The 97,759-nt window shown below is 38.2% G+C and carries 82 protein-coding genes and 1 pseudogene (1 of these 83 cut by a window edge); 24 read left to right on the forward strand and 59 right to left on the reverse strand.

Annotated features, from left to right (window positions below):
- The 5 genes from nirB to ABR854_RS10420 form a co-directional block, all read left to right on the forward strand.
- Positions 1-126, forward strand: partial view of a nitrite reductase large subunit NirB gene (gene nirB, locus ABR854_RS10400; RefSeq protein WP_350265329.1) — the 3' end only. Its footprint begins 2,394 nt before the window's first position; the window shows 126 of its 2,520 coding nt (coding positions 2,395-2,520); the start codon falls outside the window, past its left edge; its stop codon occupies positions 124-126.
- Between the two features lie 125 nt (positions 127-251).
- The gene (nirD, locus tag ABR854_RS10405; protein WP_350265330.1) at positions 252-596 is read left to right on the forward strand and encodes a nitrite reductase small subunit NirD; all 345 of its coding nucleotides are present in this window, start codon (positions 252-254) and stop codon (positions 594-596) included.
- A gap of 496 nt (positions 597-1,092) precedes the next feature.
- Entirely contained in the window at positions 1,093-2,196 is a 1,104-nt protein-coding gene (locus ABR854_RS10410) for a vWA domain-containing protein (RefSeq protein WP_350265331.1), read from the forward strand.
- A gap of 38 nt (positions 2,197-2,234) precedes the next feature.
- A complete protein-coding gene (nth, locus tag ABR854_RS10415; RefSeq protein WP_350265332.1) occupies positions 2,235-2,894 on the forward strand; it encodes an endonuclease III in 660 nt (219 codons plus the stop codon).
- Positions 2,895-2,922: 28 nt separating this feature from the next.
- Positions 2,923-3,402 carry an MOSC domain-containing protein gene (locus ABR854_RS10420; RefSeq protein WP_350265333.1) on the forward strand — a complete coding sequence of 160 codons (480 nt, stop codon included), beginning with the start codon at positions 2,923-2,925 and terminating at the stop codon, positions 3,400-3,402.
- On the opposite strand, the gene ABR854_RS10425 is transcribed toward ABR854_RS10420, so the two are convergent.
- The 3 genes from ABR854_RS10425 to ABR854_RS10435 form a co-directional block, all read right to left on the reverse strand.
- Entirely contained in the window at positions 3,399-4,070 is a 672-nt protein-coding gene (locus tag ABR854_RS10425) for an alpha/beta hydrolase (protein WP_350265334.1), read from the reverse strand. The genes ABR854_RS10420 and ABR854_RS10425 overlap by 4 nt on opposite strands.
- A gap of 261 nt (positions 4,071-4,331) precedes the next feature.
- Positions 4,332-4,673 carry a translation initiation factor gene (locus tag ABR854_RS10430; RefSeq protein WP_350265335.1) on the reverse strand — a complete coding sequence of 114 codons (342 nt, stop codon included), beginning with the start codon at positions 4,671-4,673 and terminating at the stop codon, positions 4,332-4,334.
- A complete protein-coding gene (locus ABR854_RS10435) occupies positions 4,670-5,539 on the reverse strand; it encodes a diacylglycerol/lipid kinase family protein (RefSeq protein ID WP_350265336.1) in 870 nt (289 codons plus the stop codon). Before ABR854_RS10435 ends, ABR854_RS10430 begins: the two co-directional genes overlap by 4 nt.
- A gap of 102 nt (positions 5,540-5,641) precedes the next feature.
- Here ABR854_RS10435 and ABR854_RS10440 point away from each other — a divergent pair, with 102 nt between their 5' ends.
- Complete coding sequence (locus ABR854_RS10440) at positions 5,642-6,073, forward strand: YybH family protein (RefSeq protein ID WP_350265337.1); 432 nt, start codon at positions 5,642-5,644, stop codon at positions 6,071-6,073.
- A gap of 69 nt (positions 6,074-6,142) precedes the next feature.
- Here ABR854_RS10440 and ABR854_RS10445 read toward each other — a convergent pair whose 3' ends face one another.
- The 17 genes from ABR854_RS10445 to ABR854_RS10525 form a co-directional block, all read right to left on the reverse strand.
- On the reverse strand, positions 6,143-8,416 hold the full coding sequence (locus ABR854_RS10445; protein ID WP_350265338.1) for a glycoside hydrolase family 3 protein: 2,274 nt from the start codon (positions 8,414-8,416) through the stop codon (positions 6,143-6,145).
- A gap of 181 nt (positions 8,417-8,597) precedes the next feature.
- A complete protein-coding gene (locus ABR854_RS10450; protein ID WP_350265339.1) occupies positions 8,598-9,551 on the reverse strand; it encodes a fumarylacetoacetate hydrolase family protein in 954 nt (317 codons plus the stop codon).
- A 24-nt stretch (positions 9,552-9,575) separates the two neighbouring features.
- Positions 9,576-10,247, reverse strand: coding sequence for a DUF1349 domain-containing protein (locus ABR854_RS10455; RefSeq protein ID WP_350265340.1), 672 nt, complete (start codon positions 10,245-10,247; stop codon positions 9,576-9,578).
- 73 nt (positions 10,248-10,320) lie between these two features.
- Positions 10,321-11,451, reverse strand: coding sequence for an FAD-dependent monooxygenase (locus ABR854_RS10460; RefSeq protein ID WP_350265341.1), 1,131 nt, complete (start codon positions 11,449-11,451; stop codon positions 10,321-10,323).
- Positions 11,452-11,531: 80 nt separating this feature from the next.
- On the reverse strand, positions 11,532-11,813 hold the full coding sequence (locus tag ABR854_RS10465) for an antibiotic biosynthesis monooxygenase family protein (protein WP_350265342.1): 282 nt from the start codon (positions 11,811-11,813) through the stop codon (positions 11,532-11,534).
- A 74-nt stretch (positions 11,814-11,887) separates the two neighbouring features.
- On the reverse strand, positions 11,888-12,646 hold the full coding sequence (locus ABR854_RS10470; RefSeq protein ID WP_350265343.1) for a cyclase family protein: 759 nt from the start codon (positions 12,644-12,646) through the stop codon (positions 11,888-11,890).
- A gap of 44 nt (positions 12,647-12,690) precedes the next feature.
- The gene (locus ABR854_RS10475; RefSeq protein WP_350265344.1) at positions 12,691-13,497 is read right to left on the reverse strand and encodes an SDR family NAD(P)-dependent oxidoreductase; all 807 of its coding nucleotides are present in this window, start codon (positions 13,495-13,497) and stop codon (positions 12,691-12,693) included.
- Positions 13,498-13,523: 26 nt separating this feature from the next.
- Positions 13,524-14,807: a histidinol dehydrogenase gene (hisD, locus tag ABR854_RS10480; RefSeq protein WP_350265345.1), complete on the reverse strand. Its 1,284-nt coding sequence runs from the start codon at positions 14,805-14,807 to the stop codon at positions 13,524-13,526.
- Positions 14,808-14,904: 97 nt separating this feature from the next.
- Positions 14,905-16,017, reverse strand: a complete 1,113-nt coding sequence (locus ABR854_RS10485) for an alpha/beta hydrolase family protein (RefSeq protein WP_350265346.1) — start codon at positions 16,015-16,017, stop codon at positions 14,905-14,907.
- 112 nt (positions 16,018-16,129) lie between these two features.
- Positions 16,130-17,122 (reverse strand): VOC family protein, encoded by a 993-nt coding sequence (locus ABR854_RS10490; RefSeq protein ID WP_350265347.1) that lies wholly within the window; start codon positions 17,120-17,122, stop codon positions 16,130-16,132.
- A gap of 506 nt (positions 17,123-17,628) precedes the next feature.
- Positions 17,629-17,976 carry a hypothetical protein gene (locus tag ABR854_RS10495; RefSeq protein WP_305951743.1) on the reverse strand — a complete coding sequence of 116 codons (348 nt, stop codon included), beginning with the start codon at positions 17,974-17,976 and terminating at the stop codon, positions 17,629-17,631.
- 72 nt (positions 17,977-18,048) lie between these two features.
- Positions 18,049-20,661, reverse strand: a complete 2,613-nt coding sequence (locus ABR854_RS10500) for a TonB-dependent receptor domain-containing protein (RefSeq protein WP_350265348.1) — start codon at positions 20,659-20,661, stop codon at positions 18,049-18,051.
- Between the two features lie 135 nt (positions 20,662-20,796).
- Positions 20,797-21,483 (reverse strand): LytR/AlgR family response regulator transcription factor, encoded by a 687-nt coding sequence (locus ABR854_RS10505; RefSeq protein WP_350265349.1) that lies wholly within the window; start codon positions 21,481-21,483, stop codon positions 20,797-20,799.
- Positions 21,484-21,558: 75 nt separating this feature from the next.
- Positions 21,559-22,599: a sensor histidine kinase gene (locus ABR854_RS10510; protein ID WP_350265350.1), complete on the reverse strand. Its 1,041-nt coding sequence runs from the start codon at positions 22,597-22,599 to the stop codon at positions 21,559-21,561.
- 114 nt (positions 22,600-22,713) lie between these two features.
- On the reverse strand, positions 22,714-26,292 hold the full coding sequence (locus tag ABR854_RS10515; protein WP_350265351.1) for a family 78 glycoside hydrolase catalytic domain: 3,579 nt from the start codon (positions 26,290-26,292) through the stop codon (positions 22,714-22,716).
- 197 nt (positions 26,293-26,489) lie between these two features.
- Positions 26,490-26,867, reverse strand: a complete 378-nt coding sequence (locus ABR854_RS10520; protein ID WP_350265352.1) for a Dabb family protein — start codon at positions 26,865-26,867, stop codon at positions 26,490-26,492.
- Between the two features lie 22 nt (positions 26,868-26,889).
- Positions 26,890-27,657 carry an SDR family NAD(P)-dependent oxidoreductase gene (locus ABR854_RS10525; RefSeq protein ID WP_350265353.1) on the reverse strand — a complete coding sequence of 256 codons (768 nt, stop codon included), beginning with the start codon at positions 27,655-27,657 and terminating at the stop codon, positions 26,890-26,892.
- A 28-nt stretch (positions 27,658-27,685) separates the two neighbouring features.
- On the opposite strand from ABR854_RS10525, the gene ABR854_RS10530 reads away from it, so the two are divergent.
- Positions 27,686-28,288 (forward strand): Uma2 family endonuclease, encoded by a 603-nt coding sequence (locus ABR854_RS10530; RefSeq protein WP_350265354.1) that lies wholly within the window; start codon positions 27,686-27,688, stop codon positions 28,286-28,288.
- 59 nt (positions 28,289-28,347) lie between these two features.
- On the opposite strand, the gene ABR854_RS10535 is transcribed toward ABR854_RS10530, so the two are convergent.
- Both ABR854_RS10535 and ABR854_RS10540 read right to left on the reverse strand, forming a co-directional pair.
- Positions 28,348-29,118, reverse strand: coding sequence for an SDR family NAD(P)-dependent oxidoreductase (locus ABR854_RS10535; RefSeq protein ID WP_350265355.1), 771 nt, complete (start codon positions 29,116-29,118; stop codon positions 28,348-28,350).
- Between the two features lie 77 nt (positions 29,119-29,195).
- Complete coding sequence (locus ABR854_RS10540) at positions 29,196-29,684, reverse strand: cupin domain-containing protein (RefSeq protein WP_350265356.1); 489 nt, start codon at positions 29,682-29,684, stop codon at positions 29,196-29,198.
- Between the two features lie 264 nt (positions 29,685-29,948).
- Here ABR854_RS10540 and ABR854_RS10545 point away from each other — a divergent pair, with 264 nt between their 5' ends.
- Together ABR854_RS10545 and ABR854_RS10550 are read left to right on the forward strand one after the other, a co-directional pair.
- Positions 29,949-30,479, forward strand: a complete 531-nt coding sequence (locus ABR854_RS10545) for a DinB family protein (protein WP_350265357.1) — start codon at positions 29,949-29,951, stop codon at positions 30,477-30,479.
- A 226-nt stretch (positions 30,480-30,705) separates the two neighbouring features.
- Positions 30,706-31,374: a LamG domain-containing protein gene (locus tag ABR854_RS10550; protein ID WP_350265358.1), complete on the forward strand. Its 669-nt coding sequence runs from the start codon at positions 30,706-30,708 to the stop codon at positions 31,372-31,374.
- A gap of 52 nt (positions 31,375-31,426) precedes the next feature.
- Here the strand turns inward: ABR854_RS10550 and kdgD are convergent, their stop codons facing one another.
- The 4 genes from kdgD to ABR854_RS10570 form a co-directional block, all read right to left on the reverse strand.
- Entirely contained in the window at positions 31,427-32,332 is a 906-nt protein-coding gene (kdgD, locus tag ABR854_RS10555) for a 5-dehydro-4-deoxyglucarate dehydratase (protein ID WP_350265359.1), read from the reverse strand.
- A gap of 119 nt (positions 32,333-32,451) precedes the next feature.
- Complete coding sequence (locus tag ABR854_RS10560; protein ID WP_350265360.1) at positions 32,452-33,747, reverse strand: glucarate dehydratase family protein; 1,296 nt, start codon at positions 33,745-33,747, stop codon at positions 32,452-32,454.
- Between the two features lie 55 nt (positions 33,748-33,802).
- Entirely contained in the window at positions 33,803-35,332 is a 1,530-nt protein-coding gene (gene garD / locus ABR854_RS10565) for a galactarate dehydratase (RefSeq protein ID WP_350265361.1), read from the reverse strand.
- Positions 35,333-35,503: 171 nt separating this feature from the next.
- The gene (locus tag ABR854_RS10570) at positions 35,504-36,949 is read right to left on the reverse strand and encodes a GntP family permease (protein ID WP_350265362.1); all 1,446 of its coding nucleotides are present in this window, start codon (positions 36,947-36,949) and stop codon (positions 35,504-35,506) included.
- A gap of 362 nt (positions 36,950-37,311) precedes the next feature.
- On the opposite strand from ABR854_RS10570, the gene ABR854_RS10575 reads away from it, so the two are divergent.
- The gene (locus tag ABR854_RS10575) at positions 37,312-37,824 is read left to right on the forward strand and encodes a PepSY-associated transmembrane domain-containing protein (RefSeq protein ID WP_350265363.1); all 513 of its coding nucleotides are present in this window, start codon (positions 37,312-37,314) and stop codon (positions 37,822-37,824) included.
- A gap of 81 nt (positions 37,825-37,905) precedes the next feature.
- Here ABR854_RS10575 and ABR854_RS10580 read toward each other — a convergent pair whose 3' ends face one another.
- The 4 genes from ABR854_RS10580 to ABR854_RS10595 form a co-directional block, all read right to left on the reverse strand.
- Positions 37,906-40,161 carry a xanthine dehydrogenase family protein molybdopterin-binding subunit gene (locus tag ABR854_RS10580; protein ID WP_350265364.1) on the reverse strand — a complete coding sequence of 752 codons (2,256 nt, stop codon included), beginning with the start codon at positions 40,159-40,161 and terminating at the stop codon, positions 37,906-37,908.
- A 9-nt stretch (positions 40,162-40,170) separates the two neighbouring features.
- Positions 40,171-40,638, reverse strand: a complete 468-nt coding sequence (locus ABR854_RS10585; protein WP_350265365.1) for a (2Fe-2S)-binding protein — start codon at positions 40,636-40,638, stop codon at positions 40,171-40,173.
- Positions 40,639-40,805: 167 nt separating this feature from the next.
- A complete protein-coding gene (locus ABR854_RS10590; RefSeq protein ID WP_350265366.1) occupies positions 40,806-41,270 on the reverse strand; it encodes a cyclophilin-like fold protein in 465 nt (154 codons plus the stop codon).
- 12 nt (positions 41,271-41,282) lie between these two features.
- On the reverse strand, positions 41,283-42,056 hold the full coding sequence (locus ABR854_RS10595; protein ID WP_350265367.1) for a hypothetical protein: 774 nt from the start codon (positions 42,054-42,056) through the stop codon (positions 41,283-41,285).
- 153 nt (positions 42,057-42,209) lie between these two features.
- Here ABR854_RS10595 and ABR854_RS10600 point away from each other — a divergent pair, with 153 nt between their 5' ends.
- Positions 42,210-43,097: a helix-turn-helix domain-containing protein gene (locus ABR854_RS10600; RefSeq protein WP_350265368.1), complete on the forward strand. Its 888-nt coding sequence runs from the start codon at positions 42,210-42,212 to the stop codon at positions 43,095-43,097.
- Between the two features lie 3 nt (positions 43,098-43,100).
- Here ABR854_RS10600 and ABR854_RS10605 read toward each other — a convergent pair whose 3' ends face one another.
- Complete coding sequence (locus ABR854_RS10605; protein ID WP_350265369.1) at positions 43,101-43,937, reverse strand: AraC family transcriptional regulator; 837 nt, start codon at positions 43,935-43,937, stop codon at positions 43,101-43,103.
- Positions 43,938-44,152: 215 nt separating this feature from the next.
- Here ABR854_RS10605 and ABR854_RS10610 point away from each other — a divergent pair, with 215 nt between their 5' ends.
- Complete coding sequence (locus ABR854_RS10610) at positions 44,153-44,566, forward strand: Dabb family protein (RefSeq protein ID WP_350265370.1); 414 nt, start codon at positions 44,153-44,155, stop codon at positions 44,564-44,566.
- Positions 44,567-44,609: 43 nt separating this feature from the next.
- Here the strand turns inward: ABR854_RS10610 and ABR854_RS10615 are convergent, their stop codons facing one another.
- The 9 genes from ABR854_RS10615 to ABR854_RS10655 all read right to left on the reverse strand — a co-directional run bounded on the left by ABR854_RS10615 (position 44,610) and on the right by ABR854_RS10655 (position 55,797).
- Positions 44,610-45,815 (reverse strand): multidrug effflux MFS transporter, encoded by a 1,206-nt coding sequence (locus ABR854_RS10615; protein WP_350265371.1) that lies wholly within the window; start codon positions 45,813-45,815, stop codon positions 44,610-44,612.
- An 84-nt stretch (positions 45,816-45,899) separates the two neighbouring features.
- Positions 45,900-46,883: an aldo/keto reductase gene (locus ABR854_RS10620; RefSeq protein ID WP_350265372.1), complete on the reverse strand. Its 984-nt coding sequence runs from the start codon at positions 46,881-46,883 to the stop codon at positions 45,900-45,902.
- Positions 46,884-46,925: 42 nt separating this feature from the next.
- The gene (locus tag ABR854_RS10625) at positions 46,926-47,819 is read right to left on the reverse strand and encodes a helix-turn-helix domain-containing protein (RefSeq protein WP_350265373.1); all 894 of its coding nucleotides are present in this window, start codon (positions 47,817-47,819) and stop codon (positions 46,926-46,928) included.
- A 4-nt stretch (positions 47,820-47,823) separates the two neighbouring features.
- On the reverse strand, positions 47,824-48,591 hold the full coding sequence (locus tag ABR854_RS10630) for a hypothetical protein (protein ID WP_350265374.1): 768 nt from the start codon (positions 48,589-48,591) through the stop codon (positions 47,824-47,826).
- A gap of 164 nt (positions 48,592-48,755) precedes the next feature.
- Complete coding sequence (locus tag ABR854_RS10635; protein WP_350265375.1) at positions 48,756-49,748, reverse strand: LLM class flavin-dependent oxidoreductase; 993 nt, start codon at positions 49,746-49,748, stop codon at positions 48,756-48,758.
- A 165-nt stretch (positions 49,749-49,913) separates the two neighbouring features.
- A complete protein-coding gene (locus ABR854_RS10640) occupies positions 49,914-50,282 on the reverse strand; it encodes a hypothetical protein (protein WP_350265376.1) in 369 nt (122 codons plus the stop codon).
- Between the two features lie 28 nt (positions 50,283-50,310).
- Complete coding sequence (locus ABR854_RS10645; protein ID WP_350265377.1) at positions 50,311-54,066, reverse strand: ThuA domain-containing protein; 3,756 nt, start codon at positions 54,064-54,066, stop codon at positions 50,311-50,313.
- 54 nt (positions 54,067-54,120) lie between these two features.
- On the reverse strand, positions 54,121-54,519 hold the full coding sequence (locus ABR854_RS10650) for a GxxExxY protein (RefSeq protein WP_350265378.1): 399 nt from the start codon (positions 54,517-54,519) through the stop codon (positions 54,121-54,123).
- A gap of 69 nt (positions 54,520-54,588) precedes the next feature.
- Positions 54,589-55,797, reverse strand: coding sequence for an MFS transporter (locus tag ABR854_RS10655; RefSeq protein ID WP_350265379.1), 1,209 nt, complete (start codon positions 55,795-55,797; stop codon positions 54,589-54,591).
- Between the two features lie 316 nt (positions 55,798-56,113).
- On the opposite strand from ABR854_RS10655, the gene ABR854_RS10660 reads away from it, so the two are divergent.
- Entirely contained in the window at positions 56,114-56,839 is a 726-nt protein-coding gene (locus ABR854_RS10660; RefSeq protein ID WP_350265380.1) for an NUDIX hydrolase, read from the forward strand.
- A gap of 10 nt (positions 56,840-56,849) precedes the next feature.
- On the opposite strand, the gene ABR854_RS10665 is transcribed toward ABR854_RS10660, so the two are convergent.
- From ABR854_RS10665 to ABR854_RS10680, 4 genes are read right to left on the reverse strand one after another with little or no spacing between them, the layout of a single operon-like run.
- Entirely contained in the window at positions 56,850-57,488 is a 639-nt protein-coding gene (locus ABR854_RS10665) for a DUF1801 domain-containing protein (protein WP_350265381.1), read from the reverse strand.
- 18 nt (positions 57,489-57,506) lie between these two features.
- Positions 57,507-57,881, reverse strand: coding sequence for a DoxX family protein (locus ABR854_RS10670; protein WP_350265382.1), 375 nt, complete (start codon positions 57,879-57,881; stop codon positions 57,507-57,509).
- 3 nt (positions 57,882-57,884) lie between these two features.
- Positions 57,885-58,349 carry an SRPBCC family protein gene (locus ABR854_RS10675; RefSeq protein ID WP_350265383.1) on the reverse strand — a complete coding sequence of 155 codons (465 nt, stop codon included), beginning with the start codon at positions 58,347-58,349 and terminating at the stop codon, positions 57,885-57,887.
- 5 nt (positions 58,350-58,354) lie between these two features.
- Positions 58,355-58,678: an ArsR/SmtB family transcription factor gene (locus ABR854_RS10680; protein WP_350265384.1), complete on the reverse strand. Its 324-nt coding sequence runs from the start codon at positions 58,676-58,678 to the stop codon at positions 58,355-58,357.
- Positions 58,679-58,919: 241 nt separating this feature from the next.
- Here ABR854_RS10680 and ABR854_RS10685 point away from each other — a divergent pair, with 241 nt between their 5' ends.
- The 5 genes from ABR854_RS10685 to ABR854_RS10705 all read left to right on the forward strand — a co-directional run bounded on the left by ABR854_RS10685 (position 58,920) and on the right by ABR854_RS10705 (position 66,411).
- Positions 58,920-59,153 (forward strand): hypothetical protein, encoded by a 234-nt coding sequence (locus ABR854_RS10685; protein ID WP_350265385.1) that lies wholly within the window; start codon positions 58,920-58,922, stop codon positions 59,151-59,153.
- A 209-nt stretch (positions 59,154-59,362) separates the two neighbouring features.
- The gene (locus ABR854_RS10690) at positions 59,363-59,959 is read left to right on the forward strand and encodes an RNA polymerase sigma factor (protein ID WP_350265386.1); all 597 of its coding nucleotides are present in this window, start codon (positions 59,363-59,365) and stop codon (positions 59,957-59,959) included.
- Positions 59,960-60,110: 151 nt separating this feature from the next.
- Positions 60,111-61,199 (forward strand): FecR family protein, encoded by a 1,089-nt coding sequence (locus tag ABR854_RS10695; RefSeq protein WP_350265387.1) that lies wholly within the window; start codon positions 60,111-60,113, stop codon positions 61,197-61,199.
- 198 nt (positions 61,200-61,397) lie between these two features.
- Entirely contained in the window at positions 61,398-64,769 is a 3,372-nt protein-coding gene (locus ABR854_RS10700; RefSeq protein WP_350265388.1) for a SusC/RagA family TonB-linked outer membrane protein, read from the forward strand.
- A 31-nt stretch (positions 64,770-64,800) separates the two neighbouring features.
- Positions 64,801-66,411, forward strand: coding sequence for a RagB/SusD family nutrient uptake outer membrane protein (locus ABR854_RS10705; protein WP_350265389.1), 1,611 nt, complete (start codon positions 64,801-64,803; stop codon positions 66,409-66,411).
- 67 nt (positions 66,412-66,478) lie between these two features.
- On the opposite strand, the gene ABR854_RS10710 is transcribed toward ABR854_RS10705, so the two are convergent.
- From ABR854_RS10710 to ABR854_RS10745, 8 genes are all read right to left on the reverse strand, one after another.
- Positions 66,479-69,766 (reverse strand): glycosyl hydrolase, encoded by a 3,288-nt coding sequence (locus ABR854_RS10710; RefSeq protein ID WP_350265390.1) that lies wholly within the window; start codon positions 69,764-69,766, stop codon positions 66,479-66,481.
- 101 nt (positions 69,767-69,867) lie between these two features.
- The gene (locus ABR854_RS10715) at positions 69,868-70,158 is read right to left on the reverse strand and encodes a Dabb family protein (RefSeq protein WP_350265391.1); all 291 of its coding nucleotides are present in this window, start codon (positions 70,156-70,158) and stop codon (positions 69,868-69,870) included.
- A 9-nt stretch (positions 70,159-70,167) separates the two neighbouring features.
- Complete coding sequence (locus tag ABR854_RS10720) at positions 70,168-71,067, reverse strand: sugar phosphate isomerase/epimerase family protein (protein WP_350265392.1); 900 nt, start codon at positions 71,065-71,067, stop codon at positions 70,168-70,170.
- Positions 71,068-71,080: 13 nt separating this feature from the next.
- Positions 71,081-71,848: an SDR family NAD(P)-dependent oxidoreductase gene (locus ABR854_RS10725; protein ID WP_350265393.1), complete on the reverse strand. Its 768-nt coding sequence runs from the start codon at positions 71,846-71,848 to the stop codon at positions 71,081-71,083.
- A gap of 180 nt (positions 71,849-72,028) precedes the next feature.
- Entirely contained in the window at positions 72,029-73,222 is a 1,194-nt protein-coding gene (locus ABR854_RS10730) for an MFS transporter (RefSeq protein ID WP_350265394.1), read from the reverse strand.
- Between the two features lie 637 nt (positions 73,223-73,859).
- Positions 73,860-74,774: an AraC family transcriptional regulator gene (locus ABR854_RS10735; RefSeq protein ID WP_350265395.1), complete on the reverse strand. Its 915-nt coding sequence runs from the start codon at positions 74,772-74,774 to the stop codon at positions 73,860-73,862.
- Between the two features lie 169 nt (positions 74,775-74,943).
- Positions 74,944-75,765, reverse strand: coding sequence for a porin family protein (locus ABR854_RS10740; protein ID WP_350265396.1), 822 nt, complete (start codon positions 75,763-75,765; stop codon positions 74,944-74,946).
- Positions 75,766-75,835: 70 nt separating this feature from the next.
- Positions 75,836-76,255 carry a hotdog fold thioesterase gene (locus tag ABR854_RS10745; RefSeq protein WP_350265397.1) on the reverse strand — a complete coding sequence of 140 codons (420 nt, stop codon included), beginning with the start codon at positions 76,253-76,255 and terminating at the stop codon, positions 75,836-75,838.
- A 158-nt stretch (positions 76,256-76,413) separates the two neighbouring features.
- Here ABR854_RS10745 and ABR854_RS10750 point away from each other — a divergent pair, with 158 nt between their 5' ends.
- The 5 genes from ABR854_RS10750 (at position 76,414) to ABR854_RS10770 (ending at position 81,426) form a co-directional block, all read left to right on the forward strand.
- The gene (locus tag ABR854_RS10750; RefSeq protein WP_350265398.1) at positions 76,414-77,052 is read left to right on the forward strand and encodes a histidine phosphatase family protein; all 639 of its coding nucleotides are present in this window, start codon (positions 76,414-76,416) and stop codon (positions 77,050-77,052) included.
- Between the two features lie 111 nt (positions 77,053-77,163).
- Positions 77,164-77,634, forward strand: a complete 471-nt coding sequence (locus tag ABR854_RS10755; protein WP_350265399.1) for a hypothetical protein — start codon at positions 77,164-77,166, stop codon at positions 77,632-77,634.
- Between the two features lie 59 nt (positions 77,635-77,693).
- A complete protein-coding gene (locus tag ABR854_RS10760; RefSeq protein WP_350265400.1) occupies positions 77,694-78,788 on the forward strand; it encodes a sensor histidine kinase in 1,095 nt (364 codons plus the stop codon).
- 160 nt (positions 78,789-78,948) lie between these two features.
- On the forward strand, positions 78,949-79,689 hold the full coding sequence (locus ABR854_RS10765) for a LytR/AlgR family response regulator transcription factor (protein ID WP_305952172.1): 741 nt from the start codon (positions 78,949-78,951) through the stop codon (positions 79,687-79,689).
- Between the two features lie 177 nt (positions 79,690-79,866).
- The gene (locus ABR854_RS10770) at positions 79,867-81,426 is read left to right on the forward strand and encodes an acyl-CoA carboxylase subunit beta (protein WP_350265401.1); all 1,560 of its coding nucleotides are present in this window, start codon (positions 79,867-79,869) and stop codon (positions 81,424-81,426) included.
- Positions 81,427-81,482: 56 nt separating this feature from the next.
- On the opposite strand, the gene ABR854_RS10775 is transcribed toward ABR854_RS10770, so the two are convergent.
- From ABR854_RS10775 to ABR854_RS10785, 3 genes are all read right to left on the reverse strand, one after another.
- Positions 81,483-84,773 (reverse strand): UvrD-helicase domain-containing protein, encoded by a 3,291-nt coding sequence (locus tag ABR854_RS10775; protein WP_350265402.1) that lies wholly within the window; start codon positions 84,771-84,773, stop codon positions 81,483-81,485.
- A gap of 21 nt (positions 84,774-84,794) precedes the next feature.
- Positions 84,795-85,493, reverse strand: a complete 699-nt coding sequence (locus tag ABR854_RS10780; RefSeq protein WP_350265403.1) for a hypothetical protein — start codon at positions 85,491-85,493, stop codon at positions 84,795-84,797.
- 86 nt (positions 85,494-85,579) lie between these two features.
- Entirely contained in the window at positions 85,580-87,307 is a 1,728-nt protein-coding gene (locus ABR854_RS10785; protein ID WP_305952168.1) for an IlvD/Edd family dehydratase, read from the reverse strand.
- A 280-nt stretch (positions 87,308-87,587) separates the two neighbouring features.
- Here ABR854_RS10785 and ABR854_RS10790 point away from each other — a divergent pair, with 280 nt between their 5' ends.
- A complete protein-coding gene (locus ABR854_RS10790) occupies positions 87,588-88,883 on the forward strand; it encodes a DUF937 domain-containing protein (protein ID WP_350265404.1) in 1,296 nt (431 codons plus the stop codon).
- A gap of 80 nt (positions 88,884-88,963) precedes the next feature.
- Here ABR854_RS10790 and hslU read toward each other — a convergent pair whose 3' ends face one another.
- The 4 genes and pseudogenes from hslU to ABR854_RS10810 all read right to left on the reverse strand — a co-directional run.
- The gene (gene hslU, locus ABR854_RS10795; RefSeq protein ID WP_350265405.1) at positions 88,964-90,361 is read right to left on the reverse strand and encodes an ATP-dependent protease ATPase subunit HslU; all 1,398 of its coding nucleotides are present in this window, start codon (positions 90,359-90,361) and stop codon (positions 88,964-88,966) included.
- Positions 90,362-90,640: 279 nt separating this feature from the next.
- Positions 90,641-92,647 carry a T9SS type A sorting domain-containing protein gene (locus ABR854_RS10800; protein WP_350265406.1) on the reverse strand — a complete coding sequence of 669 codons (2,007 nt, stop codon included), beginning with the start codon at positions 92,645-92,647 and terminating at the stop codon, positions 90,641-90,643.
- Between the two features lie 566 nt (positions 92,648-93,213).
- Positions 93,214-96,681, reverse strand: a complete 3,468-nt coding sequence (locus ABR854_RS10805; protein WP_350265407.1) for an Ig-like domain-containing protein — start codon at positions 96,679-96,681, stop codon at positions 93,214-93,216.
- A gap of 118 nt (positions 96,682-96,799) precedes the next feature.
- A pseudogene (locus ABR854_RS10810) lies at positions 96,800-97,759 on the reverse strand (hypothetical protein); the annotation flags it as partial.

The following is a 97,759-nucleotide window of genomic DNA, read 5'->3' on the forward strand; positions in this document are numbered from 1 at the left end:
GAAGCCATTGAAAATGACAGTATTCGTCAAAGATTTAGTCATTTTGTAAATGCTCCAGAAATGAAAGACCCAAGTGTAGTTTTCACGCCTTTACGTGACCAAAAACGTGCTTTGGAGTGGAAGTAAAATAGTTAGCGATTAGCGATTAGCGATTAGCGATTTTTGACGAAATGTTTAGGTTTATAGTTCAAAATTTAAAAATGATTTAAAAGAATCTTAATAAAAATACACTCTTTGGGGGAAGAGGCATTATGACAATAGAAACAACCACAGAAACATGGGTATTAGCCTGTTCGACGACTCAAATACCTGAAAATGGTGGGGGCTGCGTTTTGATAAATGGCGAGCAAATTGCGATTTTCAATTTCTCTCGTCGAGGTGAATGGTATGCTACTCAAAATCTTTGTCCACATCGCCAACAAATGGTTTTATCAAGAGGTATGATAGGCTCAGTAGGAGAAGAACCAAAAGTTGCGTGTCCGTTTCACAAGAAAACCTTTTCGCTCGAATCAGGTGCTTGTTTGAGTGGAGACGACTTCAAAATTAAGACTTATCCAGTAAAAATTGAAGATGGAATGGTATTTGTAAGTATTTAATCGTAAGTAAAAGTTGCAAAACTTTTGCAATTCATCATAGGTTAAAGTATTCGGAAAGACTCTTTGGTTTTCAAGGGGTCTTTTTTATACCCCAAGATTAATACTTACAAAAGCCAAAGCCCTTTAAATTTAAAGGGCTTTGGCTTTTGTAATAGTACATACAGGTTCTACCTCAATTTTACTCTCTTTACTTCATACAGAATGCAAATCGTTGTTTTACATTCGATAGCAGTTGATTTTAAACCAGCACCATTAGTTGCTCCTTTAGCAGGTTGGGGCACAACTCTTCCATCAGACAATGTAAATATCCTTCCATCAACCCACCTAATCAAAAAAAGCAATCTTTTTTCTGAGTTTTTTTTCAAAAAAAGACAAAAAATTATTTATGTGTAGCTGTCGTTCGGCTTTTTTTTAGATAGCAAAACTATCTATCGGCAAAAAGCGTTTATCAATCATAGCACGTCGATTTCTGTTAATTTTTTGATCAAAATATCCCATGAAAGGTTTCCGTTTTTCTGAGTTTAAACCCGAAATGAAGGGTGATAATAAATTTGAGCAACTACTCAATATTTTCCAGCAATTACTCCTCATTACGGCGGGCGATGTAAGTCAGGCTCTTGCCTATATGAGCGACCTCGACCGTCAATATCAGCTCACGAGCGACGAATACGGCATGGCCAACTTTATTGATGACCTTAAGAAAAAAGGCTACATCACCGAGGAGAATCAAGAAGCAGGAACTTTTAAAATGACTGCTAAAAGCGAGCAGAGTATCAGAAAACAATCACTTGATGAAATCTTCGGTAAACTCAAACGTACCAAATCAAGCGGCAGCCACCACACGCCATACACAGGTACGGGTGATGAACTCAGTAGCGATATTCGCTCATTTCAGTTTGGCGATACACTCGACCAAATCTCAATGACAGAATCTCTAAAAAATGCACAAATCAATGGTGGAATTGATGATTTTATGTTGCTCGAAAGCGACTTGGAAGTAGTCGATCGTGAGTCAAAAATTCAAACTTCAACCGTACTGATGATTGATATTTCGCATTCAATGATTTTGTATGGCGAAGATAGAATAACTCCAGCAAAGAAAGTAGCATTGGCTTTAGCAGAGCTGATTCGCACAAAATACCCAAAGGACACACTTGATATTTTGGTTTTCGGAAACGATGCTTGGCAAATACAACTCAAAGATATTCCCTACCTCGAAGTTGGGCCTTACCACACCAATACAGTAGCTGGTTTAGAGCTGGCAATGGATTTGTTGCGTAGAAGAAAAACCAAAAATAAGCAAGTTTTTATGATTACTGATGGCAAGCCTACCTGCCTAAAAGAAGGAATCAATTACTACAAAAATAGCTTCGGACTCGACCGCAAGATTGTAAACAAAACTCTCACGATTGCCGCACAAGCACGTCGTTTGGAGATTCCGATTACAACCTTTATGATTGCAACAGACCCTTATCTCAAGCAATTTGTCCAACAATTCACACAAGTGAACAATGGTCGAGCCTATTATAGTGGCTTAAATGGTTTGGGTGGTTTTGTTTTGGAAGATTTCCAACGCAATAGGAGAAAAAATGTGAAGTAAAACAAGTTTTTAACTTGTTTTTAAATAATCGTTTAAAAATGCAAAAAAAAGAACGTTACGCAGCCTTAGTCCAATATTTTAGTGAAAATTACCCAGAAGCTGAAACTGAGCTTGTTTATACTAACCCTTATGAGTTATTGGTTGCCGTTATTCTCTCGGCACAATGTACTGACAAGCGAGTAAATATTGTTACCCAAAAGCTTTTTCCTCGCTTTCCTACGCCCGAAAGTTTGGCAGCATCAACTGCCGATGAGGTTTTTGAATATATCAGAAGCGTAAGTTACCCCAATAACAAAGCCAAACACTTGGTCGGAATGGCTCGTATTTTGGTCAATGATTTTAATTCGGAAGTACCAAATACGATTGAAGATTTACAAAAAATGCCAGGGGTTGGACGTAAAACTGCCAACGTGATCGTTTCAGTAATTTTCAATAAACCCGCAATGGCAGTTGATACGCACGTTTTTAGGGTTTCGCATCGCTTAGGTTTAGTGCCAAAAACTGCAAAAACGCCACTTTTAGTAGAAAAACAATTAATCAAGCACATTCCGAAAGATAAAATTGCAGTGGCTCATCATTGGCTTATTTTGCATGGCCGTTATATCTGCGTAGCACGCACACCCAAATGCGGAGAATGTAATCTAAAACCTTTCTGTAATGCCTTTGAAAAACAAAAATTTGATACACCACATTTGTAGCACAAGTTTCCAACTTGTGTAATTAATCATGGAAATAAAAGAATTGATGCAAACCTTCGCTCATGAAGGAAAAGTAGAATGGTTAAGTTACCGTCCTGGCCCAACTTCCCGTGGTGAAATCGTGGTCGTTAATGAAATTGAGGTATCAGAGAAAAAAGGCATCGAGGGAGATAGATATAGAGGCAGCAGTAAAAAACGCCAAGTAACACTCATTCAAGCAGAGCATATCGAAGCGGTCAGCAAAATGCTTCAAAAAGAAAGCATCGACCCAGCACTTTTACGTAGAAACATTGTAGTTTCTGGACTTAATTTATTGGCTCTCAATAATTTAGAATTTAAAATTGGAGAAGCTATTCTGAAAATGACCGGCTACTGCCACCCTTGCAGCCGAATGGAGCAAAACCTCGGAACTGGCGGCTATAATGCCATGCGAGGACATGGTGGAATTACGTGTATGGTCGTAAAGGGTGGAAAAATTAAAATTGGAGATTCGGTAAGTTTAGTTTAAAAACCTGCGATAATTGCTTGTAAAGTTGGCTCATCAACGGTGTGTTTTCCTTCAAAACATACAATTTTTGGATTAATTTCTTCAATCATCGTTGCTCTAAACTTCTCTGATACTTCAGGATAAGCCACCAAAAACTCATCTTTATCGCCATAAATATAGTAAGTTTCTATATTTTTTAGTTTTTCTGGTTCAATTACTTCTCTGATTCCATTACTGAAAAATCCTGCCCAAAGTAGTAACCGATTACATTTGATTTTTCCAGCACCAAACCATCGACAGACCGTTGCACAACCTTGCGAAAAGCCCAAAATATTGATTTCAATATTCGTCAAATCTCGGTCTTTTAATAATTTTTCATAAAGCGTATTCAGATAATCATTATTTTCATCAATCTCCGACTGGCGTAATTCACGAGTCATCCAAGAAGCCCCTACTCTTTTAAAATTGTCATCTAAATAAAATCTCGAAGGAGCTTCGGGAGCAACGATAAAAGTCTCATTATCAATAATATTGATGAATTTACGTATAAAAAATTGCGATAATTGCCCATATCCATGTACCACAAACCAAATCGTTTTGGTGTTTTCGTTCAACTCTCCCAAAGTATAATACCGTGCGGTTCGCTCTATTTTTATTTGATGCTCAAATAGTTCTGAATCCTGAGTCATAAGTTCTGAGTTGAATATTTATATTTCAAAAATGTGGTTAAAGAGAATTTAGTAAAGTAAGTACACTGTTAAATAAGTTATTTTATCGGACCGCCAAAACGGTTTTACAATTGTCACAAATTACCCATAAAACACTGATAATCTATTATTTACTACAAAATACAACCATTTCAAAAACTAAAGAAACCGAGCGACAGTCGCTTAAATTACAATGTAGTAAACAAAAACTCAGAATTCAGAACTTTACACTCAGAACTCAAATCACCCACCCGCCTTCTTTGCCTTATAACCTTCTTTGAGCAAAAAAGTCAGAATTTTATCACGGTGGTCGCCTTGCAGTAAGATCTCACCATCTTTGGCAGTTCCGCCACTACCGCACAGATTTTGAAGCTTTTTTCTTAAACTTTGTAAATCCTCATCTTTTCCTATAAAACCATCAACTCGGCTTACAATCTTGTTTCCACCTTTTCTATCGAGCCAAATCTTAAAATTTTGTTGTTGAGCGGGAAGCGTTTCTGGCTCTTCGTCTTCACCAAAATTAAACTCAAAATCGGGGTTTGTCGAATAAACAACTCCCAGCGGAGTGCCTTTTTTATTTTTCATATTATTACTCTTAAACTTTTTTCTGAAATACTGATAGTCAATACATTAGTAGTCAACTGTAGTGGTTCTCCATCATAATGAATCAATAAATTTTGTTCGGTCGAAACCTTAAATTTTGTCCCTCTGTAATTTTCTGAAAGCTCCGACGAATGAATATTTCCATTGAATAACTGACCAATCATCGACAATGCCTGAAAAGCCGATGGCGGATTGATAATAGTGCAGTCGATTAAACCATCATCAATAATGGCCGTAGGTGTTATGTAAGCATCATTACCAAACTGGCTGGCATTACCAAAAGTTATGCTGAAAACTTCATAATTACTCGCTCCAAAAATACATTTGAGTGGTTTATATTTCCAAAACTCTGTAAAGCCGACTTTTACATAATTTAACATTCCACGACCTTTGGTTTTTGAGAAAATCTCGGCACAATGAGCATCAAATCCAATACCAGCTGTGCAGAAAAACGGTACGTCATTGGCATAGCATACGTCAATTATCTTGCTTACTGGAGTATTCAAAGATTCTATTGCTTTTGCAGCCTTCATCGGAATTGCCAGCTCTCTCGCTAAGCCATTTCCCGAACCAGTTGGAATAATCCCCAAAGCAGTATTTGTACGAATCAAAGCTTTGCCAACTTCATTTACAGTACCATCACCGCCAATCGCTACGACTGTTGGAATACCAGTTTTTACAGCTTCAGCAGCAATTTCAGTGGCGTGTCCTGAATATTCAGTATAACATATTTTGGGCGAATAAACATTCATATCCAACTGATTATCAATTAGTTGAACTATCGACTGATGTACTTTTTTTCCTCCTGAAATCGGATTTACTATAAACCAAATTGCTTGTTTATTCACGAAAATTTAATAGATTTATGCTTTCTTGCAAAGATAAGTATTCGATTTTGGATTTCAGGTATTCGATTTCGGAAAATACATCAACTAAAACCCAATTAACTAATGAAAACAATTACCTCAGTGCTACTTTTAGTGTTAATCTCATTCTCAATTTTTGCTCAAAAAATCAACGAACGCCAAGCGGTTTTAGATGTACTGGCACGCCAAAACAAAAATTGGAATGAAGGAAATATTAGTGCCTTTATGGAAGATTATTGGAAGTCAGACTCACTGATGTTTATTGGTTCAAAAGGTGTAGTTTATGGTTGGAAAGCAACACTCGACCGATATAATAAAAGCTATCCTGATCGAGCGACAATGGGTACGCTAAAATTTGACATTCAGAAAACTGATTTTCATTCCGAAACTACTTGTTGGGTATTGGGGAAATGGTATCTTACACGCCCAGAAAAAGGTGATATTGGCGGATATTTTACACTTATACTCAAAAAAATTAACGGCAAATGGCTGATTATTTCTGACCATACGAGTTAAGTAAATATATAATCAAAATGCCATGCTCTATTTTTGTAGTGCATGGCATTTTTACTGTATAATATTTCTTTACTTTTTATACTTCGTCACTCTCGCATCTTTTATTACACCTTTCCAGTTCAAACCGAAACCAAAATCATACACATTGCCATCAGCATCTTTGTGACAAGTCATGTCATAAGGGACGTCTTCGGCTTGTTTTTCTACTACGCTCATATTGGCAGGCATTTGCATTGGTAAAAGTGCAGATGGCTCATTTTTACCTGCAATGGTTTCGATAATGGCTTGGTCTTGCACCCCAAAACTCAATAAAATGGCCGAAGCAGAAGGCTCAATTTCAGAGAAAACCATCGGGTTGGTTGTATTCACTACCACAACCACTGGTTTGTTTTTCATTTTTGCCTTTGTGTTTAGGACCAATTGCATATCAGTGATATTTGGCACTTTTGCTGTTTTTCCTTTATACGTGCGATTCGTGAAATTCTCTAAAATATCTCCGCCTGCGATACTTACCTCACGGGCATCATCGGCTTTATAATCATTGTACTGCAAACTGATTGGCACGTAGCCGTTTCCACCATTTTTAGTATCTTCTTTGTCATAACCAATCGAAGCCTTTGGATTTTCGATGAAAACTAAGGCAAAATCTGCTTCATCGGCATTATCGGTTAGGTTGAAATGCTTTTTCACGATTTCCAAATTTACTGGATAATCTTCCGACGCTGGCGTTTCCATTCCTAAGAAATTACGACTGGCTGCAACAAATCTTTTTGGCACATAAACCGTCTTTTTAGTAGTAATCGGTAATGTTTTTGCTTGATTTTTCAACATCACGATTGATTTCAATTGGGCTTCGTAACCTGCTTTCATGAATTCAGGTTTTCCAACAATGGCTTTTGTTTCTTCAGTATTCAAATAAGGATTCTCGAAAACTCCAACTCTGAAAATATTCTTTAGCAATCGCACTGCCGAAGCTTCCATTCTTGCACGCATTTTGGCTTCACCATGTTCTTTGATGCCCATTTCATACGCTTCAAGGAGAGGTTTGATATTATTATTACCACCGTATTGGTCAACACCTGCCATTAATGCCTTGTAGTGAAGTTCAACCAAAGAAAGATTTTCTACACCCCAAGCCTTACCGTCTAAAAACGAATCCATGGCTTTGTGGAGAGCTACCACTGACCAGTCAGTACAAACTACGCCATCGTAGCCGTATTTGGTACGAAGCAAGTCCGTAATCATGTATTTATTGTAATTATTGGCCACATTTTCATGGTTTTTCTTGTCTTGATTCCATGAAATGGTGTAGTAAGGCATAATTGCCGAAGCCATTTTGGTTTGTCCTTTGAGTTTAAATGCTCCTTGTGTGAATGGTATCAAGTGTGCATCGAAATTATTGCCAGGGTAAACCGCAAACTTGCCATTGGCGTAGTGTGCATCACGTCCTGCCTCTCCTGCACCGCCACCTGGCCAGTGTTTTACCATCGCATTCACGCTTTTTGCTCCCCAAACACTCGACTGAAAACCATCGCAATAGGCTTGCCCCATGACAGCCGAAAGCCACGGACTTTCGCCGAATGTGCCATTGAAACGTCCCCAACGTGGTTCGGTAGCAATATCTACTTGTGGCGAAAGGGCAGTTGTGATACCCAAAGCACGGTATTCAGCAGCGGCAATTTTACCAAATTTTTCAATCAAAGTTGGGTCAAAAGTGGCAGCCATACCCAATGAACTTGGCCACATCGAAATTTCGCCACCCGCGGCGGCATCGTATTCGGCTCTTGCTTTGGTTCCGTGGCGTGGGTCTGAACTATTATTTGCTGGAATACCCAAGCCTACACTTTCGCAGTAAGCCTGCATTTTGTTGTTCCATTTGGCCGCTATTTCTGGCGTTTGAACGGTTGTAATCAATACGTGGCGAAGGTTATCCTCGGCTAAGAATTTCTTTTGTTGGTCGGTCAAATCGCTTGGGTCAGTTTCGCCAGCTTTGAAGGGTTTTCCGCCGTAAGTTCCTGCAAAATATCCACCTGGGCGAGCAGGAATAGATTGGTGCGAAGAATATAACATCAAACCCGCAATTTGCTCAACTGTAAGTTTCGATGCTAAATCTTTGGCACGAATATCATCGGCCAAACGCCAGTCTTCGTATTTATCAAGTTTACCGTTTTTATTAAGGTCTTTGAATGACAAACCATTGACTGTCAAAATTTTAACGCCCGAAGTTGGAGCATAAGCGATGGTTTTTCCACCTTTATTCTGAATAACCTTGAAAACAGATTCTTGTGCGATTGCACTCACAAAACCTGTTAGTAGTAAGGCGGTTAAGGTACTTTTTTTCATGATTTTTATTGGTATTTGATATAAAAAACAATTTGATTCTTACGCAAAAATGCTGATAAACGTAAGTAATTGGACAACCTACGTTTATCAGCTTTTGAAAATTTAACGCTGATTTTCGCAAATTATCTGTATAAATCAGCGTTGGAACATCAGCGTTATCAGCGTGCCATATTTTAAGTGACTAAACTACTTTATTTCTTAAAATTCCGATACCTTCAATTTCGAGTTCAACGACATCGCCAGGTTCGAGAGGGCGATGAACGGTAAAATTATTTTCAATTAAACTACCCCAACCGAGTGTGCCTGAACCAAGAATATCGCCCGGCATAAGGTTTACGTTGTTTTCGGAAGCTCGCTCAATCATCTGCTCGAAATTATAGTACGATGTTTTATAATTTCCTTCGCATACGGTTTGGCCATTGATACGAGAAGTCATTTTCAGATTTAGTCTATCGCCTGCCACTTTTGGTACGCTGATGGGTTCTTGAAAAACACTCTCATCAAATGGCACTCTGTACTGCTCCATTTCGTCGGCAGTTACAATACAAGGGCCAATGGCATTGGCAAAATCTTTGCCTTTGTGCGGCCCCAGCGGAATCTCCATTTCTACTTTTTGAATCGCACGGGCTGTCCAATCATTGAAAATCGTATATCCAAAAATATACGGCCGAGCATCGGCAGCTTTAATATCTTTGCCTTTTTTGCCAATGATACACGCAATTTCAAGTTCAATATCCAATTTGGTTTCTTTGGTCGGACGTTTGATTTCATCCTCAGGGCCATAAATGGCTTGGTGGTTGGTGAAATAAAAAATCGGCATATCGTACCAAGCAGGACCAATTTTATGTCCGAATGAGCGAGATGCATTTTGCATGTGCATTTCAAAACCGATGTAATCACGGAAACTACGAGGATTTGGCAATGGTGCTAAAAGTTTTACCTCTGCCAAGCTATAATGTGGCTCAACATCGCCCAACGCTTTGATAATCTCGAAATAGGTTTCATGGTTATCAATAAAAGTGAGCATATCGGTCGGTAATTTTTCACTGGCCAAACGCATATCAACTACGCTTTCGCCCACCAACCAACCGATGCGACTTTCTTGATTTTTATCTAAAAATGTTACGAGTTTCATTTTGATTCTTTGTTACAAAATAGTTTAAATACCCATTCGGAAATCTTTTATGCTGGTTTCGGCGAATTGGAATTCGGAAAAAATAGATTTATTTCCTTTTCCAGCGGGCGATTGTGTGCCAATGCCAATTTTCAAATTTTCGCCATATTCATTTTTGAATACCCTAACCAATTGCCAAATTTTGGCATCGAGTGAATAATAAAATCCTACGACTTTGGTATCGGACGAAATTTTTAAGTAAACCGATTTTGCAGGAATGGCGTCGTGGTTATTATCATCAGAAAATTCTTTTGTCTTTACGGTTACGATTCGACCAATCATTCGTTCATCTACTTCAAAGGCAAATTTGAGCCATTCTGAGTCATTTACATACAAAAAGGCCATTCCTGCGTCATATTTTACGAAGTGCGTTGGGCTGACTTTGATAGAAAAGGTAAACGGTTTGGAGTTATTAACGGGCATCAACAACAGGGGGGCATTTGCCTTATTATAAGGTGGTTGCCCAGGTTCGATAAAGAAATCGGTCTCTACACTCGAAACTATTTCGAGGCTATCGCTACCAAATATTTTACTGTTTTCATTTGCTTTGTTGAGGCTTTCAGAAAACATCCAAGCTATTTTTATGGGGCTATTGCTGTCTTTTTTCTCTTTACTACACCCCAATAAAAGGATAAAAATTAGACCTAAATACTTCATAAATATTTTATTTACGATTGATTCGATTTATGATTTACGAATGAACGAATTGAGTGTAAACAATCGTAAATTATTATATCTCTTGTGTCAATGCCATGCCTGTTTTGCCCATGAGCATACCCATGTTTGAACCTTCGGGCAATGGTTGGTCGGTGTATTCGAGTAGTTCCCAAGCACCCAAAGTCTCTGAAACCTCTACCACCATTTTACAACGGTCGTAGCGACGCTTCATGTATCTTTCAAACACCTCTTCTACTGAACCTTCTTTTTGTAATTCTTCAATCAAAACCACCGCATCTTCAATGGCCAAAGCTGCCCCCGAACCGAGTTGTGGAATGGTCGTATGAGCGGCATCTCCCAAAACTACTACACGATTTTTGTACCACGGTGCGGGCATTTTGAGAGTTTCGAGCGTGCGATAATTGACCAATTTTGCATCGGTTACTTGCGGAATTAGTTCCTGCACCATCGGAATTGGATAAGCCGACATATAGGCTTTTAGCTTATCAACCAACTGGTCTTCTGGAATCATTGGGTTATCGCCCTCAGCCGAGTTCACAAATATATAACACAAATCAGCCGTCATCGGAATTACGCCGAGTTTGTGCTTTTTATTGAAAAAAATATAGCCCGTATCTAAGCTCGCAGGGCGTTTGAAAGCGTATCGCCAAACCGATAAACCTACATAACTTGTTTTAAATTCGCCAAAAATAAGTTTGCGTACTTTTGAGTTCACTCCATCAGCCGCAATAACAATATCGTAGCTACCAGAAGTACCATCAGAGAAAGTTACGTTAGCGACATCTGGCTGATTATCAATCGTTTCGACAGTAACACCCATGAGATATTTTAAGCCTACTTTTTGTGCTTCCTCAAATAAAACATCATGTAGGATTTTGCGAGAAATACCGTTATGGCTCGGAAAACGTCCTATCGGTGGTGTGCCTGCTTCGCCGAATTGCACACCATGAGGCAAGCAAAGTTTAACTTTTCCGTAGGGTGAACCTCGACGCATGGCTTCATCGGCTACTCCGATGGCATCTAAGGCTCTGAGGGCATTGGCTTGCTGAATGATACCTACACCATAAACATTAAATTCTTTATGTAATTCTATGATATCGACTTCAAATCCTGCTTTTTTCAGGCCAATTGCAACCGACTGGCCTCCGATGCCTGCCCCTACTACTAATATTTTTTTTGCCATAGTATTTATAGATTAAAGGTTGAATCATTTTGATTGCGGATTTAGGAATAAATGTGTTTCTTTAAATCCAAAATCCACAATTAAATATAGTGTTGTACCAAAGGTGGTTCTAAGAAAAATGGGCCGATTAAGGCTCTCCATTCTTTGAAAAATTCAGACTCTCGGAAGCCAGTAGTGTGGTCTTCGAGGGTATCCCACTCAATCAATAAAATGTAGCGGTTATTTTGCTCGATACACTTCTTGACTTTAATACTTTGAAAGCCTTTTGATTGTGAAATCACACCTTTGGCGATTTCTAAAGCAGCCTCAAATTCTTGATTTGTATCTTCTTTTATGTCAATTCTTGCAAGTTCGAGTATCATTTTTTTAAATGTTAAATGGTGAATGTTTAATGTTTAATGTTAAATGATAACGATTCACCATTTAACACTTAACATTAATCATTAATAATCGCTACTGCCCTTGTCCAGCCTGCACTTGCTTTTTCGATTTTTGCAGGAAAACAAGCTACTTTAAAGCCAAAAGGTGGTAATTGGTCAAGATTTGCCAGTTTTTCAATTTGACAATACTCCTTTTCGATTCCCACGTAGTGGGCTTGCCAAATAACACCTTGTCTTGGATTTGCCTTATAATCAGCCGCTTGAATGTGTAATGGAATATCCCAACCCCAGCCATCGGTTCCCATTACTTTTATACCTTGGTCGATGAGCCAGTGCGTAGCTTTTGCCGATGCCCCCACATGAATTTTTACAAAATCATCATCATGAATACGCTTATCGGCATCACAACGAATCAGAACAATATCCATCGGTTTTAGTGTATAATTTATTGCTGCGAGTTTTTCGATTAAATCTTCTGGCTCAAACATGTATCCATCAGGTTTATCGGTAAAATCAAGTACCACTCCATCTTGAAAAAACCATTCTAGAGGCATTTCATCAATCGTGCGTGAAGGTTTACCTTCGCAAGTTGGATAATAATGATAAGGAGCATCAACATGCGTTCCACAATGACTTGTTACTGTTAGGGTTTCGCCTGCTGGCCCATTATCATTTACAAAACAATCGGTCATTCCACCAAAAAGCATTGCACCAATCTTCTTTGCACCATTTTTATGGTCTTCATAGTCGATTTTTGTGGCCATTGGCTCTTTAATTTTTTCAGAAATAGTTACTGAAAGGTCTATTATTTTCATATTACCCCTAACCCCTAAAGGGGGATTTTAAATTAATGATAATTTTATTTTAACAATCGTCCGCCATCAACCGTAATGATATTTCCAGTTGAGAAAGTCATGGAAGTGGCAAGCGAAAAAACAACATTAGCTACATCTACGCCCGTTGCAAAACGTCCAAGTGGAGTATTTTCCATTTGATTTTGTAAGAATTTCGGGTCGAAATTTTTGGTATATTCTCCTTCAACAAAGCCTGGGGAAACAGATACAACCCTAATTTTTGGAGCTAAAGCTCTGGCCAATGAGCGTGTCATGGAATCAATGGCTGATTTTGAAGCACAGTACGCAACATTACTTCCGATACCATAAATACCAGCAATTGATGAAATATTGACAATTAACGATGAATCCTTACTTTCGTCAGAAGCCTTCTCTAATAAATCTTTGGTTGCTCTGACCATTGCAAACGAACCTCTGAAATTGGTTTGCATGATTTTATCAATCCATTCGTCTGACAGACCATCCAAATCATCGTGCGGTACTGGCGTAGTAATTCCTGCATTGTTTACCAATACATCTAATTTTCCATACTTTTCTGACACAAATACTTTCAAATCATTTACTTTTTGTGCGTCGGTCGTTGGAGCATGAAAAATACTGTGCTTGGTAGATTGGTTATTGGTTACTGGTAATTGGTTTAGTTCTTCCAATAACTTTTCTGCTTTTGATGAATTTGAATTATAGGTTGCAATGACCGAAAAACCATTTTCGGCAAATTTCTTGCAGATTGCAGAGCCTATTTCCCCTGCCCCGCCTGTCACGAGAACTACACCCCCACCCCCTAAAGGGGAGTTTAAATTTGATTGATTCATATTTATATATTGTTTAAATTTCCCCTTTAGGGATTAGGGGTATATTTCCTTACTCTCAAATCGGCTTGTTCTTTGTGGCCTGCAAAGTTTTCGATTTCACAAAGTCTTGAACAATATTCACCAATTAGCTTGCTTGCCTCTTCGGTTTTGATTTCTTGATACGTACAAGTTTTTAAGAATTTACCCACCCAAAGTCCACCTGTATAGCGAGCTGCTTCACGAGTTGGAAGAGTGTGGTTTGTACCAATCACTTTATCACCGTAAGCCACGTTGGTTTTATCGCCTAAGAATAATCCACCGAAATTGGTCATTTTTTCAAGAAATAAACGTGGATTTTCGGTCATTACCTGTACGTGTTCGCTGGCAATGCGGTCAGCTTCCGAAATTAATTCTTCAACGGTATCACACAAAATTACTTGACCGTAATCTCTCCAAGCTACGCTGGCGACATCAGCCGTTGGTAAAACAGTCAGTTGTCTTTGAATCTCAGCTTCGATCCCTTCGGCAATGGTTTTGCTGGTTGTTAATAAAATTGCTGGCGAAGTTAGGCCGTGTTCAGCTTGACCGAGAAGGTCAGTTGCACAAGTTTCTACATCAGTGGTATCATCGGCAATGACTAAAGTTTCAGTTGGACCAGCAAAAAGGTCAATACCTACTTTACCAAATAGCTGTCGTTTAGCTTCTGCTACGTAGGCATTTCCTGGCCCAACGAGCATGTCAACTGGCTGTACGGTTTCAGTACCAATTGCCATCATAGCGATTGCCTGAACTCCTCCCAAAAGATAAATTTCGTCAGCCCCAGCCATTGACATGGCTGCTACGGTTGCTGCAGGAATTTGTCCGTTGATAGGTGGTGTACACGCAATTACACGCTTTACACCTGCCACTTTTGCCGTAAGTACGCTCATGTGAGCAGAAGCAACCATTGGGTAGCGTCCGCCTGGCACATAACACCCCACCGAGTTTACTGGAATATTTTTATGCCCCAAAAACACACCTGGAAGGGTTTCAACCTCTACATCTTTGATAGATTCACGCTGAATTTTGGCGAAATTTCTGATTTGGGTTTGAGCGAAAGTAATATCATCAATTACCTGTTGTGGTAAACCTGCAATGATTTCTTTGATTTCTGAGTCAGAAAGTCGAAAACTGGCTGGTGACCATTTATCCAAATTCGCTGAAAACTCACGAACGGCAGCATCGCCTTCTTGCGTAACTTTTTCGAGCATATTTTCTACCAATGCCCTTACTTTCAAATCTGCCTCTTTGCTCTCGGCGTAAGTAATTCCTTTTTTTATTTGTTGTATCATATCACCCCTAACCCCTAAAGGGGAATTTTATATCTTAATTAATTTGTTTGGTTTGACTATAATCAGTATTTCCTTACTCCCCTTTAGGGGCTGGGTGTTATTCCTTTATCTTCTTTTCTATCCAATCGTACATATTAAACGACTTTGTGAAGTCATCTACTGAACAGTGAGCTGAACCACTTTCTTCTTTCGGTACGATTTCCATTACGTGTTCGCAAGTGAGTGCCTCATTAACTTTGTAGGCATTTTCTACGAAATTCTGGCGGTCGTCTTCGCCGTGTAGAATGTAAGTTGGGCATTGAATTTTCTCAGCTACCCCTTCCAATGTGAAGTTTTTCAAGCGTTCACGTGCTTCAGTCATGTTATCTGCTCCTACAATATGCTGCACGATTTCGGCTAATGGATGGTTATCAGGACGATTTTTCCAAATATCATAGTAAGACCAAACCGCTCCGAAAATCATACAAACCTTGAAACGTGGCTCGAAAGCGGCACAACGTGCGGCCATGTATCCACCCATAGAAACGGCTCCTATACCCACTCTTGAGGTATCAACGTGTTCGCCAAAATTTTCGATGATGTAATCTAAAACTGCCGACCCTGCTACATTATAATCGTAGCGTGTGTGGATATGATTGAGCCTAAGAGCTGCACCTTGTCCTGGGCCGTCAACTGCCATCATGGCAATTCCACGTTCGTTGAGGTGCTGGGCAATTCCAAAATATAATTCTTCGGCCAAACTATCTAAACCACCAAACATGACCACTACCGGCGGATTTTTCACACCCGATGGTTTAAAAAGGTAAGCAGGTAAAAACGAACCTTCAAAAGGAATATCAACCGTAACTGGACGCTCATCGAATAAGTCAATGGCTTTGATGAAAGCATCACGGCATTTGAGGTAATATGGAATCTTACGTTCATCGTGCAAAGTCATAAAAAACTCGCTGGTACGTAAGTAATTGAACGCTCTGAGGTAGGTTCTGCGAGCAGAAACTCGTTGACCTGCTGCTGCGTAAGCCTCAGCTTTGTCATAAACTTTATCGCCCATTTTCACCCATGCACGATTAAAACTTTCACGGTCAGATGGGTCGATTTCACCCGCTACCTCTAAGATTTCGGCAAATTCACCGCCACCATAATGGGCTTGGGTCAATGCTCTATTTACTTGATATGAAGGCATATACTGCCCAGGAAAATAATGCCACATTTCTTGAATGGTTAATGTTAAATTGTTAATGATTAATGAAATTTATTAAATGAAAATGCACAATGAATGATAATTTTTTATTTATCATCAAGCATTAATCACCTATCATTAACTAAACGTCTGCTGGTTTTACTGTACCGTCTTCCGAAAGGCCAAGTTTTTTACCTTTACCCATTTCGGCAAATGGATTGGCACTGCCCCAAGCGTCGTTTGGATTGTCTTTTAGGTAATGAACATCCAAATGGTCAGGAGCAAAAACAAGTCTTGCACAAGCATAGTATTCAAATAATACACCGCTACCTGGGTCGATGATGTAAATAAAGAAACCTTCGTCGGCCTTGTGGCGAGTTGGAGCTCCCATGACGCTTTTATATCCTTTCTCAATGAAGTAATCAAGGGCTAAAAGTACTTCTTCACGGCTGTCAACATTCCAGCAAATATGGTTTAATACGCCTTCGTTTTCGCCAATATTAGGGTCGGTAAAGACTGCAATATCGTGCGAAAGATTTCCAATGGTGTGTAATCCACCAATGGGTGGCATATCGTCCGAAATTCTGATTTCGTCAGGATTTTTAAGTCCCATGTTTTTCCAGAACTCTTTTTCATTTGCGTATTTGCCTTTTGCAACCATGTAAGTTACGTGGTCGAAACGACGTGGATTTGCTCCTTTCATGCGGTTACTTGCATAGCGGTCGGCATAAATACTACCTCTTTCACCTTGTTCACGCAACCAAACTACATCCCAAAAAACTTCGTGGGTGTGTCCGTCGGGTGATTGAAAACGATAAGCTTTCCCATGACCTAAGTCACCTTCTACCCAGCCACGACCAGCACCGATGCTTTCTAAATAAGCTACGCATTCTTCGAGTGCTTCGGGACTATCAGCACGCCAACCGATATGCCCAAGACCTGACTTTTCGCTCTGCGTAAGTTTTAATGTATGATGAAAATAATCTCCCCAAGCTCGGAGGTAAACTGATGATTCTTCACGACCTGTTTCGTCCATACCAACAACATCTCTGAAGAATTCAACAGATCTGTTTAGGTCAGTAGTCAATACCTCTACGTGAGCCATTTGAGAAAGAAAATGAGGATTCTTTGCCATATCAATAATTGTTATTATCTAAGATTTAATGTTACAAAATTAATTTAGTAAATGCAGATTTATTTAGCATTTTGCGGCGAATACTATGCAAAATCAGAGATATGGCATATAAAAAAGGAAAGATTTTGTACTTCAGAATGAAAAATACTTCAAATGAATAATACGCCTATCTTTTTTCGGAAGTCTTAAATGTAAAAATCTATATTCAATCGGCAATAAAAACCATTTTTAGAGGTATTGTTCGCAATTTTTTCCAGATTTTCTAATACAGTCACTCTTTTAGATGGGCAGTAGAATTAAAGGCAAGGCTTTCTGAGATATATTTTTTAGCCTAATGATGCAATTCTTATAGATATCGTTTCGTGTAAACTGCAATAATACAGCATCATAAAGGCTTTTTTCATAACAAAAACAGACTGTAATTTAGCAAAATCAATCATATTGATATAAAACAAAAACCGCAGCTTAGGGCTGCGGTTTTTAAATCCATTTCTGAGGGTTTCTGATTATTTTTTTTCTTTTTTCAAAACCAACTCTACATCATTATCCATAATCTTAAATTTAAGTTTGATAACTTCTCCTTCCAATTTACCCGCAATTTTCACATCGTTTTCCATGATATTGATTGTAAATTCAAGGTCATTACCTTTTATTTTCCCATCTTTAAGAGCAATTTCAGTTCCATCTGGGCCAGATGTTGTGCCTGTCAATTTTTCACCGTCGGCTTTAAAGTTATAAGCTACATCAAATTGGTCCATTACTTTACCAACCCATTTTCCGTTGACGTCTTGGGCGAATGATGCGATTGTGATTGCAAAAAATAAAAATGCGGTTGCGAAAGTTTTCTTTAACATTGTTTTGGTTGTTTAATATATTTTGAAAAATTGAAATAAATACCTCTAAAACTCCCCTTTAGGGGTCGGGGGTTATTGCATTTGCATTCCTTCCATTGAAGAAGGGTTACTATTTTTCTTAAACATTTTCATGTCCATTTTACCAAATCTAATAGATAAATTTAGCTTAATAATCTGTGGATTTGATAAACGAGTATAAGTCTGTGAAAAACCTTCGCCCGTCGAAACTTGGGTGTTGATACGTGTACGGAAAATATCATTTACTGAAAGTGTCAGCGAAGCCAAATCATTTTTCAAGAATGTTTTCTTCACGGCCAAATCAACTCCATAGAAAGGTTTAATGTATCCTTGCGATGAGCTTTGTGCTTGGCTCATTGGGCCTGCAAATCCTTGGTTTTGAGTAACAGGCATATTAGTTTTTCCTTGATAATCGGCCGAAAGCTGAATCACCCATTTTTTAGGAAGACTAAAATTATTGTTCAATTTACCAAAAACCGTCCAAAGTGCTGCCACCGAAGGTGCATTATCTATATTATCGGTATTGATTTTTGAATTATAGAAATTGACATTGGCTGTCAAATCCCACCATTTTTGTACTTTGTTGGTGTAAGTAAATTCGGCACCGTAATTGAGACTCGAATTGGCATTTATATAAGTATTGATAAGGTCGAGTTTGCCACTAATTGGGTTTATTTCTTGATTCAAATATCTGGTAATCAGGTTATTGGTATGTTTATAATACGCCGATGCCAAGAATGTACCAGTACCTTGTGATTTGCTGTACGAAATCTCGCCAGACGTTGTAAACTCAGGCACAAGATTGGCATTTCCACGAGTAATATTTAGGCTATCGCTGAAATCAATGAACGGAATTAGTTGGAAAAAATTCGGACGATTGACTCTGCGAGTAACACTCAACTGAATTTGGTCAGTTTTTGATAAACTTTTGCTAATAAACACCGATGGAAATAAACTAATCGGATAACTATTGCTGAATTTTTCACCTGTATTCAATAATTTTCCTTCATAGGCTGAGCTTTCGGCTCTTAAACCAACTTTATACGAAAACACTGTACTGGCTTTGCCCGAAAGTGAAAAATAAGCAGCATAAACACTATTTTTACTATCATAATTTGCCGAAGCCGATGTGATATTTCTATACTCCTCAGTTCCGACGGCTTTCAATGAGTTATTATTGATGTTTTCTAAATCATTGATTTGAGCTCTAATACCCGTTTCGATATTAATTCCATTCTTAAATGGCTTTGTATAATCTGTTTGGAAAGTCATGGATTTGTTAGCACCAGAAGCAATGTTTTTCTGAATTTGAGTACCTGTAATCAAGTTAGAAACGTTATAATAATTGGTCGTATAGATTCCTAAACCTGAGTTTTCGCCTCCCATATAATTGAAATCCATTGTGAGTTCTTCTCCAGATGTCGGAAACTTATGTTGTAAGCCTAACTGTAATCCTCTTGGCTTGAAACTACGCTCCGACTCAGAAAGTCGATTGCTTACTGTTGACCTGCCCGATGTTGTATTGGTAATCAGAATGTCTTCCGATGGTCGAAACTTTCCGCCTGCCAGCAAAGTTCCAACCGATAGCGTCGTACGGTTCGAGATATTATAATCGACACTTAATCGCCCAAACGTCATCATGCCTTTGGTTTTACTTTCGATGTCTTGCACCACATTTGAGTTGATACCGCCAATGCTGCTCGTACGCTCACTGTTTCCTTCGGTGTTGTTTCGCATACGCATATTCATGCCCATGAGTGTAACATTCCATTTTTTCTGATTTATTCCTATATTTCCCATCACATTTGAGCCGCCATTACTATCGGTACCCATATTGAGCATTCCGTTGTAACCACTCTTTTTGTTCTTTTTTAAGATAATGTTTAGAATTCCCGCCATGCTGCCTGAAGCATCGTATTTAGCTGATGGATTGGTAATTACTTCCACCTTTTCGATAACATCAGCGGGAATTTGTTCGAGTGAAAGCGTTGTAGGGCGGCCATCAATAAAAATCGTTGGTGCGGCATTACGAAGTTTTACGTTTCCATCAATATCTACTTGCAACGAAGGAATATTTCGCATCACATCAACGCCTGTTCCGCCTGCCGTTACTATGTTTTTTTCTACATTGAATATTTTTTTATCAATATCCATTTCGAGCAAAGCTTTTTGGGCAGTTACAGTAACTGCATCTAAAACCTTTGTATCGCTCTCGATTCTTAGATTTCCTAAGTCTTTCTCGAAAGCCGCCATCATTTTGGCAATCATGGCAGGGTCAGGTTGTTGGCCAGCTTTTGGCGGTGTCATACCTTCCATCTTAGGCATGGCAAATGCCACAGGCATTTCGATGGTTTTGTAGCCCACCGAGCTGATTTTTAGCTTTAACTTTGCCATAATTGGTACTTCGGTGAAATTAAAATCACCGTTAAGCTCAGTACTCTGAGCTTTTACCATTACCTCTTTGTTTTGTTTGGTGGCGTTGTCGAAAGTAGTTTTGAGCAAAACAACCGATGCAAATTCTACTGGTTTTCCTTGCTCGTCAACTATTTTCCCGAATAATCTCCCTTCTGGCATTTTTGCTCCTGCTGGTGGACCACCCATTGGCATTTGAGCAAAACTTGTAAGTGTGATGAGTGCTGCTACGAGAGCAGATAATAGCCTTTTCATTTTCATAAAAATTTATGTTGGAATCGTTTCTTTTTGAAACTTGATTCAAAATTGAAAAGGAAAATCGGATGCAACAAAGATTTGTATATCTGTGAAGATGAAGTGTATATCTGTGAAAAGTCAGTTGCCTTGTTTCTACAAAATGTTTTCAACGTAAGTCTTACCAACAGGCAATTCTACTTTTGAAAGAAACACTTTTGAATGATGAAAAGAAGTGATTTTTCGTTTGTTAATGATAAAAGAATTATGGATTCGAGCAAAAACTTTTTTGGGCAATTTACTTTCCATTCCACGCAAATTACTGCGAGTTAGAAGGGGGTGAATGCGGTTTTCTAAATAAATTTTCACATAGTCTTTTAAGCCCTCGATATAAATTATTTCATCAAAAAACAGTTGAACTTTTTGGTATTCTACATTTATCAAAATGTAATTTTCTTCGGATTCTGTTTTTAGTTTATCTTTTAATTTTAACTGATTTTCTACTTTTTTGAGTGCCGCTTCCAAGCGTTCTTTCCTAATAGGTTTCATCAGATAATCAACCGCATTGAGTTCAAAACCCTCTAAAGCGTATTGATGATAGGCCGTTGTAAAAATAACCAAAGGTGGATTTGGTAGATGTCGGATAAACTGAGTGCCAAGCATTTCGGGCATTTGAATATCAGAAAAAATGAGGTCAACTTCATGATTTTGCAGAAAATCAGGCACATCGACAGGGCTATTGAATTTTTCGACAATTTCTACATTCTTAAAATCCAATAAATCATCTTCTAAGATATTTAACGCAAATGGTTCGTCGTCGATTAAAATACACTTTATTTTCATCTTTTAACCTAATTATATTTCCCTCAAACTTAGAAAAAAACCTATGCTATAAATTCTTTATCATTTATACAATCTCTAATTATTTTCCAACTCTAATCTTAAAACTACATCGAAATATTCTTCATCACTATTAATTGTCAATTCGTGTTTATCTGGATAAAGTAGTGCCAAGCGTCTTTGGATGTTTGTTAGGCCAATACCTTCATTTTGAATGTTCGTTTTTTGTAGCAAAATTTTATTTCTTGAATGAAAAATTATGCCAGTCGGAATCTTCTGAAATTCAAAAACAATATCTGGTACATTTTTGCTATCAATACCATATTTGAAGGCATTTTCGACAAAGTGAATAAATAGCAGAGGTTCGATTAAAAAATTATTGATGCTTTCATCTACTTTGAAAACCACATTTCCTTCAATCGGCAGACGTAAGATTTGGAGTTCGATAAAGTTACGTAAATGTTCTATTTCTCGACTAAATTCTACTTTTGAGCCTTCTACTTCATAAATGATGTATCGGAGAATCTCTGAAAGCTTCATTACTGACTCTTCCGACTGCTCTGATTTTTTACGAATCAACCAACGAATATTATTAAGTGTATTGAATAAAAAATGTGGACTAATCTGTAATTTTAGCATATTTAGCTCAGCAGCAGTTTTCTCAATTTCGATAAGTTTGTTGAACTCTTTTTGGCGGGCTTGTTCGTCATATAAAAACATCATGGTGCTGGTAAGCATACACAGCGAATAAGTAATACTTGGACCAATTATGAATCGAAAAAATATGAAATTCTTATTCTGTAGGTTTTTCATTTCATCAAGAGGGCTGTACCTTACTGTCAAATAGGTTATAAATACGTATATTCCCAAAACTAAAAAAGTCAATGCAATAAATTTCAGCCGACTTTTCTCGAAAAAGTATTTAGGAGCGATATAATTAAGGTTTAGGTAGAAAGCCCCTGCTAAAAATAAAATATTTATGAAATGAGTTTTTATAAAATAAAGGTTAGTTTCCGATATTTTATTAGGCTCGTAGATAAAGCCAATAAAAGGCAACAAAAATAAAGCTGTCCAAGTAATGATGTGCAAATAATACGATTTTATGGCTCGTTTTAGCATTTTTTTCTAAATAATTAACAATATTAGCTATTTCCTTATTGATTAAAAAGATTATCCACAAACAAAAAGAGGTGCAATTAACATAATCGCACCTCTCTTATTGATTTAATAAAACTATTTTACTTCAAAAACATAAGTTCCAGAAGTCAATGGAATCACAACTTTATCACCTTCAGTTTTGTCGGTTTTTACACTTTTACCAGATTCCGTAATTTGCTTATTAGCAGGTAGATATAATGTCGCCGAGGTATTGGCAGGCACAGTAAACTTATAAGTTATTTTACTACCTTCAATCTTCCATTCGCTGCTGATTCGTCCGTACATCGAATCATAATAACCTTTGGCAAATGTGATTTGTCTGCTTGGGTCAGGTGTTGGTTTTAGGATAAACTCCTTGAAACCAGTCTTTTGTGGGTGGCGTTGAATTCCCAATGAATAATTATACATCCACGAAGCCACCGCTCCAAACGAATAGTGATTGAATGAATTCATTGAGTTATTTCCACCAAAACCATTTTCCACGGTATAAGAATTAAGCCTTTCCCAAATAGAAGTGGCTCCATTAACGACCGAATATAGCCAAGATGGATACTGTTTATTGACCAACAATTTATAGGCTAAATCGTTACTACCGTTTTCAGAAAGTGCTTCCGAAATTGAAGCCGTTCCGATAAAACCTGTCATTAATGAATTTTCTGGGCGTTCCACGCCATTATCATCTTTATTTTTGCGAGCAATGGCTTCGTTTAAAAATTTAACCGCAAATGCTTTATTCTCGGCATTAAAAGTTCTCAAAGCCAACGGAATCGCATACGATGCTTGGGTATCTATCAACTCTCCTTTGTCGGTTTTTGTTTCTGTTTGTTGGGAATTTGGAGGTCCAAAACTTGGGGCTTTTACACCAGATTTTACGGTTCGATGGGTAGTTTTATCAACATAAATTTCGTTAAAGGCTTTCTTTATTTCTTCACTTCTTTTTTTCAAACTTTTTGCTTCGTCTGTTTTACCCAAAACTGCCGCCATTTGACTCATAATGTCTAAGTCGTAAGCAAAATAAGCCATCCAAAAGAGCGTATTATCGTTTTTATTTCCTTCTGGACTCAACCAGTCGCCCAATGGCCCTTCGTTTAAGATTCCGTTTGTTTTATCAACTTTGGTTTCTAAGAAATTGATGTATTTTTTCATGGCACCGAAATGCTCGCTAAGTAATTGAATATCACCGTATTGGCGGTACGTTTCCCACGCAACCACGATTCCTGCACTTCCCCAAAGCGTGCCACCGAAGCCGCCACCAACTGGGGCTACATCGGTAAAGCGTCCGCTTTCGGGTTGAATATCTCGCATCGCCAAAAGGTGTCTTCTCAAAAATAAGTTTGCATCGGTTAGATAAGTAGCACTTTTTGAGAAAACCGAAATATCGCCACTCCAACCCATTCGCTCATTGCGGGCAGGAGTGTCGGTCGGAATCGAAAGGAAATTACTACGAAGCGACCAAGTGATGTTTTGCCAAAGTTTATTGACGAGTGCATTATTGGTTTCGTAGAAAGAAGCCAACTCGCTTATAGAACTGATTACTAAGCCTTTAACATCTGCCACAGGAATGGCTTGCTCAACGCCTGTAATTTCTAAATACCGATACCCATGAAATGTAAATCTTGGTTGAATTACCTCATCGCCACCTTTCAGAATATATTGGTCTTGTGTGAGAGCGGCTCTGATGTTTTCCATCATTACCATTCCTTCATTTCCTTTATAATCAGGCAAATTTGGGTATTTTATTTCAGCAAAACGCATCGTAATTACTTGCCCTTTTTTACCATTTTTTATCTTAATTTGCGGAAAACCCACCATGTTTTGCCCCATATCATACACAAAAACTTTCGGACGAACTTCTTCTACATTGAGGGCATTGAGTGTTTTAACGATACTGGCATTGTCGCCCATTTGCCCAACGAGTTTAAAATCATTATAGGGTAATGAAGCTGAATATCGACCAGAATATTTTACATCACCTACTACGGAGGTACCTTCAAGTGGAACTTCAAAAGCTTTTTTCCAAGATTTATCATCATAAGTAGCTGTTGTCCAGCCTTTTATTGCATCTTCTTTGGTGGCATCATACACTTCTCCCTGAAAAAACGACCCAACTCTGATTGGTCCATCGGTATAGATTTTCCAATCTTTATCATTCGACGTTACGATTTGTTCTGAACCATCGGCATAGGAAATCACCATTTTTGCCAGAAGCGATTGACGGTCGCCGAACCAGTTCCAGCTTTCGCCGCTATATGTAATATTTCCTGACCACCAACCTTCACTCAACCACGCACCAATGGCATTGGCTTGTCCATTTTTTAGTGAAGCAGTTACATCATAAGTTTGATACATGTGGTTTTTGTTGTACTGCGTAAGTCCAGGATTGAAGTATTCGTTGCTTATGCGTTGTCCGTTTAGATAGACCTCATAAATACCACGTGCGGTTACGTATAAACGTGCTTTTTTGATTGATTTTGCTTCAGTTTTGAACACATTTCGGAGCATTGGTGTAGCATTTCGACTTGGATTTGCTGTTATCAAAGTATTGGGTGAAAGTCGATAAACACCATTTTCGATAGTTAAGCCTTCAAAAATGCTTTTATTGGTTGAGAGGTTTTCGGAAAAAATAGTATTACTCGGATAACGAAGATTTTTTACTTGAATATTTGAAAAAGAAGCGGTTTGATTGGCTTCAGTTTTGAAACCAATATCGGCCAACATCGGAAAACTGATATAATTATTGCCGCTACCGACTGGGTTTAGATTGATGCCTCTCGGACCAAAACGACCAGCGGATGGAGCATTAGGGTCTTTTAGTTTGTGGGCATCATCAGTACCATCAACAAAAAATTCAAATAAATCGAAATTACATTCGGTATAAATGCTATGTTTATCAAATTTATTAGTGTTATTGATGATATTTTGAGGAATTGATAGCGTTTTAAAAGGAATATTTGTTTTATCATCAACAGTGTAGCCAACTCGATAGATGTTTAATTTAGCTCGGCTGGAAGTATCAGCACTGAGTGATGAAATATCTAATTCAAGCGAAACATAACTTTCATTTTTCTTGCGTTCGACTGCCATCAGATTTAAACTTTTATTCATCAAACGGCTATCATTCGCTCCAAATAAAAATGCGGCTTTACTACTATTTTTATCCAATTGAATATCGTATTGAAGTTTAAAAACCGATAAATAATGCGAATAAAATGGCATATCTTCTGCACCTCCGCCAATCCAGTTAGCACCTGACCACGCATCCATTTTTGTATTCAGAAAACCTGTTTCAAACCAAGAATTATTGACCGAAAAAGCCTTAAAATTATCCCAAACCGTTAGTTTCCAACGGTAGCGTGTGGTTGGTTTTAAAGTTTCTCCTTCATACTGAATGGCATGAGAAAGGTCAGATTCGACCCTTTTTGAGTTCCAAACTACTTGATTTTGTTCATCAGTAACTTCAATCTGATAAGCGATTTGGGCTTGTCCTCGTTTGTTAGTAGCATTTGTCATTTGCCACGAAAATTGTGGCGTGCCTAAATCCGTACCCAGAGGGGTGGTTTGATAATTGACTTGGAGTTTTTGTAGTTTGAATTGAGCAAAAATTTGACCCAAAGACAACATAAAAATAGCTGTCAGTAGTATTTGTTTTTTCATCGTTAAGGTTGAATATTTCGTTTGAGAATTGAATTTGTAACTTCAAAAATATAACTAATATTTATCAAAAGACTCCTGCACTGTCTTGTTTAAAAGTAATTTCAAATCAGAATTTTGAGGATACACAAAAGTGCCACAAAACCACGAATAAAAAGAGATAAATCGTGGCTTTGCAGCAAAATACTATTACCTCAATATTACTTCTCCACAAAATACTGCACAGCTTCAACTTTTTTTGTAACTGAAACCCCTACTTTGATATGTTTTTGATGTTCGGGCGACTTGGCGTATTTATCTAAATCTTCCAAAGAAGCAAACGTAAAAGCATAGGTATGTTTGTTTTCTTTGTTGCGGTCGGTGATAGGAGCAACTCCCCATTCATAAGCCTTCACAACTTTTAGTTTGGCCAAACCTTTAAAAGATTTATCGACTTCATCAATTTCATTTTGAGGAGCATTTTCGGTGAAAGTTACCGTAACAATATGCTTGAAAAGTTTAGCTGATTTAGCTTGTGTATTAGCACTAAAACTACTGACTATCAATAGGATAGCAATTTTAAAAAAGAGTTTTTTCATTGTTATAAATTTTTGGTTAAAATTAAGCAAAAGCCCCACCATCAACGGCCATACAATGCCCCGTAATAAAACTCGACTGGTCGGAACAAAGCCAAAGGGCTACATCAGCTACTTCATCGGGATGCCCCATGCGTTTCATGCGTTGAAAATTAATGGCCTGTTGTAAAGCTTCAGGATTTTCGGCCAGCTTTCGTCGTCCGTGCATAATCATGGGTGTTTCGATGGCAGTCGGACAAATGGCATTGATTCTAATATTTTTGGTAGCATATTCAATAGCTGCCGATTTCACTAAGCCATTTACGCCATGTTTCGATGCAGCATAAGGTGAGTTTTCGGGTTGCCCCACCAAACCTGCCGCTGACGACACACAAACGATATTTCCGCCGCCTTGTTTTATCATTTGTTCTAACTGAAATTTTACACAATACCAAGTGCCTATCAGATTGATTTGGATTTGATTCAACCAATCTTCTTCGGGATATTCATGCACTGGTTTTGAGACTTTTCCTGCAATTCCTGCACAGTTTACGGCATAATCTATTCTGCCAAAGGTTTTTACGGTGGTTTCTATTAGATTTATTACGTCTGCTCGTTCGCCGATATTAACCTTCAGCCCCCTAACCCCCAGTGGGGGAATTATTTTTTCTATTTCAGAAACTATTTCACTTAAATCATTAATATCAGCCAATACAACTTTAGCTCCTTCTTGAGCAAATTTGATGGCGGTTGCACGCCCAATGCCCGATGCTGCACCCGTTACGATAGCTACTTTATTTTGGAATCTTTTCATTATCTTTGCTTAAAATCTTTGTTTTTTTATGGAAATTACCAGTTTATCTCAATTAGATGTCGCCAACGGAATTTATACCTATGCCGATTATCTCACTTGGAAGTTCGAGCAAACCGTCGAACTAATCAAAGGTAGAATTCTGCAAATGTCTGCTCCAAGTCGGAGACATCAAGGAATGTCAATGGAACTTAGTGCAACTGTTTATCAAAAATTTAAAGGGCATCGTTGTAAATTTTACGCTGCTCCTTTTGATGTTCGTTTGTATGATAAATCTAAGTCTGTTAAAGCCAATAAAGATATTTATACCGTTGTTCAACCCGACATTTCTATCATCTGCGACCTCGAAAAATTAGATGAAAAAGGATGTCTCGGTGCTCCTGATTTGGTCATTGAAATTCTTTCTCCTGGCAATTCTTCAAAAGAAATGAAACTCAAAAAGGCTCTTTATGAAGAATCAGGCGTAAGAGAATACCTTATTTTTGACCCCGACCACGAAAACGTATTTCAATTTCATCTAACAGAAGCGGATATTTACAGTCCAGCTACGATTTATGTGGATGATGAAATTCTAACAAGTGTAATTTTTCCAGATTTTCATATAAATCTTAAAGAAGTTTTTGCAGCAGAATAATGAATTTCGCACAAAACCCTTCCATTAACCAGTACACCAATAACAAGTAAACCAGTAACCTAATTCCCATCACTAATAGTAGTTCCGCCATCAACTATAATATTTTGACCTGTAATTAAACCACCGGCTTTTGATGCCAACATGACGGCCACACCCGCAATTTCTTCTACCTCTCCTACCCTACGAAGTGGTGTTTGAGATAAACGTTTTTTCATAAATTCTTCGTTTTTCATCAAAGATTCCGAAAAAGGTGTATTTATCATTCCTGGCGAAATTGTATTTACTCTGATATTGTCGGGGCCAAATTCAACGGCAAGATTTCGAGCCATTTCTATCAAACCTGCCTTTGAAACGCCATAAAGTCCTAAGTTTTTATTGCCCCGAACACCTGCAATACTCGCTAAATAAATAATTACTCCATCTTTCTGAGCTTGCATTTGAGGAAGTATCAACTTCGTGAGATAGATAGCCGCTTGCAGATTCAAACCCATAGTTCTCTCGAAATTTTCTTGATTAATATCGAAAAAACTACCTACTGGGGCAATTCCGACACAATTCACGAGAATATCAACTTTCTCGAAAGTTTGAATAGCTTGCTGGTAAAGGGTATCAATATCGGCCTTACTGTTCATATCACACTCCACCCCTATAGCTTCAATATTTTCTGCACGAAATTCTTCAACGGTTTCTAACACTCCAGCCGTATCATTACTCGAAATGACAATTTTTGCACCATGTAGCCCCATCGCATAAGCAATTGCTTTTCCCATACCCGATGTAGAGCCTGTGATAAGTGCGGTTTTTCCAGACAAATCAAATAAATTATTCATAATTTACGATTGAACCGATTTACGAATGACGAATACAAATAATCGTAAATCGCTAATTCGTAAATCGTTAATAAAATTCAGTGTATCATACATTCCTCTAATGCCACGCCATTTACTTCGTACGGTTTGGCTTCTGTCAGTACGAATACGATTCTACAAATTTCGTCAGCACTTGGGTTTCTCCATTTATGAATTGTTCCTCTTTGTACGATAATTCCGCCTACCTCAATGGTTTTAAATACATGATTATCAAGTTCTAATTCTATTTTTCCGCTAATCACAATGCCATAATCAATGCTACTCGTGCGGTGCAATGGCGAAGAAGCATTGGGCAACATATCTACTACTCGAATCACCGAACCACCTTTGAGCGTTGTTCCTGCATCTCGGAGTCGGCCATCGGTTTCGTCATTGCAATCGGCAGGAACGGTAGCGGTTGTCCAGATAGTTGCCATAGCGGCATCGCCCGATGGAATCACGATGGTTTCAAAAGACTCATCAGAGGCAAAAATTGCCGTTCCTTCGGTGGTGTGTCCAGTTACTACTCTTCTTATTGTGCTGCTCATATCATTCAGTGTATGCTATTTCTTGCAAAAGTATAAATCAATCTATGTTTTTTACTATTCAAAAACCGACTACAACTATGCACTATCCGATTATTTCTTACATTTGTGCTGAACTATTCTTTTTTAGTGCAAACACTAATCGACCACTTTCAAGATTATCTGCTTCTTAACAAAGCAGAAATATCTAATTTCTTAATGTAGTTTAAGGGTATATTTTCAACATTTCTCCTAATTTTGCACCATCATTTTTTAACCAATACAATTATGAAAACATCAAAACTTATTGCAATTCTATTGATTTTCTTAGGAATTTCGGCCGCTTCAAATGCTCAATCTTCGGTTGATGAAATCGTGAAAGAATGGGAACGTGCAAAAACCTACACCAAAGAATATTTGGATGCCATGCCAGAGTCGGGTTATGCTTTAAAGCCTACACCAGAGATGCGTTCATTTGCTCAACAAATGCTACACTTAACTGATGGAAACTATGGTTTTGCGGCAGCTGCTACGGGAGCAAAAAGTCCAGTTGGACAAGGAGAATCGGAAAAAACTACCGATATTTCAAAGGCAAACGTTACTAAATTGGTTTTGGCAGGTTATGACTTCGTGATTGAAAATGTGAAGAAAATGACTCCTGCTCAACTCAATGAAACAACAAAGCTTTTCGGGCGTTTCGAGATGACAAAAGGAACAGCATTGGCAAAATGCTTTGAACACCAAACTCACCACCGAGGTCAAACAACGGTTTACATCCGTTTGGCTGGAGCAAAACCACCACAAGAAAAATTATTCTGATTGAAGTTTAGCCTTTTTTATTGCCACGAATGTATGAATTTAGGTTTAATTCATTCGTGGCTTTTTTATACACCTATGAGAAATTTTCAGTTAATTATCTTCATAATTCTTGCTCTGCAAGTGCAAACTCAATTGCTCATTATTCCAAATAGTGGTCATGGTTGTTTTTCTGAAAATTTCTGTGCAGTTTGGTCAAGTATTATTCCATTTAAAAAAAACTAATTTTATGAAAAAGCTCATTCTTTTATTCGTAAGTTCCTGTTTATCAGTAAGTTTGTTTGCTCAAAATATAAAACTTGGTAAAGAAACCCTGAAAGCAAATCAAGTGCTTTTGTCTTTCGTGAAAATGGAAGGCGAAGAAGTTGTGAAGGTAGAATTTGATACAGCAAGTAAAGGAGTTGACCAACCAACATTTGTTAAAGTGAGCAATTTGGACTTCAAAAATGGAAGTATCGAAGTAAAAGTTTTAAGTCGATTGATGAAAAACGCAACGCCTACTTCGAGAGGTTTTATAGGTTTGGCTTTTAGAATTGATGAGAATAATAGCCAATTTGAAAGTATTTACATTCGGCCTACGAACGGGCGAGCAGAAGACCAAGTTCGCCGAAATCATAGCATACAATATTTTTCATTTCCAGATTACGACTTTGACCGTTTTCGTAAAGAATCTCCCGAAAAATACGAATCTTATGCCGATATGGGGTTAAATGAATGGATAACGATGCGAATAGAAGTTGAAGGTCAGAAAGCAAAATTATTCTTAAACAATGCTAAATATCCTTCCTTGGTTGTTAATGACATGAAGCATGGAATTGGAAAAGAAGGTAGTATCGGGTTTTGGGTGGGCAATTATACCGAAGGTTATTTTAAGGATTTGAAAGTGGTGAAGAAGTAATAATAAAAAAGCCATTGCTGATAAAATTTATTAGCAATGGCTTTTTTTATAACTACTTGCTTTGCTCAATAATTTTCTGCAATTCTGCTACCTCTGCTTCGGTTGGCATCGTGAGTGGCGGACGAACATCACCTGCACTTTTACCAATCAATTTTGCTCCTGCTTTAATCAGACTAACGGCATAGCCATTCTTTTTGCCACGCAATCTGACCAATGGAATATAAAACTTCTGTGTGATTTCTTCAACCGTCGTTTTATCTCCTACACGTAAAGCCTTATAAAATTTATTGGCCAATTCTGGTACAAAATTAAATGCTGCCGACGAATATGTATTTACGCCAATTGAAAGATATGCCTCGGCAATAATTTCAGCCGTAGGAACTCCGCCGATGTACGAAAGACGTTTTCCGACAGTTTTTATGGTATCATTCAAATCTTGCATATTGCCTGTGCCGTCTTTCAAACCAATAAAATTTGGACAGGCATCAGCCAATTTCTTGATATATTCAGCTGATAAAACACCATTGCCACGATTATAGTAAATAACTGGTAATGAGGTGTTTTGTATGATGGTTTTGGCATATTCATACACACCATCTTGCGGGCATTCGGTTAAGTACGGAGGGAAAAGTAAAATAGCATGAATACCTGCTTTTTCGGCAATTTGAGTGAAAGTTTTTGCTTCGGCAACGCTTCTTCCTGCACTGGCAATTACTGGTACTCGTTCGGCTACAACTTTGACCGAAATATTTACAATCTGCTCGTATTCGGCCGCTGTAAGTGAGAAAAACTCGCCCGTTCCGCCAGCCACAAACACCGATGAAACATCGTGGCTTACAAACCATTCTACACGGTCGGCGAAGGTTTCTGCATTAAATTCACCGTTTTCATCAAAATCGGTGATTGGAAAAGATAGAAGCCCATCTTCGAGCGATGATTTTATTTTTGATAGTTCCATATGCAATAATGATAAATGTTAAATGATTAATGGTGAATTTTTTTTAAGATAAATAAGGAAAATGAGTATTGAAATTTTATTCCATTAAACATTAATACTTCCTCATTTATCATTAGAAATTACCATCTTGTCGCTTTAAATTTCCAATCTGGTTGTACTTTCTGCATTTCTATTTCGTCATTTCGTTTGGTTAGTCCGCACTTTTTATAGTTTTCATGCAATTTTGCCAAAGCTACTCGGTCGAGTTCAACTCCCAAACCCGGGCCAGTTGGTACGGCTACTGCTCCATCTTCAAACTTCATGCGTCCGCCAACAATAATTTCATCTGACTGCCATGGATAATGTGTATCAAGGGCATACTTGAAATTCGGAATGGCTGCACCCAAATGCACCATTGCTGCCAATGAAATGCCCAAATGCGAATTGGAGTGCATAGATAAATCTCGGCCAAAAGTCTGACAGATGGCAGCCAGTTTCATAGAATCTTGCAAGCCTCCCCAAAAATGGTGGTCTGATAAAATAATGTCTTCCGCACCCAAAGAATAACTTTTGGGTATATCTTCAAACGAAGTCGTACACATATTGGTTGCCAGTGGCGTTTTCAAGGCTTTTCTTACGGCAGCCATGTTTTCTTGTCCACGGCACGGGTCTTCCAAATATTCAATAATCCCTTCCATTTCTTTGCCATATTTGATAGAAGTTTCTACCGTCCAAAGAGCATTTGGGTCTATTCTCAAAGGGGTATCTTTTCCAAAAGCCTCATGTAAAGCAAAAATCGCATCTACTTCTTGACGTGGTTCAAAAACACCTCCTTTGAGCTTAATCGACTGAAAACCAAATTCTTTGCACATGGCCTTTGCTTGAGCCACAATCTCAATCGGATTCAAAGCACTTGCTTGTCGAGCTGCCGCCCAACCTGTGGCATTTGGGTCTATTCCAAACTCAAATTCACCACCTGCACCTTCGTATTTATAAAAAAGATAAGCAGAAAATGGTACTCTGTCACGGCGTTTGCCACCCAATAAATCAACTACTGGTCGATTGACGATTTTACCAACAATATCCAGACAAGCTACTTCAATCGAACTAAAAATATGAACTAAAGTACGTTGGTCCCACGGAGTATCACCTCTTTTTATGGTATCTTCAGAATCGAAATTTGCGGCCAGAATATCTCGAATTTGATTTAATTGAAATGGGTCTTGGCCAATAATAAATTGTCGGCTTTTTTCGAGGGCTTTATCTATTTCGATATTGCCTGGTATTTCGCTTACGCCGCTTATGCCGTCTTCGGTTACGAGTTCGACAACCGTACGTAAAGCATAAGGTGCATGAAGCCCAGCAGCATTGAGCAATGGAGGGTCAACAACCGCAATGGGTATAATATGGAATTCTTTAATTTTTGGAAATTTCATTGTTTTATAAGTTTTAGCGACGGCATCGCTCAGAGCGATGCCGTCGCTTGAATAATTATGTCAAAGGCCCTGGATTGAATAAGACCAAATCATTATAAAGCCCCAATTTATCAGTTGCTACTTTTTTGTTTCCGCTGGCAATTTCGAGTATTAGGTGAAATAATTCCCAGCCCATTTCTTCAATAGTTTGTTGCCCGAAAGCTACTGGACCAGCATCAAAATCTATCAAATCATGCCAGCGGTTGGCGAGTTTTGTATTTGAGCTTACTTTTATAACAGGAACCATATTTAGCCCATAAGGCGTGCCACGACCCGTAATAAAAACGTGCATATTCATTCCAGCCGCCAATTGGAGAGTTCCACAAACAAAATCACTGGCTGGCGTTGCCACAAAATTTAATCCTTTTTTACGAATCTTTTCCCCTGGTGAAATCACATCTACAATCGGACTTGTACCAGATTTCACGACCGAACCAAGTGCTTTTTCTACAATATTACTCAATCCGCCACCTTTGTTTCCAGGAGTTGTATTCGCACTGCGGTCGGCTTTTCCTTGATTTAGGTAATTATCATACCAAGCCATTTCGTCTTTGAGTTTTTGGGCAACTTCTTCACTTTCACAGCGAGGAACAAGCAAATGTACAGCATCTCGCACTTCAGTAACTTCTGAGAAAAACACCGTTCCGCCTGCTTTCACAATCAAATCAGCGGCAAAACCCGAAACAGGATTTCCTGTCAGACCCGAAAAAGCATCACTTCCTCCACATTGCATACCTACGACCAAATCAGCAACTGAGCAAGTTTCTCGCTTTCGTTGATTGAGTTTTTTGAGATGCCTTTCAGCCATTTCCATAATTCCATCAACCATTTCGTAGAAACCCTCAAAGGATTCATCTTGTAAATAAAGAATCGAAGCGGAGGCTCCCCCATCAGGGGCGGTGGGGGCTAATCTTTCAGGTCTCAATTTCTCACAACCCAAGCCAATTATCATAATTTCCCCGCCAAAATTTGGGTTTTGAGCAATGTGTTTAATGGTACGAATTGGAATAATTGCCGCTGATGCGTCAATCGCAATGCCGCAACCATAACTATGATTAAAAGCTACCACATCATCGACGTTTGGATAAAGTGGCAATAATTCTTTTCTTATTTTATTTTCGATGAAATTCGTAATTCCTGCAACGCACTGCACACTGGTGGTAATACCTAAAACGTTTTTAGTGCCTACGCTTCCATCTGAGTTCTTATAGCCTTGGAATGTAAAATCTTTAGGAAGTTCTGTTTGCAGAATGTTCGGTTTCACATAAGGAATTTCCTCCAAATTAGGCGGTTGTGGCATACTGATATTGCTTTCGTTTACCCAACTTCCCTTTTCGATACTCTTATTTGCAAAACCAATTACCTGTCCATATCGAATGATTTTTTCACCTTCATCGAAAGACTTTAAGGCTACTTTATGACCCATTGGAATATCTTCTTCGAGAACAACTCCATCAAGTACGATTGCTCCTCGTTTTAGTCCTGTCGGATTGGCTACGATTGCTACGTTATCTTTTGGACTTGTTTTTATTACTATATTTTGCATCCTTTTATAGTTTATTGGTTACTTGGTGGATTAGTTATTAGTGGACTGGTAAACTGCTTATTGGTGTATTAATTAAAAAAACATACAATTATTTATAATAAAAAGCATTTTGAGTTCACAAAACCAGTCACAAATAGACCAATAACCAGTCACCAGTTTACCAATCACCAATTATACCATAGGAAAAATCCAAGCGGCAATCATTGTTAGAATTACGCCAGCCAGACCCATCAAACTTTGCATAGGTGCAATGGTTTTGAGGGCTTCTTGCTCGGTTAGATTTGATGTTTTACACATTATCCAAAAACCTGCGTCGTTCATCCACGGAATAAGTTTTGCTCCGCTTCCAATTGCTAAGCATAAATACACGGGATGAAACCCAAGATTGGCATTTTGTGCCATTCCTGCTAAAATTCCTGAAGCAGTTATCAAAGCCACTGTTGCCGAACCTTGTGCAGTGCGAACAACCATCGTAATAAAAAACGCCAACGGAATCAAGGCCATTTGGTAATCTTTCGTTAAATCGGCAATGCGGCTACTAATACCCGTTTGCTGCAACATTCCGCCAAAAGCACCTCCAGCGGCTGTTATTAAAATAATTCCGCCGCCGCTCATCAGGGCAGTTTGCACAAATGCCGTTAGCTTATCTTTGGTAGTTTTTTTCTGATTTGACAGAACCAACAATGCAAAAACTGCCCCCATCAATAAAGCAATATTTTTATCGCCGAAAAACAAAACGATGTCAATGAATTGATTGATAATGGCAGAATCGGTCAGTAGCTCTTTGGTTTTTACGAAAGCTTCAAACGCCGAACGAATACAAATCGTAACCAAAGGGAAAACCGCAGGTAATAAAGCCCAACCCAGAGAAGGTAATTCTTTGTCATCTTTTTCGGCAATGGCTTTGATGTCTTCCAGACGAGCATCGGGCGAGTCACGAAGAGGAATATCAAATTTTTTATTAAGGTAAATCGCTATCAAATAGCCAACTGTGATAGTACAAAGGCCAAGAATTGAACCACAAACCATCATCAGTCCAATCGGAACATTCATGGCACTTACTAAATATAATGGTCCAGGTGAAGGTGGAACATAAGAATTGGCCATCACTGCTCCAGCGATTACCGAGAGAGCGAGAAGTAAATAATTTTTCTTTAGTCGCATTCCCATTGCTTTGGCGAGTGGCATCATCAAGAATATTACAGTATCGACAAACACAGGAATCGTTAGGAAAAAACTACTCAAAATAAAGCCAACGGGAGCATTTTTTTCGCCCGTAATTTTGAGCATGGCTCTAATTATTTTTTCGGCAGCACCGCTATCAAGCATTGCTTTACCTATGATAGCAGCCATTGCTATCAAAATGCCTATTTTTGCACAAGTATTGCCAAACTCTACTCCTATCCTCTCTCCAATACTTTTATGAGCGGCTTTAAGAGCTTCGACCTCCGACATTCCTTTTGACATGAAATATTGCTGCACAAATTCGGTTGGCGTAAGCAATGCCACAGCCAAGGCAGCCAATAATAAAGCTAAAAAAGGATGCAGTTTAAAGCCAATGATACCGCCAACAACGATAACAACGCCTACGAGAAGAATCAAAATAGGGTCTGCCATGTGAAAGATTTTATAGTTTTAGAAATAGGGCTGAATGATTAAACAAAAGTATATAATCTCAATCCTATTTTCTATTGATATAATGCCAAAATATAATACTTTTTGGACGAGTGTTTTTATTCCTTAATGTCAAATTCAGTATCCTGCTAGAACTTTTTTTGATTCACCGCAGAATTTTCCGAGTTTAACTCATTTTTCCAGTTTAGTATTTAAAAGTTACTTAATTTGTATATTGAATCATCTAATAAAGGTTTTAGTACAGGTTTAGGCTTAACATGGCCCAAACAAAGTTGAAAACCTAATTTTGGAATTTTCTTTCACTAAAAATTTATCTATTTTTTAAATCATTAAACTTAAAAACAATGGCAAAACCAACTCAAATCAACCAAACCATGCGGGAATATCACCGCTATTTAGGATTTTTTCTTGCAGGAATCATGGCGGTGTATTCTATTAGTGGAATCATAATGGTGTTCAGAAATACTGATTTTCTTAAAAATGTTGTAAAAATTGAGAAAACGGTTGAACCCAACCTCAAAGCCGAACAACTCAGCCCTATTTTAAAGATGAAAGTGAATGTTGACAAGGAAGAAAATGGTATTATATATTTTAAAGGTGGACAGTACAATAGCCAAACTGGAGAGTTGAAAGCCGAGAAAAAGGAATTGCCGTATATTTTAGGCAAAATGGAGCATCTTCACAAAGCAACCACCAATGACCCGCTTTTTTATTTAAATCTGTTTTTCGGTGTTTCATTATTCTTTTTTGTAATCTCTTCGTTCTGGATGTTTTTGCCAGGCACTAAAATCTTCAAAAAAGGAATTTACTTTGCACTTGGTGGAATTGTTTTGACACTTATCATGCTCTTTGTATAATATTCAGCAAAAAAATACCACGAATACACGAATCTTTTTCGTGTATTCGTGGTAACTGTCGCACGGCAAAATATTTAAAACTTAACTACTTTTCTGATTCGGTTGCTCCGACATAAACGGCTGATTATAATAACGTTTGCCAGTAGTTTTAAACAAAGCATTGGCCACCGCACCGAATACGGGTGGAAATGGAGGTTCGCCAAGACCCGTCGGGTCGATGTCATTTTCTACGAAATGCACATCAATTTTTTGTGGAGCTTCGTTATGGCGAATCATGCGATAATTATGGAAATTGTTTTGCTCAGGAACACCCGCTTTGTGGGTCAATGCTCCGTAAAACGACTGTCCGATGCCATCAACTACTGCACCTTGCACCATATTTCGGGCGGCATCTGGGTTCACAACTACCCCACAATCAACGGCACTCGTAACAGATTCAACATACGGCTGTCCATCTCGCATAACCATATCTACTACGTGAGCAGCATACGAAGCATGGCAGAAATAAGCAGCTACACCACGTTTTTTGTTCGCATTTTCGGGTTTCCCCCAACCTGATTTTTCTTTTAATAATTCCAAAACACCGATATATCTGCTTGCGTCATAATCGTTGTTTTTGCTAACTGGATTTTCTTTGGCACGTTTCAACAAATCAAGACGGAAAGCGATTGGGTCTTTGCCCATTGCTTCGGCCACTTCATCCAAAAACGATTGCTCGGCTGCTGCATTGAAGTTTGAACGTGGAGCTCTAAACGCACCAATCGTAATGTTTGATGGAATCTCCCAGCCATCGGCCAAATAATTATCAACTGCACCCGCAGGAAAACGATTGGCATGAACTGGGTTTTCTGGAATACCACCACCTGTTACATGAAAACCTATCAGATTTTTATTGGCATCCAAAGCCGCACGATAAGTAGCGGTGTACATAGGGCGATAAATTCCGTAGGTCATATCGTCTTCACGGGTATAAATCAATTTTACGGGAGCTTTAAGTTTTTGAGAAATTCGAGCCGCTTCATATACATACGACCCGTAGGCTCTACGACCAAAACCGCCACCCATGCGAGTCATCTGAATCTCAATCTTATCGGCAGGTAAATTTAGAAGCTTTCCAAGTGAAGGCTCTACCCAACCTGGTGCTTGTAATGGTCCAGCCACTAAGGCTTTATCATCTTGTACATGGGCGAAAAAGTTCATTGGCTCCATTGTGTTATGTGCCAAAAACGGAGCATTGTATGTACGCTCGATAACCTGAGCAGCGTTTTTGAAAGCTGTTTCAGGGTCACCGTCTTTTCTTAATTCTTTGGCTGGCTTTGCGGCATATTCAGCCATCATTTCAAATTGCTTTGCTGTTGTTTCTAATCTTGCAGGAACTATTTTTTCAGTTTTTCCGCCTCTGCCCATCATGGTTTCTGTCACATCACCAGCCGCTTCCCATTGAGCATTTATCTTCTTGCGGGCATTCATTACCTCCCAAGTAGAATTTCCAACTACGGCAATCATTTCATTGAAGGCACGGGTATCGAAACCTGCTTGCTCAAAACCATCATCATAGAGTTTGAAACTAAAAATATCTTTGATACCAGGCATTTTTTTTGCGGCGGTGGCATCAAAAGATTTTAATTTCATACCAAACGCTGGCGGATGCTGAATCATGGCAATTAACATCCCGTCAACCTTATAATCTATTCCGAAAAGTGGTTTTCCTGTAACTACCTTTACACCTTCTGAGTTTTTCTTTGAATTTCTAACAATCGAAAAGTCTTTTGGCGATTTTAACTTCACATCTTTCGGAACAGTCAATGTTGAAGCTTTTGCGGCCATTTCGCCATATTTTGCTGATTTTCCACTTGAATGAGATAGAATACCTGCTTTGGTTGTGATTTCAGTTGCAGGAACGCCCCAAGTTTGAGCGGCCGCTTCGATGAGCATTTGACGAGCCGCTGCACCTGCATTTCTCAAGGGTTTCCAATACATTCTTACAGAATTACTGCCACCTGTAAATTGTGGGCCGTATTTCACGTTATCGTGTGTACCCATTTCTACAACCACATTTTTCCAATCACAATCCAAATCTTCTGCTACCATCATTGGCAGTGAAGTCATTACATTTTGACCAAATTCTGGGTTTGGCACTAAAATCTTAATGACATTTTCAGGTGTAATTTTTATGTATGCGGCAAGCTCGCTCCAAGTTTCAGCTACGTTCAATTCTGCTACTTTTTCAGCGGCTTTTGCTTCAGAAAACCAACTAAAACTAAGCATCAAGCCACCTCCTGCCAGAGCCGAAGACCTTAAAAAATCTCTTCTACTTTGTGATTTTATATTTTTCATAGTCTTTTCTTATTTAGTGTTTGATGTTTTAGCGGCTGTTTTAATTGCCTCCTTAATTCTCAAATAGGTTCCACAACGGCAGATATTGCCGCTCATGGCGTTGTCAATATCTTCATCTGTTGGTTTTGGATTGCTTTTCAGTAATGCCGCTGCCGACATGATTTGCCCTCCTTGACAATATCCGCATTGGGCAACATCATGTTCGAGCCACGCTTTTTGAACAGGATGGGTGCCATTTTCAGAAAGCCCTTCGATAGTTGTAATGGCAGATTTTCCGATGGTCGAAACAGGCAACACACATGAACGTGTAGCATTGCCATCTAAATGGATGGTACAAGCTCCGCACTGAGCCATGCCACAGCCGAATTTAGTTCCAGGCATATTGAGGTGGTCACGCAAAACCCATAAAATAGGTGTCGAAGGGTCAACATCGACTTGTTGCGTTTTTCCGTTGATTTTTAGAGAATATTTTGCCATAATGCTGTATTTAGCTCTTTTTAAAATTTAACAAAAATATATAAAGAAATCTACATAAAACAATGTTTTTCAAATAGAAACTTACGAATTTCAAACAAAAAGCCACGAATCTTAGATGTTTGATTCGTAGCTTTTGCATTTCCTTAAACTATTTCACAAATGACTCATTATAACTCAAAACTCACTGTTACATCATCAGTTCCAAGTGCGGCCACAAGTCCCGTTACATCATCAATTTTTCCGATTTTGGTATAGCTGTATGAAGTTGAAAAGCCTCTGTAGAAAAGTACCAATGTACTTGACCCATACATCATCAAATCTCCCGCTTGAATGCTCGACGGTACGGTTGCGTTGGTAGGAACATTTTGGGGCAAAGAGGCGAACTTTTCGTTGTTGTTTAGCTCATTCATCTTAATTGTTAATGGTAATTGTGCTACAAATGCTTTGGAAGTGGCATTATCCAAAAGTGTGGCTGTGAAAACCTTGTCGCCTACTTTGATTTTTAGTTTATGTCCGCTTATCGGATTAGAATTTTCGTTCATAATTTTAATAGAAACTTGATTTTCGGCTTTGCACGAAACAAAGAAACCGATGAACAATTGAGCAAAAAAGAATAAAATTAATCGTTTCATTTGTCTGGATGTTTAGTTTATTTTCCTGTAAATCTTCTTGAAGTTATAATTCAACGTCACATTCCACATAAAATCCTTATTACCAGGAACATTCGAGGTAAAGGTCTGATTAATAGTAGATTGCAGACTAAACGGCAGTTTTTTATGAGTTAAAGCACCTGTAACCGTCAAATAATCGCCTCGATAGCCATCAGTATATAAAAAATAAATGGAAGGGAATAAATTAAAACTAAGATTTTTACTCAAACTAATATTGGTAATGCTTGTATTCAAAAACAAAACACGAGTCAACTGCGGGCCGTGCTTTTGAAGTCTGTTCCCTTGCAAATACATCGCACTTAAACCAAATTTATTGTTGAATTGATAACTCGGCACAACCTCAAAGGCCAGAAAACGAAGCATTTCGGTGATTTCTTTTGTAGTTCCATTTTCAGTATCGGTTCGGCGGATGAGCGTGAAAGCAGGATGTGTACCGACTCTTAAACCAAACTTCTTTTTATCAAGCAGTTGATAACGCAACCACCAAATTAAACCACCATTTTGGGCAGTGGGAACAAGGCGAATATCAGGCTCAAAGCTGAATCTTTTTTTTCTAAAAGATAGATTGGCCACAAAAGCGGGGCTGTTCAATGAAAATGTAGGAATGATAGAAAAACCATTATTGGTAAACCCCACCGACCCCGAAAAAGAAGAAATATTTTTGGTGCTATCGACCGATTGAGCGACTGCTGTTTGGAAAAAAAATGTAAACGTAACTAATAACAAAATTGAGTATAAGTATTTCATTGATAGACAGTTAAAGCATTTAAAACAACTTTACTGCAAAAGTATAAAGCTTCCATACCAATACTTTTATACATTTTACGGTTTTACTTACCAATTTTACAGATAGCTATTTAATTGATGTTTTTTATATTTAGTTTTGGTAAAAAAAGGACGATGGTAATTTACGATACGATAAAAAAATACAGCGAAACTTTCAACAACAAAACGCTGCATCCGCTAATCAATTTGGTTGATTTGAATAAGTCGAATGAATTGGTACGAACCAAGTTTACACTGAATTTTTATGCCATTATTATCAAAGAAACAAACTGCGGAGATATTCGATATGGCAATAAATACTATGACTATTCGGAGGGGAGTGTAGTGTTTTTTAGCCCCAATCAAATAATTACCAACGAACCCGAAGGCGAATTACACCAACCTTACGGCACAGCTCTGATTTTTCATCCTGACATTATCAGAGGAACAAGTTTGGGTAAGCAGATTCACGAATATTCATTCTTTGGTTATCAGTCGAGTGAAGCTCTGCATCTTTCAGATAGAGAACGAGAGATAGTGAATCATTGTTTTGAGAATATTGCCACCGAAATCAGCCAAAATATTGACCGACATAGCAAAAAATTGATTGTCGCTAATCTCGAATTACTTTTAAAGTATTGCTCTCGTTTCTACGACCGCCAATTTATTACCCGTGAAAATGCCAATCAAGGTATCATAGAGCGGTTTGAAACATTACTCAATAACTATATTTTTAGCGAAAAACTTAAAACAGAAGGCCTGCCTTCGGTAGCCTACTTTGCCGATGAATTGCATCTTTCAGCCAATTATTTTGGAGATTTAATTAAGAAAGAAACGGGTAAATCGGCCTTAGAATTTATCCATCTAAAATTATTGGAAGCTGCCAAAGAGAAAATTTTGGACACCACCAAATCAGTCAGTGAAGTTGCTTATGAATTAGGTTTCAAACACCCTCAGCATTTCACAAGGCTTTTCAAACAAAAAATTGGGGTGAGTCCGAATGAATTTCGGGGATTGAATTAAACACTAAACTATTTTTCGGAAAGCTGTCGGCGTACTACCTGTAAATTTCTTGAATTGCTTACAAAAATGGCTTTCATCAATATACCCAAACTCATCGGCAATCTCCCCTATTGTCAGTTGACTGTATAAAAGACGTATTTCGATAAGTTTCATTTTGTATTTGGTAATAAACTGCTTGATTGATTCGCCAGTGTGTTTCTTAAAAAATATACTGATATAATCGGGCGAATAATTAAAAACATCGGCTAAATGTTCAATCGTGAGTTTTGTAGGCTCATATATGTGCTTCTTAATATAAACCAAAATCGCTTCTACCGAATCTTTTAAGACTGGACTGACAAGTGTTTCTCCAAAAAGATTTCGAGCAAGAATTATCATAATACTTCGCATGATACTTGTGCGTATACTGTCAAAATATTTTGAATTTGGGTTCTCATTTTCTTCTTCCAGCACAGCCAATAAACTATGAAGTTTTTTACGCTCTTGTTTATCACGTACTATTGTGCCGCGGCTCTGCGACGATGTATATAATAATGTATTCGTCACTTGCTGCCAAAGGCTATCTTTTTCATCGGTATAATTTTTATAAATCGAATCATTGAATCTTACGAAACAGAACTCAGTCAGGGTATCAATTTCAAAATTATGGAAATCCTCTGGCCCTAACATAAAAACATCTCCTTCGGTATAATCGAATGTATTACCGTTGATGTTATGAATGCCATTTCCTTTCAGAATAAAAATAATCTCAAAATACGTATGCTTATGCACGGGATGATCCCATGTCTTAGCTTCAAAGTGATAAATACTAAAAGGCGTATGAAGTAGGTATCGCTGCATGATAATATGAAGATAGTCGCAAAAGCACCAATATATGTTGGATTTTTACAATTAACAAAAAATGTTTTTCAATTAGTTTTGCAGAGTAATAATTGTTCTAACTTACAAAATGATATTTTATTGGTCAAAAATCAGATTTTTGCCTATCAATGAAGTTGGAATTTCGAGAAATAAATAATGGAAATATACAAAATATAATATTAAATAATATAGAAATGGAAAAATCAACACGAAGAAAATTCTTAAAAACAAACGCCATTGCTCCGTTGGCATTTGCCACAACACTGGGTTCGGAAAAAATAGTAAAAAGCGAACTATTTGTTCATCATGTTTATTTTTGGTTGAAAAATCCAAATTCGGAAGCTGACAAAGCCAAATTGATTGAGGGTTTAGATGTGCTATCGAAAGTTTCGGAGATCAAAATGGCACATATTGGCACGCCAGCCAGCACCAACAGAAGCGTTATTGAGCGTGGATATGCTGTTTCTTGGCTATTATTTTTTGAGAATCTCGAAGACGAAGAAATCTATCAAAAACACCCAGTTCATCTAAAATTCGTTGCCGATTACTCTCATCTTTGGGAAAAAGTAATTGTCTATGACTCGGTTGGAACGAAGAGAAAAGGTTGAGATAAATGCCCCGAATTGGCATACTGATTCGGGGCATCTGTCTTTAGTTCAGAACTGCTTTATTAGTTTTCTCCAAAACCATTCGTCCAACTCTAAAAATAGTCAAACCGAGTAAAGCACAACCTGCCATTACGGCGGTCATTGGCAAGCTCGTTCCGTTGCTTAAAAAACCAACTAAAGCTGCTGATAATGAGCCAATTCCCATCTGAATTGCTCCCAAAAGTGCCGAAGCACTTCCTGCTTCTTTCGAGAAAGGGGCTAATGAAAGTGCCGAAGAATTAGGAAAACTAAACCCTTGACAGCACAGAAACAAGAAAATAAGCAAAATCAGACTGTATAGATTCAAGCAATCGAATGCACTTGCAACACACAGAATAGTACCTACGATGGTTTGAATGGTTAAGACAACTCTAACGATTTGTTCGGAACGAAATTTTCTGAGAGCCAAATTGTTGAGTTGGCTGCTTAGAATTAGTCCACCCGCCAACAAGCCAAATATCCACCCGTATTGCTGTTCGGTTACGTGGTATATTTTCATAAACACAAATGGCGACCCTGATAAATAAGCATACACTCCCCCTGAAACCATAGAACCCGCAAAAGCATAGGTAAAAAACTGCGGATTTCGGAAAATATTAAAGAAGCTCGGTATAATATGTCGGGGTTTTAATGAGATACTTTCATCGGGCTTTTTGCTTTCGGCCAACAGAAAAACCACTGCCAAAAACAGCAATAAACCCATGCCTCCTTGCAGCCAAAACACCGAATGCCAGCCCAAAGCCGTAATCATATAACTACCAACTGTGGGTGCAATGATAGGCGAAACACCAAGAATTAGAATCAATGTAGAAAAGATTTTGGCACTTTCTTGTACAGGGAAACTATCTCTCACGATAGCTCTTGGAGCAACCATGCCCACACAACCACCTAAGGCTTGCAAGAAACGTAAAACAATGAGCATTTCGATAGAAGTTGCCAATGCACAACCAACCGATGCAAAAAAGTAAATAACCAAACCTATGATTAGAGGGATTTTACGACCAAAGCGGTCGAGCAATGGTCCATAAAGCATTTGGCCGAATGAAATTCCGATAAAAAAGCTTGATAATGAATACGATACATCATCAACTGTAACTTTCAAATCGGCAGCAATACTCGGAAAACCCGACAAATAAGTGTCAATCGAAAATGGCCCGATAGCCGACAACAAGCCAAGAATTAGTATTAATATCGTTCGGTTATTATTCATTCGTTAGTTATAAACTGGATAAAAGGAAAAGCTTACCAAAAGCGTTAAAACCAATTAGACAAGCAAAGGTAAGCACAAAATAAATCAAAGCCCCGTCGATTTCTCCATTGCCTCGGTATATCTCGTTCCCACCACTTTCACTTCTTCTGAGGTGGTTGTTAATTCGGCTAACTCTGAATCAGTAAAAGTGATGTTGATTGCTCCATTATTTTCGGTCAAACGATGCAGTTTTGTAGTTCCAGGAATCGGTACAATCCACGGTTTTTGAGCCAATATCCAAGCTATTGCAATTTGAGCATTAGTGGCTTCTTTTTCTTGAGCAAAACGTTCGATAACACCAAGCAAAGCTTTATTGGCTACTCGTGCTTCTTCTGTATATCGTGGCAAAGTATTACGAATATCACCTTCGGCAAACGTGGTGGTTTCGTCTAATTTTCCTGTCAAAAAGCCTCTTCCAAGTGGACTAAACGGCACAAAACCAATTCCCAGCTCTTCGATAGTTGGAATAATCTCGCTTTCGTGTTGGCGTGTCCAAAGTGAATATTCTGACTGTAAGGCAGTTACTGCTTGCTCGGCATGAGCCTTACGAATTGTGCTTGCACCCGCTTCCGAGAGTCCAAAGTGTTTTACTTTCCCTTCTTTAATCAAGTCCTTTACCGTTCCTGCTACCTCTTCGATTGGCACATTTGGGTCAACTCGGTGTTGGTAAAATAAGTCAATTACCTCAATTTTTAGTCTTTTCAATGATTCTTCGGCCACTTTTCTGATATTTTCGGGGCGAGAGTTTACACCTGACATTATTCCATCAACGATATTGAAGCCAAATTTTGTGGCAATCACTACTTCATTCTTAAAAGGTGCTAAAGCCTCTCCTACTAATTCTTCATTGGTGTATGGGCCATAAACTTCGGCAGTATCAAAAAATGTATTCCCTTGCTCAACGGCAGTACGAATCACTTTTATCATTTCTGATTTTTCGCCCGCAGGGCCATAACCAAAACTCATTCCCATACAGCCTAAGCCGATGGATGAAACTTCTAAATTTTTGCCGAGTATTCTGGTTTTCATTGTTGATAAATTTAGTTTTAAAGATTATTGATTGTAATTTTTTTAAGCCTTCCGAAATTTCACTGGACTCATTTCTGTATGTTTTTTAAAGAAATTGTTAAAGTGTGTAACCTCTTGAAAACCAAGCGAATAAGCTATTTCAGATACATTCCATTTACTTTGTTTGAGCATAATTTTGGCTTCTTGCAAAAGCCGTTCACCAATTAGATTTGAAGTTGTTTTACTACTTGTTTCTTTCACCGCTCGATTGAGATGATTGACGTGAACATTGAGCTGGTCGGCAAAATCGGAGGCGGTTCTTAGTTTAATTTCGGTATGGTTTTCGTCAATTGGGAATTGTCTTTCGAGCAATTCCAAAAACAACCAATAGATTCGCTGCGAAGCATTTATCGGTAGCTGCTCTATTCGAGTCGATGGGCGAGTTTTCATAGCAAAATGAATCAACTCATAAATCAAATTTCTGATGGCATCGTATTTATGAATGTATTCAGAGTCGAGTTCGGTCTCTATTTTCTCATAAATCCCATATAAATATTCAAATTGAGCATTGTCTAACTCAAAAACGTGCGTACCCGTTGGCTGAAAAACCTCGTACTGAATCAGATTACCAAATTGATTAAAAAAGTTTGCATTGAAAATCACATAAAAACCCAAAACTTCTGTCTCGATATGTTCCCATTTATAAGGAATAAAAGGATTTGAAAAAACAAGTGCTTGTTTCTCGAACGAAAAAACTTTATCGGCATAATGAATGCGACTACCACCTCGACAGAGGGTGACTTTAAAGAAATCTCGTCGGCGATACGGCACTGGTTTATTGGCAGGGTGCGGTAATCGAAACAGATTTACATGCCCAATATCTTTGCTCAGATTTTCGGGAATCCATTCAAATTTTCGATTATAAAAATCTTCTAATGACTCGAAACCACTATTCATAATTTTACAGTTTTACATTCAGTGCAACATTCCAAACAACGTTATCACCCGCAATCGTAGAATTCAATTTACAGGTGAATATTGATGAGAGATAAACGGGCATTTTTTTCCTATTGATACTAATCATGTGGCTGTAATAATAGCCTTTTTTATCATCTAAAGTCAGATGGAAAACCTGTGGAAAAAAGCCTAAATAATAGTTTTTCGAGATTCCGATATTGGGAAAGCGTGGTTGGAGTGAAACATAAGTACTTTTCTGAACTCCATAATTTTTATCTAAGCCTTTTGAGCCTAATATATGTAAACCCAACGAAAACTTGGCAGAATGATGCAAAACTGGCACAAATTCGGCCGCCAAAAACCGATTTGCAACCCATCTATTCTCTAAGTTTCCGTTGATTGTCACTTGACTTGGGCGAACAACATACGAAGGATGAGCTCCTACGTGCCAACTAAAATGTTCGGTACGTTTCGAGCGGTATCTCAGCCAAAAAATATAAGACCAAGGCTCTCCGTTGAGTCTCCAACGGAGTTCGGGTTCAAAGAAAATATGCTTTTTTCCAACTGTCAAATTGATAATCGTGGCAGGTTTACCGAGCATTAAATTAGGAAAAAGCGATACGCCATTATTCGTGATTTGAATATTGGCAGAAGCATGCAATGGTTCAGCTTTTTTGAGTGAATCTGCTTTTTGGGCAAAAATTGCGGTATTATAAAAAAGAAGTAATAGGATTGTTTTTAGACAAAGAGTGTTTTTTTTTAGGTAGTTCATTTTAATAAAAAATAGGTCTGTTTTCTATTACAAAACTACTGCTTTGACATGAGTATTTTAAACAAAATTCAAAGCAAAACTTACGAAAATCAAATAATGATATACAAACAAAAAGAGCTGAGTTTCAGTAACTCAGCTCTCTGATTGGAATTTCTGTTATATTTTTAATTATCGCTCAAAGCATCACGCAAAATCGAAAATGATTTCAGTTTGGCATCTAAATCAAAAATATGCGAAGCCACCATTAACTCATCAACTTCTGTTTCTTCGATAAAAGCTGAAAGATTTTTATTTAGCGTTTCTTTACTGCCATAAAAAGTACAGGCAAGCATGTTATTGACAGCTTGTCTCACTTCTGGAATTTGATACACTTCGGGCAACTTCCCCGCAGGTTTGAGTGGCTTGCGTTTATTAGTGATGATTCCGACAAATAAATTAATTAAACTTGTCAATAATTCATTGGCTTCTTCATCAGAATCGGCGGCGAGAACATTTACACATGCCATTACGTAAGGTTTGTCCAAAACCTCAGAAGGTTTGAAATTGTTGCGGTAGATTTTAATTGCCGCTCGAAATTGTGCTGGAGCAAAATGTGATGCAAAAGCATAAGGAAGCCCCATTTCGGCAGCTAAATAAGCACTATCGGTACTCGAACCCAATATCCAAAGGGGAATATCCAAGCCTTCGCCTGGAAACGCTCTGACTCGGGCATCGCAATTATCGTCACTAAAATAAGTTTGCAGTTGCCTCACATCTTCGGGAAAATTATGGGCAGTTTCTTGATTTCTACGCAAAGCCATTGCCGTGAGTTGGTCAGAACCTGGAGCTCTGCCCAAACCCAAATCTATGCGTTTTGGATAAATAGATTCTAATGTGCCAAACTGCTCGGCAATAACCAACGGGCTATGATTAGGCAACATAATTCCGCCCGAACCGACACGAATTGTATTTGTTTTTCCTGCTACGTGGCCAATCAAAACCGATGTTGCCGAACTCGCAATGTATTCCATGTTGTGGTGTTCGGCCATCCAAATACGTTTATAGCCTAAGTTTTCGGCATTTTTGGCAATTTCTACGGTGTTTGCGATGGCAGTTTGGTGAGTGCCACCTTCAGCAACGGTGGCCAATTCTAAAACTGATAATGGTATTTTTGTCATTCAGTGTAATCTCTTTCTTTAAGAACGCCAAGCTTATTTAGAAAGTTTCTATCTTTCTTGCCGAATTTTACTTCAAACAAAAAGAGCAACACAATGGCTGCTCTTTTTGCTTAGTATCCAACAATCAACATTTGCACATCTGTTGACAGCCGACTGTGGGCTTTATCACTCTTTAACCCTCACGGCTTTTGCCTCGAACATATTCATCAATGTTCCTTTCAAGTTATCGTCGTCAACTTTTACTAAATCAACGTTTACATCATAGCCTTGTGCCGAGAAGTAAATGACAATTTTATCCACCGATTCTTCGATGTTAGTAATTGGAATTTTAGGAGCAGAAGAATCTCCAATTAATGAAAGTTCGCCTGCTAATTTACCGTCTTTACGTTCAAGTTTTGTTACAAATTTAGCATCACCATTTGGCGTACCTGTAACGGTAATTTCCCATTTTGCTGCAAAAAATTCAGACTGAGCAAATGTATTGAACGAAAGCCCCATTATAAAAAGGACTACAAAAACACTTAGTTTTTTCATTTTATTTAGTTAATTTATAGGTTTATACTTATTTTATTCTGCTACCTTTTACCTCAATCATTCCCATGAGTTTGCCTTTAATATTATCGGCATCTTCTTTGCTTAGATCCATATTAAGGTTCATACCATTTGCAGAAAAAGATAGTTTAATTTTTTCGCCATCTATTTCTTCTACTTTCTCGAAAGCCTGACTTCCCATTTGTTGAGAAATCATTTTACCAGAAAGTACACCATTTTTTCTTTCAATGACCATTTCAATCGAAATATCACCGCCAGGTGTTCCAATCATTTTGGTTGCCCATTTGCCTACAAAGAAATCATTGGCAGAAGTAGCATCTTTTTTAGGTTCAACGATGGCCTCACCTTCATTAGCCAGTTTAAATTCAAGCCCCATAACAACCATCAAAGAACCTTCAGCCTTTGTGTTCACAAAAACGGCATAAACATCTTGTAGTTTATCGGTCGCAACGCCAGTTAAATTAATTGGTACAGTAACTATTTTTGGGTTGAAATCCATTGTTTCTGATGCTTCCAAGAAAGCAGATTCGCCCAATAATTGCCCCTTAGGACTTCCTAAACGTAGTTCTACTTTTCCACCAACAGCATTGAGTTGCGGTTTTGGAGCAGTAGCCATTACAACCAATTCTTTCAAACCTGCCAAATCGATTTGTTTCATGGCCATGTATGAGCCAGATTTTGCGGGAATTGCCAAATTTCTACCACCAAAAGCCATTTTATTAATATCAACATACTCATCAAATCCGTGTGGGTCGATTTTTGAATTTTTCAATACAAAACTCTGCTCGGATTTCAACGAAGGCAAGCCATTTGCACCTTGGTCTTCGTAAGCTGCACGCACGATATAAACGCCTTTTCCTTTATCTGACGATGGGATTTTAGCAGTAAACATACCTTTTGTTGGTAAACCTTTCTCTTTTGGTTTTTCGTTGGCAATATTTAGAATGTATTTTACCATTTCAGAGGCATCAGCCGTAGAAAGTTGCGGATGTCCTGCCATTGCAGTCTCGCCCCAAACACCACTTCCGCCCGAAATTACCTTTTTCGTTAGGTTTTCGAGTGCTTTGTTATCGCCTTTGTATTTGTTGGCCACATCACGGTAGCTTGGTCCGATAGATTTCTTTTCTTTGCTGTGGCAAGCCATACAATCGCTGGCTTCGATGAGTTTTTTACCCGTAGCATAAGCAGCACTTGCATCGGCCGAACGGTGCCCCATTGCAATCATGTTTTTATCGAAGCCTTCTTCCAAGTAATCAATATTTACAGCCACGTTTTCAGCTGCGATACCTTTTTCAAGTTCGCCATCTTCTTTGTCTTTTACTTTGATTTCGTAAGGGAACGATTTATTGGCAACGTAGAAAGATTTATTGCTGGTTGGCATTTCCAAACTCAACATTGGCGGCTCATTTCCTGCCGTAATTTCCATTGATTGTGAGTTGATTCCACCTTTGCCATCATTTACCGTGAGTGTAACTTTATACGTACCCATTTTGGTAAGCGTCAAGTTCGCATCTGGCGTAGCAATTACTTTATTGAAACCTGTTTTTGAAGTAATTTTCCACGAGTACGTCAATAAATCGCCATCAGCGTCAGTTGTACCTTTTGAAGTCAATTTTAAGTTGAAAGGCACTGAACCACCCATTTGATTGGCTGCTAACTGAATTTGTGGTTTACGATTTCCGCCATTGTATTCGATGCGAATCAAACGAGCATCATCATTGGCCGTAAACCAACCACTACCGTATTCGAGCATGTACAAATCGCCATTTTCAGCAAATTCCATGTCCATCGGATTGCTAAATTTATAGCTTGGCATAAAACGTTCCATCGAAACAAAATTACCTTCTTTATCCATCGTTACAGCCATAATCCAGCCACGCATCCACTCGTATTCTAAGAATTTTCCATCGTAATATTTCGGAAATGCTTTTGGTGCAGTTTTGAAATCTTCTGAATAGAAAACTGGCCCAGCCATGGCATTTCTACCGCCACTTCCTACTAATGGAAACTCTTTCGATTCGCCGTAAGGATACCAAACAAAGGCTTTCTGAGCAGGTGGTAATACTTTCAAACCTGTGTTGCTTGGCGAAGTATTGGTCGGAGCATTTACATCCCATTTTTCGAGCGATTTATTGGCTACGAAATCAAATTTATTGTAAGCTTTATTATCGCCTACGAAGTGTGGCCAACCAAAATTACCAGCTTTGCGAGCTTGACCAACCTCATCGTGTCCAGCAGGGCCACGAGTTGAATCTGGCTTAGAAGCATCGGGGCCAACTTCGCCCCAATAAACATAGCCAGTCTTTTTATCCACCGAAATACGGAACGGATTACGGTGTCCCATGGTATAGATTTCTGGGCGAGTGCCAGCCATGCCTTTCGGGAAAAGGTTTCCTTCTGGAATTGTGTAGCTTCCATCGGGTTGAGGCTTGATTCTGATGATTTTCCCACGTAAATCATTCGTATTTGCCGAAGATTTCTGAGCATCCCACGCTTCACGGCCTGGGCGTTCGTCGCTTGGACTATAGCCATTTGAGCCGTGAGGATTGGTATTATCACCTGTCGATAAATACAAATTACCCGTTTTGTCCCAAGCAATTGAGCCACCTGTGTGGCAACATTCTTCACGCTGAGTTTCTACTCTTAGCATTTCTTTTTCAGATGCTAAAAGTATGTCATCGCCTTTCATCGTAAATCTTGAAAGTTGATTATACGACCCTTTGGTTGATGAATAATACAAATAAATCCATTGGTTTTGAGCGAAATTCGGGTCTTTGTTTAAGCCCAAAAGTCCGTCTTCGGCTACTGATTCCTTACCTTCTTTACTCACATATTTTAAACTTACAGGAAGTTTGGCAATCGTTTTGAGGGTCTTAGTTTTTACGTTGTATAATCTAATTTCACCTTTGCGTTGAATAAAAAGCACACGGTCTTTATCCAGTAGTGAAAGCTCCATTGGTTCGTCGAGTTTTTCTTCCAAAACTACTTTCGTAAAACGGTTTTCTTCTGGACGTGCCTTTGAGAAATCGAGCGATTTTGGCGTTTCGCCACCTGCTGCATATTTGATACCTGCATACAAATGATTCAAAAAAAGCGGTTCGGCGAAAGTTTCGTCAGTATGCCCCATGGCAGTATAGAATGAACGTCCACCATCAAACTCTTGAAACCAACTGATTGGGTGGTCAGCACCATTTTTGCCTCCTGTATAGCTTTTTTCATCAATTTTAAGCACTACACTGATTTTCGAAGAAATATCTTTGAAGCTGTAAAACTCGTCCGAACGCTCAAATTCATCGGGCATTCCTGCTGTTAGTTCATTCTTTTTGGTTACATAAAACTTACCTCTCTGCACATTATTAGGCATTGGGTGGTCAAGAAACCATGCACCTGCCAATTTATTATACCAAGGCCATTCGTATTCGGTATCTGTTGCGGCGTGAATACCCACATATCCTCCACCCGCTTGAATGTATCGTTCAAACGAATTTTGTTGCTCGTTATTCAAAATATCGCCCGTTGTATTTAAGAAAATAACTGTATTGAATTTCTTCAAGTTAAGTTCTGTAAACTGACTTGCATCTTCTGAGAAGCTTACGCCAAAACCTTTTTCTTTCGCCATTTTAGCGAGTGCAGTTTTACCTGCTTCAATAGACTGATGTCTGAACGCCGCCGTTTTGCTAAAAACCAATACATTGATTTTGGTTTGTGCAAACGCAGTACTGACAAAAAACAGCATGAATGCTGTCTTGAGAAAAAATTTGTTCATATTTATACTTGATTTTTGGAACGCTGATGACACGGATGCAAGCAACGCTGATTCTTACGGATTTTTAATAAAACTCTTTCTATTATTTTCAAATACTTTTCTTCTAAATTCGGGTTTCTTGCCAAAATTCAACAATAAACCTACTTCCATATTGGTTGCTTTTAGGTAATTTATTAACTGATATTCAAAATCTTCTACAATACATTCTGCGGCTTTCAACTCTAATATCACTTTTTCATTGATAATCAAATCTGCATAATACTCACCAACTTCTACACCCTTATAATTTACTTTAATTTGTTTTTGGGCTTCTACATAAAAACCCCTTGATTTAAGTTCCAAATACATAGAGTTCTGATACACTTTTTCTAAAAAACCATATCCAAGTTCATTGTAGACGTCGAAATAGACTTTTAAAATTGAATCCGTCAAAGTTTTGTGCAAAAGTTCCATTTATTATTATTTTTTAAATCCGTGAAAATCAGCGTTTCCGCAGGAATCAGCATCATCAGCGTTCCAAAACTATTCCTCCATATAATTCAAATCTTTATGAAAAGTCTCTTCTAAATTGCTCAAACCCCAAAAGGCCAGTAAAATAGCCACAACCCCAACAACCATTGCAGATTGAACCGTTCCGATGTAAGGATTTAGAAAACCAAAAAGCAGGGTTTGCGGAATAACCGTTGCACGAAGGATATTCAATGAAGAAGTCGTAACGGTTGCTCTGATATTTGTGCCGTATTGCTCGGCGGCAAGTGTGAGCAACACAATTGAGTAGCCAACACAGAAACCAAGAAAAAGCAATAAACCATAATAAAGCATAAGCGATTGATTACCGATAGCAAAAAATAATACCGCACCAATTGCATAAAGTGATAAGTACAGGCGAATGGCTTTTTTACGACTTTGAAGATATTGGCTTACCAGTCCACCAGTTAAATCACCAAAAGTAAAACCGATAAAATAGTAGGTAAAAACCGCAGATACCGATGGAATTTCGGTCATTCCCCATGCTTTGGCAATCTCGGGAGTAAAAGTCATTACTACGCCATTGACGTACCAAACAGGAAAACCCAACACGCAAATACTGATATATTTAATGATATATGCTTTATTTTTGAATAAAAGTCGTAGATTTCCTTTATTGGATGTTTTTTCTTTCATAGCATTAAACAGACCAGACTCTAAAACACCTAAACGTAGAATCAAGAGAGCAAAACCTAATCCTCCACCCAACTGATAGGTAAATTGCCAAGAATATTTACCGCCAATATACGCTCCAGCGATTGCTCCGAGCATACCGCTGCCGCCGATAATTGCGGGACCAATACCTCGATATTTTTGTGGCATTTGCTCAGTTACGAGTGTGATAGCAGCACCGAGTTCGCCCGCTAAGCCAACACCCGCCAAAAACCTAAGTAATAAGTAAATTTCAAAATTAGGAGCATAAGCATTGACAAAAGTGGCCGTGGAGTATAACAATATTGAGCCAAAAAGCACCGAAAGCCTGCCGAATTTATCGCCAATAATTCCCCAAATGAAACCACCGATTAACATTCCAACCATTTGGATATTGATTAATGATACACCTTTCGAGAGTAATTCAGCTTCGGGAACGCCCAGTTCTAAAAGACTTTTTGAACGTACAATACTCAAAATGATGATATCGTACAAATCAACAAAAAAGCCCAATGCTGAGGCAATAATTGCAAGCCAAATGTGTTTTTTCATACCCCTATTTTATATTTTTATTGATTGATTTCTAATTATTAAGCACTGATTCAGTCAGGAACTACATCAAATTAGCCACTTGATTTGGTCATTTCTACTTCAATACTTCGGGCATTAGCTGTCATTACAACCGCCTTTCTTTTAGTCTCACTTATATATCATTATGGTTTACGGAACAAATGTAAAATAATTTCTAATTATTGTCTAATTTTTAGACAATATATTTTTATTTTATATTATATTTGAATAATTATATTTTACGAACGGTATTTGTAAAGGATAAGCCGTAATTTTGTGGCTAAACAAATTCATCGATATGAAATTATTTGACGAAGAAAATTTCATCAATCAGCTTTCGATAGATTGTGTGATTTTTGGGTATAAAGAAAAAGAATTGAAGGTGTTGGTGCCGAAAATAAATCTATCAAAAGATTTATGGGCGTTGCCAGGCGGCTTTATTCAACAAGATGAAAGTATTGACGAAGCTGCTCAAAGAATTTTACAAGAAAGAACAGGGTTGATAGATATTTTTTTAGAGCAATATAGAGTTTTTGGACAAACAGAACGCACCAATAAAGAAGTTTTTGACGAATTCAGCTCAATAAAAAATGAGCTTTTGGAGCAACATCCATTTAGCAAGAGTGATATTACTTGGCTTTCAAAACGATTTGTTTCGATTGGCTATTATGCCTTGGTTGATATAAACAAAGTAAATCCACAAAAGGGAGATTTTGACGAATCGATTGATTGGTATAATATCAAAGATTTACCAAACATGATAATGGACCACAACGAAATGGTCACTTATGCACTCGAAACACTTCGCCAAAACCTTGACCATAAGCTAATTGGCTTTAATTTATTGCCAGAAACTTTCACGATGAAAGAAGTCCAAGAACTTTACGAAGCCATTTATGACAAGCCTTTTGCCAGAAACAACTTTCAAAAGAAAATTCTGGATATGAATGTTTTAGAACGCCTCGAAAAGAAATTTACGGGTGCGGCCAACAAAGCTCCGTATTTATATAAGTTTAAAAACTGATGTTTCTTACTTATGAAATGTATTTGTGCGAACCATCGCAGTTGGGTAGCCTTTTCGATAGCCCACAAATGCAATCATTAAAGCCTTTGCCATTCATTATTCGTTCGGTGTAGCTTTCTATTCTTGAATTACGAGCCTTTGAAGATTTCGCCCCAGTAAAATAAATATTGTAAGCTCTTTGGCGGCCTGGAGTAAGTGCTTCAAAAGCTGTTTTAAAGGCTGTATCGGATTTAAACTTTTGAAGTAATTCATCAGGAAAAGCTAATTCGGCTTTCACCTCGGATACCACTTTTAAACCTGCTTTTTCAACCTCCATGGCTTCATAAATATAGGCTTTCAAGGTTTGGGTCAAATCGTTTATTTCCTGAATTTCAGTAAATGGAATAATACGACCTGATTGAGTATTTTCGCCTGGTTTTTGTAAAATATTTTCTGAATCATGCAATAACACTCCTTTAAGAAAACTAATGAAACAATAATCTTTAAATCCTCCGAGAAGGATAACATTAGTGTTATTGAACGTATAGCAGGGCTGTCCCCATTTTAGTTCTTCGGTCAGGCCACAAGCGAGAACAATATTTCTCAGTCTTTTGAGTTCTTCCTGCCATTTGGCACTTTTTTCTAAAAATTCATCCACTTTTGGGTTCATGTACTTGATTGATTGGTTTTAAAAATTAAGTTTTCTATCGGCTGGTCTGAAATACCAAGAGACTATCGTCAAGACTAACAATAAAACTGGGCCAAAAAGGTCTTTGGCGGCATCTCCACTGGCAATGTGCGAATAAATCGCTCCCGACATAGAAAAGAAAAAGCCTGCATAAGCCCACTCTTTCAATAAAGGAAATTTAGGCACAAGCACCGCTACAACACCAGAGATTTTCCAGATACCCAGTAAAGTTAGAAAATACAGCGGATAGCCCAAATGTGCCATCATATCGGCTTCTTCTTTCATTTTAATAAGCTGTACGATTCCAGTCGAAATCATGCCCAGCGAAAGCCAAACGGTGGCAATCCAATAAATGATTTTGTTTCTCTTTTCCATAATTTACTTTAACTTGTTTACAATTTCTTGAAGGCGATTATGTGCCATATTGATGCCTTGTGCAAAAGGCAATTTGAGCATTTGATTACGATATTCAGCTGATTTATAGACAATTTGCATGGTCAGTTTACTGGTGCTATCGCTGAGTTTTTCAAACTCCAAAAATTCGAGTTGCACAGGAAAAGGAGTGTTTTCCATCTCAAAAGTACGAGTGATTCTCTGATTCGGACAAAACTCGTGAATGACACCATTAAAGCCGTGTTTGTTCCCTCGTGGGTCGGTGGTTTCAAATTGCCAACTTCCGTGTTTTTTATTTTCAAGTTTTAGCACCTTTGTTCCCATCCATTGCTCCACAATTTCAGGTTCGACGTATGCCCTAAAAAGCAATTCCACAGGCAAATCAAACTCTCTCTTTATCACCAAATCTTGTTTACCTTCTTCGGCTTGTATTTTTGTTTTCTGTTCCATAAAAGCTATTCTTTGGTTTTATATGTCTGCATAATGGCCTCCAATTTATTGAATCTATCATCCCACATTTTGCGGAATTGCTCAACAAAATCTGCTACTTCTCCCATTTTATTGGCATTGACATGGTAGTAAATTTCTCGACCATTTTGTTCTTGTTTGAGCAATTCGCACTCGGTCAGAATCTGTAAATGTTTTGAAACCGTTGGTCGTGCGGTGTCGAAATTGGCGGCAATCGCACCTGCTGTCATTGATTGTGAAGCAACCAAAAGTAGAATCGCCCTACGGGTAGGGTCGGCAATGGCTTGAAAAACGTCTCGTCTTAAATTCATTATGTAGCTATTTGACTACAAATATATGCGTAGCTAAATAACTACGCAATTTATTTTTTGTTTTTTTGATTGAAGGGGTTTTGATTAGCTCTTAAATATTTTGAATGGTGATTCTCTTTTTATTTTTTAGTACCTTGAAATAGCTTGGGGTTAAACTTATTGCTTTTTTCAACTGTGTAAATAAATGTGTGTGCTATAATGTAGTTTATGGGCGATTCCTGAAAAACTATTTTCATCAAATATGAATGCCCAGAATGAGTGCCGTACAAGAAACCATTGCCATGTTTATGGTAAAATCATAGATAGTCTGGGCAAACCCGTTGAGTTTGTCTCGCTGGTTTTATTGACCAACCAACCGCAGATGGTTTGCTTGAATTTCTCGTATCGTTTTGGAAAAATAGATATGTCGTTGTTCAAACGCCAAAACATGAAGAGCCAACAAGAAGGAATGCAAAATGGCATGCAAATGCAGTAATCAAAAACCGAATCACCTATCAAATTTAACAGTTTAATGGTTGATTTTACTCATTAAATCGCATAGAAATTATTTTTTTCTACACGCAAAAACTACATTTGGAAACGTTTGCATTGCCTAATTCTACTTTTTTGCCATTCCAGCAAGCCTTAACCGCTTTAGAATTTTATTTTTTTAAGTACCTTTGCTAAGAAAAAGTAAACAAAATCTTGAAAAGTAAACATTCAAATATTGATGAACAGGCACTTTGGCAATCCTTCAAGCAAGGCGATACCAAGGCGTTTGAACAATTGTATAATCAGTATTTTAAGGTTTTAGGAGCTTACGGTTTACGCCTCAGCCACGACACCACACTCGTAGAAGATGCCATCCACGATGTGTTTATTGAACTTTGGCGAAGAAGAGAATTTTTGAGCGATGTAGAAAACCTAAAGTTTTATCTTTTTAGAGCTTTACGCAATCAGTTTCATGGCAATCTAAAAAATGATATTTTGGATAAAAACGAAGACATCAATCAATTTTTAGACTATTTGAGTACGATTTCTTCTGAGCAAGAAATCATTGTTGGCGAAGAAACTCAACTCATCGCCCAACAAATCGAAAAAGCTATCAATAAGTTAAGCAATCGTGGTGCAGAAGCTATCAACCTGCGTTTCTATCAAGGTTTGAGCCTCGACGAAACCTCCGAGATTATGCAAACGCCTAAGCAAGTCGTAAAAAATCTTCTTTCAAAATCCATTGCTATCCTTCGTGTTTCGCTCAAAAAAGTGGTTTCATTTACAGCATTCTTGAGCCTACTCCCCTAACTTTCTGTGCTTGACAGTTACCTTAACTACTCATAATCAACCATTTAGCTTCTAATCGATAAATTATTTCAAAAAAAAGTACAATTTAATGGTTACTTTTTTCAATTTTTCTCACCTATATAATTGAAGCCAAATTGGCTAAAATTATAAAATGACTAATCAATTTAAAAATATACAAGATTTTCTCAACGACGATGATTTCGTTGCGTGGGTTTTGCATACACAAAACGATTCTTTTTGGCAAAATTTCATCAACGAAAACCCTGATAAAGCGATTATCATTCAAGAAGCAAAGAAACTTCTTGAAGAAATCAGAGCTTTTGAAGACACTCAAAGTAGTAAACTCAATCAAAATCGTGTTTGGGCAAAATTGAAGGAGTCGATGCAAGAAGAGACCGAAATAGATAGACCAAAAATCCGTCTGTTTCATTCGCAGGTGTTTCGTTGGGCAGCCAGTATAATTTTTATCTTGGGTTTCATTGGAACGTATTTTTGGATGAATGAGCCGAAGAATGTCTCATATAATTCGTTGGTTTCTTCGATTGAAGAGAAGCAGTTGTGGGTAGAATATACCAACGATAAAGCAACTCCCAAAACTATTAGCTTAGAAGATGGGAGTTCGGTGATTTTGGAGAAAAATAGTAAAATAAGTATTCCGAAACACTTTGAGGCGGATAAACGAACGGTGATTTTGAGCGGAGAAGCGTTTTTTGAGATTGCTAAAAATCCACGCCGACCGTTTTATGTATATGCCAATGAGGTAATAACGAAAGTTTTGGGTACGAGTTTTCGAGTACGTGCCTTTGAAGACGATAAAAAGATTACAGTTAAAGTAAAAACTGGCAAAGTTTCGGTTTTTAGTCAGAACAAACAATTGCTCAACACACCCGAATCGAAAGGTTTGATTTTATTACCAAATCAGCAGGCAATTTATAATCGACCAACCGATGTTTTGAGCAAGCATTTAGTAGAAACTCCCATGCCGCTTCCTACCAACGACGCTACTGCCCTACCCGAATATTTTGATGAGCAGTCAGTATCAAATATCTTGGAAGTAATTGAAAAACGGTACGGAGTAAAGATTATTTATGATGAAGAGCTTTTGTCTCGTTGTGTCATCACGACCCGCCTTCGTGATGAATCTTTGTATGAACAACTCGATTTGATTTGTACCATTATCGGAGCAACTTATAAAGAAGTTGATGCACAAATCATTTTCGAGTCGGAAGGATGCCAATAAATATAAAGTATTAAACCTATTAACCTTAAAACCAAACAGAACCGACCAAGAAAAACCCTTAATTTACTCGACAATTCCCTTAATTTTTTATTAAAGAGGTAAAGATGCGGCCACACCTTTACCCCAAGCCTTCACCATTCAATTTCTTGGGTGGCTGGCTTTTGTTTTGTCTTAACTCTAACAAAAACAAACAAATGTATGTCAAAATTATTTACTAAAAAAGCGATTTTCAAGATTATGAAAATCTCCCTAACTCAGCTCATGCTGCTCATTCTTGCGATAAGCATCAGCTACGCCCACGATAGTAGTGGTCAAGAATTTCTAAAAGAACGCCTGTCGGTTTCTCAAAAAAATGGGAATCTGAAAAGCCTTATTCAGACCATTGAAAGTAAGGTAGATGTGACGTTTTCTTATAACAAAGAAGTCATGTCGAATCAAGAGAGATTCTCTTATGATTTTAATAACGAAACTCTTGAAGAGATTCTGAAAAAGGTACTTACGCCACGTAAGATTTCGTTTCAGATACTCAGAAAGAACCATATTGTTTTGTCGAAAGCTTCATTTTTGGGAAGTTTAGACCTCAACAAAATTGATGCAATCAGTACTACTCAACTCCAAGCAATGGCCGAATTTGGGGTAAAAGGTAGTGTAAAAGATGCAAAAGGAGAAACATTGGTTGGTGTGAGTATTACGGTAGAAGGAACAACCAGAGGAACAACAACCGATGCCAATGGGCAATACTCTTTGAGTGCACCTGATAAAAATTCGGTGTTGGTGTTTAGTTTTTTGGGCTATGAACCTCAGAAAATCAATATAAATGGCCGTTCGACGATTGATGTAGTTTTGAGCGAAAGCGAGAGTACACTCAACGAAGTAGTTGTTGTTGGTTATGGTACACAATCAAAGAAAAACTTGACGAGTGCTATTTCAAACATCAAACCAAGCGATTTGAACCGTGGTGCAATCACCGACGTAGGTCAGTTATTACAAGGTAAAGTACCAGGTTTGAATATTTCATCAAATGGTGACCCGAACCAACGTGCTGCGGTGGTTTTGCGTGGTGCCTCTACACTCAACAGCTCGCAAGGGCCATTCTATGTGATTGATGGAATCCCTGGGGCAGATATTTCTGTCATTGCTCCCGACGACATCGCTACGATTGACATCTTGAAAGATGCAGCCGCAACAGCCATCTACGGAAACCGTGCCGCCAATGGTGTAATCATGGTAACAACCAAAAAAGGCAAAAAAGGAGCTTTAACGGTTGGCTATAACGGCTATGCAGGTATCGAGAAAGTATCAAGCAAACTTGATATGATGAATGCCAGCGAATTAAGAGCATTTCTTACGAAAAACGGTTTGAGTTTTTCGCCAACGGACGATAAAGGTGTTGATACAGATTGGCAAGCGGCGGTTCAAAGAGAAACAGCCGTATCTCATAATCACAACTTGTCATTTAGCGGAGGCGGTGAGCATAATACGTACAGTGCAAGTCTAAACTACATTGACCGACAAGGTATCATGTTGTCGAGTGCATTATCGAGAGTTATTGCACGTATGTCAATCGAACAATCTGCTTTCAACGATAAAGTAAAATTTGGATTATCGGTTGTTAATTCTAATAGCAATGCCAGCAATACACCCATGCGAAACAATGTTTTGGAGCAAATGATAAATCACTTGCCAGTTTCGCCAGTTTTAAACCCTGACGGCACTTACTTTGAAAACTTCCAAAACACTGGTTATTTCAACCCTTTGGCCTTGATTGAAAAAGCAAAAGATAACAGCAAATACAATAACTTTATTGGTGCGTTTAAAACTCATATCGAACTTCCTTTCAATCTATCGTATGACCTAAATTTATCGTACCAAAATAATACGTCGCTCAATAGTCAGGCTTACGCAAGCTACTATTCGCTTTATAATAGTGCTAATTTTTATAATAATCCAGAGCCACCTGCGGTGCATTCATTGCAAAACTTTGGTGTAAATGGTTCGGCTTTGCGTAATACGTATCAGGATGTACAAAAAGTGGTAGAAACATTCCTTACTTGGAATAAAACCATCGGAAAGCACTACATCAATGCAGTGGCTGGATATTCGTGGCAAGGCAATACTTTGGGAGATGGTTTTCAGGTTTCGAGTACCAACTTCCCAGTTGATAATATTGGTTACGGAAACTTTGCTTTGAGTAATCCTTATGCGATTCCATCTTACAGAATCAACTTTGGTTCAGATGGCGTTTTCCAAGAAAACAAATTGATTTCTGACTTTGCTCGTTTGAATTATTCTTACAACGATAAATACTTATTTCAAGGCTCAATCCGTCGTGACGGAAGTTCAGTTTTTGGTAAAAACAATAGTTGGGGTTACTTCCCATCCATTGGTTTGGCATGGAGAATCAACGAAGAAAACTTCATGAAAAATCAATCAATCTTCAATGATTTGAAACTTCGTGTAAGTTATGGTGTAACAGGGAACTCATCTGGCTTTAATGCTTATACCGCTCAATTTATTTCGGGAAGTTTGGGTACATATTACTATAACGGAACTCAAACTGCCGCTTATGGCCCAACGCAAGCAGCTAATCCAGATTTACAATGGGAAAAAACATCGACAAGCAACCTCGGTCTCGATTTCACGATGTTAAAAGGTCGTTTGAGTGGTTCATTAGAAGTTTATGACAAAACTACCAACGGTATGATTTATACCTATGGTGTAAATCCGATTTTAGTACCAGTTGGACGTATCGTAGCAAACGGTGGAAGCATGAACAACCAAGGTGCTGAATTAAGCCTAAACATTACGCCAGTAAGCAACAAAAATGGCTTAACTTGGACAACAGGTTTAAATTTAGCTCATAACAAAAACAAAATCGTTAGCCTAACGAATCCTCTTTTTGCGGGTGGCGACTCAGTTAGAATTACTCAACCAGAAGGTGGCGGTCAAACAGGTAGTACGATTCAGATTTTGAAAGCAGGGCAGCCGCTCGGCCAGTTCTTTACGTTTGAATATGCAGGAAAAAACGCCAATGGTGTTTCGCAATATTACAATAACAAAGGCGAACTCACAACTACTCCAGTAATCGGAAGAGACTACAAATACTTAGGAAATGCTCAACCGAAATTATTATTGGGTTGGACGAACACACTCACTTACAAAAACTTCGATTTGAATGTATTCGTTCGTGGTGTATTCGGCAACAAAATTTTCAACGTAACTCGTGCTGATTTGTTCAGACCAAGTACTGCTCAATTTACTAATATCTTGAACGATGCTGCCGATGAAAGTACGAAAGATGTAAATTCATTCAAATACTCATCAAGATTTATCGAAAACGGAAGTTATGTAAGACTTGACAACGCAACACTTGGTTATAGTTTCAAAAACTTAGGGCCGAACTTCAAAAACCTTAGAGTATATGCTTCGGTAAATAATGCTTTTGTGATTACGAAATATACAGGAATTGACCCTGAAATCAACCAAGGAGGTTTAGCCCCAGGTGTTGATTCTAATAACTTTTATCCAAAAACTCGTACAATGTTATTTGGTTTAAATGTATCATTCTAAGTTTTTGTAGCACCTAAAATTTACTATTCAAATGAAAAATATATTAAAAAATTCATTCGCACTCTTAATCGCCTTGTTAGTTTTTGGCTGCCATAAGATTGAAGTGCCTGTCAACACTCAGTTGACTCCTGATATTTTCCCTCAAAATGCTTCTCAATTTATTCAAGCATCTGGCCCACCGTATGCGGCTTTGAGAGGAAACTATGCCCTTGATTATTATTTCATGCAAACCTTTACTACCGACGAAGCGATTCTTCCAGCTCGTGGTGGAAACTGGTACGATAACCGTGGTTATATTGATATGCACTACCATACTTGGACAAAAGACCACGGTGGTACAGGTTCGGTTTGGAACTGGCTTTCGACAACAATCGGTACAACCAACCAAGCTATTTCGATTTTAGAAGCTAATATTCCAGCCTCAACCGCTACCAAAGCACAGAATATTTCGGAGTTGAAAATGGTCAGAGCCATCGCTTATTTTATGATGATGGATATGTACGGAAATGTGCCAATTTATACTGATTATGGCGATTTTACACCAAAAACTAACTCGCCACGTGCCGAGGTTTTCAAATTTATTGAGTCGGAAGTAAACGCTGCTTTGCCTAACCTTAGCGTAGAAACAGGCGTAACAACCTACGGAAGAGCTACCAAATGGACGGCTTATGCTTTGCTTGCAAAAATGTATATCAATGCTGAGGTTTATACAGGAACACCAAAACTAAAAGAGTGTATTGATGCTTGCGATAACATTATTAATTCGGGTAAATTTGCGATTGAACCACGTGCATCTTATTTGCAAATGTTTTACCCAAACAATGGCCCGCAAATGAAAGAGTTTATCTTTGCGATTCCGTATGACCCTGCTGCTACCAATTTACCAGGTACAAATGGATTCATGTACCACGCTCGCTATGACGTACCTCGTTCACTTCGTGCAAAATATAACTTGCCATTTACGCCAAGTGCCCCACAAAGTACATTGCCAGAATTTTATGCTCATTTCAATGATAAAAACGATATTCGTAATGGTCAATGGCTCACTGGTTTGCAATTTATGAACGATGGCGTTACACCAATCAGAGTAACGACTACCAAAAAAGGTTATGACCAATTCTACACAGGTAGCGATGGCTCTGCTCCATATACTTACCAAGTTGAACTAACGCCTGAAATTAAATTACGTCAAGATGTAGCAACTTTCGACCTTGGAAATGATGAAATTGCTTGGAATATGGGTTATAGAAATGTAAAATTCTATCCTGATGCTACTTCTACGAACCGTAACCAAAATAACGATAAACCGTTTTTCAGATATTCAGATATTATCTTGATGAAAGCTGAAGCTATTGCCCGTGGTGGAAGTTCATCTGTATCGGCGGTTTCTTTGGTAAATCAGATTAGAGCTAACCGCACAACTTCTCCAGCACTTACTGCTGTAACTCTTGAAGATATTTATCAAGAAAGATGTAGAGAATTTGCGTGGGAATCTTGGCACAGAAATGACATGATTCGCTTCGGAAAATATGAAGGTTCATGGGGCTTTAAGACGGATAAAGATGTAAACAAACGCATTTTCCCAATTCCGCAAGGAGCGATGGTTTTAAATCCTGCATTGAAGCAAAACCCAGGATATTGATTTGAAAGAGTATAAAAAAAGTCAAGGAAGCTTCCTTGACTTTTTTTATACCAATACTGAAATACGTTTATTTCAATATATTTATCTTCACCTCTCCAATCATTCCCGAAGGTAATAATGGTGAGTTTGCACGATAGAATGGCATTGTAGTGAAAGTAGTTTTTACTTTCACATCTGGTTGGGCATCGCCAATGAGGCGGTTTACCCAAGTGTTTGTTACTTTCACTTGGATGGTGTTATCTCCTGCCTTTAAAGCCTCGCTTATATCAACTTTGAACGGCTTTTTCCAAACAGTACCTACATTTTGACCGTTTAAAATAAGCTCTGCAATATTTTTTACATCACCTAAATCAATCACATACTTTGCTGATTTATTAAGAGCATCAACTTTGAAAGTATTAGTATATGTAGCCGTACCTGAAAAATATTTTACATCACTATCGGTATTATCAACCCACGACGTTAGTTTATCAAACGATACATTCTTATCATTAAATTTCACTTGCCAAGGTGTTGAAATGATAGTCAATGTTGTTTCAGTTTTTGGAGTAATGGCTACACTATTGGCAGTCGCTTTATCTTTGAAAACCACAAAGTAAGCATCCCAAGAATTAAATTTCAGCGGCACAATTGTTCTACCATCTTTTATTTGGTAACTCAATTTCTCAGTCTTTCCTGTTTGAGCATTCCAAAGCTCTGGTACTTTGCCAGAAACTCTAAAACTTACTTCAGCATTAGTTGGGTTGTCGCTTCTGTTGTTTAGCCAATAAATATCTTGATTGGCTGTTGGATGAGCGGAGTCGAAGCCTGCACGATGGCGAAACAAAATTTTGTTTTTGGCATTTGAAATGACTACATCGGGTTGCAAATTGGTTTTATCAAATGTGGTAACATTCGATTTCGACCAAATTTCATTAACTAATTTTTGAAATTCGGCATCATTATCAGCCAAACTTGGTGATTTTTCTGGTTTTAACCCAATTACTTTTACGCCTGCATCAACCAATGTTTTGATTCTTTTCAAAAGTGATAATGTCATTAGTTTGGTTGATTCGTCCAGCATCAAAACATTATACGAATTACCCGATTTGGCTACTAATTTGCCATTTTGCGGATTGATTACATTCATAAGAGCCGAAGAGTTGACAAAATCAAACTCATATCCCGCTGGGATATTTGGTAATTTTTCACGACAAAACCAAGTGATATTGGTATTTTCGCCATATAAATACAAAATATCGGCTACGTTTTTGCCTTGTTGAAGCATGTATGAACTTCTACCTAAATAACTCATCCAAGCAGTTGCCCCTGCTTCTGCCCAAGTTTCTTGACGAGTAAAATACTGTCCAAATGGCCCGAGCGAGAACCCTGGCTTTTTATCATCAAGCGGTTGGTGAACCGAGGTATGAATAACGAAACGATTAAGACCTGAAGCAAATTCTAAATCGGCCGTGCGTTTAAGCTTTTCAGGAGTCCACGAGAAAGCATTTTGAATAGCGGTCATTGATTCAGCCGCTACAATGTTTTGTCCGTAAATATTTGCTACAGATGCCGCTTCTCGAATATCGGCCTCACTACGCACTTCTTCATCACTTCCACCTGCCAAGCTACCTGGCGTCCACATAGCCGCCATCGGAATCTCGGCATTACGCTTCACGTCCATTCCATCAGCCAAATAAATACGTCCGTTTTCATGCGATTCTGTATAACGCTTCATGCCTCTTTTGTTCAATTCTTCGCCAATGACATCATAATGATTTTCAGCAATCATTTCGCCAATCGTTTTTCTAAAATCCCACAAGAATTTTTCGCTGGATTCAAGACTATTTACAATTCTACCCGTTAGCACAGGAATCCATGACCTAATATCATAACTACGGCGTTTCTGAAATTCGGCAGGAAAGCCTTTTGTCCAATTCATGTGTCCAGCTTCATAGCTATCCAAAACCATGTATTGGAGTCCTTTTTCTCCCATCAAACCACCAGTAGCATCTTTATACATATCCAGATAAGTATTAATGTAACGGCGAACGGCTTCTTTATCGAGTTTATCAACTTCAAGACCAGTTGCCTCTGGTGAAGCAGGATGATTTTGGCGACCTGTGAGCGAATAACCCAAACGAACAATCATCCAGTTACCTTCAGGAACGTCCCATTCAAGGCTACCATCTGCATTCATTTTGGCTGTTAAATCAATAATATCTTGTGAAGGAATCACCTCTACATTTTCAGCACCGCTCAGTTTCCCATCCTCTTTCCATGGTGAAAACCCGGCTTTATCTTCGGCTTGATTGATGCGAGAAGTATTGAAAAGTACAAATTCTGAAATATTTGTTCCTGCTGGTTTGGGAGTTTCGGTCATACCCATCATGGCCGCAATTGGGCTGATTGTAGCAGGGAGTGTTTCAAAACAAATTCTCCAGTATTTAGCCGTTGTAGCAGGAATTGCAGTAGTAATAAACGGCAAAGTGCTATTTGAAACTTTGGCAACAGTACGGAAGTTTACGCCATCATCGCTCACTTTTAGACTACGATTGGTCGGCCCTCCGTTAAATTCGGCCAGTTCGCCAGCCTCGCCCATACCCAAGGCAAAAGCCTTGAATGTTTGCGGGGTTTCAAATTCATATTGTACCCACATATCTTTACCTACTTCCATCGGAGGTAAGAAATAGGTTTTGCCCATATCGTGGTCGAGCAATAGTTTTGTATCAAAATCACCGCCACTTTTTGTCATTTTGGGGTTTAAATCCATCAAATGCTTTTCATTTGATGGTAATTTATAAGCAATCACCATGGCATCAGCAGCAAATTGTGGTTGAGTACCCACGAAGCCACCCATCACCCCGCCAGCATGTGTTTCGGCATCTTGAAACTTACCAATCACATCGGGTAATTTAGGTAATTGAATGCTTTGCTTTTTACCTCCTTCAATCAATGCTTCTGTCCAAACATATTTTTTCATACCATCTTCGGGTTTTACCCACGGGCCACCCGTTACGCTCCAACCTGGTGAGCCAGCAATTGCCATTTCGAGTCCTTTCTTGTCGGCAAATTCGGTGGTAAATTTGAAAGCATCTTTCCAATCAGGTTGCATAAAAACCAATTTCTTTGGCACAACTACTGGTGTAAAAAGATTGGCATCGAAATTCTGAAAGCCTCCGATTCCGACACGGCTCATCCATTCTAAATCTTTTTGGATGCCTTCTTTCGAGATATTGCCGTTCATCCAATGCCACCAAACACGGGGTTTTGCCGAACTGGGTGGCGTTTGAAAACCTTGTTGCAGGTTTTGAGCATTGGAAACACTACTCAACATTACTCCGAGAGCAATGCCAAAAACTGAGTATTTTTTCATAGGTTTTAAGGGAGAAAAGTAAATAATCAAAGATATAATAGTACAAATCATTGACCATCATGTACTATGCTGGCTTTTAGGGAGTTTTCTTGAATATAATTTCAGAGAAGCACGTAATCTATTTCTAAAAAGTCTTCGACTGATTTTATCCAAAAGTCTTGAATAAAAGTTTGATGTTGAGGGTGATTTGAGTAAAAATCGTATTGCTCTTGGGTATCAAATTCCATTGAAATGCCGTATTCAAAGTTGTTTTTGGGGCTAATTTGCTTCAAAACTTCAAACTTTTGTACGTTGGGTATGTCAGTAAGTTTAACAACAGCCTCGAAGAATGCTTTTTTATCTTCGGAACTAAGTTGAGGTTTTAGGCTTAAAATAACCGAATGTCGTATCATGATTGCTATTTATTTACTTTTCACTGGAAAAACCGGAGCTGGCAATTTTAAGATTTCATTGTAATAGCCTACCATTTGTTTCAATGATTTCAGATTATTGGGTTGCTCTTTTGTGTCTCGTTCAAACATGATATTTCCCTTAAAATTCTGCTTTTTCAATTCGGCAAACACCGCCGAAAAATTTACCACACCTGTTCCAACTGGCACATCCTGAATCTTTGGATTATTGTATTCGGCAATATCTTTGAGATGTATTCCGATGATTTTTCCATCTAATTTCTTCAACGCATCTATTGGGTTGATACCCGATTTAGGATAATGACCGAGGTCGGGGCAAACACCAAAATTTGGGTGACCTTTTAGAGCTAAAAGCACAGAATCGGGGTGCCAATAAATACTATTCCCTTTCCAATGATTGTGTAAAGCCACCTTTATTCCATAGACTCCCGCCAAACTATCGACACTATCCCATAAATTTTGAGGTGGCTCGGCGGTTACATACCGCACACCAAAGTTTTTGGCTAATTCAAAATCTCTTTTCCAATCTGCCACTTTTTTACCTCCAATGATATAAATTGACTCCATTTTAAGTCCTTTTTTATCGACTGTCTGCTTGAGCTGCTTAATACCAGTTGGCGATAATCGCATAATGACCGAATCTTTCAGTTCGCTTCCCGCTTTCCCAAACGTAAAACCTTCTACATATTTCAACGAAGCACTATCGGCATAGGCCAATTGCTCTGGAAACGACATATTACTAAATGTATAGAGTGCTACACCTAATTTCCAGTCAGGATTTTTTGTGCGTTTATCTTTCGATTGAGCCAATCCATCGAACGAACAGCTCAGCCCGAAAACAAGCATTATAACTATCTTTAGCCAAGTAATCTGCTTTACTATTGTTTCCATTTTGTATTTATGATTAATATGGTGAAACCCCCACCGATGTCCAACCGCCATCAATCACGAGGTTTTGCCCCATGATTTGTCGAGATAAAGGTGATACCAAAAATAAGGCGGCATTGGCAATGTCTTCGACAGTTGCAGGGCGGCCCGATGGCGTAATTCTCGACCAAGTTTTGATGTAATCTTCATCTTCGAGTGTGCGTTCGGTGAGCGTTGCCCCTGGCACGATTGTATTAATATTGATATTGTGCGGTGCTAAATCTACAATCAAGTTTTTGGTCAGTTGGTCGATTGCGGCTTTGGTCATTCCGTAAGCAGCTAAATTGAGGTGAGCAGCGTGAGCCGTAACTGATGATGTCAGTAAAATACTTCCGCCACGCCCTTGCAAAACCATTTGTTTGGCAGCAGCTTGTGTCAAGAAAAAAGTACCAAAAAGGTTGACTTGCAGCAGTTTCTGCATTGATTCGGGTTGATAGGCCAAGAAATCTCCGAAAGTCGTAATTCCTGCATTTGCTACTAAAATATCTAATTTTCCGAAAATTTCTACTGCAAATTTTACGATTGCTTCAATAGTTTCGATTGTTGAAATATCTCCGCCAAATGCTTCACAAAGCCCCCCCTGTTCATTGATTTTTTGGCTTGCCGATTTGGCTAAACCTTCATCAATATCGTTTAAAACTACTTTTGCTCCTTGCTGAACTAATTGACGAGCCACTTCAAAACCAATACCCACGCCTGCCCCCGTAACGATGGCTACTTGATTACTAAAAAGTTTGTTTTGCATTGTTAATTTTCGCTATTAAGTTTTTCAAATAAAATCCTGTAAATGTATCGAAAAACTCAATTGTTTTGACTTCATAATGAAGTTTGACCTATATTTTCTTTTTGAATAAAATAATACAATTTTCAACATTTAACACTCATGCACTATCATGTTTATGAGATAAAATTTCAAAAAATACAATTATTTTTTCAGTGTTTCGGTCAATTTCATTACGAAAAACAAACCCAAAATTGCTAAACTCGCCGAAACCCAAAGAAATGCCGAAGGGTCAATTTTATCAGAGAATACACCAGCAATAGCTGGTACAATTACCCCACCCACGATTTCACCAACGGCTGTAATCAAACCAATAGATTTAGCTTTTAGGTGTACAGGAACTGCTTCCGAAGGAATCACGGCTGCTACGAGCGGAATCGCTCCCATCAGAAAATAAGTAAAAAACATGGCGGGTAAATGCAAAGCCATACCAACCAAAAAATAAACGGCAAACGGATATAAAGCACCCACAATCAGAAAGAAAAAGACTACTTTTTTGCGTCCGAATTTATCAGATAAAGCAGTAACAACAATCGAGGAAACAAGACCAGCCACTCCGAGCAAACCCATGGTTTTACCCATATCGTCGGGCGTCATGCCTTGGTTTTGTACAAAATAATTTGAAATGAATGGCAATGTAGAAAACCACCAACCAAATACACAACAAGCTGCTCCAATGCCGTATTTTACATTGTTGTATTGTAATAATTCTGAAATATTAAGAGCCGATTTTTCTTGTGTTCGAGCTACACTTTCAACAGTTGATTTTCTGAGAAACTTCCAAGCTAACAAACCCAATAATAAACCTGGAGCTCCAGCTACAAAAAAGGCATTTCGCCAACCGATGTTTTCGGCAATTTTTACTAACAATACAGGTGCTAAAATAGACCCAAAAAGTGCAGAGCCTACACCTTGCAAGATACCCGCATTCAAGCCAAGTCGGTTTGGAGAAGATTCTCTTTCAACAAAGTTTTGAGCTAAAGGCACAACAGGCCCTTCGGCAAAACCCATGACTAAACGAGCCAGCAACAAAGTAAAAAATGAAGTAGCCAAACCCGAACCAAACGAACAAATTGAGAAAACAAAAACCGCTACAATGAAAACGATTTTCTTTTTATTGTTAGTTTCGGCCCATGCGGTTGAGAAAAAACTCGAAAATGCCCAAGCCAATGATAAAGCCCCAGCGAGAAGTCCGATTTGGGTATTATTTAGGTCAAGGTCTTTAGCCACATAAGGCATTAAGAAATTAAGTGCGAGGCGGTCGAAGAACAAACAACCGAAAGTAAGTGCCATGAGTAGCACGATGCCGTTTTCGTAAGAGAAAATTCCTTTTTTCATTAGGTTTAGGGTTATTTTTAAATAATAATAAATCTTGATTTGTTTTTACTATCAATTGTTACAGCTTTAAATCAGCATAAAATATTGCTCTCTTACGAAATACCCCCATCAATTTTCAAAAAACTTTAAAAACGGGATAGAAAAACATCTATCCCGTTTCGATTAAACTATTTCAACCTACATTAAAATTTATCTCAAAATCAAGTAATCGGCCCTTAGTTCTAACTTTAACTACAACCGAAACGCCAACAAGTGCTTGATTTTTTTCATCAGTTACCTTTCCAAATACTTTGGCAGATTGTGCAAAAACCGATAAACTGAAGATATTTATAATAAAAACTGACTAAAATCCTTTTTTTACAGATGATTTTCTCATTTTTTTGTAATTAGGTTTAAAGATACGCTTTCAAACCTTTGTCTCTCTTTGATACTTTGGTCGGTTCGAGAGAGTTATTCGGCTGATAGGGCTTGCAGGCTCTATCAGCTTTTTTTATTAAGGTTTCCATAAATTATTGTACAAAACTAATAAGAGTAAGGCGAGAAAAATTAGCACAAAACGATAAAAATCATGCAAAATCCGACAATTAGGATTGATATTGATAAGAATTTGATTGGTTTATGCAGAAATACTACAAAGTTATGAGATTACGATTCTTCTAAACTCTTTTGGCGATACACCAGTTTTGGCTTTGAAAAATCTTGTAAAATCACTCGGATTTGTTTCGGAAAAACGAAAAGCAATTTCGCTAATGGAGAGATTTGTTTGTTTCAAAAGTACTTTTGCTTCGAGAATAATCATATCGGCGAGCAATTCTTGCGAAGTACGGCCAACGGTTGCCTTTACGCACTTATTGAGGTGGTCGGGCGTGATGGCAAGCATAGAAGCATAATCGGCCACCTTATTGGTTTTGTAGATGTGTTGCGAAAGGAGGTTTTTATATTTCTCGGTGACACGCAAAGCGGCATTTTTGGGCAAATTGACCTGTGCCTTCTGAAAAACGCTTAATTCAGTAAATAATGTCAGTAAATAAGCAGTAATCAGATTGGTATTCAGCGATTTATTGGTTTCGTATTCATACAATAAACGCTCAAGAATATTCAAGATTGGTTGTTGAATATTTTCATTTACTTCTACTAAAGGCTCGCCCGAAAACTGCCAAAAGCTAAATTGCTCCGCCAGTTGATTATTTGGGAAAAGTTTTGAAAAAATTTCTGCATCAAAATGACAAAAAAAACCTTTGGCTTCTTTACTAATATACTCGTGCGTTGAAATCTGATACGCTGGCAAGAAAAAGAAAGTATTCTTCTCAAATTTATATTCGTGTAATCCTTTGCTTCGTACTGAATGCCCTTCAGTCAGAAAGAAAAAATCATAGACAGTTTTTCGGTGAGGTTGAAGTGGGAATTTGATTTTTGGAAGCACTTCTTCTACCTTATTGATATGAAACAGGTGATGAAAATCGCCCACGTTCATCTCCCATTCACCGCCAAAATGATGAATATTTAACTCTTTCGGTGAAAGTGGGGCTATTTTACTTTCTTTTTGGTTCAAATTCGTTTGGTTCAATATCCAGTGTCAAAGTAACTAATAAAAACCAAAATACACAATTTGCAATAATAAGTTTTTCGAGCTTAAAGCCATTAATAAGAAAGGACCACTAATATAAAAATTTACAAAGGATATAAAGAATGCCACAAGTGAGTTGACATTCTTTAATCTATTATTTCACCAAACCTATCGAAATCTGAAATTGACTTGGAGACATCTGAAACTGGACAGGATTATTAGTTGGTCCGATTTCATAATCAATCATGTTAATAAACAAACCTTCGTATCGGCCTTCGATAAAGAAATGCTTAAATTCAAAACCAATGCCTGCATTTACACCAAACTTTGGTCGAGTTAATAATTCATTCTTAAAATCTTTTACGGTATAAACGTTCAGAGCATCTTCTATTTCCTGATTAAAACTCATTGGAAACGACGCTACTGGCCCTGCAAAAATTCTCCCTTGACGAAAACGTAGTCCGAATGTCAGCGGAATATCAATTGCATTGATTGTCCCATTGACACGTTTAAAAAGATTACCATTTGTCTGCAAAATATCAAACTTCCCTCCTTTTTGAGAATAAACAGCCTCAGGCTGAAAATAAAACGAACCACGAGTCATACGTACAAACACGCCACCTAAATAACCCAATGCCGATTGTGCATTATTCAAGAAATTATCTCTTACGATTGGAAATTGCGGTAAACCCGAAGAAGTAACTCGCACCACATCTTTTATTTCTTTGATTTGGTATCGACCAAAATTTACGCCACCACGAAGTCCAAACTGGAATTTCACTCGGTCACGTTTGAACTCTTCTGTATAGCTCAAAGTATCTTCTTCTACTTTTTTGCGTTTTTTTGAAACCTCTTGCTGATTAATCAAAGTATCAACTTTCACCGAATCGGTCTTTATTAACGTTGAATCTGCTTTTTCTTGGGCAAAAAGAGTGCTTGATACCACACTTAATAATACTAATAATAGTTTTTTCATCTAAAAACTTTTTTATAATTCACTCAATATTAAACTACACATTTTTAAGCAAAAATCAAGCCATAAAGCCTTACTTTGCTTCAATCACAGCAACTGTCAGACGCACCACACAAACCAGTTTTTGTTCTTCCGACGTAATTCTAATGTCCCAAATATGTGTACTTCGGCCAATGTGTATCGGAGTCGCTTTTCCGTAAACCCAACCACTGCTTACCGACCGAATATGATTTGCATTGATTTCAAGACCTACGGCTCGCTGTTTTTCCATATCATCCAAACACATCACCGAAGAAATACTACCGAGTGTTTCGGCCAAAACTACCGATGCTCCACCGTGCAAAATCCCAAATGGTTGTTTGGTTCGGTGGTCAACAGGCATTCGAGCGGTTACGAAATCATCCCCAATTTCCAAAAACTCAATTCCGAGATGGTCGCCCATCGAAACTTCACCAAATTGTTTAGTCAAATCAAACTTATTCTTAAAAATCATTCTCTATTATATGTTTTGGTTCGTTATTTTAAAAAATTTCAAAATTTATATAATCACTTACTTATCAAGCCTAATATTTCGTAATTTTGCGACTTTATTAGTTTTAAGGTCAAAACTAAGGTTTGTTTTAGATAGTTTCAATTTTAAATACTGATATTTTGCTTACCAAAACAATTTATTTGATTCGTCACGGAGAAACTGAGTTTAATCGTCGAGGAGTAGTTCAAGGCAGTGGCATCGACTCAGACCTTAACGAACTGGGATTTTTACAGGCAAAAGCTTTTTTTGATGCATATCAACACATCGAGTTTGATAAAATTTATACTTCAAAACTACGTCGAACTGTGCAATCGGTACAAGAATTTATTAATCTTGGCATTCCGTATGAGCAGTACGAAGGACTAAACGAAATTAGTTGGGGCGAAAAAGAAGGAAAAGTACCAAATTACCTCGAAGATGAAAATTATCTCGAAATAATAGCCAATTGGAGCAAAGGAAAAACCGATATTCCGGCAGCTCCAGGGGGCGAAACGCCAGAGCAAGTAGTGGCTCGTCAGAAAGTTGCTTTTGAAGAAATAATCGCTCGTTCTGATGAAAAAACAATTTTAGTAGCTATGCACGGTCGTGCCATTAGAATCTTGCTAACTCACCTGCTCGACCTTCCACTTTCCGAAATGGATAATTTCAGTCATAGTAATTTATGCCTTTATCGCCTAAGCTATGATTATAACACGCAAAAGTTTAGCCTTGAGGTAGCCAACGATACTACCCACTTGGCCGAACTCTTGGTAAAATAATATGTCCGTTTATCGAATCATTTTCCCTTTGATGTAGAAAACCCGTCTTTTTAGTCGGGTTTTCTGTATTTTTATTTTGTGTTGAAAAATTCTACTCTAAAGCAAAATAAAATGGAAGCAAAATCGACAAATAGAAAGACTTTTCAATTGACTGAAAATGGACAGCTCTTAGGGGAGTTAATTTATGAGAGTATAGTTTCGCTAAAAGCTGAAATTAAATTGCCCAATTCAGATATATATGGAATTGAACACATTGGTATTTTTGATACAAGTATTAACGTTACAAAAAACGGAGCAGAAATAGCAAAATTAGCAATGAATTGGCGTGGACAAATCGAATTTAATTTTCACGATGGACAAGAATTTATTTTGAAAGCGAAAGGCTTTTTGGGCAATAAATTCGTACTTGAAAACAAAAATGAAGAAAAACTAATTCAATTTGACCCACAACTTAACTGGAATAAGTTAAATTATAATTACGACATTACATTCGACAACAAACCGCAAACCATTTTATTGGTTTTACTCGGGGTTTATGCTGCCAACTATTTCATGGCATCCATGTCGGGAGCAATGGCGTAAGATAAGGCGTAAGATAAAAGGAAATAATAAATCGAGTTAGGCAAATACTTTGAAAGATTATGAGTAAAAACAAATTATATTGGTTATTTCAGATTGTCGGCTGGTCGCTTTATTTCGGTAACGAAGTCTTTGCATACACGCTTCAATACGGTTTTGAAAATCAGTTGCTTTTTCAAGCATTTGCCAATATAATTTTGACGATTTTCCTAACGCATACATTCCGTTATATTGTAAAACGTTATAATTGGATTACATTACCTCTTCCGCAACTCGCCATCAGGGTTTTACTTGGCGTTTTTATAATGACCGATCTGATGGTAGCTCTCAATTTACCACTTGATGCTAAATATACGGGGCAACTCATCAGCGAAGAGCCAATTCTTGCCATCGAATACTTCATCAATCTCTCAAAACCAGTAATGGTTTGGGTCTTGATTTATATCTTTTATCATTATTCAGAAGAAAAACGTCAACGTGAAATTGAACAACTCAAACTTCGCACTTCAATCAAAGAAACCGAAGCAAAAGTTCTCAAAGCACAGATGAATCCACACTTTATGTTCAATGCTTTAAATAGTATCAGAGCATTAGTTTATGAAGACCCAACCAAAGCACAACAAGGCATTACTCAGCTATCAAATATTCTCAGAAGCTCACTCATTGCCGACCGCCGTACAACGATTTCGCTTAAAGAAGAACTCCGCACGATTGAAGATTATCTGGCACTCGAAAAAGTACGTTATGAAGAGCGACTACAATCAAAATGGGATATTGATGAAAATACTCTGGGCATACAAGTACCACCGATGATGCTCCAAACTTTAGTAGAGAACGCCATCAAACACGGTGTACAAAAGGCCATCGGCTGGGGTTTTGTCGAAATCAACACCAGTATTGTAGAAGATAAATTATATATAAAAATTAGAAACACTGGTCAACTCCACAGCACCGACTCTGACTCAGAATCTGGTGGTTTTGGTTTAAAAAATACAGCACAAAGGCTTGATATTCTTTATGGAACAGATGCTTCTTTCAAGATTTATCAAGAAGATAACCTAACTGTTTGTGCTGAAATAGTAATTCCAACAGGAAATATTGATGTAAAAAATAATAATATCTCGCTTGATTCGTCAAATATTCGAGCAGCGAGCTGAAGTTGGTTATTAGTGTACTGGTTATTTGTTATTGGTAAATTTATTAGTTGAAACGTTTATCCAATCTACCATTAGCTATTCCCACGTAAACAGAATACCAATAACCAGTTCACCAATAACCAGTAAACCAATAACCAATTCCCCAATAACAAATTACCAAATGAAAGCACTTATCGTAGATGACGAACGCTTGGCTCGAAACGAACTACGTCGTTTGTTAGAAAATTTTCCCAAAATCGAAATTATTGGAGAAGCTGCAAATGCCGATGAAGCCCTTAATCTGATTGATGAATTATCGCCTGATTTATTATTCTTGGATATTCAGATGCCAGGCAAAAATGGCTTTCAGTTACTCGAAGCCATCGAAGGAAAAGTGCCAGAAGTTATCTTCACAACTGCTTATGACGAATATGCACTTAAAGCGTTTGAATTCAATGCTCTTGATTATTTAATGAAACCCGTTGATATGCAACGCTTAGCCGAAGCAATTCAACGTGTAGAAGAAGAGCAAATACATGAAGTAGAACGTAAGGAAGGAATCAAACTTTTGGGCGAAGCTGACCAAGTTTTTGTGAAAGATGGCGAAAAATGCTGGTTCGTAAAACTCGGCAAAGTGCGTTTGTTTGAATCAATGGGTAATTATGTACGTTTGCACTTCGACGACCAAAAACCAATGATTTTGAAATCTTTGAATAGCCTCGAAGAACGCCTCGACCCCAAAATTTATTTCCGTGCCAACCGCAAGCACATCATTAACTTGGCTTGGATTGATAAAATCGAGCCGTGGTTTTCGGGTGGACTTTTAGTCACACTCAAAACAACCGAAAAGGGAACTACGACCGAAAAAATTGAAATTTCTCGCCGACAAGCAATCAAATTCAAAGATTTGATGTCATTATAACATAATTATTCTACAAAATATTTAGCCGTAGAGACGTTGCAATGCAACGTCTCTACCCACCATCTCCTATATCTATTTTTATTTAGCAATAAAATCCGAAAATAGCCAGCCCATAACTCGTCTTTTTGTTGTAGATTTTCTTAGATTTGTCCAACTCAACGAACATCGAAGATAACAATGACAGCAAAATCAAATTTAGACAAACTCGAAATTCTGAATCGTAAAAATGAAGAAGCTCTTTTGGGAGGAGGCGAGAAAAGAATTGAAGCTCAACATAAAAAAGGAAAACTCACCGCTCGTGAACGCATCGAACTCCTACTCGATGAAGGAACATTTGAAGAAATTGGCAAGTTTGTGATGCACCGCAGCAAAGACTTCGGCTTAGATAAAGAATATTATCTGGGCGATGGTGTAGTAACTGGTTACGGTACAATTTCGGGGCGTTTGGTCTATATTTTTGCCCAAGATTTTACGGTTTTTGGCGGTTCACTTTCTGAAACTTACGCCGAAAAAATCTGTAAAATCATGGATATGGCCATGCAAAATGGAGCTCCAGTAATTGGCTTGAATGACTCAGGCGGAGCAAGAATACAGGAAGGTGTAAACTCGTTGGCAGGTTATGCTGATATTTTCTACCGCAATACGCTCGCTTCAGGTGTAATTCCTCAAATTTCAGCTATCATGGGGCCATGTGCTGGCGGGGCCGTTTATTCACCTGCTTTGACAGATTATGTAATGATGGTTGAAAATACTTCGTACATGTTTGTTACTGGGCCAAACGTTGTAAAAACAGTTACCCACGAAGATGTAAGTTCGGAAGAACTGGGTGGAGCAATGACCCACGCTACAAAATCTGGCGTTACTCATTTCGTATCGGCCAACGAAATTGAGTGCATCAACGACATCAAAAAGCTCTTTAGCTATATTCCATCAAACTGCGAAGAGCAACCACCTTTCACTCCTTATGAGTCGAACGGCAACGAAAAACGCCCCGAATTAAACAAATTAATGCCCGAAAACCCCAATCAGCCTTATGATATGCGTGAGGTTGTGGAGCAATTGGTTGACGAAGGCAGTTTCTTTGAAGTACATAAAAACTTTGCCGAAAATATTGTCGTTGGTTTTGCTCGAATCGGTGGTCGTAGTATCGGGGTTGTGGGAAATCAGCCAGCCGTGATGGCGGGTGTCCTCGACATTAATGCAAGTTTGAAAGGTGCGAGATTTGTGCGTTTCTGTGATTGTTATAATATTCCACTTTTGGTTCTGGAAGACGTCCCAGGTTTCTTGCCAGGTACTGACCAAGAATGGAACGGTATTATTTCGCACGGTGCAAAATTACTTTATGCTTTCTGTGAAGCCACGGTTCCACGCATTACTGTTATTACTCGCAAAGCTTATGGCGGAGCATATTGCGTAATGAACTCGAAACATATCGGTGCTGATATGAATTATGCTTGGACTTCGGCCGAAATTGCGGTAATGGGAGCAGCAGGTGCAGCAGAAATTATTTTCAGAAAAGAGATTTCGGAAGCAGAAGATTCGGCGACTGAATTGAAAAATAAAGTCGATGAATACACCGATAAATTTGCCAACCCGTATAAAGCAGCACATCGTGGCTATATCGACGAAGTAATTAATCCAGCCGATACTCGTGAGAAACTCTTGAAGGCATTTAAAATGCTTGAAAATAAGGCAACTAATTTGCCTCGCAAAAAACATGGCAATATTCCTTTGTAGAATTATTTCATGCCGTAGGTGTTTTTTTAACCACCTACGGCATATTTTTCGATATATTACGCCACTCGTATAACCTCACTCGTTTCTAAATAAACCAGTATCATTTCTATTTTATCATAGCCCATTTGGCGATAAAGTTTGCCGTAATTCCGCACTTGTCGGGTGTTGCGTTCGTGTTTGTTTTGGTCTTTGCTTGTGCCTGTTTTATAATCAATGATATGCACAATTCCATCTTTCATTACTACTCGGTCGGGGCATTGTGCATCTGCTCCGTTGAGCAATATTTCTCGCTGATTATCAACCTGCAAACCTTCTTCAAAAAGTGCTTTGAGTTCGGGCAAAGCAATGATTTTTTCGACTGATTCTATAATTCCATCGCTTTCTTTCGGGCTTATAACTCCCTCAAATTCAAGCAATTGAATCGCTCTCGGAATATCTTTTCGGGTCTTGATTTTTACAAAGGCTTCATGTAGTTTATTTACTCGGTCTTTGGTTTTATCAAGCGTTTCTGGGTCGAAGATTTTCTCTGATATTCGTCGTAAACGTAGTTTATCGCTGCGGTCTTCGCTTATTACTTTTGGTAGAAAAATCACATCACGCTCTTCGGGTGCAGGTTTCTCTTTTTTTATGAAACGCCCTTGACTAATTTCATAAATATTTTGGTCAGCTTGATATAATTCTTCCGCCAACAAAAAGCCTTGCATCAACCCTCCCACTCCCTGCACTTTATTATGGTAATTTTTGCCCGAAAGCACAAATAGTTTATCAACCGCTCTCGTAAATGCCACATAAAGCATATTGAGATTTTCGAGGAAAATCGCTTCAAATTCTTTGGCGTATTGTCCCGCTAAATCGGTCATCAACATTTTACTATTTATCTTTATCGGTGCTGATAAAAGCCTCACAGCATCGCCTTGCTTATCATAGCTAAGTTCTTCATAATCAAGTCTCTCTAAATCAGCCCAAAGTTCTGAATAATTATTCGGTTCGATATCCCATTGAGCATAAGGAATAATTACGACTGGATACTCAAGTCCTTTTGAGCGGTGAACGGTTGTGATTGTAATAGCATCTTGCTCGGCAGGAGATTTGACCGAAAGTGCCGAACTATCTTTTTTATCATCCCAAAAATTCAAGAAATCTTGTAGGTGATTGCTTTCTTTAAGGCTGTAATTTAGCACTACATCCAAGAATCTAAAAAGATAAGATTTTCTGTCGGTTCGCTCGAATAATTGGAATACATGGATGATTTTTTCGGCCAATTCATAAATCCCTGCTTTGTTGAGATTTATCGAATCCAGCTTAAAGCCATGTTGGGCAAAAAGTAAATAAAAATCGGCAATTTGTGCGGCATCAACGGCATCCGAAATTAAATCATTGGCCTTATTATCAGGTATTTGACCGAGAATTGTTTGATAAAATAAATACGCAACTTCCGATTTTGCCAAGCGATTATCAGGTTGATTGACCACTCGCATAAAAGCCACCAAAAGCCGCACAATTGGCGAGTTTTTGAGCAAAAGTGAGTCACGAGAAATGATTTTAAAATTGGCTTCAACTAAAAAATTAGCAATTTCGGCCGAGTCTTTATTTTTTCGACACAAAATAGCAATATCGCCCATCGAATAGCCTTCATCAAGCACTTGCTGGATTATCTCGACCGTGCGACCCAGCATCAGATTTTCACCTTTTACGTAATCTAAAAATTCAATCTGAACGTGTCCACCAGTTTTAGCATTTTCGGGCGTTTCTTGAAAAAAATCAGCATAAACATCTTTCAAAAAAGGGAAAATATTTTCGTGTTCTCTCATTACCGAGGCAAAAAAACGATTGTTAAAATCAATCACTTCTCGGCTACTTCGATAATTAGTTTTTAAGTTTTGCGGACTAATATAATTGGAAATGGTCATAAATTGCTCAATCTGAAAATCTTGAATGAGCGAATTATTCATCAACATTTCCACTTCATTTTTGAACAAATGCACAATTAAGTCCATTTTTCCACCTCTCCAACGGTAAATTGCCTGCTTGGCATCGCCCACGATGAGATTGAAGTGATTATTGGCCAACGAGTTTTCGATGAGCGGTAATAGGTTATAAAACTGCATATCGGAAGTATCCTGAAACTCATCGACCAACAAATGATTGTAGCGTTCGCCAATGCGTTCGTAGATAAACGGCACGGGTTCTGACAAAATGATTTGCAGAATTTTACGGTTAAATTCCGATATAAAAACTTGGTTTTTATCTTCTAAAACAGCATCAAATTCAGCCTTGATTTTCTTCAATAAAGATAGTTTACGAAGGTTGGGTTTAATCATCGTAAACAAGGCGTATTTTGGCAAATGCTGTGTTTTAAATTCCTGCATTTCTTGGAAAATTGCCGTCAAATCTTCCTTGATTGAATCAATGGCTACTTTTACAGGTGTTGGTGTTTTGGCACTATACCATTTATCTTCGTTGATGGCCGCCCATTGGTAAGAGTTTGGAGATTTATCTTTTTTTCTAAAATATTCATCTTCAAAATCTTCTCGCATATTATAAAAATACCCGCCGATCCCTTTGGCTTTTTGCGTGAAATCATCAACACTAAGCCCTTGATTTTCAATATATTGAATCGCTTTTTCAGCTAAAGCCTTGATGCCTTCCTCAACCGATTTTAGATAGGTGTAAATATTATTTGAAATATGCCAAAAGTCTTTTGGATCGAGCGAGTCGAGCTTGATGAGCGATGAATAGAATTGGTCGTTGATGAGGTGATTTCCGAAATTGGCCAATTCTTCGGTTACGAAATTCCAAGTTTTACCGTCCGAAACTTTTTCTTCTACGAAGTGTTCCAAAATACGAGTCACGTCTTGGTGCTCGTCAAGACCCGCTTTTTCAATCAGCCGTTCGACGGCCTCGGTCATGACCGTCTTAGAATCCAATACGATTTCGTAGTTATAGGGCAAGCCCAAATCTTCGGTAAAAGCATTGACGAGTTGATTAACAAAACTATCAATTGTTTTTACAGCAAAATCAGAATACTCCTGAATAATATGACTAAAAACCGCCGCCGCTCTGAGTTGAAGAATTTCATCGGGAAGTTTTAGTTCATTGGCAATTTCTCGAAACATCCCCCAGAACTTAGATTTTTCGTTAAAGTTCTGCACATCTGCAATCTCCTTCAAAGCTGCCAATATACGCTCCTTCATTTCGGAGGCAGCATCGTTGGTAAAAGTAATGGCCAAAATTCGCTTATAATAGTAAGCTTTATCACTGCCAAGAGCGAGTTTGAGATACTCTCGTGTAAGTGTATATGTTTTCCCAGAACCAGCTGAAGAGCTATATACGTTAAATTTCGACATTAGTAATATTTTGATTAAAACTCAAATCTTTTTCACCCTAAAATCGGCAATACCATAAATAAACATACATTTAGAGGCTACTGTGATTGCTCTTACAACAGGATATGCCCAAAAAAGTCTCTCCAAAAATGTATGGTACGCATTCAGAATATTGGCCACCACCAATAGCGAAAACCCTAAGATGATATAAAGTCGGCGTTCATCACCCACTGGTAAAAAAACTGACAAAATACCTGTATATGAGAAAATAACAGTGTAAATAAAAACTATAATAGAATAGACTCCAGAAAGAGCTTCATATAAACTAAAAAAATAGAATGAAAGAGGGAAAATCAAAAAAGCAGGAATAATCTTCTGAAAATTATTATCCGAATCTCTAAAACTTATCTTTGCCCCCATCGCATGAAAGTAGTAAATCCATATCAAAAAAATGAAGGTATTAATACATATATTGACAATAATCGCAATAGGTTCGGGAAGTAAAAAAGAAATGAGAGAAACAGCAACAGGCAAAACAATACTGAATAAAAAAAGCCACTGTCGAAATTCAAATATACCTTTTTGCAGTTGATAAAACCAAATGCCCATTAAAATCCAAGATATAATTCTAAAATTATTACTCCACAATTCTGCTTGGTCTTTATCAATGTATTCATGTGTAATACATTCTCCTATAAGCACAATCAAGATTATGCTTATAAATAATAGGTTTATTCTCATAAAGCAGTTTTGTTGAGGAATTTATCATAGGGTTGGGTGCTTTTCAAAAAAGTAAAAAGCACCCAATGTATTTTCGTAATTAAGTATTAGTGAGACTCTCGTTTCACTTCATGTCCTGATTTTCCAACTAAAAAGTCTAAATCAGCACCTTTATCAGCCTGCATTACCGTATTGATATACATTTTCGTATAACCACGATCATAGCCTAAATCAATTGGTGTCCAATTCTTTCGACGTTCGGCTAATTCTTCATCAGAAACGTGCAGATGAATTTTACGGTTTGGCACATCTACCTCGATTTCATCGCCGTTTTGCACCAATCCAAGTGTTCCGCCTACTGCCGATTCGGGCGAAGCGTGCAAAAATACAGTTCCATAGGCAGTTCCACTCATACGAGCATCGGAGATACGCACCATGTCAGTAATACCTTTTTCGAGTAATTTCTTTGGTAATTGCATATTTCCAACTTCAGGCATTCCTGGGTAGCCTTTCGGGCCAACGTTTTTCAGAACCATCACCGAAGTTTCGTCGATTTCGAGATTTGGGTCGTCGATGCGGGCGTGATAATCTTCGATTGTTTCAAAAACGACGGCTTTTCCTCGGTGCTGCATCAAATGTGGCGAAGCTGCCGAAGGTTTAATAACTGCTCCGTTTTCACAAAGATTCCCTTTTACTACTGCAATCCCTCCTTCACGTAAAATCGGATTTTCAGCACTCGCAATTACATCATCGTTCCAAATTTTTGCCCCTTTCGAGTTTTCTACCAAACTTTTACCATTGACCGTAATGGCATCACGGTGCAGGTATTTTTCCATTTCTTTAATTACGGCAGGAAGTCCACCAGCATAATAAAAATCTTCCATCAAATATTTACCTGAAGGCATGAGATTCAATAAAAATGGCATTTTACTACCTATTTTATCAAAATCTTCGAGGTTTACATCTACGCCAATTCGACCAGCAATTGCCAATAAATGCAACACTAAATTAGTAGAACCACCCACTGCAGCATTCATCATAATGGCATTTTCAAAAGCTTCACGAGTAAGTACTTTTGAAAGTGTAAGATTCTCTTTTACCATTTCAACGGCACGCATACCCGACATGTGAGCTAACACTTTTTTGCGAGAATCAGCCGCTGGAATTGCTGACGCCCCCGGTAATGTAAGCCCCAAAGCTTCAACCATTACGGCCATTGTTGAGGCAGTTCCCATTGTTGAGCAATGCCCTACACTTCGGCTCATGCACGATTCGGCCTCTTCAAACTCTTCGGGAGTCATCTTGCCCGTTTTCAAATCATCTGCAAAACGCCAAACATCAGTTCCAGAACCAATGGCTTTACCTTGGAAACGCCCATTGAGCATTGGTCCACCCGGCACAACAATCGTCGGTAAATCACAACTGGCAGCACCCATCACCAGCGAAGGAGTTGTTTTATCACAACCTGTAAGCAAGACAATAGCATCGAAAGGATTTCCTCTGATGCTTTCTTCAACGGTCATGGCGGCCAAATTTCGATAAAGCATGGCAGTTGGGCGAATGATGGTTTCGCCAAGCGACATCACTGGAAATTCTAATGGAAAGCCCCCCGCTTCATACACACCATTTTTTACTACTTGAGCCAACTCTCTAAAATGTCCGTTACAGGGTGTTACTTCCGACCAAGTATTACAGATTCCGATAACTGGTTTTCCTTTAAATTGATGTGCTGGATAGCCTTGATTTTTTATCCAACTTCGGTATATAAACCCGTCTTTTCCTTCTTTCCCAAACCAATCTTGGCTACGTAAATTTTCATTCTCTTGCTTCGGCATAATTTAATTATGATTTTATTAGTCAAATAATATTGACTAAGGTCGATAGATATATTTATATTAAAATCTTTAAGATATTTTTTTTAACTTACAAGCTGATTATCAAGCAATTACATTATCTTACTACATAGTCATAGAAAAAAAAAAAAAATCGTTGTAGTATGAATATCAAGAAAAAGGTGTGAAATTTCTATCAAAAATCCGTACTTTTGTGTTGTTTTGCACCAAATTATAAATTTTGTAGGAAACAATTGCCAATTATTTAAATAAAAATAAACTTATGAACTTATTTGATACGTTGAACGAGGCTCTGACAGATGAAGTGGTATCAAAGATTGCCAAGCTTTCTGAAGAAGAGCCAGAGAAAACACGAAAAGCATTAGATGGTATTTTTTATACATTGGTGGCGGGTTTGGTGCGTCGTACGAGTAGTATGATGAGCGTGAGTATGCTTTTCAATCAAATACAAAAAGGCAATCAAGGTGGAGAACTGATTGGAGATGTGATGTCTTATCTAAATAAAAAAGATAAATTAGATAATATCTTAAAAGTTGGTGACGGTCTGATTAGTCAGATTTTTCCTGCCTACAAAAGTCCACTTGTAAGCATGATTGGTATCTATGCGGGTATCAAGAAAAACTCTTCAACGATGTATTCGAGCCTTGCTGCTCCGTTGTTGATTGATGCAGTCAGCAAAGAAATGGACACTAACAAACTTGATGTTGATGGTTTAATCACATTTCTGAGCGATCACCACGAACCACTTTTCAAGTTAGTTCCAGAAGAATTACTCGAAAAAATGATTCCGCAGTTAGGTTTGCAGGAATTGCTCTCGCCTAAATTTGTTTCGGCTAAAAAATCGGTTTCAGCAAAACCCGCTTCTATCAAAGGAAAAAACATTGTTTCAGCAGATGAAACCTCAGCTTCTAAAAGTGCAGCCCAATCAGTAGCAGATGAAGAAGAAGAAACGAGTAGCTCGCCAATTCCGATTAAAACATTGTTGATTGGTTTACTCGGTGCAGCAGTAATTGCTGGTGGAGTGTATTGGTATATGAATTTTTATAAACCATCTCAGTCCGAAAACCTTGGTGAAGAGTTGGTCATGGACTCAACTGCGATTCAGCCTGATACAATTACCAAACCAATCATTGACTCAGTTGCTATAAAAGATTCAATAGCAGCAGCTACAACTACCCCATCGTTGACTTCAAGCGAGCAATATAGTACCTTTGGAGAGGGCTTAAATGCTTATTTAGTTGATAAAGCCAAACCAGTTGGGCAGATTTTTCCGATGGCAAATGTAGCCTTTGTGAAAGGTTCACAAGCTCTTGATGCAGAGTCTGATTTGATTATTGATGAGTTAGCCGATTTGATGATTAAATATCCAAAAATGCAGATTCAGCTACAAGGACACTCAAATAATGCTGTTGGTATGGACAACAAAACAATGGCGACCAAAAGAGCATTTGCTATCAAAAAGAAACTTTTGGTAAAAGGAATTGTTGATACAAGGATTGACGCAATCGGCACAAATGGTGCGGGCAATGGTGCTGATATTAAGATAGTCTCGAAATAAGAATAATATAGCGAGCGTACCAACAAAAAAGCGTGGAGGGATACCTTCACGCTTTTTTGTTATTTTCAGCCCTAAAACTTCTACAAAATATACTGGCTTAAATCTCGGTTTTTTACTAAACCCGAAAGACGATTAGCAACTAATTCTTTAGTGATTATAATCGTAGAATCCATGACAATATTATCGGGTACATCAAACATGATTTCGTTGAGTAAATGACTCATAACGGTTTGTAGTCTTCTTGCACCAATGTTTTCTACTTCGCTATTGGCTTCAAATGCAATACGAGCAAGTTCTCTCAAAGCATCATCTTCAAAAGTTAATGTTACACCTTCGGCATCGAGCATTGCAATGTATTGTTTCGTGAGGGCATTTTTGGGTGCTTTCAGAATCTGGTAGAAATTATCTTCGGTTAGGCTCTCCAATTCTACTCTAATTGGAAAACGCCCTTGTAATTCAGGAATTAAATCAGAAGGTTTTGAAACGTGAAATGCTCCAGCAGCAACAAATAAAATATGGTCGGTTTTTACGGTTCCGTGCTTGGTATTTACGGCACTTCCTTCGACAATTGGGAGTAAATCTCGTTGCACACCTTCACGGCTAACATCTGCTCCCCCACCCGATTTTGCTCCACTATTGGCAATTTTGTCAATTTCATCAATAAATATAATTCCGAGATTTTCGGCTTTCCAGATTGCCTCCTCTTTTACTTCATCCATGTCGATAAGTTTTGAGGCTTCTTCATCCAATAAAACTTTTCTTGCTTCAGCAATTGTCAGTTTACGTTTTTTACCTTTTTTGGGCATTATCCCACCCAACATTTCTTGAATGTTGAGCATTGACATATCATCAATCGGCCCACCCATTACACCAATATTTGGCATTCCGCCTGTTTGTACATCAATTTCTACTTTACGGTGGTCAAGTTCTCCGTTACGAAGTTTTGAGCGGAAAGCCTCACGGGTTTTCTCGTTTAGTAAAGATTCGGTATAATCTTCAATTTCTTTTTTGTTCTCTTCAATAACAAATCCTGTTTCTTTTTGGTCTTTTACGGGCGGAATCAGAATATCAAGCAGTTGATCTTCTACCACTTCAAGGGCTTTGGCTTTTACTTCTTCCTTCTTGGCGAGTTTCACCATATTAACCGATTGTTCGACCAAATCACGCACCATGCTTTCGCAATCACGCCCCACATAACCAACCTCAGTAAATTTTGAGGCCTCTACTTTTACAAACGGAGCATCAGCTATTTTGGCCAGTCGGCGAGCTATTTCGGTTTTACCAACACCTGTTGAGCCAATCATCAAGATATTATTTGGAATAATCTCGGCAACCATGTCAGCAGCGGCATTCATTCTTCGCCAACGATTACGGAGTGCAATAGCCACATTTCGTTTAGCTTCTTTTTGTCCGATTATATATTTATCGAGTTCGTTTACGATTTGTTGTGGTGTGAGGTTTTCTATTTTTTTCGACATTATTTTAGAAAAATGCTTTATAATAAAGCTAAGCTTTTTGATTAAATATTAATTACAAAGGTAGCTTTCGTTGTGATAAAACAAAATAGATAGCAGAAAGTTTGTGAATGGCAGGTTTTATCAAAAAAAAACAGCAATCACAAATGTAATTGCTGTTTCTGTTCATCAAAGTCTCGGTTACTAACCAAAACTCCTACTCAAAAAAAATACCTTTTGCTTGAAAAAAATTTCTTGCGGTCCACTCAAAAGACAAGGTTTTACTCAATTTATAATTAACAATTAATTATGCATAACAATAAATTTATCGCTCTTCATCTTACGGCCATTGACCGAAAGCTGAAAGAAATACGTTCCTTCCATCCAAGTAGAAGTACTTACTTTAATTTTGTTTTCGTTGTTCTCTAAGCCATAAGAGGCTATTACCGTACCCGAAACATTAAAGAAAATTAATTTTGCTGATGGTAAACTTTCAGGCAAATTATAATCAAGTGTCAGATGGTCATCGGCTGGATTTGGGTATAAGGCCGTAATCGTAACCTTACTGAAATCATCATCTGGCAAAATAGTAGCACTTTCACACTTACACACTTTATCCTTGAAAACGCCCTCTTTTGGTGTTACTATTTCTGTAAGCGTGAGTTCACGCTTCATACTAAGAGTCTTTGTCTTACGATCACGAGCGGCTACAAAGTATGTACCTGCTTGTGTTGGCGTAAAATATGTGCCTGTTGCAATTGGTTTAGTGGCATTTTCATCATCAAACCACACTACATCAGTTCCTTTAACTGTGCTTACTACGTTAAACGAAGGTATTTCGTTACCTGCCGCAAAGGTCTCTATTTGATTCAAAACCAGCGGAGCTTGTACACCCTGAATATTACAATTTGGAGCATTCACAATTTTACTGCTACTACATTTGCCCGAAATATCGGTAGCAACTAAAGTAACATTAGGCATAAATGCTGGAATATTTTCGATAGTATAGAAACCATCACCATTGGCAACCACATAACCCGCACTCGATTGCAAAGGCAGACGATTGAGGCGTTTTAGATAATCTACGGCGGTTGGCATACCAATATTTGAAGTTGCCAAATATGCTTGTTGCACGATACTCCAATCGTCGTCGAGTAACTTAACTCTTATGCTATAACTATCAATTTTCTTGTTACAGTAAATTGAATCTACAACAATTTTGGGTCCCGAACAGCCCTCAATAATAATGGGGCAACAGCTACTGACGTTACAAGTACCGACGAGTTTTGAAAATGTATATTCTCCACCTCTCAATACGCTTAAAGAACTATCTTTGTTGATAACTGCAATGTCAGAAGGTGTATTCTTCGTAACTTCCTCATAAACACCCGAAGATACATTTTTATAGTACCACTTAACTCCGCTGTATTTTTGGAGTGTAACTTTATAATTTTCTCCTTTTTTCAATGAAATCGGCACACTTACACAGCTAACACCATAATCATCTCCTCCATCAGCAGCATTACGAGCTTTTATATCTCGTTCTCTACCATTCTGACGCCAAATATATGAGGTTAAATATGATAATCCTTGCTGCAAAACCTTAGCTTTTACTACGAGTTTAATAGTTTCTCCGCTATTTACATTACCAACACCCCACAATCCACTGTTTGATTCAAACACACCTCTATCAGAATAAAAGTAAACAACTCTCAAACTACTGCTGATGAGAGTTTGAATTTCAACTCCTGTTGCTGTTTTATTACCTTTATTTGAAATAATGGTTGTGAAAGTAACGGTTTCATCAATTGCTGGGTTATGATTATCAACTGCTTGGATAAGTTCTAAACGACTTTCATCGACCAAATCAGCAAAATTCACGTGTTCTAAAGTAATTTTTTGATCGGCATAACAAGTCTCCGAATTATATACTCTCACAGTATATGATGTAAAATCGGTAGGATTTGGTAAACCTTTAATAGCTACTTCTTTTTTGGTAGGATCAAAAATAATTGCTTTAGCATAAGTCATTTCTGCTGTTCCTTTATCAGAAACGGCATAACGTCTGGCGTTTTGGATGTTTGATAAAATAAGCTGAGCATCGTTAGTGTTTGGCTGTGTTACATCTACGCTTCTAAGCGTAAATATAGGCGGAAAACAATCGATTTTTGCTGATTTCTCTTTTGGTTTATTCAATCGTTCATTTGTACCATAGCTATTTGGGCTTGATAAAATCAAGCCCGAGCATAGCAGTACAGTTACGAAGATATTACCAAAGATTTGCTTTAGTAAACCTTGTTTTTTTTTCATACGAGTAAAAACTCAATAGCATTTATAGAAACTCAATAGCTGAATTTTCTTGGTAGAAAACTGACACTTTCAATGAATGTTTTTAGACATTCTTGAAAATTTAAAATGGGGACATCAGGAATGGTCGTAAATGATACCGCAAGATAAGAATTTATTCTGAAAAAATTATTAAACGGATGCATTTTTTTTACAAAACGTACATTCCCCGAGAGATAAACTCTAATTTTTTGACTGAAATAGCATTGAATATTGTTATAAATACGATGTATTTCAGTCTCTGAACTTTATTTTTGCTGGTATGATACTATGACTATGTCTCTGATGGAAGGTAACAAAAAGAAGATCTTTTTTTGTTAATTCATTCCCAAGTAGGTAGTTTCCTCAATAACTTTTTTTCACTCAGCTTTTTACTAATTTATAATTTACAGCAAAAGATAGGTGCTTATTCTTAGTACTTAACACTCTTATTTAGCCTAATCCCAGCCCACTTCTGGCAAGTGAGCTGGGAAAGGCAACTTTAATTATTCTCTATTTAGGTATCACCTATACTTGAATTGTACATTTGATTATTTCGTTTTGGTAATCGTTGCAGGTTCGCAATATCCGCCAGGACATCCACAATCTGTTTTTGTAAGATTTACAGTACGGTCGATCGTACAACCATAAGAGTTTTGGATTCTTACAGTATAATCTTGAGTTGGCACAGTTGGATTGGCCAAGTTACTCGCAAATACACCACCAGAGTATGGTTTAGTCAAGATTGGTAATGTTGTTCCTGTAATTGTTGTACCTGTGTTATACTGAATTACTTCGTCAGAATTACGGTATCTTGTTAGAATCAACTTAGCATTGTTTTGAGATACAGTACCAATACAAAGTGAATTAACTGCGATAACTGTTGCTACTGGTTTAGGGTCGATTGTTACAGGAATACCTGACATACCCGACTCACAACCTGTTCCTGGAATTACTTGTGAAACATAGAAATATGTTAAACCAGCCGTAGCAGTATTAGGTGTTGGAGCAGTTGTTGATGTTGCACCGCCATTATACCAAACAATTGTGTTACCCGTATCTCCTGTTGCAGCAAGAGCTGTTGCGGTTGCATCTTGGCAATATTTAACACTGGCTATGACAGGTGCTTTAGGCGTGCTGTTTACGATTACAGTTGCTTGGTCACGGTTCGACTCGCAACCTGTTAAAATACTTTTTTGGCTAACATAATAGATTGTTGTTCCTACATTATCAGTCGAAGGAGTCGGTGCTGCAGTTGAGCCTGTTCCACCCGTCGATGACTGTCCATACCATAAGAATGTATGCTGAGCATCACCTGTTACAGTAAGAGGCGTAGGAGTTACACCTTGGCAGTATGTTTTGTCATCTGCCTTTGGTAGTAATGGCTTAGCGTTAACTACTACTACTAACTCACCACGATAAGACTGACAACCAGTTACATCACTTACTTGTGTTACAAAATATTTTGTTTCGCCTGCAGTTGTCGGGTTATGACTCGGTGCCGCTGTTGAAGAGACACCTCCTGTAGAGTAAGTACCATACCATAATAATTTATGAGCATCTAAGGCTGTTGCTACAAGTGTTGCTTCATTATCTTCCGCACAGAAAGTTCGGTTTGTCACTACTGGAACGGCAGGGAGAGCATTAACCACTACATTAACTGATGTACTTGCCGAACAACCAACACCGTTAGTTACGGTTACGTTATATGTTCCTGCATTAGCCAAAGCTGCACTTGCGATTGTTGGATTAGCAATGTTGCTTCCTGTAAATCCAGATGGTCCGCTCCAAGTATAAGTTGTTGCTCCTGCTGGTGTTGCAGTCAAGTTAATTGGGCTTTCAGCACAAACTGGACTGTTAGATGCCAATGTAGGTACTGGAGTTTCACGAATTTCAACGGCAAGAGATGCACGATTAGATTCACAACCTGTATCGTCGGCTTTTCTACTAACATAATATGTGGTAGTTCCTGTGGCATTAGTTGGAGCAATATCTGCAGTTGTAGAACCTGTTCCTCCTGTTGAATTTAAACCATACCACAATACTGCGAATCCTGTGTTACTTCCTGTTACAGCTAAAGTAATTGGAGCTGAATTTTGACAAGCCGAAACTGGGTTAGGTGTTGGCGGAAGTGGTTTTGCATTTACTTTTACCAATAATTCTGCACGATTCGATTCACACCCTGTTTCGTCAACTTTCTGTGTTACATAGTAAGTTGTTTCTCCTGCCGTAACTGGGTTGTGGAATGATGCTGCTGTTGATGATACACCACCTGTTGAGTATGTACCATACCATAATAGTGTATTTCCTGTAAGAGCTGTGGCTGAAAGTGTTGCTTGCGGATCTTCAGCACAGAAAGTTTTATTGGCAACCACAGGAATAACAGGCTTAGGATTGACGGCAACGCTCACAGAAGCTGTTGCTGAACAACCAACTCCATTGGTAACTGTTACTACGTAGTTACCAGCACTTGCAAGTGCTGCACTCGCAATTGATGGATTTTCAATGTTTGAACCTGTAAATCCATTAGGACCAGTCCAAGCGTAATTGGTTGCTCCTGCTGGTGTTGCAGTAAAATTAATTGGACTCTGCTCACAAACTGGGCTGTTTGACGCCAATACAGGAGTAGGCAATTCTTTGATTTCAAGTGTTACCGTTACAGAGTCAGCACAGTTTTCGTGTCCTTGCTCATACGCTTTCAATTTATATACATAAGTACCTACTGCCGTTGGTAATGCTGTTAAAGCAAGACCTGTTTGACCAACAATCGCTGTGGTAGTCGGGTTAGCAGCACCATTGGCATTATACCATTGATAAATATAAGTTCCGTTAGGAGAGGTTTCAGTATTTGAAGCAGCTACTGCATTAAATGGTTTGCTGAAACAAACTGCTTGGGCAGTTGGTGCAACCAAAACAGGCGGCTTACCAGCTTCAACTTTTATAGGACAACATCCACCGCTTGGACAAGCATTAGGCCCTACGGTCATACTATATGAATAATCACCTGTTGCGAATACTGTCAAAGATCCATCACCATTTAATCTTACACCATTTGTGGCTGCATTAGAGGCTGTCAACTCGGTTGTACCTTTGAACCATTTAATGCTCGTATAACTTGGTAATGTGATTGTATATTCATCATTCGTACAATAATCAAACGGTGTAGAGATACAAACTGAACCAAAATCATCTTCTCCTGGTGAATTGCTTGGATTTGCTACGGTAGTTGGTCGTGAGTCAATATCATTTTCAACCAAAGCGGTTAGGTCAGCAGTTAGGTATTTTACACCTCTTGTCCCCACTGTACCTGTTAATGTTAGCTTTATATTTGTTTGAGAAACAGCGACATTACCAATTGTCCATTTTTTCGTGGTATTATCATAAGTACCGTAGGTAGCAACTCCTGTTACAGCCGTAAGCCCCGGAGGAATACCAACGGTATATTCTACGCCAGTTGCTGGACCAGTACCTGTATTCTCAACTTCTACAACGATGGTTACAGTTGACCCCAAAGCATAAAATCCCAAATCTGGAGCTTTAGTGACTTTAGCCATGATATCTGGATAAACAGGTGCTGTATTAAAGTTTACATATTCTAAAGTAAATACTTTGTCATAATAACAAGTAGTATCTGCCTTATAAACCCTAATTGTGTACTGTGTACCAGCAGTATTGGTTGGAGTAGGGAGAGTTTGTGATAAATATCCACCAGTTAATGTAGATAGCTTTGCTGTTCCAGCAAAGTTTGTACCTGTATATGTAGCACCTAATGAATAACCTACACGATCATCACCAGATAAAGCTCCTGATATACGCATTTTTGCATCATTTGCAGTCGGTGCAGATGCATCCTCACCAATAATGGTGAATGGTCCATCTCCTGTACAGGCGACAGGAACTCGTTGTCCGTAAGTTGTTAGGCTTACAAACAATAGTAACACGCAAACCGTTAAACAATTTGCCAAAATCTTGGCAAATTTAAGGTTGGAATGTTTAATACTGAGTAAATTGTTTTTCATTTGACAAATTGAGTAATTGTTATATTTAATTGAGTATGAGTTCTTTATATTGCTATATCAATGATATAGTTATCCTTGATTATTACTTACGCAAAAACTGTACCACTTAATAATTTTTTTATTTTGTTTTTACAACTGTTGCTGGTTCACAGTAACCTGCTGGACAAGGACATACAGTTACTGACATGACAGCAGTAAGGTCATTGATACAATTTGTAACTGTATTTTTCAATCTTATCGTGTAAGTGGCAACTGTATTCGCTAATCCTGAAGCAAAGATTCCACCTGATGGAATATTTGCAAAAGTTGGAGTAGCTGAAATCGGCGAACCATAAGCTACTTGGTCTGAATCACGGTATTTATTCAGCATTAATTGACCGTTACTTTGAGCTACACTTCCCAAACACATTGAAGGAATAACTGTAACTTCGGCAGTTGGTAATGGTTTTACATCTAACCAAACTGTGCGTGTAATAGAACATGCTGGATTTGAAGATGAGGTTACTGTCAAGGAATATCCTGTAGGAACTGTAGGGTTTACCGAAATATTAGATGATGTAGCCCCTGTACTCCATAGGAATGTTGCAGCGTTTGACAGTCCTGTTGGAGCTAAGACTGTCGTTGTTCCAGCACAAGGTGCTGAAGTTGCTAATGATGCAGTTGGCAATGGGTTTACAGTTACGATAACTGTTGTCGTTGCACTACATGATTTACTATCAGTTGCAATTACCGTATAGGTTGTTGTAGTTGATGGTGTAACAGTCTGAGTTGATCCATTTGGAAGACTGTTACTCCAAGTATAGGTATATGGTGATGTTCCACCTGAGGCTGTTGCCGTAAACGTTGCTGATTGGCCTTGACAAATAGGAGTTACTACTGGAACATTTACACTTAATGCCGCTACTGGTTGAGTGACTGTTGCACTTGTGGTTACACTACAACCATTCGCATCTTTAACTGTAAAACTATAGGTTCCTGCCGCTAAGCCTGTAAAGGCATTCGTCGATACAAAACTCCCTGTCCCTTGTTGATATTGATAAGGACTGGTGCCACCCGAAGCTGTTAATGTTACACTGCC

Source organism: Emticicia sp. W12TSBA100-4 (genome assembly GCF_040253585.1).
Taxonomy (GTDB): domain Bacteria; phylum Bacteroidota; class Bacteroidia; order Cytophagales; family Spirosomataceae; genus Emticicia.

What these genes read in the sequence shown, in the direction of transcription:
- ABR854_RS10615 (WP_350265371.1), bottom strand. Translation starts at nt 45,815, where the DNA reads ATGAATAATAACCGAACGATATTAATACTAATTCTTGGCTTGTTGTCG.
- ABR854_RS10805 (WP_350265407.1), bottom strand. Translation starts at nt 96,681, where the DNA reads ATGAAAAACAATTTACTCAGTATTAAACATTCCAACCTTAAATTTGCC.
- ABR854_RS10585 (WP_350265365.1), bottom strand. Translation starts at nt 40,638, where the DNA reads ATGGCAAAATATTCTCTAAAAATCAACGGAAAAACGCAACAAGTCGAT.
- ABR854_RS10670 (WP_350265382.1), bottom strand. Translation starts at nt 57,881, where the DNA reads ATGGAAAAGAGAAACAAAATCATTTATTGGATTGCCACCGTTTGGCTT.
- nth (WP_350265332.1), top strand. Translation starts at nt 2,235, where the DNA reads ATGCAAAAAAAAGAACGTTACGCAGCCTTAGTCCAATATTTTAGTGAA.
- ABR854_RS10445 (WP_350265338.1), bottom strand. Translation starts at nt 8,416, where the DNA reads ATGAAAAAAAGTACCTTAACCGCCTTACTACTAACAGGTTTTGTGAGT.
- ABR854_RS10640 (WP_350265376.1), bottom strand. Translation starts at nt 50,282, where the DNA reads ATGAAAAAACTAAGTGTTTTTGTAGTCCTTTTTATAATGGGGCTTTCG.
- ABR854_RS10490 (WP_350265347.1), bottom strand. Translation starts at nt 17,122, where the DNA reads ATGGCAAAGAATCCTCATTTTCTTTCTCAAATGGCTCACGTAGAGGTA.
- ABR854_RS10545 (WP_350265357.1), top strand. Translation starts at nt 29,949, where the DNA reads ATGAAAACATCAAAACTTATTGCAATTCTATTGATTTTCTTAGGAATT.
- ABR854_RS10525 (WP_350265353.1), bottom strand. Translation starts at nt 27,657, where the DNA reads ATGAAAAGATTCCAAAATAAAGTAGCTATCGTAACGGGTGCAGCATCG.
- ABR854_RS10600 (WP_350265368.1), top strand. Translation starts at nt 42,210, where the DNA reads ATGGTAATTTACGATACGATAAAAAAATACAGCGAAACTTTCAACAAC.
- ABR854_RS10705 (WP_350265389.1), top strand. Translation starts at nt 64,801, where the DNA reads ATGAAAAATATATTAAAAAATTCATTCGCACTCTTAATCGCCTTGTTA.
- ABR854_RS10755 (WP_350265399.1), top strand. Translation starts at nt 77,164, where the DNA reads ATGGAAGCAAAATCGACAAATAGAAAGACTTTTCAATTGACTGAAAAT.
- ABR854_RS10625 (WP_350265373.1), bottom strand. Translation starts at nt 47,819, where the DNA reads ATGAATAGTGGTTTCGAGTCATTAGAAGATTTTTATAATCGAAAATTT.
- ABR854_RS10590 (WP_350265366.1), bottom strand. Translation starts at nt 41,270, where the DNA reads ATGAAACGATTAATTTTATTCTTTTTTGCTCAATTGTTCATCGGTTTC.
- ABR854_RS10505 (WP_350265349.1), bottom strand. Translation starts at nt 21,483, where the DNA reads ATGAAAATAAAGTGTATTTTAATCGACGACGAACCATTTGCGTTAAAT.
- ABR854_RS10680 (WP_350265384.1), bottom strand. Translation starts at nt 58,678, where the DNA reads ATGAATTTAAGACGAGACGTTTTTCAAGCCATTGCCGACCCTACCCGT.
- ABR854_RS10510 (WP_350265350.1), bottom strand. Translation starts at nt 22,599, where the DNA reads ATGCTAAAACGAGCCATAAAATCGTATTATTTGCACATCATTACTTGG.
- ABR854_RS10715 (WP_350265391.1), bottom strand. Translation starts at nt 70,158, where the DNA reads ATGATACGACATTCGGTTATTTTAAGCCTAAAACCTCAACTTAGTTCC.
- ABR854_RS10785 (WP_305952168.1), bottom strand. Translation starts at nt 87,307, where the DNA reads ATGCCGAAGCAAGAGAATGAAAATTTACGTAGCCAAGATTGGTTTGGG.
- ABR854_RS10515 (WP_350265351.1), bottom strand. Translation starts at nt 26,292, where the DNA reads ATGAAAAAACAAATACTACTGACAGCTATTTTTATGTTGTCTTTGGGT.
- ABR854_RS10725 (WP_350265393.1), bottom strand. Translation starts at nt 71,848, where the DNA reads ATGCAAAACAAACTTTTTAGTAATCAAGTAGCCATCGTTACGGGGGCA.
- ABR854_RS10580 (WP_350265364.1), bottom strand. Translation starts at nt 40,161, where the DNA reads ATGAAAAATATAAAATCACAAAGTAGAAGAGATTTTTTAAGGTCTTCG.
- ABR854_RS10540 (WP_350265356.1), bottom strand. Translation starts at nt 29,684, where the DNA reads ATGAGCAGCACAATAAGAAGAGTAGTAACTGGACACACCACCGAAGGA.
- hisD (WP_350265345.1), bottom strand. Translation starts at nt 14,807, where the DNA reads ATGATACAACAAATAAAAAAAGGAATTACTTACGCCGAGAGCAAAGAG.
- ABR854_RS10440 (WP_350265337.1), top strand. Translation starts at nt 5,642, where the DNA reads ATGAAAACAATTACCTCAGTGCTACTTTTAGTGTTAATCTCATTCTCA.
- ABR854_RS10790 (WP_350265404.1), top strand. Translation starts at nt 87,588, where the DNA reads ATGAACTTATTTGATACGTTGAACGAGGCTCTGACAGATGAAGTGGTA.
- ABR854_RS10455 (WP_350265340.1), bottom strand. Translation starts at nt 10,247, where the DNA reads ATGAAGTATTTAGGTCTAATTTTTATCCTTTTATTGGGGTGTAGTAAA.
- ABR854_RS10710 (WP_350265390.1), bottom strand. Translation starts at nt 69,766, where the DNA reads ATGAAAAAATACTCAGTTTTTGGCATTGCTCTCGGAGTAATGTTGAGT.
- ABR854_RS10800 (WP_350265406.1), bottom strand. Translation starts at nt 92,647, where the DNA reads ATGAAAAAAAAACAAGGTTTACTAAAGCAAATCTTTGGTAATATCTTC.
- ABR854_RS10560 (WP_350265360.1), bottom strand. Translation starts at nt 33,747, where the DNA reads ATGAAATTTCCAAAAATTAAAGAATTCCATATTATACCCATTGCGGTT.
- ABR854_RS10655 (WP_350265379.1), bottom strand. Translation starts at nt 55,797, where the DNA reads ATGAAAAAACACATTTGGCTTGCAATTATTGCCTCAGCATTGGGCTTT.
- ABR854_RS10475 (WP_350265344.1), bottom strand. Translation starts at nt 13,497, where the DNA reads ATGAATCAATCAAATTTAAACTCCCCTTTAGGGGGTGGGGGTGTAGTT.
- ABR854_RS10605 (WP_350265369.1), bottom strand. Translation starts at nt 43,937, where the DNA reads ATGCAGCGATACCTACTTCATACGCCTTTTAGTATTTATCACTTTGAA.
- ABR854_RS10500 (WP_350265348.1), bottom strand. Translation starts at nt 20,661, where the DNA reads ATGAAAAGGCTATTATCTGCTCTCGTAGCAGCACTCATCACACTTACA.
- ABR854_RS10595 (WP_350265367.1), bottom strand. Translation starts at nt 42,056, where the DNA reads ATGAAATACTTATACTCAATTTTGTTATTAGTTACGTTTACATTTTTT.
- ABR854_RS10520 (WP_350265352.1), bottom strand. Translation starts at nt 26,867, where the DNA reads ATGAAAAAACTCTTTTTTAAAATTGCTATCCTATTGATAGTCAGTAGT.
- garD (WP_350265361.1), bottom strand. Translation starts at nt 35,332, where the DNA reads ATGCAAAATATAGTAATAAAAACAAGTCCAAAAGATAACGTAGCAATC.
- ABR854_RS10665 (WP_350265381.1), bottom strand. Translation starts at nt 57,488, where the DNA reads ATGAACCCAAAAGTGGATGAATTTTTAGAAAAAAGTGCCAAATGGCAG.
- ABR854_RS10635 (WP_350265375.1), bottom strand. Translation starts at nt 49,748, where the DNA reads ATGACAAAAATACCATTATCAGTTTTAGAATTGGCCACCGTTGCTGAA.
- kdgD (WP_350265359.1), bottom strand. Translation starts at nt 32,332, where the DNA reads ATGGAACTATCAAAAATAAAATCATCGCTCGAAGATGGGCTTCTATCT.
- ABR854_RS10410 (WP_350265331.1), top strand. Translation starts at nt 1,093, where the DNA reads ATGAAAGGTTTCCGTTTTTCTGAGTTTAAACCCGAAATGAAGGGTGAT.
- ABR854_RS10420 (WP_350265333.1), top strand. Translation starts at nt 2,923, where the DNA reads ATGGAAATAAAAGAATTGATGCAAACCTTCGCTCATGAAGGAAAAGTA.
- ABR854_RS10535 (WP_350265355.1), bottom strand. Translation starts at nt 29,118, where the DNA reads ATGAATAATTTATTTGATTTGTCTGGAAAAACCGCACTTATCACAGGC.
- nirD (WP_350265330.1), top strand. Translation starts at nt 252, where the DNA reads ATGACAATAGAAACAACCACAGAAACATGGGTATTAGCCTGTTCGACG.
- ABR854_RS10570 (WP_350265362.1), bottom strand. Translation starts at nt 36,949, where the DNA reads ATGGCAGACCCTATTTTGATTCTTCTCGTAGGCGTTGTTATCGTTGTT.
- ABR854_RS10660 (WP_350265380.1), top strand. Translation starts at nt 56,114, where the DNA reads ATGAAATTATTTGACGAAGAAAATTTCATCAATCAGCTTTCGATAGAT.
- ABR854_RS10465 (WP_350265342.1), bottom strand. Translation starts at nt 11,813, where the DNA reads ATGATACTCGAACTTGCAAGAATTGACATAAAAGAAGATACAAATCAA.
- ABR854_RS10770 (WP_350265401.1), top strand. Translation starts at nt 79,867, where the DNA reads ATGACAGCAAAATCAAATTTAGACAAACTCGAAATTCTGAATCGTAAA.
- ABR854_RS10780 (WP_350265403.1), bottom strand. Translation starts at nt 85,493, where the DNA reads ATGAGAATAAACCTATTATTTATAAGCATAATCTTGATTGTGCTTATA.
- ABR854_RS10765 (WP_305952172.1), top strand. Translation starts at nt 78,949, where the DNA reads ATGAAAGCACTTATCGTAGATGACGAACGCTTGGCTCGAAACGAACTA.
- ABR854_RS10740 (WP_350265396.1), bottom strand. Translation starts at nt 75,765, where the DNA reads ATGAAAAAACTATTATTAGTATTATTAAGTGTGGTATCAAGCACTCTT.
- ABR854_RS10620 (WP_350265372.1), bottom strand. Translation starts at nt 46,883, where the DNA reads ATGAAAACCAGAATACTCGGCAAAAATTTAGAAGTTTCATCCATCGGC.
- ABR854_RS10675 (WP_350265383.1), bottom strand. Translation starts at nt 58,349, where the DNA reads ATGGAACAGAAAACAAAAATACAAGCCGAAGAAGGTAAACAAGATTTG.
- ABR854_RS10645 (WP_350265377.1), bottom strand. Translation starts at nt 54,066, where the DNA reads ATGAACAAATTTTTTCTCAAGACAGCATTCATGCTGTTTTTTGTCAGT.
- ABR854_RS10760 (WP_350265400.1), top strand. Translation starts at nt 77,694, where the DNA reads ATGAGTAAAAACAAATTATATTGGTTATTTCAGATTGTCGGCTGGTCG.
- ABR854_RS10550 (WP_350265358.1), top strand. Translation starts at nt 30,706, where the DNA reads ATGAAAAAGCTCATTCTTTTATTCGTAAGTTCCTGTTTATCAGTAAGT.
- ABR854_RS10730 (WP_350265394.1), bottom strand. Translation starts at nt 73,222, where the DNA reads ATGAAAAAAGGAATTTTCTCTTACGAAAACGGCATCGTGCTACTCATG.
- ABR854_RS10720 (WP_350265392.1), bottom strand. Translation starts at nt 71,067, where the DNA reads ATGGAAACAATAGTAAAGCAGATTACTTGGCTAAAGATAGTTATAATG.
- ABR854_RS10430 (WP_350265335.1), bottom strand. Translation starts at nt 4,673, where the DNA reads ATGAAAAATAAAAAAGGCACTCCGCTGGGAGTTGTTTATTCGACAAAC.
- ABR854_RS10745 (WP_350265397.1), bottom strand. Translation starts at nt 76,255, where the DNA reads ATGATTTTTAAGAATAAGTTTGATTTGACTAAACAATTTGGTGAAGTT.
- ABR854_RS10775 (WP_350265402.1), bottom strand. Translation starts at nt 84,773, where the DNA reads ATGTCGAAATTTAACGTATATAGCTCTTCAGCTGGTTCTGGGAAAACA.
- ABR854_RS10450 (WP_350265339.1), bottom strand. Translation starts at nt 9,551, where the DNA reads ATGAAACTCGTAACATTTTTAGATAAAAATCAAGAAAGTCGCATCGGT.
- ABR854_RS10700 (WP_350265388.1), top strand. Translation starts at nt 61,398, where the DNA reads ATGTCAAAATTATTTACTAAAAAAGCGATTTTCAAGATTATGAAAATC.
- ABR854_RS10495 (WP_305951743.1), bottom strand. Translation starts at nt 17,976, where the DNA reads ATGTTAAAGAAAACTTTCGCAACCGCATTTTTATTTTTTGCAATCACA.
- ABR854_RS10530 (WP_350265354.1), top strand. Translation starts at nt 27,686, where the DNA reads ATGGAAATTACCAGTTTATCTCAATTAGATGTCGCCAACGGAATTTAT.
- ABR854_RS10425 (WP_350265334.1), bottom strand. Translation starts at nt 4,070, where the DNA reads ATGACTCAGGATTCAGAACTATTTGAGCATCAAATAAAAATAGAGCGA.
- ABR854_RS10460 (WP_350265341.1), bottom strand. Translation starts at nt 11,451, where the DNA reads ATGGCAAAAAAAATATTAGTAGTAGGGGCAGGCATCGGAGGCCAGTCG.
- ABR854_RS10695 (WP_350265387.1), top strand. Translation starts at nt 60,111, where the DNA reads ATGACTAATCAATTTAAAAATATACAAGATTTTCTCAACGACGATGAT.
- ABR854_RS10470 (WP_350265343.1), bottom strand. Translation starts at nt 12,646, where the DNA reads ATGAAAATAATAGACCTTTCAGTAACTATTTCTGAAAAAATTAAAGAG.
- ABR854_RS10575 (WP_350265363.1), top strand. Translation starts at nt 37,312, where the DNA reads ATGGCAAAACCAACTCAAATCAACCAAACCATGCGGGAATATCACCGC.
- ABR854_RS10650 (WP_350265378.1), bottom strand. Translation starts at nt 54,519, where the DNA reads ATGGAACTTTTGCACAAAACTTTGACGGATTCAATTTTAAAAGTCTAT.
- ABR854_RS10610 (WP_350265370.1), top strand. Translation starts at nt 44,153, where the DNA reads ATGGAAAAATCAACACGAAGAAAATTCTTAAAAACAAACGCCATTGCT.
- ABR854_RS10630 (WP_350265374.1), bottom strand. Translation starts at nt 48,591, where the DNA reads ATGAACTACCTAAAAAAAAACACTCTTTGTCTAAAAACAATCCTATTA.
- hslU (WP_350265405.1), bottom strand. Translation starts at nt 90,361, where the DNA reads ATGTCGAAAAAAATAGAAAACCTCACACCACAACAAATCGTAAACGAA.
- ABR854_RS10485 (WP_350265346.1), bottom strand. Translation starts at nt 16,017, where the DNA reads ATGTGGCATTATTTTCCTGGGCAGTATATGCCTTCATATCAAGTAAAT.
- ABR854_RS10685 (WP_350265385.1), top strand. Translation starts at nt 58,920, where the DNA reads ATGAATGCCCAGAATGAGTGCCGTACAAGAAACCATTGCCATGTTTAT.